Consider the following 113,470-nt stretch of genomic DNA (forward strand, 5'->3'; position numbering starts at 1 on the left):
GACCATCCGAAGATGGACGGGGTATCAACTAATCTGGCGTTGATTTTTGGCACGCTGTTGAGTTCTCAAGGTGCGGACGCTTCCTTCGTTCCTGTCTCCAGGCCCTTGGGGCGCTTCCTTCGGTATTTCGTGTTTCCAGCTTAGCAGATCCGATTTCCGTTTCTGCCACCCGCTGGAGCGGGCTGCTGGGGCTGGAATTCGCTTTCGCGCTTTCCGTTCCCGGCGGGGTTGAACGTTACCAGGCTTTCTCGGCCTCCCCGACCACTTCCCCTGCGAGCACGCAGAGGTGTAGACCACTGGGGGTTAGGATCTGGCTTGGTAGGTGCTGCCGACCCACGACTCGAAAGTCGCGTTGGGGCCAGGCAGGAGTACGACAGTACATCCCACCGCCAGTAGAGGCAAATCGTTTCCGGTGGTCCCTAGCTCCGCCCAACTGGTACGTCTCGTGCGGAACTGGGACTTCTTATGACTTACGCTTCTGAACAGTACGCCGTCCAGGACAGGTAGTGACGGCGCCACACAATCTCCGCCCCTGGGAGGCTTCCCATGACAACCGTGACGTCGCCGCTTGCCGGACGCGCCATCGGTCTCGCCGCAGTTCCCGACCCGGTCTTCTCCGGTGCGATGGTCGGTCCCGGTACCGCCATCGATCCCGTACGTGAGCTCTCCGAGGCGGTGTCCCCCATCGACGGGGTCGTCGTCTCCATGCACCCGCACGCCTTCGTCGTCGTCGACGGCGAGGGGCACGGTGTGCTGACACACCTCGGCATCGACACCGTTCAGCTGAACGGGCAGGGCTTCGAGCTGCTCGTGAACAAGGGTGACACCGTGACGCGCGGACAGGCCGTCGTGCGCTGGAACCCCGCCGACGTCGAGGCCGCCGGCAAGTCCCCCATCTGTCCCATCGTGGCCCTGGAGGCCACTGCGGACTCGCTCTCCGATGTCGCGGAGGACCGCGACGTCAAGGCCGGCGACGAGCTCTTCGGCTGGAGCTGAGCCGGATCGTCCTCGTGACGACCGCGAGTTCGACATTCATCGCGGCGGCCGGTGCCGCCGCTCTATCGGAGACAGGTGAGATGGAGACAACGCTGCAAGGCGTCGGCGTCAGCCACGGTGTGGCGATCGGCGAGGTCCGGCACATGGGCACGGCGGTTCTCGAACCTCCGGCCAAGCAGATTCCGGCGGACGAGGCGGAGCGCGAACAGGGGCGCGCCCGTCAGGCCGTCGAAGCTGTCGCTGCCGACCTGATTGCGCGCGGCAATCTGGCCGGCGGTGAGGCGCAGCACGTGCTCGAGGCCCAGGCGATGATCGCCCAGGACCCCGAGCTCATCGCCGACGTCGACCGCCGTATCGCCGTGGGCAGCACGGCCGAGCGCGGTATCTACGACGCGTTCTCGCACTACCGCGAGCTCCTCGCCGGGGCCGGCGAGTACATGGCGGGCCGGGTCGCGGACCTGGACGACGTGCGGAACCGGATCGTGGCGCGCCTGCTGGGCGTGCCGATGCCGGGTGTGCCGGACAGCGACGAGCCGTACGTGCTGATCGCGCGGGACCTGGCCCCCGCCGACACGGCGCTGCTCGACCCGGCGCTGGTCCTCGGCTTCGTGACCGAGGAGGGCGGGCCGACCAGCCACAGCGCCATCCTGGCGCGTGCCCTCGGTGTGCCCGCGATCGTGGCGCTGCCGGGTGCGGGCGAGCTGGCCGAGGGGACGATGATCGCGGTCGACGGTTCGACCGGTGAGATCTTCGTGGACCCGAGCGAGGAGAAGAAGGCGGAGCTGACCCGGGCCGCCGCGGCACGGAAGGCCGCGCTGGCCACGTCCAGCGGTCCCGGTGCCACCTCGGACGGGCACAAGGTGCCGCTGCTCGCCAACATCGGTGGTCCTTCGGACGTTCCGGCGGCGGTCGAGGCGGGTGCGGAGGGCGTGGGCCTGTTCCGTACGGAGTTCCTGTTCCTCGACGACAGCAAGAAGGCGCCGTCCGAGGAGACTCAGGTCGAGGCCTACCGCAAGGTGCTGGAGGCGTTCCCCGAGGGCCGTGTGGTCGTGCGGGTGCTGGACGCCGGTGCGGACAAGCCGCTGGACTTCCTGACGCCCGCCGACGAGCCGAACCCGGCTCTCGGTGTGCGGGGTCTGCGGTCGCTCCTGGAGCACCCGGAGGTGCTGCGGACGCAGCTGACGGCGCTGGCGAAGGCGTCCGAGGGGCTTCCCGTCTACCTTGAGGTCATGGCGCCGATGGTGGCCGACCGTACGGACGCGAAGGCGTTCGCCGACGCGTGCCGTGAGGCGGGGCTGCGGGCGAAGTTCGGGGCGATGGTCGAGATTCCCTCGGCCGCGCTGCGGGCGCGCTCGATCCTCCAGGAGGTCGAGTTCCTGTCGCTGGGCACCAATGACCTCGCGCAGTACGCCTTCGCGGCCGACCGTCAGGTCGGTGCGGTGTCCCGGCTGCAGGACCCGTGGCAGCCCGCGCTGCTCGACCTGGTGGCGCTGTCCGCCGAGGCGGCCAAGGCCGAGGGCAAGAGCTGTGGTGTCTGTGGCGAGGCGGCGGCCGACCCGCTGCTCGCTTGTGTGCTGACGGGGCTGGGTGTCACCTCCCTCTCCATGGGCGCGGCGTCGATCCCGTACGTGCGGGCGACGCTGGCCAAGTACACGCTGGCGCAGTGCGAGCGCGCCGCCGCGGCGGCGCGGGCCGCCGACACGGCGCACGAGGCGCGGCTGGCCGCGCAGGCGGTGCTGTCCGGGGAGTGATTCCCGGGAGTGCCCGGACGAAGGGGCTTTCCGTCACGGTGGTGACGGGGAGCCCCTTCGTCGTGCGTGGGGTCAGTGGTGGGTGGTCCATTCGTCGTCGGGTCCGGTGGTGAGGGGGAAGCCCGCGCGGTGCTCGACGCCCGGTTCGGGCGGGAGGGGTTCTCCGGTGCGGTTGTCGGTGCAGTAGGCGGCGAAGACCTCGGCCTCGGTGAGGGGGGTGAGGGTGCCGCCGGTGAGGCGCCAGCCGTGGAGCCGGTCGGGGGCCCCGGGGGTGGTGGTGCGCAGGACCAGGCCGCCGCGGGTGCCGAGGGCGATGCCCGCGGCGAGTACGGCGGTGAACTCGGCGGCTGGCTCGTCCGCGACCGAGGCGGGCTCGGTGGTGCCGTCGGCCCTGAGGGCGGCGACCAGCTGGTCGGCGGCCGCGGAAACGCTGCAGACGAGATGGTGGGTGCCGGGTCCCACGGCGGCGAGCAGCCGCGTGAGGAGCTCGGCGGCCCGGTCGAAGGCGGCCTTGCCGATGTCCGTGCCACAGGTGGCGCAGTCGCCCGTGGTGGCGAGGACGGTGGTGGCGTACTCCCAGGTGGCGTGGCGTACGGCGGTGTCGACGAGCTCGGGCAGAAGGGTGCTGAGGGCTTGGCCCGTATAGGTGACGCGGGCTCCGGTGGCGGCGAGGTGGGCGGTGAAGCGGCCCCGGGTGGTGGGGTGGTCGGGGTCGAGGGCGGTCTCGGCGCACCAGGCCGCGTACTCCTCGGGGTCGAAGAGGGTGACGGTGGTGGGGCCGCCCTGGGTGGCGAGGGTCTTGAGGAGTGCTTCGACCTGCCGGAGGTAGGTGGTGTGGTCGTCGAAGGCGAAGGTCCTGTACCGGCGCATCGCGGTGAAGTCGTGCTCGTCGGCGAGGAGGCCGACGGTGCTGGGGACTTCGCGGCGCAGGGCGCGGCGGAGTCCTGCCGGGGTGGTGCCGGTCCGTGTCATGTTCTCCCCCTGCTCGTACGGTCCGATCAGTGCTCACTCACCGTAACCTTCGGCACTGACAGTGACGTTCCGGTGAGGCGTCGGCGGACGAGTCGGCTCTGGGCGGCGGCGGTGGCGACGAGGGCGGTGCCGAGGACGGGCCAGGCGAGGGGACCGGCGGCGATGAGGCCGGTCATGAGGAGGGGGCCGGCGCAGCGCTGGGTGGACTGGGCGAGGCCGTGGACCCCGAGGTAGGCGCCCTGGGCGTCGTCGGGTGCCAGGGCGACGGAGATCTCCCAGGAGGCGATGGTGTGGAGCATCTCGGCGAAGGTCAGGGCGACGGTCGCGGTGACCAGGGCCGCGACGGCGAGGGTCTGGCCGCCGAGGGCGGAGGCGGCGACGGCGAGGGTGGTGACGGCGAAGAGGACCGCGAGGGGGCGGAACAGGCGGCGGGCGGCTTCGGTGGTGGTGGCGAAGCGGGAGAGCGGGACCTGGAAGAGGACGACGAGGGCGCTGTTGGCGACCATCAGGAGCGGTGCGAGGCCGACGGGGGCGTCGGTGGCGTGGACGATCCAGAGGGGCAGGGCGACCTGGAGGATCGAGTCGTGGAGGAAGAAGACCGCGTCGCCCGCCGTGAAGGCGAGGAAACCCCGGTCGCGCCAGGGACTGGAGGGCTTGGCGGTGGGGGTGGGGCCGGTGGAGGAGGCGGCGATGCGGGAGGCGGGGGCCGGGGGTTCGGCGCAGCGGAGGGTGAGGGCCGCCATCACGAGGTAGGAGAGCGCGTCCCCGATGAGCAGCAGGTGGAACGCGGTGGTGGTGCCGACGGCGAGGGCTCCGGCGGCGCCGAGTCCGCCGAGGGTCCAGCCGATGTTGGAGGTGGTGCGGTTGATGGCCTGGTAGCGGATGCGGTCGGGGCCCGCGACCCGGGCGGCGTAGAGCTTGGTGAGGACGTTGGTGGCGCGGTCGGGCAGGGCTCCCGCGGCGGAGATGAGGACCAGTAGCGGGTAGTCGTCGGTGGTGAGGAGTGCGAGGAGAGCCGTCGCGCGCAGCAGTTGGGTGCAGATCAGGACGCGGATGAGGGGGAAGCGGTCGGCGAGGACGCCGCCGAGCGGGGCGCCCGCGATGCCCGCCGCGCCGGAGACGGCGACGAGGAGGCCGACCTGTCCGAGGCCGAGGCCGGTGACGTAGGTGAAGTAGAGGGCCATGGCCGTGGACCAGAGTCCGGTGCCGCACTTGTCGATGAAGTTGACGAGGAGCATCCGGCGCCCGTCGGGGCCACCGGGGACGCGGTCCTCGAGGGCTGGTCCGGTGAAGCGGGTGGTACGGCTCAATGGGTCCCCCTTGCGAACTTCTTTGTATCGGTACATAATTGATTACGTGGCAGCACAATATGCGATCGACGGTACGACAGCCAAGGGGATCGCCGCGTCCGTGGAACGCGGTGTGGCCGAGGGCGGACTCTCGCCCGGCGACGCCCTGCCTCCGGTGCGGCGGCTCGCGGACGATCTGGGGGTGAGTCCCGGGACGGTCGCGACGGCCTACAAGGAGCTGCGGCGACGGGGTCTCGTCCTCACCCGGGGCCGGGGCGGGACCGTCGTGGCCGATGTGCCGTCGGTGGCCTCCCGGCGTCCCCCGCGCGTCCCGCGGGGCCTGGTGGACCTGGCCGGCGGGCATCCGGACCCGGCCTTCCTCCCCGTACTCCGACCGCCGACGACGGTCAGCCCGGTCTACGGGTCCCATCGCGCCGCGCCCCGGCTCCCGGCTCTCGAAGGGGCCACCCGGGAGTGGTTCGGGCGGGACGGGGTGCCCGCGCGGCACGTCACGTTCGCGCACGGGGCGCTCGACTGCATCGCGCGCCTCCTGTCGACCGAGCTGCGGCCCGGTGACGCGGTGGCCGTGGAGGACCCCGGTTTCCACCATCTGCTCGATCTGGTGCCCGCGCTGGGTCTGCGGATGGTCCCGGTGGCGGTCGACGGCGAGGGGATCGTGCCGGAGTCGCTGCGGGCGGCGCTGCGCGGCGGGGTGCGCGCGGTGGTGTGCAGTCCCCGGGGGCAGTGCCCCACCGGGGCGTTCTTCACCCGGTCGCGGCGGGACGAGCTGGTGGCGGTGCTCCGGGAGTTCCCCGAGGTCCTCGTCGTCGAGGACGACCACAACGCGGAGGTCGGCGGGGCTGCGGCGCACACGCTGGCGGCGGCCGGGCTCGACCGGTGGGCGCAGGTGCGGACCGTGTCGAAGCACCTCGGGATCGACCTGCGGTGGGCCGGGGTCGCGTGTGACCCGGTGACGCTCGCGCGGCACGACGGGCGGATGCTGATGACCTCGGGCTGGGTCAGCCATGTGCTCCAGGAGACGGTGGCCGGGCTGTTCGGTGACCCGTCGGTGCGCGCGCTCGTGGCGGCGGGCGAGGAGGCGTACGCGGAACGGCGCGCGGCGCTGATCGGCGCGCTCCGGGCGCACGGCATCCGGGCCGTGGGGGCGAGCGGGCTCAATGTGTGGGTGCCGGTGCGCGACGAGTCGGCGGTGGTCAACGGGTTGCGGACGCAGGGCTGGTGGGTCGCGGCGGGGGCCCGGTTCCGGATCGCGGCCCCGCCCGCCGTACGGATCACGACGGCGACGCTCGACGTGGGCGAGGCGGCGCGGCTCGCGGCCGACTTCGCCGAGGTGCTCGGGGACGCCCAGGCCACGTATGGGGGGTGAGGGGAGCCGGGGTCCGGGGTCCGGGGTCCGGGGTCCGGGGGGACTGTGGTGGGGGCGTGGGGCTGTCGGGGCGAGTGGGGAGCTGTGGGGAGTTGTGGAGCCGGTCCGGGCTTGCTCCGTGGCTGCCGGAGCGGGGGCGGTCGGGCTGTGGTTGGGCAGTGGTGGTCAGGTCGAGGCGGGGCGGGCAGGGGTCGGGTCGGAACGTGTTTGCCCGGCACGGCCGGTGGGCCGTGCCGGGCGGTGGGGGTCGGACTGAGTGGTTCTGCCGGGCGGTGCGGTGCGGTGGGTGTCGTGCCGGGGCCGGGAGCCTCGCGTCATGCCCCCGACGGTCGCGGGCGGGTGCTCCGGGGAGGGCGTGGCTTCCCCGGAGTGCTCGCGGTCAAGGGCCGGTCAGCGGGTGCGGTAGGCCTCGGTCAGGGTCTGGTGCAGGGTGTTGCCCCGGCTGTCGGTCAGTTCGGCGCGGAGCGAGACGGAGCGGCCCGGGGCCGGGTTGCGGTAGGACACCGCGCCGTCGGCGACGGGGACGCGGGACCAGGTGGCGCCGCCGTCCGTGGAGAGCGCCACGGTGAGGGACCGTACGCCGGTCGTCGCGGCGGCGCCCTGGACGGTGACCGGGACGGTGACGGGGGTGCCCGCCGGGCCGGTGCCGTCGAGGCCGAGGGCCGGGGTGAAGCGGACGGCGCTCAGCGGCAGCGCCGCCGGGGTCGTCGTGCCGGCCGAGGAGAAGGTCCAGGCGGCCGTCACGCGCCCGCGTGAGGCCGTGCCGTCGCCGCGTGTCGCGGAGGCGGTCAGCCGGTACGAGGCGCGGCCCGGGGTGGTGGTGAACGTGGCGCGGCCGGGGGCGCCGTGCCGGGTGCCGATCAGGACGCCGTCGCGCTGGAGGGTGGTGGTGGCGGCCAGGAAGCGCGGGGCGGACGGTGTGTGGCCGTCGCCGTCGGCGAGCAGCGGGATGTCGAGCGTGAGGGAGTCGCCGTCGCGGACGCCTGCCGGACGGGCACTGGGCGCCCCGTCGATCGCGGGGCCGAAGACCGCGTTGTCGAAGGTCTTGGTCACGGTGGCGCCCGCGCGGACCGCGATGCCCTCGGCCATGTACTGGTTGGGGCGGGTCTCCGGAGTGGCGGGGCCCGTGTAGTCGACGTCCCACGTCCCCCGTTCCGGTGTCACGAGGACGGTGGCGGTGTCGGCCGGCTGGAGCGCCCGGCCGAGGCCGATGGTGGTGCCCTCGGCGGGCTGGACGGAGACGAAGGCGGTGCCGGTCGCGCCCTCGGTGGCGGCGCCCCGGATCTTGAGGGTGGCCAGCGAGGCGGTCGTCGGGCGGCGGACGACGCCGGTCTGGGCGTGCGTGGAGGTGAAGGTGTAGCCGAGCGCGTAGTCCTGGGAGGCGCCCGTCCAGTAGTTGTCGAACCACTCCTTGACGGAGCCGGGTTCGGCGGCGGGGCCGAGGTGGGCCACCCGCAGGTTGTCGCCGGCCATGATGATGTTGGCGGAGCGGGTGGTGCCCTCGTGGGTGACCTGGACGTAGCCGATGCCGCTGCGGTAGCGGGCGCCCCGCTCCGGCGGGCGGACGTCCACGGGGGCGGTGGTGCGGGCGTCGACGGTGACGGTCGTGTCGCCGGTCAGGTCGAGGCGGGGCTGGACGATCCAGTCGACCTCGGAACCCTTCTCCAGGGTGGAGTCGAGCAGGTAGCGGCCCTTGGGCAGGCGGACGGTGACGGTCCCGGAGGCGTCGTGGGGCGCGACCGCCTCGGCCGCGCCGGGGCCGGAGATGCCGGTGACGTGGGTCAGGTAGTCGCCGGTGGCGGCTCCCTGCCGGTCGAGGTGGCGGATGGTGAGGGTGTACGTCTCGGCAGGGTCCGCGGCGACGGCGCTCGGCGGCGGCACCGAGAGCGAGGTGCCCGCGAGGACCGTGGCCACGGCCAGGGCGCGCAGGGCGGCGCGGCGGGTGGTGCCGCGTCCGGTGGCCGTGGAGGTACGCAGGGGTGTCGAGGAATCGTTCATGATCAGCACTGCTCGTACCGCGCGCCGCGTTCCGGTGACCTGCGCCACATCGGCCCGGGGGCGGGGGGCTGAGCGCTCTTCCCGCCGGGGGTTTCCGGCCGGGGGTTCCGGCCGGGAGAGGGAGTGGTTCCGGCCAGGCGCTTCCTGCTGAGGAGAGTGCTTCCGGCCGGGCTCGGCGGGCTGGGAGGTGCCCGGCCGAGGTCTGTCAGGGGCCGGGACCCACTGGGGCGTGAACTCGCCAGGGCCGGATCTCTCCGGGACCAGGGCTCTCCGGGACCGGACTCCCCAGGGCTGGGACTCGCCGGGCCGGGACTCGCCCGGACGCGGGACCCGCCGTCCGCCCCGGGGTGCGGGCGGGTGTGGTCCAGGTCACGGGAACCCGGACGAACCAGGGCCCAGTGCCAGATGTGGAATCACCTATGAGAGATCGTTTCCGCGCCGGGGACCCCTCGGCGCTCGGGGAGGCGTACGACGAGCACGCACGCGTGCTGTACCACTACGCCCACCGGGTCTGCGGGGACCGCGCGGCCGCGGAGGACGTCGTGTCCGCCGCCTTCCTGGAGGCCTGGCGCTGCCGGGGGAAGGTGCACGCCGACGGCGGCAGCCTGCGCCCCTGGCTGCTGGGCATCGCGACCAACATCATGCGGGGCGCCGCCCGGGAGGCCCGGCGGCGCGACGCGGCCCTGGCCCGGATGCCCGAGCGCGGTGTCCTGCCGGACTTCGCCGACGACGTCCTCGCCCGGATGACCGACGGGGAGCAGGTACGGGCCGCCCGCGCCGCGCTCGGGAAGCTGCGGCGGCGCGAGCGGGAGGTCTTCACCCTCGTGGTGTGGGCCGGGCTCGACTACGCCGCCGCGGGGGAAGCCCTGGGGGTGCCGGTCGGGACCGTGCGGTCGCGGCTGTCCAGGGCCCGTGAACGGCTCCGGAAGCTCGCCGACGCCGAGTTGCGCGCGGTGCGCCGGAAGGACCGGGCGGCCGGAGTCGCCGTCCGGTCCCGGGGAGCGGCCGCCGTCCGTTCCCCGGGACCGGGAGCGGCCGCCGTCCCCTCCCCCGGCGGGACCGCGTCCCCGCCCGCTTCCTCCTCGGCCCGGCCGCCCGCCCCCACGCCCGCGCGTACCGGGGCCGGGGACGGCCCCGGAAGTACGCCCGCCCGTTCCGCCGCCCGTCCCGCCGCCCTCGTGCCCCGACCGATCCCGGAGAACCAGGCATGAACGCCTTCGCCCCCCGCCCGCCGCACGCCCAGGGCCACGCGCGCGCGGCAGCCGACGAGCTGCTGCGCGCCGAACTCACCGAGCTGCTGCCCCCGCCGCCGGTGCCCGAGCCCGCGCCCGGTCTGCGGCACACCGTGCTGCGGACCGCGCTCGCCGGGGACGGTCCGGACCGCCGACCGTCCCCCGTGCGGCGCCCCGGGTTCCGCCTCGCCGGGCTCGCCGCGCCGGTCGTCGCCTGCGCGATGGTGGCCGGTGTCGCCGTGTTCGCGCTCCAGGAGGCACCCGCCGGGGGCCCCGACCGTTCCCAGGTGGGACAGCGGGCCCCGGGCGGCGCGGGCCAGGTGCTGACCCGGGCCGCGCTCGCCGCCGCCGCGGCTCCCCCGCCGGACGTCCGGGCCGACGGGTACGTCTACGTCCGGAGCCTGGTCGCCCACGCGGGCCGGGCCGCCTCCGGCGGGGCCGCCGCGCTCCCGGCCGTCCACCGGCGCGAGGTGTGGCTGTCCGCCGACGGCAGTCGCGCCGGTCTGCTGCGCGAACCCGGCGCCGCCGATGTGGAACTCGGCGCACGGGCGCCCGTGTACGAGCTGGACCACCGGGGCGCCACCCCCCGGAAGACCACCATCGACATGGCGCCGCCGTCCGTCACGCACCCCACCCACGCGTACGTGGCGACGCTTCCGACGGACCCGGACGCGCTGCTGCGCCTGATCCGTGCCGAGACCGGCCGGGCCGGGGGCGACACGGACCAGCGCGCGTTCACCGCGATCGGGACGCTGCTCGCCGAGACCTGGGCGCCGCCGAAGGTCACCGCCGCGCTGTACGAGGCGGCCGCGCGCGTCCCCGGGGTCACCGTGCTGCCGTCCGCGAAGGACGCGGCGGGCCGTGAGGGCGTCGCCGTGGCACGTACCTCCGGTGGCGCGCAGACCCAGTGGATCTTCGACCGGGCGACGTCGGCGTTCCTCGGGGAGCGCACGGTCCTGACCGAAGCCACGTCTGCCGGGCCCGCTGGCACCGTCCTGGGTGTCTCGGCGGTGCTGGCCAAGGCGGCGGCCACCGCCCCCGGCGAGCTGCCCGGCGCGGCGCGGGCCTGACGTACGGGTTCCCCGGGGGTACCGAGGCTCCCGGGGGCCCGCGTCAGCCTCTGCGGGAGGCCGCCAGGGCTTCGTAGAAGCGCAGCAGGCCGAGGTCGTCGACGGAACCCGCGTTGACGGCCTCGGCCAGCGGTGTGCCCTGGAGCAGCCTCTTGACCGGGACCTCGATCCGCTTGCCGGTGAGGGTGTGCGGAACGCCCGGCACCTCGATGATCTCGTCGGGGACGTGCCTCGGGGACAGTTCCGTGCGGATCGTGCCCTTGATGCGGGCGATCAGCTCGTCGTCCAGGGTGGCGCCCTCCGCCAGGTGGACGAAGAGCGGCATCCAGTAGCCGCCGTCCGGCTCCTCCAGGCCGATCACGAGGGACTCGCGGATCTCAGGGAGCCGTTCGACGGCCTCATAGATATCGGCGCTCCCCATGCGCACGCCCTGCCGGTTCAGGGTGGAGTCGGAGCGGCCGTGGATGACGACCGAACCGCGGTCGGTGATCGTGATCCAGTCGCCGTGGCGCCAGACGCCCGGGAACATCTCGAAGTAGCTGTCGCGGTAGCGGCTGCCGTCGGGGTCGTTCCAGAAGCGGATCGGCATCGACGGCATGGGCTTGGTGACGACCAGTTCGCCGACCTCGTCGATCACCGGCTCGCCCGAGGGGTTCCAGGACTGGAGGTCGGTGCCGAGACCCGCCGCCTGGAGCTCGCCGATGTGGACCGGGAGGGTCGGCACGGCGCCCGCGAAGCAGGAGCAGACGTCGGTGCCGCCGCTGACGGAGGCGATCCAGAGGTTCTCGCGGACCTCGTCGTGCAGCCAGCGGAAACCGTCGGGCGGCAGCGGGGAGCCGGTGGTGGCGACGCACTTCACGGACGAGAGGTCGAAGTCCCGGCCCGGGTGCGCGTCCGCCTTGGCGCAGGCCATGACGTACGCGGCGGAGGTGCCGTACAGGGTGGCGCGGGTGCGTTCGGCGACGCGCCACTGGGCTGCGATGTCCGGGTAGCCGGGGCTTCCGTCGTACAGGACGACGGTCGTACCGGTGAGGAGGCCGGAGACGAGGAAGTTCCACATCATCCAGCCGGTGGAGGTGTACCAGAAGAACACGTCCTCGGGGCCGAGGTCGCAGTGCAGCCCCAGCTGCTTGACGTGCTCGACGAGGATGCCGCCCTGGGACTGGACGATCGCCTTCGGCAGACCGGTCGTGCCGGAGGAGTACAGGACCCACAGCGGGTGCGAGAACGGGACCTGTTCGTAGACCGGCTCGACGTCGGCGGCGACGAGACCGGCCCAGTCGAGGGCCCCTTCGGGCGCCGGGGTGCCGAGGAGCGGGATGTGGACGACCGCGCGCAGGGTGGGCAGCTCGGCGCGGAGTTCGGCGACGGTGTCGCGGCGGTCGTGTTCCTTGCCCCCGTAGCGGTAGCCGTCGACGGTGAACAGGACGACCGGCTCGACCTGCTGGAAGCGGTCGAGGACGCTGCGGGCGCCGAAGTCCGGGGCGCAGGAGGTCCACACGCCGCCGACGGCGGCGGTGGCGAGCAGGGCGACGACCGCCTGCGGCACGTTGGGCAGATAGCCGCTGACGCGGTCGCCGGGCCGTACGCCGAGTTCGCGGAGTCCGGCGGCGAGGGAGGCGACCTGACGGCGCAGCTCGGCCCAGGTCACGGGGGCCGGCTCATGTGTCTCGTCCACAGGGAGCAGGGCCGTGTCGTGGGGGCGCTCGTCGGCGGCGCGCAGTGCGTGCTCGGCGTAGTTGAGGGTGGCCCCGGGGAACCAGTCGGCGCCCGGCATGGAGCGGTCGCCGAGGACCCGCTCGTACGGGGTGGCGAAGCGGATGTCGAACCATTCGACGACCGCCTGCCAGAAGGTCTCCAGCTCGTCGACCGACCAGCGGTGGAGCGCCGGGTACCCGCCCTCGGCCGGGGCGCCGTGGTGCTCGGCCGCCCAGGTCTGGAAGCGGGTGACGGCGGCCGAGGCGATCTGCTCCTCGTCGGGCTGCCAGAGCGGCTCGGTCTGCGCTGATGTCATGGGGGCTGCTCCCTGGCTGTACGCGGGTCGGCGTGTGTCCCGCGCACGTGCTGGGGTGTGCGCGTGACGCGGCTGACAGGACGATGCCATGTGATCGTCTTTCGCACCAGGGCTGCCCGCCCATGGTCGGAGAGTTGAACATGTGCTCCCAGCACGGGTGAACGAAAGCTGAACGGAGGCGGTTCCGTCCCTGGTGGGTGGCAGGGTGAGCCGTATGGACGGTCGTGAACTGGTGCGTTCGATCAAGGCGTTCGGCTCGGCTCGGGGACGGCGGACGGTGGCGGTGGCGTGGCGGCAGCGGCGCACGGACGCGCGGGCGCTGCCGCCGAGGGGTCCGGAGCGGGCCCGGGTGCCGGGGCTCGCGGTGGTCGCGGAGGCCGCACCCGGCGGGGGGACCATCCGGTTCGCGCGGTCCGTCCTGAGGGTCTCCGTCTCGGCGGTCGGCACCGTGTTCTGGGCCTGGGACGGAGCAGGGCCGCTCCCCTCGTACGCGCTGGCGGGCGGGGCCCCCGATCCGGACCCCCGGGCCCTGCTCGAACCGGACACCGGCGGCGGCTGGCGGATCGTCTCGGAGCGGGTGACGGTGGCGGTCTCCCGGCACGGGGCGGTGGAGGTGCGGACGCCGGGCGGGGTGATGCTGCGCAGGGATCTGCCGCCCCGCTGGTGGGAACCGGTGGACGAGGAGGGCGGCCGGGCATCCGGGGGGTCCGCGCGCTGGACGCAGCGCAGCGAACTGCCCGCCGACGCGCGGTTCTTCGGGCTCGGCGGCCGGGCGTCGGGGCCACGCCTGCGGGACGGCTCGTACCGGCTGTGGAACACCGACCCCCAGGGCGGTTTCGGTCCGGGGGACGATCCCCTGTACATCACCATGCCGGTGCAGTTCGTCGTGTCGGACGCCGGGACGCACCTCGCCTTCCACGACAACACCTGGGACGGCCGGGTCACCCTCGCGGAGGGCGAGGAGGGGGCGGGCTCGGGACACGACCGCCCCGCGACCTGCGAGGTCCGGGTGGACGGCGGGCCGCTGCGCTGCTGGGTGGTGGTCGGCACCCCCGCGCGCGTGCTCCACCACTGGGCGGCGCTCACCGGCGCGCCCGCACTGCCGCCCGCCTGGGCGCTGGGGCCGCAGCACGCCCGCTGGGGCTTCGGGAGCGCCCAGGAGGTCCGGCGGGTGGTGGCGGGGTACCGGGAGCGGGGGCTGCCCCTGTCCGCCGTACATCTGGACATCGACCACTACGACGGGCACCGGGTGTTCACGGTCGACCGGGACCGTTTCCCCGATCTGCCGGGGCTCGCGGCGGAACTGCGGGAGCAGGGTGTGCGGCTGGTGTCGATCGTGGACCCGGCGGTGCGGGCGGAGCCGGGGAACACGGTGTACGACTCCGGGCGGGCGGCCGGGGCGTTCGTCCGGGACGCGGCGGGCGCGGAGCTGCACGGGGTGGTGTGGCCCGGTACCTGCGCCTATCCGGACTTCACCGATCCGGCGGTACGGGAGTGGTGGGGCGGGCTGTACGAGGAGCGGCTCCGGCAGGGCTTCGCCGGGGTCTGGCACGACATGAACGAGCCCGTCTCCTTCGTCCCCTTCGGCGATCCGACGCTGCCCCGCTCGGCGCGCCACGCGCTCGACGGGCGGGGCGGCGACCACCGCGAGGCACACAACGTGTACGGGCTCATGATGGCCCGTGCCGGTTACGAGGGGCTGCGGCGGCTGCGGCCCGGCGAACGGCCCTTCCTCTTCTCCCGCTCGGGCTGGGCCGGGATGCAGCGGTACGGGGGCACCTGGTCGGGCGATGTGTCCACGGGCTGGCCGGGGCTGCGGGCGTCGCTCGCCCTGGTGCTGGGGCTCGGGCTCTGCGGGGTGCCGTACTCGGGGCCCGACGTGGGCGGGTTCGACGGCTCGCCCTCGCCCGAGCTGTTCCTGCGCTGGTACCAGCTGGGGGCGTGGCTGCCGCTGTTCCGCACCCACGCGGCGATCGGCGCGGGGCGGCGCGAGCCCTGGGAGTTCGGGCCCGAGGTCCTGGAGCACGCGCGCGTGGCGCTGGCGGAACGGGAGCGTCTGCGGCCGTACTTCACGACCCTGGCCCGGCTCGCCCGGATGACGGGCGCCCCGTACGTCCGGCCCGTGTGGTGGGGGACGCCGGAGGACCGGGCGCTGCGGGACTGCGAGGACGCGTTCCTGCTCGGTGACGCGCTGCTCGTGGCGCCCGTCCTCACCGGGGGCGCCGACCGGCGGGCGGTCAGGCTGCCGCGCGGGCGCTGGTACGACACGGCGACGGGCCGGGCGTACGAGGGTCCCGGGCAGGTGTTGCTCGACGCGCCGCTGTCCCGGGTGCCGGTGCTGGCACGGGCCGGGGCGGTGCTTCCGGTGCGCGGCGACGACGGTGGTCCGGCCCTGGAGGTGTGGGCGCCCGCGCCGGGACGGACGGGTGGCGGACTCGTCGTACGGGACACCGGGGACGGGTGGGAGCCGGGCGAGATCGAGCGGTACCAGTCGCGCCTGGTGGACGGCCGGGTGGTGGTGGAACGGGTGACGGACGACGGACCGGAGGAGCCGGAACTCCCGGTGCGGGTCCGGGGACTCGGGGAGGGAGGGGCGGGGGTGTGATGGGGGCGGGGCCGCGAGGCGGCGGGGGCCGCTCCGGCTCGCGCCCGTGCGGCCCGTGCGGCCCGTGCGGCCCGTGCGGCCCGTGCGGCCCGTGCGGCCCGTGCGGCCCGTGCGGCCCGTGCGGCCCGTGCGGCTGCGGAGCCGTATCGGGTGGCCTGGGTCGTGAACCCGTTCCGTCAGCCGTAGTCCCCCGCGAACCACTTCGCCGTCGCCCTCGTGTGGAGGGGGAAGGCCAGGTCCTGGGGTGCGGAGAGCAGGTGGTGGCCGCTCGTCTCGTCCGTGGCGACGGAGGGCGGGAGCGCGCTCGCCGCGCGGGGCGGGAGGAGGCCGAAGAGGAGGAGGTGCCCGGCCGGGGAACTCATCGCGTCGGCGAGCCGGACGTCCTCGGCGGGGGCCTCGATGCCGGTCTCCTCGCGCAGCTCGCGGACGACGGCGGCCCGCCAGTCCTCGCCGTGGTCGATGAAGCCGCCCGGCAGGGCCACCCCGCCCCGCGCGGGCTCGATGGTGCGGGTGATGACGACGAGACCCGTACCGCCGCCGTCCGTGACCGGCAGGAGGGCGACGGCGACGGGCAGCGGGTTGCGGTACGCGGTGGCACCGCAGACCTGGCAGGTGCGGGGCCACCCCGCGGCGGCCCGGTGGGCGGCGCCGCAGGAGGAACAGTGCGTGTCATGGGTGTCCTTCACCCCGCCGACCGTACCCGCGCACCCTTTCCCGGCGCTGCCGGAACTGGTAGACGGTGCGCATGACAGGACTCGTCCCCGCCCTCCGTACCCTCGCCGTCATGGCTTCGGCCGGGCTGCTCGCCGCCGCGGGCGCCCTCTCCACCCCCGCTCCCCCGGCCTCGGCCGCGCCGGAACCCGGGGCGCCCGGGGAGTTCGTGGCGCTCTCCTCGGTCGACCCGACGATCCTCCAGGAGATGCGCTACACGACCCGGCACAACTTCGTGGGCGCGCCGGTGGACGGCTACCGGCAGCCGCTGTGCATCCTGACCCGGCCCGCCGCCGAGGCACTGCGCCGGGCGCAGAAGCGACTGCTGGCCCGGGGGTACACGCTGAAGGTGTACGACTGCTACCGGCCGCAGCGGGCGGTCGACCACTTCGTGCGCTGGGCGGAGGACCCGGCGGACGAGCGGATGAAGGGGGAGTTCTATCCGCTCGTCGACAAGTCGAGGCTGTTCGAGGACGGTTACATCGCGGAGAAGTCCGGGCACAGCCGGGGTTCGACGGTGGACCTGACGCTCGTACGCCTCCCGGCCGCGCCCACGCGCGCGTACGTGCCGGGCGAGGACCTGGTGGAGTGCTTCGCGCCCCGGGCGGAGCGCTTCCCGGACAACTCCGTGGACATGGGCACCGGCTACGACTGCTTCGACACCCGCTCGCACACCGACGACCCGAGGATCGTGGGCGGACCCCGGGCGAACCGGCAGCTGCTCAAGGGGGTGCTCGCCAGGCAGGGCTTCGTGAACCTTCCGGAGGAGTGGTGGCACTTCACGTTCGAGCCGGAGCCCTTCCCCGGCACCTTCTTCGACTTCCCGGTGGCCCGGCGGTCGGTGGCCGGTCACTGACGTCTTCCCTGGGCCGGTCTCCCGTGCCACACTCCTGACGGTTCGTCAGATACGGGATGGCCGACGGTACGGGAGACCTCGATGGCAGGGACGCGCAGACCGGTGGTGGCCGGGTGGTTCACCGACGACACCGTGCCGGAGGACCGGTTCCGGCTGCTCGGAACCCGCTGCGCGGCCTGCGCCTCGGTGTTCTTCCCCCGTGAGGACGACGCCTGCCGCAATCCGCTCTGCGCGGGCGGGGAACTCGTCGAGGTCCCGCTCTCGCCGCGCGGCCGGGTCTGGTCGTACACCGACGGCCGGTACCGCCCGCCCGCCCCCTACGTGTCCGACCCGGACGCCCCCTGGGAGCCGTACACCCTTGTCGCCGTGGAGCTGGCGGCGGAGGCGATGGTGGTCCTCGGGCAGGCCGCGCCCGGCGTCACCACGGCCGATCTCGCCGTCGGCACGGAGGTCGAGGTGGTGCCCGGGGTCCTCAACGAGGACGAGCGGCACATCTGGACCACCTGGAACTGGCGGCCCGTAGGGGGGACTCAGGGGGCCGCTCCCGGACTTCAGGGTTCCACCCCCGGGTCTCAGGGTTCCGTCCCGGGCGAGCGGGAGGAGCGGTCGTGAACGACATCGCGGTGCTCGGGGCGGGGATGCACCCCTGGGGCAAGTGGGGGCGCCGCTTCGTCACCTACGGGACGGCCGCCGCCCGTGCCGCGCTCGCCGACGCCGGGCTCGACTGGACCGACGTCGGCTCGGTCGTCGGCGCCGACACCGTGCGCTGCGGCTACCCCGGCTATGTGGCCGGGGCGACGTTCGCCCAGGCCCTCGGCTGGCAGGGCGCTCGGGTCACCAGCGTCTACGCGGCCTGTGCCTCGGGCGCCCAGGCCGTCGCGGTCGCACGGGCCCAGATCCTGGCCGGTCTCACGGACGTGGTCCTGGTGGTCGGCGCTGACTCGGCGCCCAAGGGCTTCTTCGCCCCCGCCGGGGGCGACCGGCCCGACGACCCCGACTGGCTGCGGTTCCGGGTGCTGGGGGCCACCAATCCCACGTACTTCGCCCTCGCCGCCCGCCGCCGGATGGCGCTGTACGGCGACACCCCCGAGGACTTCGCCCGGGTCAAGGTGAAGAACGCGGCGGCCGGGGCGCTCAACCCGCTGGCCCGCTACCGGACCCGGGTGACCGCCGAGGAGGTCGCCGCCTCCGCCGTGGTCGCCGATCCGCTGCGGCTCCTCGACATCTGCGCCACCTCGGACGGCGGGGCCGCGCTCGTCCTGTCCGGAATGGACTTCGCCCGCGCGCACGGGCACCCCGATCCCGTACGGATCAGGGCCGTGTCGACGGTCTCCCCCACCTACCCCAGGACGGTGCTCGACCTGCCGGACATCGCGACGGACTCGGCGGTGGCCGTCGCCCCGGCCCCGTACGCCTTCCGTGCCTCCCTCGCGCGCGCCGCCTACGAGGAGGCGGGGATCGGGCCCGAGGACCTGTCGCTCGCGGAGGTGTACGACCTGTCCACCGCCCTGGAACTGGAGTGGTACGAGGACATCGGGCTCTGTCCGCCGGGCGAGGGCGCCAAGCTGCTCGGGGAGGGCGCCACCGCGCTGGGCGGACGCGTCCCCGTCAACACCAGCGGCGGGCTCGCCTCGTTCGGGGAGGCGGTGCCCGCGCAGGCCATCGCCCAGGTCTGCGAGCTGACCTGGCAGCTGCGGGGCACGGCGGGCGGGCGGCAGGTGCCGGGGGCCCGGGTCGGCATCACCGCGAACCAGGGCCTGTTCGGGCACGGGTCGGCGGTGGTGGCCGTGCGCTGACCGTCCCCTGAGGTCCCTGAGGACCCTGAGGACCCTGAAGACCTTGAGGAGCTGAGGAGCTGGGGAGCTGAGGACCTCAAGGATCTTGAGGGGCCGGAAGCCCCCGAGGTCCCTGAGGGTCGCTCAGGGGGTGGCCGTCGCGTGGCTCCGGTCCGCGAGGACGAGCGCGTGCTCGACGACGGCCACCAGCACGTTCTTCACGGACTCGCGGTTCCGTGCGTCGCACATGACCAGCTCCACCTCGGGGTCGAGGTCGAGCGCCCCGCGCACGCTCTCCGCGGGGAACCGCTGGGCGCCCTCGAAGCAGTTGACGGCCACCGTGAACGGGATGCCGCGCCGCTCGAAGTAGTCGATGGCCGCGAAGCTCTCCTCCAGACGGCGGGTGTCCGCGAGGACGACCGCGCCGAGCGCGCCCTGTGCCAGCTCGTCCCAGAGGAACCAGAAGCGGTCCTGGCCGGGGGTGCCGAACAGATACAGGACGAGGTCCTCGCGGAGGGTGATCCGGCCGAAGTCCATGGCGACCGTGGTGGTCTTCTTGGCCTCGACCCCGTGCAGGTCGTCGACGGGCCGCCCCGCCTCGCTGAGGACCTCCTCGGTCCGCAGCGGCCTGATCTCGCTGACCGCGCCCACCAGTGTCGTCTTGCCGACCCCGAACCCGCCCGCGACGAGGATCTTCAGGGTCATCGGTTCGACGTAGGGGTGTTTGCGGCTAGAGCGCCCGAAGGCCATTGATCACCTCGCGGAGAATGCTCACGTCCGGCAGTTCGGCCGGCGGAACGGGGCGGGTCACATGGACGAGTTCGTCCTCGACGAGATCACCGACGAGGACCCTGACGACCCCTACGGGGAGGTCGAGTCCCGCGGCGAGCTCGGCGATCGACTGGGGCTGCTCGGAGCAGCGTTCGACGATCTCCACGTGCTCGGGGGAGAGCGACTGGTCCCGGCCGGGGTCGTCGGCGGCGGGTTCGGGGACGACCAGCGCGATGAGGTCGAGTCGGTGGCGGGTGGCGGCGCTCGTCCGGCCGCGGGTCATCGCGTACGGACGGACCACCGGTCCCGCCTCGTCGTCGAACCAGTGGTGGTGGCCGGGGGTCCGGCCCTGGTTCACCTGGTTCCGCTCGGCTGCGTCTGTCATGCCGTCCCGCTCACCCTCCCGAGGGCAGACCGGACCGGGGGGCCGTCGTGAGGTGGGCCCCGACCCGCTTCACCATCAGCGTCATCTCGTAGGCGACCTGGCCGATGTCGGAATCGGAGTCCGCGAGCACGGCCAGGCAACTGCCGTCCCCGGCGGCCGTCACGAAGAGGAAGGCCTCCTCCAGCTCGACGACCGTCTGGCGGACCTTGCCCGCCTCGAAGTGGCGGCCGACGCCCTTGGCGAGGCTGTGGAAACCGGAGGCCACGGCGGCCAGGTGCTCGCCGTCCTCGCGGGTCAGGTCCCGGGACGCACCGGTGGGGAGGCCGTCGCTGGAGAGCACGAGGGCCTTGCGGATCGAGCCGACCCGCTGGACGAGCTCGTCCAGGAGCCAGTTCAGCTCGCCGTGCCCGTGTGCGTGACCGGACGTGCTGGGTGCTGCGGCGTTCGGTGCGGTCATCGACCGTCCCCCTCGGGTGTCGTTCCTGGTGCTGTCGGTTCGTCCGGATCGGCGTCGTGGCCGCGCCCGCGCTGCCAGCCGCGCTGCATGGCGGCCATGCGGGCGCGCACCTCGTCGGCGTCGCGCTCGAAGGAGTCCGGGCCCTCGGCGGAACCGGCCCTTCCCGTACGGGCGCCGACGCGGGAACCCGTACGGGTTCCGTCCGGTCCTTCCGTCCCGCGCAGCTGCGGCGCGAGGCTGGCCTGGCGGACCCGGCGGGGCAGTCCGCCGAAGGGCTCGGGGCCGTCCGCCCGGACGGGACCCTCGGCCGGTACGGGGAAGAGGGCGGGGCCGGAGCCCCGCTGGTCCCGTCCCGCACCGTGGCCGTGGTGGCCGGTGCCGGGGTGGCTCGTGTCCTGGTGGCCGGTGCTCCCGTGGCCGGTGCCGGGGTGGCCGGGGGCGTCCGCCGCCCGGCCGGGGGCGTCCGGGTTCCCCGGGTGACGTCCCGGAGCGGGGTGCGCCCGGCCGGTGAGCGGCTGCTCCAGGGCGGGGAGCTCGTGGCCGTGGGCGGGGAGTCCGTGGGCGGGGTCCGGGACGGAGTCCGTACGGCCCTGGGGCGTACGGGTCCGGTCCTGGGGGGCGCCGGTCCGGTCCTGGGACGTACCCGCGCGGTCCGGGAGGCCGGGCACGCGGTCCGGTTCGTCGACGCGGCGGCCGTGGTCCACCACCAGGGTCGGGGTGGGGCGGCGGCGCGGCAGCGGCGCCGGGCCGTCGGCCGGGTCTTCCTCGTCGCCGTGGCCGTCCGGCCGGTCCTGGGCCTGCCCGTGCGGTCCCGGGCCCGTGCGGCGCCCGCGTCGGGGCCGGAAGAGGCCACCGCGCTCGCTGTCGCTGTCGAGCAGGTCCGCCGAACGGTCGAGCAGCACGTCGAGGTCCTCGGCGCCGACCGGTCCTTCGAGCTCGACGGGACCGTCGAGCGGGCCCGGCGCCTCGACGACGTCCGGGACGCGGGCCAGCGCCGGACGGCGGCTCGGCAGCGCGGGGGTGCCGTCGGGGCCGGTGCCGGTCGTACCGGCCCGGTCCGGGGTCTTGCGGTCCAGACGGAATCCCGCGCCCTGGGTCTCGGGCGCGTCGGTCAGCAGGGCCGCCGGGATGAAGACGACCGCGGTGGTCCCCCCGTAGGGGGAGGTCTGGAGCGAGACCCGGACGTTCTGGCGCTGGGCGAGGCGGCTGACCACGAAGAGGCCGAGGCGGTCGGTGTCCGACAGCTCGAACTCGGGGGTCTCGGCGAGCCGGAGGTTGGCGTCGAGCAGGGCGTCGGCGTTCATGCCGAGGCCGCGGTCGTGGATCTCCAGGGTGAAGCCGTTGGCGACGCGCTCGCCGAGGACCTGCACGGCGGTGTGCGGGGGCGAGAACACCGTGGCGTTCTCCAGGAGTTCGGCGATGAGGTGGGTGAGGTCCGCGACGGCGGGTCCGCCCACGCCGAGGCGCGGGAGCCTGCGCACCTCGATCCGCTCGTAGTCCTCGACCTCGGCGACGGCGGCGCGGACCACGTCCATGAGCTGGACCGGCTTGCGCCACTGCCGGGAGGGGGCGGCGCCGGAGAGGATGACGAGACCCTCGGCGTGCCGCCGCATACGGGTGGTGAGGTGGTCGAGGCGGAAGAGGTCGGCCAGCTCGTCGGTGTCCTCGGTGCGCCGCTCCATGGTGTCGAGGAGGGTGAGCTGGCGGTGCAGCAGGACCTGGTTGCGCCGGGCGAGGTTGACGAACACCTCGGAGACGCCCCGGCGGAGCTCGGACTGCTTGACGGTGGCCTCGACGGCGGCGCGCTGGAGGGTGTTGAGGGCCTGGCCGACCCGGCCGACCTCGTCCTCGTCGTACCGCAGGTGGGGCACCTCGGTGCCGACGTCGACCTGTTCGCCCGCGGCGAGCCTGCGCATCACGCTGGGCAGCCGGACCCCGGAGACCTCCTGGGCCTCCTTCTGGAGGCGGCGCAGGTCGCGGACGAGGGAGCGGCCGACGCGGACGGAGATGACGACCGAGGCGAGCAGCGCGAGGAAGCCGAGGACGCCCGCGACGCCGACCTTGATCAGGACGCTGTACGCGGCGGGCCGGACCCGCTCCTGGTAGCGGTCGCCCGCGGCGGTGTTCTCACGGGCGAGGTCGTCGAGGACGGGGCCCGCCCGGTCCTGCCAGTGGGCCGCGGTGACGGCGCGCGGGGTGTCGGTGGGGCCCTCTTCGAGGATCGCGTTCTCGGCGGCGCGCAGCGGCTGGGTGTCGGGGCTGCGCCAGTACTTCTCGAAGTGGTCGCGCTCGGCGGAGGGCAGGACTTCGAGGTTGACCTCGTAGAACAGGGTGCGCTTGGCGACCAGGTCCGAGACGGCGCGGACCTCCTCGCGGGTGATGCGGCCCGCGACGAGCGCGGAGAGGACGAGGGCGTCCTCCTGGGAGAGCAGTTCGCGTGCGCGCGTGATGCCGACGAGGGCCCGGCCCTGCTTGTCCATCTCCACGTTCTCCAGGGCGTGGAGGGTGATGAGGAAGCTGTAGCAGGGGTCGACGAGCCGGTTGTAGAACTCCAGGGTCTGGATCCGGCCGACATCGCGCTTCTCCACGGAGCGGCGCAGGGAGTCGAGGCCGTCGAACGCTTCGAGGAGGGAGGTGAGCCGCTGGGCGGTGACGGACCGCATCTCCTCGCGGACGCCGGGGTCTCCGGCGTTGGCGCGGATGCGGGCGATCTGCCGGTCGGTGGCCTCGCGGGTCTCGCGCAGCGAGTCGAGCGCCTCGGAGCCCCGGGGGTCGGCGAGGTAGATCAGGGACTGGCGGCGTTCGAGCTGGATGACCCGGGCGGTGTCCTCCAGGGGGTAGCCGACCTTGTCGACGATGTAGCCGACGTCGAGGAGCTGGTCGGCCTCGCGGCCGGTGAGGGCCGTGGCGAACGCCCAGAGCCCGGTGAGGGAGACGAGCGGTACGAGCAGCAACGCCACGATCTTCCGGCGGATGGACTTCCCGCGAAAGCGCATGGCCTCCCCCAGCTCGGCCCCCGCTCGTCGCGGGGGGCCTTCACGTTGGTGACGTCCGGCGTCAACACGCGGCGTCAACCTTCGGTTTCAACAAATGGCGGCGCGAGCCTACTACTGCATCAAGACCATCTCGAAGGCGTGTCCGGGCTATTTTCAGCCTGTCGAGTGAGCGTTGATCATGAGATGTCCCGGTATTCGGGGAGTTGGGATCGGCCACTGTGGCGCAGGACACCTGATGGCACGCCATTTCACCCACTCGGGGAGATGGCTGGAACTTTCTGTTCCGTTCGCTCGTGTCGCATGTTTCACGGGGGTCGGGCGAAACCTTTTACCTCGGTCGTGCGTCAATAAGTACGGGGAGGGCTCTGTCCGCGTAAAGACACTCAAGGCGGGCAGCCACCCCTGGAGTCGTTCAGCGGTGGGGAGTGACAGGACCATGGGACACGAGGCGCGGTCGGCGCGGCAGTTGTGGATGGAGGAGGAGCGGGGCACTCAGCGGATGCCGGACCCGGTGCGCAACGCGGCGGTACGCGCGGTGATGATCACATCGGTGACGCTGATCCAGGCAGTGGTGGCGTTCCTGTGCAGTGTGGCGGGTTCCTGGATGGCGTTCCCGGTCACGGTCACGGCGGTCGCCTCGACCGTGGTGGCCACCTGGAGCGTCCTGGACGTCTGGATCACCCGTCAGGTCTGGCGCCAGCGCCATGGCGTGGTGTCGGAGCCGAGCAGCACGGCCCGTCCGTCGCCGCGCGCCAAGCGCGCGGCGGAGCGCACGGAGACCGTGCCGCTGTCGGAGGCGGCCTGACGGTCTGACCGGCCGTCCACGGGGCGGTGACCTCGCCCCGTACGGGAAGGGCGTCCGGCTCCTGCGGGAGCGCGGCCCCGGCCCGTACGGACGGAAGGCCGGTGGTCTCGTCGGCCTTCACGGCGACGCGCGGCCCCGGCCCGTACGGGCGGAAGAACGGCCCGGTCCCCCTCGTGGGGACCGGGCCGTTCCGCGTCCCGCGCCCCTACGGGGTGTGCGCGGGGGCCGGGCCGTCGGACTGGTGGCGGCGGAACATGCGGGTCGCCGTGATCTCGCCGTGGATCTTCTCGCCCTCCCCGGCGGGCTGCGGCAGCCCCGGCCGCAGGTGCTCCTCGACGCTGATGTACTTCAGGCCCGCCCTCAGGTCGGCGTCGTTGCGCAGCCGGATCACCAGCGGGAACTCGGCGAGCGCCGTCGTGTCGAACAGGCCCGTCGTGTAGAGGAGCTGGACGCCGAGCGCGTCCGACACGGCCCGCTGGAGCTCCAGGAGGTACGTGGCGTTGGCCCGGCCGATCGGGTTGTCGAGGAACAGCGTGCCCGCGTGCCGGTGCTTGTCCCGGCCCCGGTCGTTGGAGCGGAGCGCCGCCATCGTGCAGTACAGGGCGATGGCCGCGGTGAGGAGCTGGCCGCCGGAGAAGACGTCGCCCATCTGCCCGACGGGCACCCGCTCGGCGCGCAGCACCGCGTCGGGCTTCAGGATCTCGACGGAGATCCCCTTGGGTTCGAGCGCCGCCTGCACCCCGCGCAGCAGCAGCGACATGCCGTCGCGGCGCAGGTCGGAGTTCTTCCTGACGGCGGCGCGGGTGGCCTCGTCGACGACCTCGCCGAGCCGCTCCGCGAGGGTGGCCTGGTCGGGCTCCTCGAAGCGGATGCGCAGGAACTCCTGGCCGGACCACTCGCCGAGGCCCTCGGGGAGCCGGGAGAGGCGCTGCGCGGAGCGGAGCGTGGCGAGCGAGGACTCCACGAGTCCGCGCAGCCGGTCCACGATCGAGTCGCGGTTGCGCTCCAGCTGTTCCAGCTCGTCGGTGAGGACCCGCAGCCGGGGCGCGAAGGCCTGGGCCCACTTGGCGGCGTGCTCGGGCAGCGCGGAGGCGGGGAGTTCGCGGATCTGCTGGCGGGCCGGGGTGCGGACCTGCTCGTACCGGGTGGAGTTGGCGTGCCGTACGAGGATGTCGCTCGCCTCGCGCACGGAGGCGTCGGCGGCGGACAGTTCGGCCGTGCGGCCGCGCAGGGTGCGGCGGGTCTCGGCGGCCGTCGTCCGGGCCTCCTCCAGGGTCCCCCGGTACGCCTCGGTCTCCTCGCGCTCCTCGTCGGCGTGGTCGCGGAGCAGGTCCCGCAGGAGGGCGGCGGTCTCGTCGAAGCCGCCCGCCGCGTCCTCGGCGGCCCGGTGGTCCCGCAGGAGTCCCGCGTGGGCCGCGCGGGCGGCCTCCAGGGCGTCGGTGCGGGCGGCGAGTTCGGTGGTGGCGGTGCGCAGCAGGGCCTGGGCGCGCTCGGCGTCGGCGGGCACCTGCTCGTCCGGCAGGGCGGTGTGCGCCCCGCCGTCCTCGGGCGCGAGCCGCTCGGCCTCGCCCCGGAGGCGTCCCAGCTTCTCGCTGGCCTCCGAGGCGCGGGTCTCCAGCATCTGCACCAGGGCCTCGGCGCGGGCCGCCGCGGCCTGCCGGGACGGGCCGTCGGCGCCGTCGGTGGACTCCAGGAGCTGTTCGGCGCGGACGCGGACCTTGTTGGTGAGGCGGTCGAGTTCGGCGAGGGCGGCGGACTCGTCGCTCTCGGCGCGGGCCTGCTCGGCGCGCAGGTCGGCGCCGACGCCGACCTTCTCGTACAGCTGGGACGCGGCCCGGTAGGCCTCGCGGAGGGTGGGGAGCGCGACGTGCGGGGCGTCCGGGGCCTCCTCGGGGAGGGTGTCGGGGGCGCCCGCGATCTCGGCGCGCTCGGCCCGCAGGGCGCGGGCGGTGCGGTGGGCGTCGTCGGCGGAGCGCTGGGCGGCGCGGCGGTCCTCGTCGGCGGCGCGCGCGCGTTCCAGACAGGTCTGGGCGCGGGCCTCGGCCTCGGTGGCGTCGTCGGCGAGTTCGCGGAGCTTGGCCTGCCAGGTGGAGCGCTCGCGCAGTCGGTACGCGAGTCCGGCCAGGGCGTCGGCGGCCCGGCGGGCGCGCTGGGCGGCCTCCTGGCGCTCGTCGCGCGTCCGGGACGCCTCGGCGGCGGTCTCGTCGGCCTCCGCGCGGACCGCGCGGGTCTCGTCGAGGGTGGTGGCCGCGGCGTGCGCGGTCTCCCGGGCGGTCGTGGCGACGGCGGCGAGTTCGGCGAGCATCCCGGGCGGGCAGTCGGCGCGCCAGGCGCCGATGCGGGAGGCGAGGGAGCGGTCGCCCGTGAGCCGGGCGGCGAGGGAGCGGATCTCCTCGTCGCGGGCGGTGGCGCGGGCGCGCAGGGCGTGCCGTTCCTCGTCGGCCGCGTGCTCGTCGTGCATGGCCGGGTTGGGCGGTACGAGGAAGACGCCGGTGTCGTCGGCCGGGTGGGCCGCCGGTACGGGGGCGAGCAGGGCGGCGGCGGTGCCGACGGCGACGGCGGAGCGGGGCAGCAGGGCGGCCGTACCGAGGACGTCGCGGGCGCGGCCGTACGAGACGGGGTCGGTGATGACGACGCCGTCGACGAGTTCGGGGCGGGCGGCGAGGACCCGGGCGTGGTCGGCCGGGTCGACGGCCTGGGCGAGGTAGCGCCAGCCGGGGAGGGCGGGGATGCCGTGCTCGCCGAGGTACTCGACGGTGGCGAGGACGTCGGGGCCGGGCGGGAGCAGTCCGCCGTCGCCGAGCGCGCCGAGGATGCGGGAGTCGTCGGCGGCGGCGGTGCGCAGGTCGAAGAGCTGGCGCTCGGCGGAGGCGACGGCCTGGTCGAGCATCCCGCGCAGTTCGTCGGCGTACCGGTCGAACTCGGTGACGGTGAGCGGGCCCTGGGGCGCGCTGTCCCCGGTGGGGCCGTCGTCCGGGGCGGGTGTGCCGGGGCCCCGGTCGCCGCCGTCGGCGCGCTGGCCGGGGAGGGGGGAGCCGGTGGCGGGGAGGCCGGGGAGGGGGGAGCCGGTGGCGGGGAGGCTGAGGAGTTCGGCGAGGCGCTCCTCGGTGGCGAGGAGTTCGGCGGCTCGGCGCTCCGCGTCGTAGGCGTTCCCGGCGGCCTCGGCCGCGTCGGCGGCGCGGGCGGCGGCGAGTTCGGCGCGGGATTCGGCGGCGGCGCTCTCGCGGGCTCGGTCCGCGGCGGTGCGGGCTGCCTCGCGGGCGGTGTCCCAGGCGGCGACGGCGGTCTTCTCGGCGTCGTTCGCGGCGAGCGCCGCGCGGGCCGGGTCGGCGTCGGGCGCGGAGTCGTCGAGCCAGCCCGCCCGTACCGCTTCGGCGGTCTCCTGCTCGACCTCGGCGAGCCGCTGGCGCAGATGCCCGGCCTCGCTGCGGGCGCGCTGGGCCTCGGTCGCGGCGGAGGTGGCGTCCCGGTGGGCGGTCTCGCCGACCTCCTGGAGGGCGCTGGAGCGTTCCTCCTCCTCGGCCGCGTGGCGTCCGCCCTCCTCGGCGGCGGAGGCCAGGGCCCGTACGAGGCCTGCGGCGGCCAGGGAGCGGGCGGCGAGGGCCGGGGCGGCGTCCCGCTCGGCCTCGCGGATGGCGGCGGCCACGCGCGCGGAGCGGTCGCCGGAGGCGCGGTGCCGCAGGACGACCTCGGCGGCCTGCCAGGCGGAGTGCGCGGTGCGGGCGTCGGTGAGTTCGCGGCGCTGGGAGGCGGCGCCCTTCTCGGCGACGGCCAGGGCCAGGGAGGCATGACGGTAGGCGAGTTCGGCGGCGATGAGGGCCCCGTGCCCGCGTGCGCTCTCGGCCTCGGCGACGGCGTGCGCGGCGGAGGTGACCGACTGGGCGAGTTCGGCGCCGCGGCCCCGTTCCCCGGCGGCGCGCGCGGAGAGGCGGCGGGCGAGGCCACGGGTGCGGCGCTCGGCCGCCGCGTGGATCTCGCGTGCCTGGGCGCGGGTCGCGGCGCCTTCGACGATCCGGCCGAGGAGGTCGACGGAACCGGCGGTGAAGTCGCGTTCGGCGGTCAGTTCCGCGCGGCGGCCCAGTTTGTCGCCGAAGGCGCCGACGAGGTCGGCGAGGCCGTCGGTGTCGCGGGTGTCGGTGACGGCCCGCAGCAGCAGGTCGGTGAAGTCGGAGTCCTTCTTGACGGCGAAGAGGCCCGCGGCCTCGCCCTCGTCGGCGTTCATCTCGCGCTGGTAGCGGAAGAGTTCCGGGTCGAGGCCCAGCTCGCCGAGGTGCTCGTTCCAGCGGTCGTGGATCTCCTCCCAGGAGACCTCCAGGTGCGGGTACGCCTTGCCCGCCTCCGTGATCGCGTCGCGGAAGCCCTTCATGGTGCGGCGGCGGCCGGTCGCGCCCGAGGCGCCCTCGGCGGGCGGGCGGACGGAGGTCGCCTCGGCGACGGGGAGGTTGTCCAGGCTGAGGCCGGGTCCTGGCCGGAAGGAGTACCAGCCCTCGGCGAACTTGCGCGGGTCGGAGGAGACCTGGCGGCCGCGCCATTCGCTGGCCTTGCCGACGACGACGAGTTCCCCGGTGAGGGTGTGCTGCCATTCCAGGGCGACATGGCCGCAGTCGTCGGCGAGGAGGAACTTGCGCAGCACGCCGGAGCTGGCGCCGCCCAGGGTGTTGCGGTGGCCCGGGAGCATCACGGAGAAGATCAGCTTCAGGAGGACGGACTTGCCGCCGCCGTTCTCCAGGAAGAGCACGCCCGCGGGGGCCGGGCGGCGTGGCGGGCCGACCGGTTCCTCCGCGAAGAACTCCGCCTGGGTGGGGGCGGGGTGGGGCACGGGGGCACCGACCCCGCGCAGGTCCAGGACGGTGTCGGCGTAGCGCGCACCGGCGGGGCCGATGGAGTAGAGGCGGACCCGGGACAGCTCGTACATGCGGCGGACTCTCGTCGTCTCGTTCGGGTGGTGCGCGGGTTAGGCGTGGAAGGGCAGGCCGGCGTCGGCGGCGAGCTCCAGATCGTCGCCCTCGGGCGGCGGGAGGAGGGTCGCGGTGCCGTCGCTGACGGGGACGACGCCGAGTTCGAGGAGTTCGGCCATGGCGGCGGAACCCGCCATGTCACGGACCTGGAGCTGGTAGCGGGCGGTGGTGCGGTAGGAGCCGCCGCCCTCGTCCCCGGTGCGCTGGAGGAAGCCGGAGTCGGTGAGGAAGGCGGCGGCCTTGCCGACGATGCCGGTGGTCGAACCGGCGAGGCGGCGGGCGTCCTTGGTGGCGCCGGTGGCGCTGCGGCGCGCGTAGATCCGCCAGGCGGCCTCCAGGCCGGGGGCGTCGGTCGCGGGGTCGGTGTTCTCCCCCTGCTCCTCGGCGCGCTGTTCGAGCCGCAGACAGGCCTGGCGTACGAACGCGTCGACGCCGTTGACCGTGAGGCGCCCGATGTACGCGTCGTCCGCGAGGTCCTCGGGGCGGGGGAAGGCCATGGTGGCGACGGCGAGGTGGGCCAGACCGTGCAGGAAGCGGTCGGCGGAGTCGGTGGAGGCGCGGCGCGCGTAGTCGCCCATGCGGACGGCGAAGACGGAGTCCTCGCCCGCCGTGACGGCCATCCCCGCGCGCGGGGAGACCTCCAGGACGATCAGGCCGAGGCCGGTGGCGACGGCGTCGGCGAGGCGTGCGAAGGCGGGGTTCTCGCGGTAGCGGCGGAGCAGTTCGCCGTACTCGGCGTCGCGGGCGGGCAGCAGCTTCGGCTGGAGGCCGAAGGAGACCAGCCGGGCCGCGTCGGCGGCGTCGGCGGGGGTGACGGGGGCGGTGACGGGGGCACCGCCCGGGGAGGCGGCCGGGGGCTGCGGGGGCTCCTGCTCGCTCCACGCGTCGGCGTGCTCGGCGTGGGTCTCACTCACGGCTGGGGCTCCTCGGTGCGGCTCTCGGTCGGTGTCGTGGTCGGTACGGCCCGGGGGACGGGCAGCGGTACGGGGGTGACGGCCGCCGGGGCGCCAGGGCGTTCCCCGGGTGCGGCCGGTCCGTCGGCGAGGCGCACGGCCCGCACGGTGGGCGGTCCCGGCCGCCGCCCGGCCCCGGGACGCGGGGCGACGGGTACGGCGACGACCCCGAGCCGGGGCCGGGCGTCGCCCTCCCCGGGCACGGACGGCTCACCGCCGCCCTCCGCACCGGCGGCGCCGCCCGCGACACGGGGCGGCTCGACGAGGACGGGGGCGAGGCGGGGGCCGGGGTGGGGCGTGGTCCCGGGGTGCGGAAGTCGTTCGGGGCCGGTCCCGGGCGCCGGGGACAGCACGGGGCTGCCCTCGGGAGCCGGGAGGGGTACGGGCGCGGGGGCCGCGAGCGGGGCGCGCGGTGCACCCCGGTCCGGGTCCGGGGCGGCCCCGAGCCTGGTGGCCGGGTTCGGGTTCGGGGTGAGCGTGGCGCCCGGGTCGGGGCCCGGCGCGGGTCCGGTCTCCGGGGTGGCCACGCGCGCGCGGCCGGGCACGGGGTCCGGCGCGGGCGCCTCACGGGCCGTCTCGCCGGAGCGGAGGGCTTCCCCGGGCCGGGCGGGTCCGGCCTCGGGTGTCGGCTCGGCTTCCGGTGCGGGCTCGGTGCCGGGGCCCGGCGCGGTCCCGCGCACGGCGTCGGGACCGGTGGTCCGTTCCGGTCGGGGGGCCGGCTCCGGGGCCTGGTTCGGATTCGGCCCGGGGTTGGGCTTCGGTACGCGCGCGCGGGCCTGTTCGGGCTGCCGCGGGGGGACCCGGTACGGGGCCGGGGCGGGAGGGGCGGTCGCCGGGGGCGGGGGGACGGGGGTCACGTCGCCTCCGAGCGGTCGGCGGCCATGCCCGCCGCGTCGAGCAGGGCCGTACCGACGATGAGGTCGGCACCGCCGAACTCGGCGTCGTCCAGCGGGGTCCCGTCGTCGACGGCGAACAGGAGGCGCTCCTCGCCCTGCCGGTAGGCCGTGCCGACCGGGGGGCTCGCCGCGTGCACGGCGAGGAGGGCGACCAGGTACGGCAGCTCCGCGTCGATGTCCCTGGCCTCCGCGAGCAGCCCGGAGAGGCGGCGCGGGGCGTCGTGCTCCAGGTCGAGCAGGCGCATCGCGTTCGTCAGCTGCTCCTCGCTGAAGCGGGAGTCGTCGGGGGTGGCGATGAGGTCGGGCTCGGGCATCTCCGCGCCGAGGTTCTCGCGCTCGACGGGCGGGGTGAGGAGCAGGTCGACGAGGTCGCCGAGGCGGACGGAGGCGGGGGTGCGCAGTCCGGTGCCCCGGGCGAAGAACGCGTCGGTGACCCTGGCGGCCTGTTCGACGGGGAGCGGCAGGGTGGGTGCGACGAGCTGTCCGTACAGGTCGAGCCCGGTGTACGCGGTGGGGGCGGCGAACGCCTGCCGGTCCTGCTCGGCGCGGAAGAGCGGTCCGGCGTCGAGCAGCCGGGACTGGAGCTGGGTGTGGCGCCGGATGCAGTCCTTCACGATGTCGACGAGTTCGGCGGCGCGCCGCTTGTGCTCGGCCGTCCTGGCGTCGGACGCGGCCTCCGCCTCGTCCCGGACGCGGCGGATGTTGGTGAGGATCGCGTTCTCGTGGCGGTAACGGTCGGCCACGTGGCCGAGCGCCTCGGCGATCATGTCGGGGACCGTGTGGAGCCAGTCCACCGCGCGCACGTTGCGCCGGGTGGCCTCCAGGGTCCTGCGGAGGGTCTCGGCGTACTGGACGGTCCGGTAGCGGGCCTGCTCGGCGGCCAGTTGGGCGTCGGCGAGGCGGCCCCGGTCGATCAGGACCTCCAGCTTCACCTCGGCGGCGATCTGGGCGCTGGTGACGTCCGTGTCGAGGGCCCCGACGAGGACGTTGACCGCTTCGTCGGTGGTGCGGAGGTACACCCCGCCGCCGTAGCCGGGGACCTCCTCGATGAGCTTGAAGTCGTAGTCCCTGCGGACGTACACCCCGTCGGTGCCGAAGGTGCCGTAGACCGCGCGGAAGCCCCGGTCGACGCTGCCGACGTTGATCAGGTTCTCCAGGACCCAGCGGGCCACCCGCTCGTGCTCGGCGGCGGGCCGCCCGGGGGCCTGGGCGGCGACGCGGGGCAGCAGTCTGGCCACTATCTGCTCGTGGTCGGCGCCGGTGTCGAAGTCCATGTTGAGCGTGATGAGGTCGATCGCGGCGAGGGCCACCTCGGCCATCGCGTAGACCGTGTACTCGCCCGCCAGGTTCGCCTTGCGGGCGTCCAGGTCGTGCAGCGGGGCGGTGCACGCGAGCGCGCGCAGGCGCCGCGCGAGCCCTTCGTCGGCGGCCGGACCCTGCGCGGGCCGCGGCCCCGCGCTGAGCTGGGGCGGAGCGAGGTCCGTCGAGGCAGGCGAAGTCACGGTGGACAGATTAGGTCCTCGAACTGACAACGGTCGAAACGGCGCAGATGCGGACCCGGCCGCGGGGCTCAGCCCGCCCGGCCCCCCGGGGCCTCCACGGCCCGCGCGTAGGCGGCCGTGACGCGGGCGCGGGAGTCGTCGAGGTAGCGGGCGAGGAGGCGTTCCGCCGTGGTCCGGTCCCCGGCGCGCAGCGCGTCCAGGATCTCCCGGTTGCGGGCGAGGTAGGGCTCGTGGAGCGGCCGGGGGTCGCCGACGACGTGGAAGGCGAGGCGGAGTTCGGCGAGGACGCCCCGCATCAGTTCGTCGGTGCGCGCGCTGCCCGCGAGGGCGACGAGTTCCCGGTGGAAGTGGATGTTGGCGGTGGAGACGTCGGCCCACGCGCCCGCGTGGGCGGCGCTCTCGCCCGCGGTGACGGCGGCGGCGAGCCCGTCGAGGGCGTACGGCGGCCGTCCCAGACCGCGTACGACGGCGCATTCGACGAGGCGGCGCGTGCGGTGGATGTCGTCGACGTCCTCGACGGCCAGGACCCGGACGAAGACGCCCCGGTTGAGCTCGTGGACGAGGAGCCGTTCACGGGTGAGGAGCCGGAAGGCCTCGCGCAGGGTGTTGCGGGAGACGCCGAGGGCGCCGCCGAGGGCGTCCTCGGAGAGCCGGGTGCCGGGCGGGAACCAGCCCTCCGCGATCCGGGTGCGCAGCACGTCCGCCACCCGCTCCGCCGTGCCGGTCCGGCCGAGCAGCACCCGGTCGTCTGCCAGGTCCCGGGTTCCGCCCACCGTCACGGCAGCTCCTCCTCGTACGTCGTGTGCGGGATCGTACGCGGCCGACGGGAGGTCTTGTCGGATTGTTGAACGATCCTCTACGTTGACGGCGCCGTACGGTCCCCGCCGCCCGGTCCCCCGCGCCGTTCCCCGGCACGTTCCCCCTGCGAGGTGCAGATGCGCACGCCCCCGAGCCCGCACCCGGCCGAGGAGGCCCCGGCCGGTCCCTCGATCGATCTGAACGCCGACCTCGGCGAGGGCTTCGGCCGCTGGACGCTCACCGACGACGAGCGGCTCCTCTCGGTGGTGACCAGCGCCAACGTCGCCTGCGGCTTCCACGCGGGGGACGCGGCCACCATGCGCCGGGTCTGCGAGCTGGCCGCCGCGCGGGGGGTGCGGATCGGTGCCCAGGTCTCCTACCGCGACCTGGCCGGTTTCGGGCGGCGCGCCATGGACGTCCCGGCGGCGGAGCTGGCGGCCGAGGTGGCCTACCAGATCGGCGCCCTGGAGGTGTTCGCGCGCGCGGCGGGCTCGCGCGTCTCGTACGTGAAGCCGCACGGCGCGCTGTACAACCGCGTGGTCCGGGACGGGGAACAGGCGGCGGCGGTCGTGGCGGGGGTCCTGCTCGCGGACCGGACGCTCCCCGTCCTGGGGCTGCCGGGGTCACGGCTGCACGAGGCGGCCTCGGCGGCGGGGCTGCCGGTGGTTCCCGAGGCCTTCGGCGACCGGGCGTACCGGGCGGACGGCTCCCTGCTGCCGCGCGGCGAGCCGGGCGCGGTCGTCAGCGATCCGGAGGCGGTCGTGGAGCGGTCGCTGGCCCTCGCCGGGTCCGGGGTGGTCACGGCGCACCGCGGTGGCACGGTCGCCGTGCGGGCCCGGTCGCTGTGCCTGCACGGGGACACCCCGGGCGCCGTGGACCTCGCCCGGCGGGTGCGGGAGCGCCTGGAAGCCGCCGGGATACGGGTGGAGGCGTTCGTATGACGGGCTCCGGCACGCGCGTGCTGCGGGTGGGCGAGCGGGCGCTCCTGGTGGAGTTGCGCGACGGCGAGGAGACGGAGGCGTTCCACGCCGGGCTGCTGCTGCGGCGGGCGGCCGGGACCCTGCCCGCCGTACGGGAGATCGTGCCCGCCGCGCGGACGGTCCTGCTCGACGGGGTGGCGGACCCGGAGCGGCTCGCGGCCGAGCTGATCGGCTGGGAGCCGGGGCCGGTCCCCGCGCGCGTGGGCCGGGCCGTCGACATCCCGGTCCGGTACGGCGGTCCGGACCTGGCGGAGGTCGCGGCGCACTGGGGGGTGTCCGTCGAGGCGGCGGTGCGTCTCCACACGGCGGCCGAGTTCCGGGTGGCCTTCTGCGGCTTCGCACCGGGCTTCGGCTATCTGACGGGCCTCGGCGAGCGGTACGCGGTGCCGCGCCGGGCGACGCCGCGCACCTCGGTGCCCGCCGGATCGGTCGCGCTGGCGGGCCCGTACACGGGTGTGTACCCGCGTTCCTCCCCCGGTGGCTGGCAGCTGATCGGCACGACCGACGCCGTCCTGTGGGACGCGGACCGTCAGCCGGCCGCGCTGCTCCCGCCGGGCACCCGGGTCCGGTTCACGGAGGCGGGCCTTCCCGGGCGGAAGGGGCCCGCCGGGACGGCTCCCGGGCGGGGCTCGCCGACGGACGGGTCCTCGGGGCCGGGTACCGGGGCGGAGGACGGGCGATGAGCGAGCGGGCCCTCACCGTCGTACGGGCCGGGGCCCTGACCACCGTCCAGGACCTGGGCCGCCCCGGCCACGCGCACGTGGGGGTGGGCCGCTCGGGCGCGCTCGACCCGGGGGCCGCGCGGCTCGTGAACCGGCTCGTCGGCAACCCGGAGACGGCCGCCGTCCTGGAGACCACGGTGGACGGCTGCGCCCTGCGGTCGCGTGGAGCGGTGACCGTCGCGGTGGGCGGTGCTCCCTGTCCGGTACGGGTGGACGGGCGTCCGGCGGCCTGGGGGACCGCGCTGCGGATGCCCGCGGGGGCCGTCCTGGAGGTCGGAGCGGCCGTGCGCGGGCTGCGGTCGTACGTGGCGTTCGGCGGCGGTGTCGACGTCGGGCCGGTGCTCGGCAGCCGTTCCACGGACCTGCTGTCCGGGCTCGGTCCCGCGCCGCTGACGACGGACACCGTGCTGCCGCTGGGTCCGGTCGCGGGGGTGCCGGGACCGGTCGACGCGCCCCCGTGGCCGGGCCCGCCGGACGTGCTCGTCCTGCGGATGCGGTTCGGGCCCCGCGACGACTGGTTCACCGGCCCTGCGCTGCGGACCCTAGTCACGCGCGCGTACCGGGTGTCCCCGGCGAGCAACCGGGTGGGGCTGCGCCTCGGAGGACCGGCCCTGGAGCGGGCGGTGCCGGGTGAGCTGCCGAGCGAGGGCATGGTCCTGGGCGCGGTGCAGGTGCCGCCGGACGGGAGCCCGGTGGTGTTCCTCGCGGACCATCCGACGACCGGGGGCTATCCGGTGGTCGGCGTGGTGCGGGAGGCCGATCTGGGTGCGGCGGCGCAGGCGGTGCCGGGGACGCCGGTGCGGTTCGTGCCGGTGCGCTGACGGTCATCCGGGCGGGTCGCCGGGGTGCGCGCCGCGGGGGCTCCGGGGCGGTGGGCCGTAGCCACCGCCGCCGGGGGTGCGCAGGACGAGGACGTCGCCGGGGCCGACCTCCGTGGCGGCCCGGCCGCCGAGGCGCTCCACGGTGCCGTCGGCGCGTTCCACACCGTTCTCGCCGAGGGCGCCGGGCTCGCCGCCCGCCATCCCGTACGGGGGGACCCTGCGGTGTCCGGTGAGCAGGGTCACCGTCATGGGTTCCAGGAAGCGGAGGCGGCGCTCGACCCCGTGTCCGCCGTGCCAGTGGCCGCGCCCGCCGCCGTCCTCCCGTACCGAGAAGGCGTCGACCCGGACGGGGTAGCGCCACTCCAGGACCTCGGGGTCGGTGAGCCGGGAGTTGGTCATGTGGGTCTGGACGGCGTCGGCGCCGTCGAAGCCGTCGCCCGCGCCCGAACCGCTGGCGACGGTCTCGTAGTACTGCACGCGCGCGTTGCCGAAGGTGACGTTGTTCATGGTGCCGGAGCCCTCGGCCTGGACGCCGAGGGCCGCGTAAAGGGCGCCCGTGACGGCCTGGGAGGTCTCGACGTTGCCCGCGACGGTCGCGGCCGGGGCGACGGGCGCGAGCATGGAGCGGGGCGGGACGCGGATGTCCAGGGGTTCGAGGCAGCCGCTGTTGAGCGGGATGTCCTCGTCGACGAGGGTGCGGAAGACGTACAGGACGGCGGCCGTCACGACGGCCGTGGGGGCGTTGGCGTTGCCGGGGAGCTGGGGCGAGGTGCCGGTGAAGTCGATGACGGCGGAGCGGCGTTCGCGGTCGACGCGGACGGCGACCCGGACGACCGCGCCGTCGTCGGTCTCGTAGCGGCAGGTGCCGTCGTGGAGGCGGGCGACGATCCGCCGGACGGACTCCTCCGCGTTGGCGCGGACGTGCCGCATGTAGGCCTGGACGACGTCGAGCCCGTACTCCCGCACGGTCCGGCGCAGTTCCTCGACGCCCTTCTCGTTGGCGGCGATCTGGGCGCGCAGGTCGGCGAGGTTGGTGCCGGGGGCCCGGGAGGGGTACGGGGCGTCGGTGAGCAGCGCCCGGGTCTCGGTCTCGCGCAGCCGTCCGTCGCGGACCAGCAGCCAGTTGTCGAAGAGGACGCCCTCCTCGTCCACGGTCCGGCTGAAGGCGGGCATGGAACCGGGGGTGATCCCGCCGATCTCGGCGTGGTGGCCGCGTGAGGCGACGAGGAAGCGGAGCCGTGGGCCGCCGGTGCCGGGCACGGAGTCGTCGAAGACCGGGGTGATGACGGTGACGTCGGGCAGGTGGGTGCCGCCGTGGTACGGGTCGTTGACCGCGTAGACGTCGCCGGGGCGCAGGTCGTCGGCGCGCCGTCGCAGCACTTCCTTGACGGTCTCGCCCATGGAGCCGAGGTGGACGGGGATGTGGGGTGCGTTGGCGATGAGGTTGCCGTCGGCGTCGAAGAGCGCGCAGGAGAAGTCGAGGCGTTCCTTGATGTTGACGGACTGGGCGGTGTTCTCCAGGCGGACGCCCATCTGCTCGGCGATGGCCATGAAGAGGTTGTTGAAGACCTCCAGGAGGACCGGGTCCGCGTCCGTTCCGGCCGCCACGCGCGCGGGGCGGGGGGTGACACGGCGCAGGAGGAGGTGTCCGGTGCCGGTCGCGGTGGCCCGCCAGCCGCTGTCGACGACGGTGGTGGCGTCGTCCTCGGCAAGGAGCGCGGGCCCGTCCACGGTGTCGCCGGGCCGCAGGTCCTCGCGCCGGTGGAGCGGGGCTTCGTGCGCTGTTCCGGCGCTGTGCATCCGGACGGTGGTGTGCGGGGCGGGAGGTCCGGCCGGTGCGGGGCTCGTGGTCGGGCCGGTCCGCTCGATGTCGGTCGTCGGACCGGTCCGTTCGGTGTCGTTGGTCGGGCCGGTCCGTTCGGTGTCGGTCGTCGGGGTGGGTTGTGGTGTGTCGGCGGGCGGGGCGGTGTGGACGGGGCCGTGGAGTCCGGCGCGGCCGACGGCCGCCACGGAGACGGCCTCGACGACGAGGGGCCGGTCCAGGGTGAAGGCGTACCGCGCACGGTGCGCGGCTGTGAACTCGCTTTTCAGGCGGTCCGGGGGTGCGAGGTCGACCGGGAGGCTCGCGTCCGTTCCCTCGTAGCGCAGGAGTACGCGCGCGTGTGTGGTGATCGCCTCGTCGGCGAGGCCGTCGGAGCGGAGCTCCGCGCGGGTCCGGTCGGCGAGTTCGGCGCAGAGGGCCGTCACGCGCGCGGGGGTGCCGGGGGTGTCGAGTCCGGCCTCGACGGACCGCTCGCGCATCGCGGTGGCGTCGGCGAGCCCGATGCCGTACGCGGAGAGGACCCCGGCCAGCGGAGGGACGAGGACGGTGTCGACGCCCAGCGCGTCGGCGACGGCGCAGGCGTGCTGGCCCCCGGCGCCGCCGAAGCTCGTGAGGGCGTACTTCGTGACGTCGTGGCCGCGCTGGACGGAGATCTTCCTGACCGCGTTGGCCATGTTGAGGACGGCGATCTCCAGGAAACCGGCGGCGACCTCCTCGGGGGTCCGGCCGCCGCCCACCTCCCCGGCCAGGGCGGTGAACCGTTCTCGTACGACGTCGGCGTCCAGGGGCCGGTCGCCCGTCTCTCCGAAGACGGCGGGGAAGTGGGCGGGCTGGACCCGGCCGAGCATGACGTTGGCGTCGGTGACGGTCAGCGGGCCGCCCCCGCGGTAGCAGGCGGGCCCGGGGACGGCGCCCGCCGAGTCGGGTCCCACCCGGTAGCGGCGGCCGTCGTAGTGGAGGACGGAGCCGCCGCCCGCGGCCACGGTGTGGACGCTCATCATCGGTGCCCGCATCCGGACCCCGGCGACCTGTGTACCGAGTTCACGCTCGAAGGTGCCCGCGTAGTGCGACACATCGGTGGAGGTGCCGCCCATGTCGAAGCCGATGACCCGGTCGTGGCCCGCCCGCTCCGAGGTGCGGGCCATGCCGACGACACCGCCTGCCGGTCCGGACAGGACGGCGTCCTTGCCCCGGAAGTGGGCGGCCTCGCGCAGCCCTCCGTTGGACTGGAGGAACATGAGACGGATCCCGGCGAGTTCACGGGCGACCTCGTCGACGTACCGGCGCAGGATCGGCGACAGATAGGCGTCGACGACGGTGGTGTCCCCGCGCGGGATCAGTTTGATGAGTGGACTGACCTCGTGCGAGCAGCTGACCTGTGTGAATCCGGCGGCGGTGGCGAGGGCCCCGGTCCTGGTCTCGTGCTGCGCGTACCGGTGGCCGTGCAGGAGGACGACGGCGGCGGAGCGGAGGCCGTCGCGATGGGCCACGGCCAGCGCCTCGGCGACGGCGGTCTCGTCCAGCGGCCGGACGACCCGGCCGTGCGCGTCGATCCGTTCGGGGACCTCGATCACGCGCGCGTAGACCGCTTCGGGCAGCACGATGTGCCGGGCGAAGATCCGGGGCCGGTTCTGGTAGGCGATGCGCAGGGCGTCACGGAAGCCCTCGGTGATCAGCAGGACGGTCGGCTCGCCCCGCCGCTCCAGGAGCGCGTTGGTGGCGACGGTCGTGCCCATCTTGACGACCGCGACCCGGTCGGCGGGGACGGGGTCCTCCGGCCCGAGGCCGAGGAGCAGGCGGATTCCGGCGACGGCGGCGTCCGCGCGGCGGGCCGGGTCGTGGGAGAGCACCTTGCGGGTGACGAGCCGCCCGTCGGGCCGCCGCCCCACGACGTCGGTGAAGGTGCCGCCCCGGTCGATCCAGAACTCCCAGCGGTCGTTCATCCCTCCATTGTGGCCGCGAGAGCCGTGACGAGGGCGGCCCACGCGCGCGTCGGGCACCCGGACGACCGGGCAGGGGGCGTCGGCGTCGGGCCGCCGGGGCGACGACGGCGGGGGCGATGACGAGGGGGCATGGCCCCGGCGCACCAGGTGGCGCGCGGTCTGCAGGGCGCAGTGCGCCACGCCGTTGACGTCGGGAGGGAAGGATTCGGTGACGATGACGACACGCATACGGGTGTTGCCGTCGTGCTCGGCGTGTCCCCGACAACGTGGATCTGGACGGGGAGGGAACGTCCCATGAGCGTTTCGCGCGGACGGCGGCGCGGACGGCCGTGCACCGGACCCGCCCACAGGTGCCCGTCCTGACCCGCGCCCGTCCTCGCCCCGGGTGCCCGTCTCCGCCGGGCAGGGCGTCTCCGCCGGGCGGAGCGTCACAGTCAGGCGGAGCCTCACAGTCCGGGCAGAGCGTCACAGTCGGGCAGAGCCCGATCGCCGAGGCGCAGGGTCGACGTCGAAGGCGCAGCACCGCCGTCGAGGCGGAGCGTCGCCGTCGGGCGACAGGCCACCGCCGGGGGCGGAAGCCTCACCACCGGGGCACGGTGGCCGGGCGCCGCTCCGGGGCGGGGCCACGGCGGTGGAGGGTTCCACCGCGGGCCGCGCCGCCCCGGAGCGGGCCGGTCAGACCGGGAGGTCCGGGCCTATCCGGTTGCGCACGGCGGTCTGGACCTCGGCCTCCTCGGCCGGGTCCGCGGCCAGGCGGCGCAATCGCTCGGCGACGCGCACGTCCCCGGTCTCGGCGTGCTCGGCCGCGACCTCGCGGGTGGTCTCCTCGCAGTCCCAGAGGCATTCGACCGCGAAACCGGTCGCGAAGGTGGGGTCGGTGGCGGCGAGCGCGCGGGCCACCCGACCACGGAGCTGGGAGGAGGTCGTCTCGCGGTAGACATGGCGCAGCACGGGGGCCGCGCAGGCGATCCCGAGGCGGCCGGCACCGTCGACGAGCCCGGCGAGGGCGGGCGCGTCGGGACCGGCGGAACGGACGGTGCCGCGGAGTGCGCCGAGGACGGAGGGGGAGTCCTGGGCGGTACCGCGGCAGGCGAGCACGTCGGCGGCGGCGACACCGAGGGCGTCCGTCCTGCGCACCCAGGCGCGGGCGCGGGCGACGGCGTCCTCGCCGCACATGCGCCGGTACGCGGCGACGGCGGCCTCGGCGACCTCGTGGGAGTCCCCGTCGGCGGCCGCCTCGACGAGATCGAGGACGGCGGGATCGCGCGACTCGGCGAGGTGGTGCAGGGCGGCGCCCCGGGCTCCCGCCGCGCCGCCCCGGGCGGCGGCGAGCAGTTCGGGCCGGTCCTCGGGTCCGGCGACGGCGGTGAGGCAGCGGGCGGCGGGCCCGTGCAGCACGGCCCCGCGTTCGTACCCCTCCTGCGCCCAGTCGAGGACGGCGCGCACGCTCCAGCCGGGGCGGGGCCCCGAGGGACGCATCTGGCGTTGCCAGCGGTCGAAGGAGCCCTGTTCCCCGGCGGCCCTGACCCGGGCACCGACGGTTTCGCGCGGGTCCTCCGCCCACAGTCGCCAGGGGCGCGGCTCGAAGGCGTCCCGGACGACGGCGGCCAGCTCGGCGGCGCCCTCCGCGTCGGCCGGGAACCGGGCCAGCACGGGCAGGGCGAGCGCGCGGAGTCCGGTGTCGTCGTCGCGGAGCGCCAGTTCGTCCAGGGCCCAGGCCCAGTTCGTGCCGGTCGCCGCGTAGCGGCGGAGCAGGAGCAGGGCGTCCTGGCGTCCGTAGGACGCGAGGTGACCGAGGACGGCGAGCGCGAGCCCGGTCCTGGACTCCTCGGTGTCGAGATGGTCCTCGGCACCGAAGAGGTGCGCCTCGATCTCGTCGAGACCTCCGTGGAGATCCAGGTAGAGACGGGCGTAGTAGAGGGAGCGGTTCTCGACCTGCCAGTCGTGGCGGGGATCGTCGAGAACGCAGTGGTTGAGGGCCGCGAGGGCCTCGGCGCGTGGCGCGGCGAGCGCGTGCAGGGTGCCGTCGCCGCGGCCCCGCTGCAGCAGGCCGAGCAGGGTGCCGCTCGGCGCTATGACTGGTTCGAACATGGGGAGACGCCTCACATCAAGCTGTCGACACGACCGGGGGATGCCGGGATGACCGGGGCAGGGCGCTGAGCGGCCCGTACTCCTAGGTCGTGCGGCGACAGGTCGGGCCGCTCGTCGTGTTCCGCCTGGTAGTGATCATCTTCCTCAGCCTCTCGTCGGTGGCCCGTTTTGCCGGGCCCGACGTCATGATGACCCACCCATTTCGCCGACGCGACCACATTTACGACGCCGCTCCCACCTGGGGTTCAGTGGCCGTTCACCGGGCACTGAAGAGGTCGAGAAGTTCCGTCTTGCCGAACATGCGTGCGGTGTCCACGGCTGACGGAGTGCCTGATTCCGGATCGGCGCCACCGGCCAGGAGGGCGTGGATCACGGCCTCCTCGCCCTTGAAGACGGCACCGGCGAGCGGGGTCTGTCCGCGGTCGTTCGCGCGGTCGGCGTCGGCGCCGCGCGCGAGGAGGGCGGAGACCGCGGCGGCATGGCCGTGATAGGCGGCGAGCATGACGAGGGAGTCACCCCTGTCGTTGGTGAGGTTCACCGGCACACCCGCGTCGACGTAGGCGGCCAGCGCGTCGGCGTCCCCGGTGCGGGCGAGGTCGAAGACCTTGGACGCCAGTTCGATGACCTCGGGGTCCGGAGTGTCGCTCATCGGGTGGAACCGCCTCTCTCCTGCAGTGTTGACCTGGGCACGGCAAGCGCAGCCGTACGAGTGAATCGACAGGGTACTGCCCGTTCACCGACATGACCTCGCCCCACCGAGGCAAAGATCACGGCAATAGATCCCCGGCGCCCCTTCTAGCGCACGCCGGACATTTCGCCACTCAGCGGTCCACGCATCGTCCGCCAGTGAAGTGAAATCACCCGTTTTTCACCCGTATGCAGCTTTAGTCATATAGATACTTGCTGTGAACCTGGAAGGACTCATGGTGACTGTCCCCTCAACCAGGAGAACAACCAATGATCCTGTCCATCTCAGGCGTGGTCCTGCTCGGCATCATCTGCTTCCTGTTCTTCAAGAAGGACGGGATGAAGGCCTCGCACGCCCTCGTCAGCGCGCTGTTCGGTTTCTACCTCGCGGGCACGGCCATCGCCCCGAGCATCACGGCGGGCGGCCAGAGCCTCGCCGGTCTCCTGGGCGGGATCAAGTTCTGACGCCCTTCCGTCCCTTCCACCACTACAGGAGCACCCCGTGGCCCGGCGACCACTCCCCCGCATTCTGAGCAGCGGCAGCGCACAGATCGCTCGCAGTCGAGAGATCGCGCGCACGGCCGCCGACAGCGCCACCGACGTGCTCCATCCGCTGATCACGGTCTCCCGCGGTCTGCGGAAGCTGGCCGCGACCGCGCGCGCCAAGTGGGCCGCGACCCCCAAGGACCGGCGTGGTCCCACGTTGTTCCTGGTCGCGGCCTGCGTCATGGTCGTCGTCCTCGCACCGTACGGCCCCCTCCTGGCCCTCGTCGCCCTCATGGGCGCGGCCGCCTGGCAGGGGCGTGAGCGCCCGGTCGTCAAGACCGGGCCGGACGACGCGGAGGCCGCCCGTCTCAGCGGCCTCTACGAGGCCCTCGTGCCGTACTTCTCCGTGGCCGACGACCCCTCCCCGCTCTTCGCCCACGGCGGCGACTGGAGCGGCCCCTTCGGGGAGTACGCCTTCGACGGGGACGGACGGCTCACCCGGCTGAGGATCGCCTACCCCCCGTACTTCACCGACGGCGAGCCCTCCGCACGCGCGCGCATCGAGCAGCTGCTGCACGCCAAGTCCGGGCGCGGCCGCGAGTACCGCTTCGACTGGGACGAGGAGGGCAACCGGCTCGTGATGAGCGTGCTGCCCGCCCTGCCCACCACCATCGCCGCCCAGCACTTCGTGACCATGCCCGGCGAGACCGTCCTCGGCTTCACCGACGCGGACGCCGTGCGGCGGACCGTGCCCGTGGTCGGCGCGGACGGCACGGAGGACGCCCCCGCCGTCGTCTGGCGCACCGGCCCCCGCTCCGCCGAGCCCCACCTCCTCGCCGTCGGCCAGCCCGGCAGCGGCACCACGTCCCTGCTGCGCTCGATCGCGCTCCAGGCCCTCGCCCACGGTGACGTCCTCGTCGTCGAGGGCGGCGGGACGGGCGAGTACGCGTGCCTCACCGGACGGAACGGCGTCCTGGCCGTCGAGTGCGGCCTCTCCGGCGCCCTGACCAGCCTGGAGTGGGCGGCGCACGAGACGGAACGGCGCCTGATCTCCGCCAACCGGGCCCGCCAGGCCGGGCACGCGGCCCCCGAGGACACCCGGCGCCCGCTCTGGATCCTCCTCGACCGGCCGAGCGTCCTCGGTCACCTGGCCGCCGCCGACGGCCGCCCCGACCCGCAGGACCTGCTCCAGGTGCCGCTGCGGCACGGGCGCGCCGCGCAGGTCACGGTGGTGGTCGCCGAGCACTTCGACAGCGCGGACACCCTGAGCGAGGCGGTACGGACCCACACCAGGGCCAGGATCGCGCTCGGCCCGGCCTCGCCGGAGCAGATCGCGGCGGTCCTGGGCGCCGACCCGCACACCACGCCGACGCCCGAGGTCCCGGCGGGCCGGGGCTACGCGCGCCTGGGCACCGGACCCGTGCTGCGCCTCCAGGTGCCCGCCACGCCCGACCCGTACGACGAGGCGACGAGCGAGGCGCACCGGCAGGCCGTCCTCGACCTGCTCCCGGAGCGGCTCACGGCCGCCGTATCGGTGGCCAAGGCCGTCCCCGCCGTCCCCGCTTCCCCCGCCTCCCCCGTCGAACCGGACCCGGGCCCGGCGACCCTCCAGACCCCGGTCCCCGCCGAGGGCTGAGCACCCTGGACGGCCGCGGGGGCGGGGCGCGCCCCCCCGGCCGCCCCCCCCCCCCCCCCGGGCGGGCCGCCCCCCCCCCCCCGCCGGGGCCGCGCCCCCCCCGGGGGGGGGGCCCCGGGCGGGCGCCCCCCGCCCCCCCCCCCCCCCCGGGCCCCCCGGGGGGGGGGCCCCCCGGGGGGGGGGGGGGGGGGGGCGGCCCCCCGGGGGCCCCCCCGCCCCCCCCCCCCGTCCGGCTCCGCGCGCGGAGCCGGACGGGCGCCGCGCCCACGCGTGCGGTGACCCCGGGTTCCGCCCGCCCCGCGCGCGTGGGCGGACGGACCGGGCCCCCGGCACACCATCGACGAGCGCCCGGACCCCGCTACGCCACGAAGGAGCGCGGCGGTTCCGCGCCACCGCCCGCGCCCGACTCGACCAGCCGGGCCGCGGCGGCCAGCCGGGCGGCGGCCTCGTCGGCGACCGCCCCGCCGACGGTGAAGGGCAGCCGGACGAAGCCCTCGAAAGCGCCGTCCACGCCGAAGCGCGGACCGGAGGGGACGCGGACCCCGACCCGCTCCCCCGCCTCCGCCAGCCGGGAGCCGGACAGACCGCCGGTCCTGACCCAGAGCGTCAGCCCGCCGTTCGGCACCCAGAACTCCCATTCCGGCAGTTCCCTGCGCACCGCGGTGACGAGCGCGTCCCGGTTCTCCCGCGCCTGCTCGCGGCGGAGGGCTACGGCCTCCTCCCAGCCGCCCGTGCGCATCAGCCAGTTCACCCCGAGCTGTTCCAGGACCGGGGTGCCCAGGTCCGCGTAGGCGCGGGCGGCGACCAGCGAGCGGATCACGTCGGGGGCCGCCCGGACCCAGCCGATCCGCATCCCGGCCCAGAAGGCCTTGCTGGCCGAGCCGACCGTGAGGACGGTGGAGCCCGCCGGGTCGAAGGAGCAGACCGGACGGGGCATCTCGACGTCGTCGAGGCGCAGTTCGGTCATGGTCTCGTCGACGACGAGAACGGTCCCCGCCGAGCGGGCGGCCTCCACCAGCTGCCGCCGCTGGTCCTCGTCGGCCAGTGCGCCGGTCGGGTTGTGGAAGTCGGCCACCACGTACGCGAGGCGGGGGGCCGCGTCCCTCAGGACCTGGCGCCAGCGGCCCAGGTCCCAGCTCCCGAGACCCTCGGACATGGCGACGGGGACGAGCCGGGCGCCCGCCTCCCGCATCAGCTGGAGGATGTTGGCGTACGAGGGGGACTCGACGGCGATCCGTTCCCCCCGCCCCGCGAAGAGGTGGCAGATGGCGTCCATGGCGCCCATGGCGCCGGTCGTGACCATGATCTGCTCGGGCATGGTGGGGATGCCGCGCGCGGTGTAGCGGTCGGCGAGCATCTGCCGCAGCGCGGGCAGGCCCGCCGGGTAGTCGCCGTGCGTATGGGCGTACGGGGGCAGTTCCTCCAGGGCGCCCCGGACCCCCCGGGTGAGCCAGGGCTCGGGCGCGGGCAGCGCCGCGCAACCCAGGTCGATCATGGAACCGAGCGCTTCGGGGGGCAGCGGTTCGAGACCGCGAGCGGGCAGCGGGTTGCCCGCCGGGACGGCGGTCCAGCTGCCCGCGCCCCGCCGCGACTCCAGGAAGCCCTCGGCGCGCAGCGCCTCGTAGGCGGCGGCCACGGTCGTCCGGCTGACGGTGAGGGCGAGGGCGAGTTCCCGTTCGGCGGGCAGCCGGGCGGCGACCGGGACGCGGCCCTCCAGGACGAGCAGCCGGATGCCGTCGGCGAGGGCGCGGTAGGCGGGCGGCTTGCGGGCACCCGGGGTGGCGCTCCGGGGCCGCTGGGCCTGGAGTTGCCGGGCGAGCTGAGCAGGACCCACCGCCGAAGTCCACTGGGCCATCGAAATCAGTCCACCTTCCTCGAATTGGCCATGGTTGGCATCCGTTCCCCGCCACAGAGTGTCATGAGCCAGTCCACTGACACCACCCTGGGGGAAAGTCCCTTGTCCATCACCTCCGGCCTCCGCGGCCGGCACCTCACCCGCCGCCTCGTCCAGCTCTACGTCGGTCTCACGCTGTACGGAGCCAGTGCGGCCCTGCTGGTCCGCAGCGGTCTGGGCCTGGAGCCCTGGGGGGTGCTCCACCAGGGCCTGGCCGGGAGGACGGGTCTGACCATCGGCGTGGTCTCGATCGTCGTCGGGGCCGCGGTCCTGCTGCTGTGGATACCGATCCGGCAGCGGCCGGGGCTCGGCACGGTCTCCAACGTGTTCGTGGTCGGCCTCGCCATGGACGCCGCCCTGGCCCTCGTGCCGGACGTGCGGCAGCTGGCCTGGCGGATCGGCCTGCTCGTGGCGGGCATCGTCCTCAACGGGGTGGCGACCGGCCTGTACATCGCCGCGCGCTTCGGTCCGGGCCCGCGCGACGGCCTGATGACCGGTCTGCACCGGCTCACCGGCCGGTCGATCCGGGTGGTGCGGACGGCGATCGAGGTGGCGGTGGTCGCCACCGGTTTCCTGCTCGGCGGCTCGGTCGGCGTCGGCACGGTCCTGTACGCCCTGTCCATCGGACCGCTCGCGCAGTTCTTCCTCCGCCGTTTCGCCCTCCCCGAGCAGGACTCCGGAAGCACCGCCGTCGCCACCGGGACACCGGGACAGGCCATACTGCGGCCGTGACTCGCGTACGCCATCCCTATCTCGACCATCCCCTGCCCCTTCCGTTCGCCCACCGGGGCGGCGCGGCGAACGGCCTGGAGAACACCGCCGCCGCCTTCCGCCGGGCCGCCGCCGAGGGCTACCGCTACTTCGAGACCGATGTGCACACGACGGCCGACGGGGCGCTCGTGGCGTTCCACGACGCGACCCTCGACCGTGTGACGGACGCCTCGGGCCGCATCCGCGACCTCCCGTGGGCGGCGGTGCGGGAGGCGCGGGTGGCGGGCACCGAACCGCTGCCGCTCTTCGCGGACCTCCTGGAGGAGTTCCCCGAGGCCCGGTGGAACGTGGACCTCAAGGCCGAGTCGGCGCTGCTGCCGCTGGTCGACCTGGTCCGCGCGACGGGTGCCTGGGACCGGATCTGCGTGAGTTCCTTCACCGAGGCGCGGGTGGCGCGGGCGCAGCGTCTGGCGGGGCCCCGGCTGGCCACCTCGTACGGGGTGGGCGGGGTGATGGCGCTGCGGCTGCGGTCGCTGGGCGTCCCGGCGCCGCTGCGTCCCGGCGCGGTGGCGGCGCAGGTCCCCGAGCGGCAGGGCGGTGTCCGGGTCGTGGACCGGCGGTTCGTGCGGGAGGCGCACGCGCGCGGGCTCCAGGTCCATGTGTGGACGGTGAACGATCCGGCCCGGATGAACTCTCTCCTCGACCTGGGCGTGGATGGCATCATGACCGATCAGCTGGAGACCCTGCGCGCGGTGCTGACCGACCGGGGCGTCTGGGTCTGAGCGCGTCCCGGCGGCACCGCGCCGGGACGACGGGGACGGAACACGGGGACGGACGAGGGGGCGGCCTTGACCGCAGGGACCACCGCACCGGAGGAGTACGTCTCCGATCCCGGCGAACGCCGACGGGAGCAACGGGGCTGGTACTTCTACGACTTCGCCTGCTCGGTGTACTCGACGAGCGTGCTGACCGTGTTCCTGGGGCCGTATCTGACCTCGGTGGCGCGGGCGGCGGCCGACGCCGAGGGCTTCGTGCACCCGCTGGGCGTCCCGGTGCGGGCGGGCTCGCTCTTCGCGTACACGGTGTCGGCGTCGATCGTGGTGGCGGTCCTCCTGATGCCCCTGGTGGGCGCGGTGGCGGACCGCACGGGGCGGAAGAAGCCGCTGCTCGCGGCGTCGGCCTATCTCGGGGCGACGGCGACGGCCTGCATGTTCTTCCTGGCGGGAGAGCGGTATCTGCTGGGCGCCTTCCTGCTGATCGTGGCGAACGCCTCGCTGTCGGTGTCGATGGTGCTCTACAACGCCTATCTGCCGCAGATCTCGGAGCCCGACGAGCGGGACACGGTCTCCTCGCGCGGCTGGGCCTTCGGCTACACGTCGGGCGCGCTCGTCCTCGTACTGAATCTGGTCCTCTACTCGGGCCACGACTCCTTCGGCCTCACGGAGGGCGAGGCGGTCCGGCTCTGTCTGGCCTCGGCCGGTCTGTGGTGGGGCGCGTTCACCCTGGTGCCGCTGCGGCGGCTGCGGGACCGGCGGACCGGGGGCGGGACCGGAAACACCGGGCGGGCCGGCGGAGGCGCGGTCGGCGGGGGCTGGCGCCAGCTCCGGGAGACGCTCAGGGACATGCGGCGCCATCCGAAGACCCTGGCGTTCCTCCTCGCCTATCTGGTCTACAACGACGGTGTGCAGACGGTGATCTCGCAGGCCTCCGTGTTCGGTTCGGAGGAACTGGGCCTGGAGCAGACCACGCTCATCACGGCGGTCCTGCTCGTGCAGGTGCTGGCGGTGGCGGGGGCGCTCGGCATGGGCCGACTCGCCCGGTCGTACGGCGCCAAGCGGACGATTCTGGGCTCGCTGGTGGTCTGGACGCTGATCCTGGTGGCCGGGTACTTCCTGCCGGCCGGGGCGCCGGTGTTCTTCTACTGTCTGGCGGCCGCGATCGGCCTGGTACTGGGCGGGAGCCAGGCGCTGTCGCGTTCGCTGTTCTCGCATCTGGTGCCGCGCGGGAAGGAGGCGGAGTACTTCTCGGCGTACGAGATGAGCGACCGGGGGCTCAGCTGGCTGGGTCCGCTGGTGTTCGGTCTCGCGTACCAGGTGACCGGAAGCTATCGGGATGCCATCATCTCCCTGGTGATCTTCTTCGTGCTCGGCTCCGTCCTGCTCGCCCGGGTCCCGGTGCGGCAGGCGGTGCTGGACGCGGGGAACCCGATACCCGACCGTGTTTAGACGTGGCACCGAAAGGGCGGTAGTGTACGCGTTTGGCCTGCCAGGCGGACCGTTACTGCGTGCTGCTTTGGTGAAGACACCGGGTTACATCTGCCGCCAGATGTGACAAAACGGTCACTGGTGGGTACAACAAGGGGCGGCACGACGGGCGACGCATGACCCGGCACGGGAATCTTTACCGCCGACCGGACGTTGACCGGATAACGACGACAGCGACACCTGTCCTGTGGGCGACAAGCCCGGGAGGCACGATTCATGAGTGAGCGAGCTCTTCGCGGCACGCGCCTCGTGGTGACGAGCTACGAGACCGACCGCGGCATCGATCTGGCCCCGCGCCAGGCGGTGGAGTACGCATGTGAGAAGGGACATCGCTTTGAGATGCCCTTCTCCGTCGAGGCGGAGATTCCGCCGGAGTGGGAATGCAAGGTCTGCGGAATCCAGGCTCTCCTGGTGGACGGGGACGGACCCGAGGAGAAGAAGGGCAAGCCGGCGCGAACGCACTGGGACATGCTCATGGAGCGGCGCACCCGCGAGGAGCTGGAGGAGGTCCTCGCCGAAAGGCTGGCCGTCCTCCGTTCCGGCGCCATGAACATCGCCGTGCATCCGCGCGACAGCCGCAAGTCCGCCTGACGGACCCGGCAGGACGACGCCGCGGGGCCCGGTACACGATCCGTGTACCGGGCCCCGCGGCGTTCCCATGTGTCCAGGACGGGCTTCCCCGACCTCCGCCACCACGGGCCTCCCTGCCACGGGACCTCTGTCACGAAGACGTCCGCCGCGGCGCGGGCGCCCCGGCCCGGCCCTTCCCCCTCCGGGCGGAACCGGGACCGGAAGGCCGGTGGCCCCGTCTCCCGGTCCGGGTCCCGGAGAGCGCGCGACGGCCCCGTCCCTCCGTGGGGACGGGGCCGTCGGGCCGTCGGGGCTCGGGTCGTCAGGGTGTCAGCGGGGGACGGGGGCCGTCGGCCCGGCGGGGGGCCTGCTCGCCGTCCTGGCGGATGACCTCGCCCGGGACGACCTTTCCGTCCGGGCGGTGGATGCGGGCCTGCTGGAAGGCGTCCTGGAGGCTGCCGGAAGGGGCCGCGCTCATCCGCCGCTCGACGGCCCGCTCCGCGGACCGCCCCAGGAGGGAGCGGACCGGCGGGACGAGCAGCAGCAGACCGACCGCGTCCGAGATCAGGCCGGGGAGCATCAGGAGCAGACCGCCGAGCATCAGGAAGCCGTTGCGGTCCTCGGCGCCGGTACGCTCCGGCGGTACGGGCGCGGTGCCCGCCCGCGCCGCCTCCTGGGCCGCTTCCTGGGCCTGCTGGAAGGTCGAGGTGAGGTTGCGGAAGGCACGGCGCCCCGCCCGCTTCACGACGACGGCGCCGAGGACGGCGCCGCCGACGAGCAGGGCGAGGACGGTCAGTCCGCCCGCCGCGTCCGCCACCACCGTGAGCAGCCAGATCTCCAGGACCAGCCAGGCGGCGACGCCGAGCGGAAGGAACGTGCGCGCGCGGGAGCGCTTGGGGGCGAGGGGAGGCGGTGCGCCGGTCGTCATGGTCACCAGTGTGCCTGGCGCCCTGCCGGAACGTCGTAAAGGAGGGATCAGGAGGGCTTGCGGCCGAGCAGTCTGCCGACCTTCTCCGCGCGGGCCGTCACACCCCAGCCGGTGACCCGCCACAGCGCCTCGACGACGATGTTCCGGCTCATCTTCGAGTCGCCGATCTCGCGTTCCACGAAGGTGATCGGGACCTCGACGACATGGAAGCCCGCGGCCACCGCGCGACGGGCCAGGTCGACCTGGAAGCAGTAGCCCGCCGAGGCCACGTCGTCCAGGCCCAGGCCCTCCAGGGTCTCCTTGCGGAAGGCCCGGTAGCCGCCGGTGACGTCGCGGATCGGCACGTCGAGCATCACGCGGGAGTAGAGGCTGCCGCCGCGCGAGATGAACTCGCGGGACTTCGGCCAGTTCACGATCCGGCCGCCCGGCACCCAGCGGGAGCCGAGCACCAGGTCGGCACCCTTGAGCGCGGTGAGCAGGCGCGGCAGCTCCTCCGGCTGGTGGGAGCCGTCGGCGTCCATCTCGACGAGGACGCCGTAGCCGTGCTCGATGCCCCACCGGAATCCGGCGAGGTAGGCGGCGCCGAGCCCCTCCTTGCCCTTGCGGTGCAGGACGTGCACATGGTCGTCCTCGGACGCGATCTCGTCCGCGAACTTGCCCGTGCCGTCGGGGCTGTTGTCGTCGGCGACGAGAACGTGCGCCTCGGGTACGGCCTCCCGTACCCGCGCGACGATCGGCTTGATGTTCTCCGCCTCGTTGTAGGTCGGAATGATCACCAAGGCCTTGCCGAGCGGGCCGTAACGCCTCTGGCCACCGTCGTTCACTACTGCCCCTTCGGATACATACACAGGCCCCCACCATAGCGAGGTCCCCGGCGTGCTCCGGCGGGGCGGTCGGCCGACCCGGGTGACAGACGGGACGGAAGGGACCACCGGGACGCGGGAAGGGCGGTGCGGGGCCCGGAGTCCTTCGGTCCGACCTGGGATCCGCTGGCTGCGGGTCGACCGAGAGCCGTTGTCTACTGAACGTCCGGGCCCCACCCGGGTCGCACCTTCCGCCGGAGAAACCTTCCCTCGGGCCGAGGCGCGGGCGGCGTACGGCGACTGCGGGAGGGACGGGGTCCCGGCGGACGTCCTGTGGTGGACTCGGAGAACCTACCCGCCCCCGACCCGCGACTGTCAATACCCTCTTGACCTGCGGAGACAGTTCAAAAGCGCAGGCCGGAGGGGAAGATCCGCAGGTCGGGGACAAACACCCGGAGCGGCTGCCCCCAGGGGGACATATCCCCACATCACACGTTCGGCCGTACGAACACCGTCTGTCCGTGCACGACCGTGCGCAGGCAGACGGGGAGGTCGGCACCGGGCGTCAGATCGGGCAGACCGGGCGTCCCGGAGCGCGGATCGGTCGACCAGCGGGCCACCCGGTCGTCGGGTGCCTGGACCACGAGTTCCGCCGCCCCCCAGATCGCGTAGTCGGCGGGAGCGCCCGGCACCAGCGTCCCGGCGTCGTCCCGGCCGACCGCCCGCCAGCCGCCCCGGGTGTGCGCGGTGAAGGCGGCCCGGACGGAGATCCGGTGCTCCGGGGTGCGGTGGAAGGCGGCGGCCCGGACGGTGCCCCAGGGGTCCAGCGGGGTCACCGGGCTGTCGGAGCCGAAGGCCAGCGGCACACCGGCGCGCAGCAGCGCGGCGTACGGGTTGAGGGTGCGGGCCCGCTCGACGCCGAGCCGGTCCGCGTACATGCCCTCGTCCCCGCCCCAGAAGGCGTCGAAGGCGGGCTGCACGGAGGCGGTGAGGCCGAGTTCCGCGAAGGCGGCGATCGTCTCGGGGGTGAGCATCTCGACGTGCTCCACGCGGTGCCGGGCGGCCCTGATCCGGGCCGGTCCCAGCTTCTCGGCGGCGGCCCTGACGCCCTCGACGACGGCCGTCACTGCCGCGTCCCCGATGGCGTGGAAGCCCGCCTGGAGACCCGCCTCGGTGCAGGCCGCGACATGTCCGGCGACGGTGGCCGCGTCCAGGTGGGCGGCTCCGGTGTGCCCGGCGTCGGCGTGGTCCGCGTACGGCTCGTGGAGGCAGGCCGTGTGGGAGCCGAGGGAGCCGTCGGCGAAGAGGTCCCCGGCGGCGCCGAGCGCGCCGAGGGCGCGCGCCCGCTCCACGTCGAGGTCGGCCCAGTAGCCGACCACCCGGGGTCCGGGCTCGTCACGGGCCAGGTCCAGGAGGCCGGTGAAGTCGTCCTCGGAGGAGATCTGCGGGCCGCCGCACTCGTGCAGGGTGCCGATGCCGAGGGAGGCGGCCCGGGTGCGGGCGGCGCGCTGCGCCTCGGTGCGCTGACGGGCCGAGACGGCGCCGAAGGCGGCGGCGCGCACGGCGTGGTGGGCGTCCCCGGTGAGCGGGCGCTGTCCGTCGTGGAAGCCGTCCAGGTCGCGGACGCCGGGGACGAGGTCGAGCAGGGCGGTGGTGACGACGGCCGAGTGGACGTCGATACGGGTGAGGTAGAGCGGCCGGCCGCCGGTGAGCGCGTCGAGTTCGGCGCGGGTCAGGGGCCTGCGCTCGGGCCAGCGGGCGGCGTCCCAGCCGTGTCCGATGAGGATGCGGTCCTGGGTACGGGCGGCGGCGTGGGCGCGGATCAGCTCCGCCGCCTCGGCGAGCGAGGCGGCCCGGGACAGGTCGAGCCCGGTGAGGGCGAAGCCGGTGGCGGTGGTGTGCACGTGCGCGTCGACGAACGCCGGGGTGACCAGCGCGCCCTCCAGGTCGACCACCTCGTCCACACCGGAGGCGAAGGCGTCGGCGGCGCCCTCCGAACCCACCCAGGCGATGTGCCCGCGCTCCACCACCATGGCGGTGGCGAAGGGGTCGGCGGGGCTGTGGACTTCCCCGCCGCGCAGCAGCACGGTGCGGTGTTCGGCGGCAGCCGCGGCGGGCGCGGCAGGCATGGACTCACTCATGCGACCAGGCTAGGACCTGTCAGGAGCCGGTTTGTCCGGCAGGTCCCCCCGGGCGGGCGGTCCGGGGTCAGATGCGGGGCGGCCTGGCCTCGTACGGCGTGGAGAGGACCACGGTGGTGCGGCTGGAGACTCCGGCCTGCGAGCGGATGCGGCTCAGCAGGTGTTCCAGCTCCAGCGGGGTCGCGACCCGGACCTTGAGGATGTAGTTCTCGTCACCGGCGACGCTGTGGCAGGCCTCGATCTCCGGGATGTCGGCGAGCCGGTCGGGGGTGTCGTCGGGGGCGCTGGGGTCGAAGGGTTTGACCGAGATGAAGGCGGTCAGCGGCAGGCCCACGGCCTCCGGGTCGACGACCGCGGCATAGCCGCGGATGACTCCGCGCTGCTCCAGGCGGCGGACGCGCTGATGCACCGCCGACGTGGACAGGCCGGTGGCCTTGCCCAGGTCGGTGTAGCTCATGCGCCCGTCCTTGACGAGCAACTCGACGATCTGACGATCCAGCTCCTCCATGCGGCGACCCTAGTGCTCCCCGGAGGCGGGCGGCAGCGCCGGGGGCGCCCACTATCGATGGGTATCAGCCATAGCGGGGCACCTGCGACGGGCATGTGACGAACGCCACAGGTTTGCGCCCGCCTCCGGGGACCGCCACACGGTTATGCGGACCACCGCATGGGAAGTGCTTGCTGTGGTCGAGGCCACACAGATCCGGCCGACCCACCCGAGGGGGAGATCTCCATGCAGGAGCCTGTTGATTCGGTCGACATGTCCGACGAGCTCGACGCGTACGACACGTTTGAGATGTTCCGGGTCGTCTGCCCGGAGTGCGTGCAGCCCATCGCGCTGCTCGCGGACGAGGACGTGCTGCCGGAGCACGCGCTCTGCCCCACTCCGTGGAACCCCTTCGTCCTGACGGTCTGCCCGGGTACGGGCCTGTCGGCGGGCGAGGCCGGCCCGGCCGACGAGACCCTGGAGGTGCTGGAGCAGGACACCGCCCTGCTCCTGACGCTCCCCCAGGGCCTCGACTGGCGCACGCAGCCCTTCTCGCACGTCGGCGGTCCGGGCTCGCGTCCGATCCAGGTGCCGCAGATGCGGCGCGCGGCCTGAGCCGCCCGGTTCACCAATAGCTTCCCCGCACCATCGCCGCGAGCGCGGCGCGGTGCAGGATCAGCGCGTCGGGGTCCTCGGGCACCTCGACCTCGCCGAAGTGGGCCTGCCGGTACGCGATCCTCAGCATCACGATCGCGTGCCGCAGGGCCGCGTAGAGGGTGTGGAACTCCATGGCGCGCGGAAGGTGCCCGGTCAGTTCGGCGTAGCGCCGTTCGACCGCGTCGCGGGACAGGAAGCCGGGCAGTCCCGGCTGGCCGAAGCCGACGGTGAGGTCCTGGAAGAAGCGGTGCAGGTAGACCGTCCAGCCGAGGTCCACCTCGCGCGGGACGCAGGCCGCCATCTCCCAGTCGAGGACGGCGGCGGGGGTGAAGCCGTCGTAGACGATGTTCCCGATGCGCGCGTCGCCCCAGCCGAGGACGGCCGGGCCCTCGTCTGCGGGCCAGTGCGCCTCCAGCCAGTCGAAGGCCGACTCGATGAGCGGCGAGCGGGCGAGACCGTCCACCACCCAGGCGTAGTAGGCGCGTTGGGCGTCGACATGACGGCGCAGCGGGGTTCCCCGGCCCTCCGGGAGCAGGAAGGCGGCCTCCGCCGCCGGGAACTGGTCGTGCAGCCGCGCGAGCACGGCGACGGACTCGGCCTCCACCTGGGCGCGTTCGGCGTCGGTGGCGGCGTGCAGCCAGTTCCCCTCGTACGTGTAGGGCATGACGTCGGGCGGGACGCGGCCCTCGGCGCGGGCCATCACGAAGAACGGGGCGCCGAGCGGCCCCGGGTCCTCCTCCAGCCACAGCACGCGCGGCACGGGCACGTCGGTGTGCTCGCCCACCAGCCGCATGACGCGGTGCTGCCGGGCCATGTCGTAGACGGGGAAGACGGTGTACGCGGCGGGGTCGGCGGCCAGCCGGAGGGCGCAGCCGCAGACCGGGGCGTCCGGGTGGTCGAGGTCGAAGAGCAGGGTCTCGCTGGACATGCCGTTGGAGCCGGGTACGGAGAGTCCGGTGACGCGGGCCCCGGGCAGGTGCCGGTGCAGCCAGGCGGTGAGGCGGCGGCCGAGTTCCTCGGGGTCGCGGGTGGTGGTCCGGGGGCGGGGAACGGAGGTCAAGAGGGGCTCCTCAGAGGGCCGTTGACGTGTGGTCGGCGAATCCGCTGGGGTCGTGACGGCCGAAGGAGCCGTGTTCGAAGATGCCGTACCCGGTGCGGCCGTCGAGGGTGAAGCGGGCGGAGTGGTCGGTGACGCCGTACGCGGCGGCGGGATGGGCCGCCGGGTCGGAGAGGTCGTAGACGCGCCGGTCGGTCCAGTCCCTGCCCTGCCAGGTGCCGTGCTGCCAGTCGGTGGCGGGCGGGTAGCCCGCACCGACGGCGAGCGGGGAGGAGGCGAGGACCTCGACGCCGATCTCCAGGGGTCCGCCGGTGGGGTCGGTGAGGTGGACGGTGGCCCGTTCGGGGTGGCGGGTACCCGGGCGGTACGCGATCTCGGTGCGGGGCCAGCCGAGTTGGACGTCGCGGTGGCCCTCGCGCACGAGGAGCGCCTCGTTGAGGGTGCGGTAGCCGTCGGCGTCCTCCTGGGCGATGACCATGAGGAAGCGGTCCTCGAAGCGCATCGGGATCCAGAGCCAGTGGAAGCCCTCGGGGCGGAACTCGGCGGCCCGGCCGGGTTCTTCGCCGGGTATCGGGCGGACGCCCCAGCTGCGGTCACGGGTGCCGGTCCACTCGCCGGGTGTGACGGCGAACTCCCGGCCACCGGCCCGGACGGTGCCCGCGCAGTGTCCCGCCTGGACGAAGCGGCGGCCTTCGAGGGTGAGTCGGCCGCCGTGGCGCTGGGTGTGGTGGGGTTCCCAGACGGCGGGGAAGTCGCCGGTCCAGGCGATCTCGTAGGAGAGCCCCTCGGGGTCGGCGGGGTCGGCGGCGCAGGACAGGGTGAGGCGCCGGAGGGGTTCGTCGACGGTGATGGCGAAGGGGCCGACGGAGAGGTTCGTGCGGTCGTCGCCGAGGGCGTCGGAGGCCCGGACGGCGTGCAGCCGGTCGCCGACGCGGAGGGTGGCGTAGGCGTCGACGACCCCGGCGTTGGGGTAGACGCCGAGACCGGCGATGAGCAGGGCGCGGCCCTCGTGGTCGAAGACGTGGAAGATGCACCGGTCGTAGGCGTTCCGGTCGCCGCTGACGTGGTGCTTCATGGAGAGCGGGGCCTGGTGCACGGGATATTCGTCGAGGGCGACGGGCCGGTCGTCGTGCCGGTGCGCGGACATGGCTGACCTCCTGGTCGGCGGGGCTTCCGGACAGACGTCTGACGGTATGTCAGATACGAGTCGGGGGGCCAGGGCCGTGCACCGGGCGGCAGGCGGCAGGCGGCAGGCGGCAGGCGGCAGGCGGCAGGCGGCAGGCGGCAGGCGGCAGGCGGCAGGCGAACTGTCGCTCGAATCCCTTCGGCGGTGACCGGGGCCGCCGGGGCGCGTTGGTCCGGGCATGACCACGCTGTTCACCCCTCCCGGCGGTCTCGGTCGGCACCGGCAGACCGGACCGCGCCTTGAAGAATCGGTTCCTCACCCGGTGTCGGCGCCCGCCCCGGCGAAGGCTCCCGTACCGGCGCCGGTACGGCAGCCGCTCCCCGCCGCCGTCTCCGCGCCCGCGCCCGTGCCCGTACCGGCGCGGGTCCCCTCCCTCCTGCCCTCCGACCCGCCCCTCTACCGGGCCGTACTGTCCCTCTGGGCGAGCCAGGGCCGGACCCTGCCCGGCCACCACGACCAGGAGCGGACCCGGTCGGCCCCCGGGCCCGTCCGGTCGGACCGGACCGTACGAGTCGACGGGACCCTGGCCCGACCCGGTGACGGACGATGACGAGGCGCCGGGGCTGAGGACCTCCGACGGCCCGGAGCCGCCCTCGCGCGGCACGGACGCCGTCGCGCGGACACCCGGCGCCGACGGCGGACGGAGCGGGCGCCCGTACGGACGCCGTGGTGCGCCCGGGACCGGTTCCGCTCTCCCCTGCCTTCGCCGGGGCGCCGCGGACGGCGGCGGACCGGGAGCCGTCCCGCCCCGGCGGTCGCCCCCGCCCCCGCCCGTCACTCACCCCTCACCCTCCGGCTCACACCAGCCCCAGCTCCCGCAGCGCCCGACGCCGCTCCGAGGTCGGACGCTCGGACCAGAAGACGTAGCAGACCCCGCCCGTACCGCTCCTGACCTTGCCGTTCGCGTCGTAGCGCTTGGTCCGCAGCCAGATGTTCTCCCATTCGCGCCGCCGGTAGACCCGGCGGACGGCCTCGTTGCTGGGAGAGGCGGGGTCGTTGGCGACGATGTCTCCGTCCGGGGTGAAGCCGATGACCGTCATCAGATGGCCCGAGGTGCCGTATCCGGCCCCGGTCAGCTCCTCCTCGCGGAACGACTGGGAGGTGATGGCCGGGATGCCGGCCCGGACCAGGGACTCCAGCTCGGTGAGCGAGCGGAGCCGGGTGACGACGGCGTTCATGTCGGGGTAGGAGGCCGCGTAGGCGGCGTTGAACGGCCAGTTGCCGCAGCCCTCGTACTGGTGGTCATAGGTGGAGCGGGCCGCGTGGCAGACCTGGGGGTCCTCGAAGGCGGGGTCCACCCAGGCCAGTTCCTCCCCGGAGGGCCGCCGCCCCCAGTACTCGACGATCATCTGGGAGGAGGTCGGGCTGCACCAGGCCTCGCCGCCGTTGTCGTACTCGGGGTACTGCCCGACGTGGGTGTTCTGCGAGTAGCGCGGCACGGTCAGCTCATGGCCGGGTCCCGGCTTCGAGGCCGGGACCGTGAAGCGGTCCGGGACGTCCGAGGCCATCGCGCCGATCCGCCACACCGTGGGCGTGAGGCCGCTGCCCGGGGCGCGCAGGAGGGTGAGGCGCAGCCGGTACGCGGTCAGCCGCAGCCCGCTCGCCGGGTCGTCGACGGCGAGGGTGTCGGTCCAGACCGCGCTCCGGCCGTCGCTCTGGCCGTCGACGGAGGTGCGCCGGACGTCGCCGTCGCCCGAGGCCCAGTGGCCCATGACGTACCAGGGGGTGGCGGCCCCGTCGCCGTACTCCCCGGACAGTTCGATCCGGAGCCAGGTGCCGGGCGGGGTGTGGGCGTTCCAGGAGGCGATGACCTCGGTGGCGGGCACGGCCGGGACGTGCCGGGGCGAGGTCCAGCTCGCGTACTCCCAGGTGGAGGTGCGGCCGGTGTGCGGGTCGGTGTGGTCGGTGCGGCCGACGGGGGTGTCGAGGACCAGACCGGGGCGGTCGCCCGGCAGCGCCCTCGTACCGGCGGCCGTGCCGCGCCGCCAGTCCTGGTACGAGGACCAGAACCGGTGGGCGACGGGCCCGGCGGCGGGGGCGTGGCCGTGCCTCCCGGTGCCGTCCGCCGCGCCGGTCCGGCCGGAGGACGGGGAGGAGCCCGAGGACGGGGAGGAGGGAGGGACGGCCGCCGCCGTGGCGGACGCGGCGGTCGTTCCCGCCACGGCGGCGAGGGCGGCGGTGAGGACGGTCCTGCGAGGAGTGGAACCGGTCATGGGCGGTGACCCCCAGTCGAGAACGGTGGGTGTGCGGACTCGCGGCCGGACGGCCCGGGACCGGGACCCCGGGACCGCGCGGGCGGACGACCGGGGCACGGCCCGGACACCGGTGGTGCGGGGCGCGGAAGGGCACGGCACGGACCCGGACACGAGCGGTCCGCCGGGCCCACTATCGCGGCTCCCGGCGGGCCTCCGCCAGCACCTCGCCCCGCGTCGCCGCACCGATGAGGCACTCGGCCGATGACGGTGGTACCTCGTTGACCTGCGACGGTCCCCCGCTCCCCTACCCTGGGTCCATGAACGACCTCGACCGCGCGGCACAGGCGCTGCTCCGGCTGCCGCCCTCCTGCGGACCGGTCCGGCTGGTCGCGGTCGACGGCCACGCGGGCTCCGGCAAGTCCACCCTGGCCACCCGTCTCTCCGCCGCGCTCGGCGACGCCCCGGTGCTCCACCTCGACGACCTCGCCACGCACGAGGAGCTGTTCGGCTGGACCGGCAGGCTCCGGGAGCAGGTCGTCGGGCCCCTCGCCCGGGGCGAGGCCGCCTCCTTCCGTCCGTACGACTGGCGGCTGCGGCGCTTCGGCGAGCCCCGGACGCTGCCCCCCGCTCCGGTGGTCCTCGTCGAGGGGGTCGGGGCGGGCCGGAGGGAGGTCCGCCCGTTCCTGGCGTGGCTGCTGTGGATGGAGCGCGGGGCGGAGGACTCCTGGGACCGGGGGCGGCGGCGGGACGGTCCGGAGCAGGCCGCGTTCTGGGACGGATGGACCATGGCGGAGACTCGCCATTTCGCCCAGGACCCCTCCCGCCCCTTCGCCGACACCCTGGTACGCGAGTGCCAGAAGGGTCACGAATGGATCACTGGGCCCTCCGTGACAGCGGTCGCGGACCAGATCATCACCCACCGTGACGGCTTCATGTCCGTGAACTGAGGGTCACCTCATCCGCTTCCGCAAGTGCCTCAACTCTGCTTGACCCAAGGGGCGTACAGGTCTTACGTTCTGAATGTGCGGCTTTCCGAAGCCGCCGCGGACGCGAAGCCCCCGGTTGTTCCCCCGTGATCGGGGGCTTCGTTCTGCCCCGGGAACCCTCCCCCGGCTCCTCCGTGACCCCTTCCGCTCACCCAGGGTCACCACTTCCGGATCATGCGCTTCTCCTTAATCACACGCACCCTGCGCAGGTACGATGCCCCCAGGTGCGGTCAAATCCCGTCCATGCGAAGACGGTTGTGGGGGACCCGATGGACATCGGCACGCAGGGCGCGCAGGCCCCCGCCGAACTCGCCTGGCTGCGCGGCGTCGACGCCTACACGATGGGCGCCTACCCGCAGGCGGAGGACGAGTTCCGGACGGCGGTACGCGTCGACCCCGGAATGGCGGACGCCTGGCTCGGGCTGCACGCCCTGAGGGTCGACACCACGACCGCGCTGCTGCGCATGTACAGCAACCGCGAGCGCTTCGGCGAGCAGCGGTCCCGTTACCGGCGCCCCCTGAACTCCTGGTACTGGCTCGGCTGGTGGGTGCAGCCGGTCCTGGAGAGTCCGCGCGACCTGCTGCTCGCGCACGCCTCCCACTGGCTCGACGGCCGCCATGTGCCCGAGCTCGACCGGGCCCTCGCCGGGCTCCCCCCGGTCGACACCGACCCCCAGGTGCGTTTCCTGCACGCCTGCCGCGCCTATCTCGTCAAGGACTGGGACCAGCTCGTCCGGCACACCGAGACCCTCGTCGACGATCCGCTCCTCGGCATCGAGGCGGGACTCTTCGGCGGGATGGCCCGGGTCCGCCTGGAGATGTACGGGCAGGCCGAGCCGCTGCTCTCCACCTCCCTGATGCGGTGCCGCAGCGAGCAGCCCCAGCGCAAGGAACTGCGCTACTGGCTCGCCCGCGCCCACGAGGGCACCGGACGCAGCGCCGCCGCGCTCCCCCTCTACCGGGCCGTGCACCGGATCGACCCGACGTTCATGGACACCGCCGCCCGGCTCGCGGCCATCGCGGAGTACGACGGCTTCGAGGGGTACGACGGCCTGGACGACCCGACCGGGCTCGCCACGGTCGCCCTGGGCACCGTGGGCGGGGGGCTCGGGCAGGACGCGGGGGAGGTCGTACCGGGCACCGAGCCCGACACCGGCGGCCCCCTCGGGGACGGGCTGCGGTTCGCGCCCGAACCGGTACCCCCGGCACCCGCGACCACCCCGCCCGAGACCGCCCGGCGGAAGGGCCCGCTGCCCTCGCAGCCCGCTCCCCCGCGCTTCCCTGCCGGGCCGACCGATCCGGCCCTGCTCGCCGAGGCGCTCGCCGAGCTGGAGGGCATGGTGGGGATGGATCCGGTGAAACGCCAGGTGAAGGCGTTGTCGGCGCAGCTGGAGATGGCGCGGCTGCGGGCCGGACAGGGCCTGCCGGTCCAGCCGCCCAAACGCCACTTCGTCTTCTCCGGGCCCTCCGGCACCGGCAAGACCACGGTCGCCCGCATCCTCGGCCGGGTGTTCTACGCCCTCGGGCTGCTCGGCGGCGACCATCTCGTGGAGGCCCAACGGGCCGATCTGGTGGGCGAGTTCCTCGGCCAGACGGCGGTGAAGGCGAACGAGCTGATCGACTCGGCGATGGGCGGGGTCCTCTTCGTCGACGAGGCGTACGCGCTCTCCAACACCGGCTACAGCAAGGGCGACGCCTACGGCGACGAGGCCCTCCAGGTGCTGCTCAAACGGGCCGAGGACAACCGCGACCACCTGGTGGTGATCCTGGCCGGATATCCCGAGGGCATGGACCGGCTCCTCGGCGCCAACCCCGGCCTCTCCTCCCGGTTCACCACCCGCGTCGACTTCCCTTCGTACCGTCCGCTGGAGCTCACCGCCATCGGCGAGGTCCTCGCGGCGGCCAACGGGGACGGCTGGGACGACGAGGCCCGCGACGAGCTGGGCTCCATCAGCGCCCATGTCGTCGAGCAGGGCTGGATCGACGAGCTGGGCAACGGACGCTTCCTGCGCACCCTGTACGAGAAGTCCTGCGCCTACCGTGACCTGCGGCTCTCCGGCTATCCGCACACGCCCACCCGGGACGATCTGGCGACCCTGCGGCTCGCCGACCTCATGCAGGCGTACGGCGAGGTGCTCTCCGGCCGGGGCCCGGTCGACCGGGGCCCCCAGCAGGAACCGCCGGGCTACTGACCGGCCCGCGCACGGCGGGCGGTGTCCCGGAGGACCGTGGGCCCGGAGCTGGTCCGGGCCCACGGTTCCCTACGGGGCGGGCGCCCGGTCCGGGAGGAGCCGGTGGGCCGGGTCGCGGACCTCGCCCACCAGTTTCTCCAGGACGTCCTCCAGGGCGACCAGGCCGAGGATCCGGCCCGAACCGTCCGCCACCTGCGCCAGATGGGTCGCGGCCCGGCGCATCACGGTGAGGGCGTCGTCGAGGGGCAGTTCGGCCCGGACCGTCGCCATCGGCCGCCACAGCCGCCGGGGCACCGCCCGCTCCCGCTCCTCCAGGTCGAGGACGTCCTTCACGTGCACGAAGCCCATGAAGGTGCCCCGGGCCTCGGCCCGTACCGGGAAGCGCGAGTACCCGGTACGGACGGTCAGCTCCTCGATCTCCCGGGGGGTGACCGTCGGCGGGACCGTGACCAGGGAGGCGGAGGCGAGGAGGACCTCCGTCACCGGGCGCGTCCCCAGTTCGAGAGCGTCCTCCAGACGCTCCTGCTCGGCCGGGTCGAGCAGTCCGGCCTGACCGGCGTCCTCGACGAGCCTGCCCAGCTGGACACTGGTGAAGACCGCCTCCACCTCGTCCTTCGGCTCCACCTTGAACGCCCGCAGGACCAGCCGGGCACAGGCGCCCAGCGAGGCCGTCACCGGGCGGCACAGCCGGGCGAAGCCGACCAGACCGGGGGCGAGCCAGAGCGCGGTCCGCTCGGGCGCGGCCATCGCCAGGTTCTTCGGGACCATCTCGCCGATGACGAGATGGAGGAAGACGACGGCGGCGAGGGCGACGACATAGCCGAGCGGATGGATCAGCGCGTCCGGGACCCCGACCGCGTGGAAGACCGGTTCGAGGAGACGGGCGACGGACGGCTCGGCGACCGCGCCGAGCGTCAGCGAGCAGACGGTGATGCCGAACTGCGCGGCCGCCATCATCCGCGGCAGGTTCTCGAGCCCGTACAGGACCTGCTGGGCACGGGCGCCGCCGAGCGGCTCGATCTGGCTGCGGCGGACGGAGACGAGCGCGAACTCGGCCCCGACGAAGAAGCCGTTGGCCAGTACCAGGAGGACGGCGAACAGCAGGGGAAGGGTGCTCATCGGACCGCCTCCGCCGCCACCGGGACCCGGGGCGCGGCCCCGCCGGTCTCCCGGCCGGGCACCGGGCCCGTCCGGACGATCCGGACGCGCTCGGCGCGGTAGCGGTCGACCTGCCGCACCGAGAGCCGCCAGCCCGGGAGTTCGGCCCGGTCTCCGGGGGCGGGGATGCGCCCGAGGAGATCGGCGACGAGCCCGGCGACGGTCTCGTACGGCCCTTCGGGCACGTCGAGGCCTATCCGGCGCAGGGCGTGGACCCGGCAGGAGCCGTCGGCGTCCCAGGCGGGCCGGCCGTCCTCGGCGGGCGCGGCGGCCAGCTCGGGCCGCCCGTCGGCCGGGGTGTCGTGCTCGTCACGGACCTCGCCGACGAGTTCCTCGACGATGTCCTCCAGGGTGACGACCCCGGCCGTCCCGCCGTACTCGTCGACGACGACCGCGATGGGCTGCTCCCTGCGCAGCCGCTCCAGGAGGGTCTGGACGGGCAGCGATTCGGGGACCAGGAGCGGGGGGACGGCGATCCGGCCGACGGGGGTCCGCAGCCGGGCGGGCGGGGCGACGGCGAGCGCGTCCTTGAGGTGGACCATGCCGACGATCTCGTCGATGCGGTCCCGGTAGACCGGGAAGCGCGAGAGGCCGGTGGCCCGGGTGAGGTTGAGGACGTCGGCGGCGGTGGCGTCCCACTGGAGGGCGCTGACCTTCACCCGCGGGGTCATGAGCTGCTCCGCGGTGAGACCGCCGAGGGACAGGGTCCGTACGAAGAGGTCGGCGGTGTCCTGTTCGAGGGTGCCGGCCCGCGCCGAGTGCCGGGCCAGGGAGACCAGCTCACCGGGGGTGCGGACCGAGTCCAGCTCCTCGGTGGGCTCGACGCCCAGGAGCCGGACCAGCCGGTTCGCGACCCGGTTGAGCAGGGAGATCACCGGCCGGAAGACGGCGGAGAAACAGCGCTGCGGGGTGGCGACGAAGCGGGCCACCTGGAGCGGCCGGGAGACCGCCCAGTTCTTGGGCACCAGCTCCCCGACCACCATCTGGACGGCGGCGGCGAGCAGCATCCCGGTCACCACCGCGGTCCAGGAGACGACGCCCCCGGGCAGTCCGGTGGCGGTGAGCGGTCCGCGCAGCAGTCCGGCGAGCGCGGGCTCGGCGAGCATACCGACGACGAGGGAGGTGATCGTGATGCCGAGCTGGGTGCCGGAGAGCTGGAAGGACAGCTCGCGCAGGGCGGTGACGACGGTGCGGGCGCGCCGGTCACCGGCGGCCGCGGCGCGCTCGGCCTCGGCGCGCTCCACGGTCACCAGACCGAACTCGGCGGCCACGAAGAAGCCGTTGGCGAGGACGAGGACGAAGGCCGCGACGAGCGGCAGAAGGGAGACGATCATGCCGCCGCCTCCTGGGAGGGGGCGGCGCGGGTACTACCGGACGATCCGTCCATTGCTGGAGGGAGTCACTCCTCGGGTAGAAGGGCGGCCCCGCGGGCCGCGACCGCGGCCCTGCACACGCGAGGCGGTGGTGCGCTCGGCACCACCGCCTCCAGAGTAGTCACGCGAAGGCCCCGAGGGGCAGAGGGTCGGCCCCGGACGGGGGACGGACCGGGGTCGTCCCGTACGGGGCGGGACGCTCCTCCCCCGAGGGGTCCCGGGCCCGGCGGGCCGTCAGGCCGCGGCGCCGCACGTCCCGTGGCTGTCCGCCAGGGCCCGCAGGGCGCGGGCGTCGCGGATCGCCGACTCCTTGGCGATCCCCGGCTGGATGCCGAGCGCCGGGAGGCTGGTGCCGTCGCTGAGGTCGAGGAAGACCCACGGGTCGCCGGGGCGCAGATTGACCTTGAGGATCTCCGCCCAGGCGAGTCGCCGGGTCCGGGTGATGTTGACGACCGTGACGCCCTCGGCGTCGGCGACGACCTTGGGGCGGCTCAGCAGCACCAGGACCCCGGCGAGCATCGCGGCGGTGAAGACGAAGCTGGCCTTCTCCCCCGGCCCGAGGCGGTCCAGCATCAGTGCCACGACGGTGATCACGACGAACATCACGGTCGCCATCGTCAGCAGGATCGCCCGGGTGCGCCCGGGGCGGAAGGTGACCGGCAGGGCGGGCGCGGACGGCTGGGACATCAGGGTTTCCTCGGTGCCTCGGGGAGTGCGGGCCGTGCCGTCAGAGACGGCAGGCGTGGATGGCGGTGGTGAGGATGGCGCGGGCGCCGATCTCGTACAGGTCGTCCATGATCCGCTGCGACTCCTTGGCGGGGACCATCGCGCGGACGGCGACCCAGCCCTCGTTGTGCAGCGGGGAGACGGTCGGCGACTCCAGGCCCGGGGTGAGGGCGACGGCCTGCTCCAGGTGCTCGGCCCGGCAGTCGTAGTCCATCATCACGTACGAGCGGGCGACGAGGACGCCCTGGAGGCGGCGGAGGAACTGCTGCGCCTGCGGGTGGTCGGCGTCGGCGCCCTGACGGCGGACGACGACCGCCTCGGAGGTGAGGATCGGGTCCCCGATGACCTCCAGGCCCGCGTTGCGCAGGCTGGTGCCGGTCTCGACGACGTCCGCGATGACCTGGGCGACGCCCAGCTGGATCGCGGTCTCGACGGCTCCGTCGAGGTGCACGACGGAGGCGTCGATGCCCTGGTCGGCGAGGTGCTTGGCGACGATGCCCTCGTAGGAGGTGGCGATCGTCATGCCGCCGAAGTCCTGGGGGCCGCTCGCGGTGCCGGGCCGGGTGGCGTAACGGAAGGTGGAGCGGCCGAAGTTCAGCGGGAGGATCTCCTCGGCGCTGGCGCCGGAGTCCAGGAGCAGGTCGCGGCCGGTGATGCCGATGTCCAGCTTCCCGGAGGCGACGTAGATCGCGATGTCCTTGGGGCGCAGGTAGAAGAACTCGACCTCGTTGCCGGGGTCGATGACCACCAGTTCCTTGGACTCCTTGCGCTGGCGGTAGCCGGCCTCATGGAGCATTGCCGACGCAGGTCCGGAGAGGGAACCCTTGTTGGGGACGGCGATGCGCAGCATGGGGTGAGCTTCCTTTGCCTGGGACGGGAGGGGGAGTCGGGGAACGCGTGCTCAGAGGTGGGCGTAGACGTCGTCGAGCGAGATCCCGCGGGCGACCATCATCACCTGGACGTGGTACAGCAGCTGCGAGATCTCCTCGGCGGCGGCTTCCTTGCCCTCGTACTCGGCGGCCATCCAGACCTCGGCGGCCTCTTCGACGACCTTCTTGCCGATGGCATGGACGCCCTTGTCCACCAGTTCCGCGGTGCGGGAGGTGGCCGGGTCGCCGGTCTCGGCCTTGAGCTTGAGCTCCGCGAAGAGCTCTTCGAAGGTTTTGTTCGCCATGATGGTCCTAGGGTACGGGGTGGGGGTCGCGTGTCAGCGCCAGGGTTCGCTGACCGTACGGAGGATGGTCGCGGTCGCGACGGCGGCGGTGACGGCCTCGTGGCCCTTGTCCTCGGAGGAGCCTTCGAGTCCGGCCCGGTCGAGGGCCTGCTCCTCGGTGTCGACGGTGAGGACGCCGAATCCGACGGGTACGCCGGTGTCGACCGAGACCTGGGTGAGGCCCTGGGTGACGCCCTGGCACACGTACTCGAAGTGCGGTGTTCCGCCCCTGATGACCACGCCGAGCGCCACGACGGCATCGTAGCCGCGCCCGGCGAGGACCTTGGCCACGACCGGGAGTTCGAAGCTGCCGGGGACGCGGAGCAGGGTGGGCTCGTCGATGCCGAGTTCGCTCAGGGCCCGCAGGGCTCCGTCGACCAGGCCGTCCATGACCTTCTCGTGCCACTGGGCCGCGATGACCGCGACCCGGAGGTCGCCGCAGTTCTTCACGCTGAGGACGGGTGCGCCCTTGCCGCTCATGTCTCTCCTTGTCGGTGACGTGCTTCGTTACTGGTTGCCGCAGCCGGCGGCCGGGGAGCCGTCCAGCCAGGGCAGGTCGTGGCCCATCCGGTCCCGCTTGGTGGTGAGGTACCGGACGTTGTGCTCACCGGCCGTGACCGGCATGGGCTCGCGGCCCTCGACGGTGAGGCCGTGCCGGGTGAGCGCGTCGATCTTGTCGGGGTTGTTGGTCATCAGCCGGAGGCTGCGGACGCCGAGGTCGGTGAGGATGCGCGCGCCCGCCGCGTAGTCGCGGGCGTCGGCGGGCAGTCCCAGTTCCAGGTTGGCGTCGAGGGTGTCCCGGCCGCGTTCCTGGAGCTCGTACGCGCGCAGCTTGGACAGCAGGCCGATGCCCCGGCCCTCGTGGCCCCGGAGGTAGACGACGACTCCGCGGCCCTCCTCGGTGACGCGGTCGAGGGAGGCGTGGAGCTGGGGGCCGCAGTCGCAGCGCAGCGAGTGGAAGACGTCGCCGGTCAGGCACTCGGAGTGGAGGCGGACCAGGACGTCCTCGCCGTCGCCGATCTCGCCGTGGACGAGGGCGACGTGTTCGACGCCGTCCACGGTGGAGCGGTAGCCGTAGGCGGTGAAGTCGCCGTGCGCGGTGGGCAGGCTGACCTCGGCCTCGCGGCGGACGGTGGGTTCGGCGGAGCGGCGGTAGGCGATCAGGTCCTCGATGGAGATGATCGTGAGGCCGTGCTTGCGGGCGAAGGGGACCAGTTCGGGGAGGCGGAGCATGACGCCGTCCTCGCCCGCGATCTCGACGATCGCGCCGGCCGGGCGGAGGCCCGCGAGCCGGGCGAGGTCGACGGCGGCCTCGGTGTGCCCGTTGCGGGCGAGGACGCCGCCGGGCCTGGCGCGCAGCGGGAAGACGTGGCCGGGGCGGACGAAGTCGGACGGTTCGTGCCGACCGCTCGCCAGCATCCGCAGGGTGGTGGCGCGGTCGGCGGCGGAGATGCCGGTGGTGACCCCGTGCGCGGGGGACGCGTCGACGGAGACGGTGAAGGCCGTGCGCATCGACTCGGTGTTCCGGTCGACCATCTGCGGGAGCTGGAGGCGGTCCAGCTCCTCCGTCTCCATGGGGGCGCAGATCAGGCCGCGGCACTCGCTCATCATGAAGGCGACGACCTCGGGGGTGGCCATCTCGGCGGCGATGACGAGGTCGCCCTCGTTCTCGCGGTCCTCGTCGTCGACGACGACCACCGGGCGGCCGGCGGCGATGTCGCGGACGGCCTGTTCGACGGGGTCGAGGGCGAGGTCGGTGACGTCCCAGAGGGCGGTCCCGGGGGACTGCTTGCCTTCGGGGGCGCGGGAGGGGCGGGCGCTCATGCGTGGGCTCCCTTCAGAGCGGGGGTGCGCGTCCTGAGCCACCAGTCGCGCATTCCCCAGAGGACCAGGGCGAAGTAGATGACGTAGACCAGACCGGAGAAGGCGAGACCGCTGTGGAAGGCGAGCGGGACGCCGACGAGGTCGACGAGGAGCCAGGCGAACCAGAACTCGACCAGGCCGCGGGCCTGGGCGATCATCGCGACGAGGGTGCCGACGAAGATGTAGGCGTCGGCCCAGGGGCTCCAGGAGAGCGACGGGTAGAGGGTGAAGAGGCCGCCGACGACGAGGGTGCCGAGGACGGCGCCGCCGACGAGCAGCCCGCGCTCCTTCCAGCTGGCGAAGCGGACGGCGATGGAGCCGTCCTGGGCGTGCCGCCTGCCCCGGTTCCACTGCCACCAGCCCCAGGCGGCGACGCCGATGACGAGGAGCTGCTTGCCGACGCCGCCGGAGAGGTGGGCGGAGGCGTAGGCGCCGACGAGGATCAGGCCGGAGAGCAGCTGGGCGGGCCAGGTGAGGATGGAGCGGCGCCAGCCGAGGGCGAGGGCGATCAGACCGACCGTGTTGCCGATCATGTCGGACCACAGGATGCGCTGGTCGAGGACGGTGAACGCCTCGGAGTTGAGCCAGTTCACTTGACGTTCTCCCGGGCGTTCGGGCCGAGCAGCCGCTCGACGTACTTGGCGATGACGTCCACTTCGAGGTTGACGGGGTCGCCGGGCCGCTTGATGCCGAGCGTGGTCAGGTCGAGGGTGGTGGGGATGAGGCTGATGGTGAACCAGTCGTCGGTGACCTCGACGACGGTGAGGCTGACGCCGTCGACGGTGATCGAGCCCTTCTCGACGACGTACCGGGAGAGGTGCGCGGGCAGCCCGACCCTGACGAGTTCCCAGTGCTCGGAGGGGGTCCGCTCCAGGATCGTGCCGGTGCCGTCCACGTGGCCCTGGACGATGTGGCCGCCGAGCCGTCCGCCGACGGCCATGGGCCGTTCCAGGTTGACGCGGGAGCCGGTCTCCAGGGCGCCGAGGGAGGACCGCTTGAGGGTCTCGGCCATGACGTCGGCGGTGAAGGTGCCGTCGCCGCACTCGACGACGGTGAGGCAGACGCCGTTGACGGCGATGGAGTCGCCGTGCCGGGCGCCCTCCGTGACCACGGGGCCGCGCAGCCGGAAGCGGGAGGCGTCCGTGAGCTGCTCGACGGCGACGACCTCGCCCAGTTCTTCGACGATTCCGGTGAACACGGTCAGGCTCCCTTGGGGGTGGCGGTGGACTGCGGGGTGGCGGTGACGCGGAGGTCGGGGCCGATCCGGACGGTCTCGGTGACGTCGAGCCGCAAGGCCTGCGCGAGGGTGCCGATTCCGGCGTCGGCGAGGGCGGCGGGGCCCGCGCCGAGGAGGACCGGGGCGAGGTAGCCGACGACCTGGTCGACGGCGCCCGCGGCGACGAAGGCGCCCGCGAGGGTGGGGCCGCCTTCGAGGAGGACGGAGCGGACGCCGCGCGCGTGGAGGGCGTCCAGGAGGGCGGGGACGGACAGCCCGCGTCCGGCCCTGGGGAGCCGGAGGACGTCGGGGAGGTCGGTGTCGGCGTCCTCGGCGACCGCGATCAGGGTGGGGGCGGCGTCGTCGAGGACCCGGGCGCCGGGGCGTACGGCCTTCGCCTCGGTGTCGACGACGACACGGAGCGGCTGGACGGCCCCTTCGACGCCCCGGACGGCCAGGTGGGGGTCGTCGGCGCGGGCGGTGCCGGAGCCGACGACGACGGCGTCGGACTCGGCGCGGAGGCGGTGGACGTCGGCGCGGGACCCTGCGGAGCTGATCCAGCGGGAGGTGCCGTCGGCGGCGGCGGTCCGGCCGTCGAGGGTGGCGGCGTACTTCCAGCGGACGAAGGGGCGGCCCTTGCGTACGGAGGTGAGCCAGGCGGTGTTGACCGCTTCGGCCTCGGTCTCCAGGAGCCCGCGCTCCACGGTCACGCCGGCCGCGCGCAGGGTGCCGGCGCCGCCGGTGGCCCGCGGGTCCGGGTCGCCGACCGCGTACACGACCCGGCTGATCCCGGCTTCGATCAGCGCCTGGGAGCAGGGGCCGGTGCGGCCGGTGTGGTCGCAGGGTTCGAGGGTGACGTAGGCGGTGCCGCCGCGGGCGAGGACACCGGCCTCGCGCAGGGCGTGGATCTCGGCGTGGGGGCCGCCGGCGCGCTGGTGGAAGCCTTCGCCTGCACGGTGGCCGGAGGCGTCGGTGACGACACAGCCGACGACCGGGTTGGGGCTGGTGGCGCCGAGACCGCGGGCGGCGAGTTCGACGGCGCGTCGCATGGCGGTGGTGTCGGTCTGCCGTGCCACCGGGTCCTCCTGCCTCTTCGGGCACGGACTCCGGGGCCTGTCGATGACGACAGAGAGCGGGAACGACTCCTTCGTACGGGTGCGCCGGGGCCGCGTCGCACGGGTACGCCGCGTCGGGTACGACACGGCGACCAGCGGACGTACGGCCGATGCGCCCCGAAGAGAGGGGTCACCCGCCGCGCACTGCCTCCCATCCGGACTTTCACCGTCGGTCCAGGAATCTCACCTGGTCAACCGGCCGCTGGCTGCGGACGGGTCGCGGACTATAACCGCCGGTTCGGAATTACACCGACCCCGGAGTGCGCTGCTGCTGATACAGGGCCAGTGTGCCACGCCCCGCAAGGGGCCATACGGCCCGGACCCTGTGGGCTGGCTCACACGCTCTCACAGAATTCTCTGTTGGTACAGACCTATTGACGCACTGGTCTAGTCCTCTTAATGTCCGTGTCACCTCCGAGGTAACCGGTCCGACGGCGTGCGCACTCCACGGGCCCAACACGACCCACCCCCTTGCTCGTTGTCCTGAACTCCTCCCACGCCGCGAGGCGCGGGGGAACCCCCACTCCAGGAGGACCCGATCGTGTTGTCCCCCACCGCGAAAAGAGCCTCGCTGCTCGCGTCCGGCGCGGCCGTCGCCGGGCTGCTGCTCAGCTCCCTCTCCGGCGGCGTCTCGTACGCCGCCGACAACGAGTCCTGTCGCCCCGACGGGCTCTACAAGACCCCGGGCGTCGACGTCCCGTACTGCTCGGTGTACGACACCGAGGGCCGCGAGAAGATGGGCGCCGACCACCAGCGCCGCGTCATCGGCTACTTCACCGGCTGGCGCACCGGGAAGAACGGCGAGCCCGCGTACCTCGCCAAGGACATCCCGTGGCAGAAGATCACCCACATCAACTACGCCTTCGCGCACGTCGGCGGTGACAACAAGCTGTCCGTGGGCACGGACGGCCCGAACAACGCCGCCACCGGGATGACCTGGCCCGGTGTCGCGGGCGCCGAGATGGACCCCGCACTCCCCTACAAGGGCCATTTCAACCTGCTCAACAAGTTCAAGAAGCAGTACCCGGACGTGAAGACGCTGATCTCCGTCGGCGGCTGGGCCGAGACCGGCGGCTACTTCGCGGACAACGGCGACCGGGTCAACTCCGGCGGCTTCTACTCGATGGCCACCAACGCCGACGGTTCGGTCAACCAGGCCGGGATCAACACCTTCGCCACCTCGGCCGTCGACTTCATCCGGAAGTACGGGTTCAACGGCGTCGACATCGACTACGAGTACCCGACGACCATGAAGGACGCGGGCAACCCGCTGGACTGGCAGCTCGCCAACGCGCGCCGCGCCGGACTCGTGCAGGGCTACGCGGCCCTCATGAAGTCCCTGCGCGAGAAGCTGGACACGGCCGGCGCCACCGACGGCAAGCACTACCTGCTGACCGTCGCCGCCCCCTCCTCCGGCTACCTGCTGCGGGGCATGGAGACGTTCCAGATGCAGAAGTACCTGGACTACGTCAACATCATGTCCTACGACCTGCACGGCGCCTGGAACGAGTACGTCGGTCCCAACGCCTCCCTCTTCGACGACGGCAAGGACGGCGAACTCGCCGCCGCCAACGTCTACGGCTCGGCGCAGTACGGCAACATCGGGTACCTCAACACCGACTGGGCCTACCACTACTTCCGCGGCTCCATGCCGGCCGGCCGCATCAACATCGGCCTGCCCTACTACACCCGCGGCCACAAGAACGTGCAGGGCGGCACCGACGGCCTCTGGGGCAAGGCCAGCGCGGCCACCTGCCCGGCCGGAGCGGGCCTGACCAAGTGCGGTGACGGTGCCGTCGGCATCGACAACCTGTGGCACGACAAGGACACCGCGGGCAAGGAGTCCCCCGCAGGCTCCAACCCGATGTGGCACGCCAAGAACCTCGAGAAGGGGATCGTCGGCGACTACGTCACGCAGTACGGCTTCCCGGCGAACACCACGCTGACCGGCACCTACGCCCGCAAGTATGACGCGACCCTGGTCGCCCCGTGGCTGTGGAACGCGCAGAAGAAGGTCTTCCTCTCCACCGAGGACGAGCAGTCGGTGGCCGCCAAGGCCGACTACGTGGTCAGCAAGGGCATCGGCGGCACCATGGTCTGGGAGATGGCCGGTGACTACGCCTGGAACGCCGCCAAGGGCCAGTACGAGATGGGCTCCACGCTCACCTCGCTGATGTACGACAAGTTCAAGGCGGCCACCCCGTACGGCGCCAAGAAGTCGAACAAGGCGCTGCCGACCCAGGCCGTGAAGATCGACACCCAGTTCACCGAGTTCAAGCTGGGCGACTCGAACTACCCGATCACCCCGAAGATCAAGATCACCAACAACACGGCGACGGCGCTCCCGGGCGGCACGGAGTTCCAGTTCGACTACGGGACCTCGGCCCCGGCCAACGCCTCCGACCAGTCGGGCTTCGGCACGAAGGTCATCAGCAGCGACCACACGGGCGGCAACGTGGGCGGTCTGAAGGGCGACTTCCACCGCGTCTCCCTGAAGCTCCCGGCCTGGCAGTCGCTGGCCCCGGGCGCGACGATCGACCTGGCGTTCAACTACTACCTGCCGGTGACCACCCCGTCCAACTGGACGGTGAACATCAACGGCACGACGTACGCCCTCGCCGGTGACCTGGCGCGCGGTACGACGGTGGTGGAGCCCGGCTCCACGACGCCGCCGACGACCCCGCCGACCACGCCTCCGACGACCCCGCCCACGACCCCGCCGACCACTCCCCCCACCACGCCTCCGACGACGCCGCCCACGGGCTGCACCGGAACGACGGCGTACGTGGCCGGCGCGGTCTACAACGCGGGTGTCGAGATCTCCCACAAGGGCCGCAAGTACAAGGCCCAGTGGTGGACCCAGAACGAGGAGCCGGGCACGACCGGCGCCTGGGGCGTCTGGAAGGACCTCGGCCCCTGCTGAGGCCCATCCGCTAGCACGCCCATGAGGCACCACCCGTAGGACTCCGGCGGGGACACACGGCCCTTGCCCCCGCCGGACGCCCACCGCGCCGCGCTCCCCTGTCCGGAGCGCGGCGCGGTGGTGTTTCCCGGGATGCCCCGGAGGGGGAAGCCCGTACGGCTCCCGCCCTCAGGAGCTGTTCCCGTAGGGGAGGCCCTTACGGGAACAGCTCCTCCTGGGCCGCGTCCCTGGCCCTCAGCAGGGCGCCCCTGAGGACCGCCGCGTCGCCCAGGGTCGTCGCGCGGACCTCCGTACGGAGCGGGGAGAGGGCGGCCAGCTCCGACTCCACGCGGGCGGCCAGCTCCGGGCCGCCCGCGTGGCCGGTCTCCCCCGCGAGGACCAGACAGCCGGGGTCGAGCACGGAGACCACCGCCGCCGCCCCGACGGCCAGACGGCGGGCCAGGGCGTCCAGGAAGGGGCCGTGGCCCGAGCCGAGCGCGGCGGCCGGGTCGAGTCCGTGGGAGGCGGCCAGGGCCGCGACCGCCGCCGTGCAGGCCAGCTCGTGGAAGCCGCCGTCGCAGCCGGTCGCCGAGGGGAGCCCGGAGGTGCCGGGGACCGGCAGGAAGCCGATCTCGCCCGCGCCGCCCGAGGCCCCCCGGCGCAGTCGCCCGTCGAGGACGACGGCGGCGCCGACGCCCTGGCCGAGCCAGAGCAGCACGAAGTCCTCCCGGCCGCGGGCCGCGCCCTCCCGCAGTTCCGCGACGGCGGCGAGATTGGTCTCGTTCTCGACGAGGACCCGGGCCGGGAGCCGCTCCTGGAGGACGCCGACGAGCCTGCGGTGCCAGGCGGGCAGCCCGGAGGAGTCGCGGAGCTCGCCGCTGGCCGGGTCGATGAGTCCGGGAGCGCCGACGGCCACGCTGTGCAGCCGGTCGGCGCCTGCCTCGGCGACGGCCCGCTCCAGCAGGGTGACCGCCTTCTCGACGGCTGGTCCGGTGCCGTGGTCGTCACCGACGGGCACGGACGCCTCGGCGAGGGCGGAGCCGAGCAGATCGGTGACGGTGACGGTGACCGAGCGGGTGCGGACGTCGAGGGCGGCGAGGTGCGCGCGGTCGGCGACGAGTCCGTAGAGCTTGGCGTTGGGGCCCCGGCGCTCGGCTCCGGACTCCCCCACGACATGGACGAGCCCGGAGCCCCGGAGCCGTTCGACGAGATCGGCGACGGTGGGACGGGAGAGACCGGTGAGGGTCTTGAGCTGAGTGGCCGTCAACGGCCCTTCGTCCTGGAGCAGTCGCAGGGCGAACCGGTCGTTGATGGCTCGTGCGGTGCTCGGGGATGCGGCCATGCGGCGATCCTCTCAGAAGCGTCCCGGTCGTCGGTGCCGTCCGCGAGCTATTTATCAGGCAGGGTTCCTGATAGTTTACCGGCCACCAGACCCGAGGGAGGGCCCATGGCGGCGCAGAACGTCACCAGCACCGAACGCCTGCGGCGGGCGCGCTTCGCCGTCGCCGCCGTCTTCTGCGTCCACGGCGCGGTCACCGGCAGTTTCGCCACCCGCATCCCCTGGATCCAGGAGCACGCGGGGGTCAGCGCGGGACAGCTCGGGCTGGCGCTCGCCTTCCCCGCCCTCGGCGCCTCCGTCGCCATGCCGCTCGCCGGATCCGTCTCGCACCGCTTCGGCGCCCGCCCGGCGCTGCGCGGACTGCTCGCGCTCTGGACGCTGGCCCTGATCCTGCCCTCGCTCTCCCCGAACATCTGGGGACTGTGCGGCGCGCTCTTCGTGTACGGCGCCACCGCCGGAATGTCCGACGTGGCGATGAACGCGCTGGGCGTCGAGACCGAGAACCGGCTCGGCCGGTCCATCATGTCGAGCCTGCACGGCATGTGGAGCGTGGGCGCCCTCATCGGCTCCGCCGCGGGCACGGTCGCCGCGCACCTCGGCGGCGACGCCCGGATCCACCATCTGATCGCCGCGCTCGTCCTGACCGCCCTCGGCCTCGTCTTCTGCCAGGGCGTGCTCGACGTCCGCAGCACCCCGGAGGAGGAGGCGCCGCCGCGCTTCTCGCTACCGCCGAAGTCCGCGCTGGTCATCGGCGCGGTCGGCTTCTGCGCGGTCTTCGCGGAGGGCGCCAGCCTGGACTGGTCGGCCGTCTACCTCCGTGACGAGCTGGGCGGCTCCGCAGGGCTCGCGGCCGCCTCCACCACCGCCTTCGCGCTGATGATGGCCGTCGCCCGGCTCGCCGGCGACCGGGTCGTGGACCGTTTCGGCGCGGTCCGCACGGTACGGGTCGGGGGCGCCGCCGCCACCCTGGGCGGGGTGATGGTCGTCGTCGCCCCGCACGCCGCCGTCGCCATGGCCGGTTTCGGTCTGATCGGGCTCGGGGTCGCGGTCGTCGTCCCGCTCGCCTTCGCCGCCGCCGGGCGCAGCGGCCCGAACCCCAGCCAGGCCATCGCGGGTGTCGCCACCATCACGTACACCTCCGGTCTCATCGCCCCCTCGGCGATCGGCGGCATCGCGAACGCGACCTCCCTGGTCTTCTCGTTCGGCCTGGTCACGCTGCTCTCGCTGGGGCTCGTCCTGGGCGCGGGGGTGCTCAGGACCGAGGGCCGCAGGGCTACCTCGAAGCCCTCCGCCACGGAGAGGGCCCCGGGGCCCGTCGGATAGGTCCGCCGCCCCGGGCTGCGCCCGCACGTACGAGGTTCCGATGGCGCATACCATGTGGCTGATCTTTTGCGGTCACGACACGGCCGCCGGAACCGGAGAACGGGAGCGACCTCATGAACCTCGGCGTGCGCTGGACCTTGCACGGCGACGGGCGAACACCCGCTCCCGGCGCCGTCGTCCGCCCGGACGAGCGGCTCTCCTGGCCCCGTACGGCCGGTCTCGGCGCCCAGCACGTGGTCGCCATGTTCGGGGCGTCGTTCGTGGCTCCGGTCCTCATGGGCCTGGACCCGAACCTGGCGATCATGATGTCGGGCGTGGCGACCGTGATCTTCCTGCTCGCCACGCGCGGCACGGTCCCCTCGTACCTGGGCTGCTCGCTCTCCTTCGTCGGGGTCGCCGCCGCGATCCGTGCCTCGGGCGGCAGCAGCGCCACCGTGACCGGCGCGGTGTTCGTGGTCGGCGCGGTGCTCTTCCTCGCCGGGCTCGCGGTCCGCAAGTTCGGGGCGCGGATCATCCACGCGGCGATGCCGCCGGTGGTGACGGGCGCCGTGGTCATGCTGATCGGCTTCAACCTGGCGCCGGTCACCGCCTCCACCTACTGGCCGCAGGACCAGTGGACGGCGCTCCTGGTGATGCTGTTCACCGGTCTGGCCGTGGTGTGTCTGCGGGGCTTCTGGTCCCGGATCGCGATCTTCCTCGGTCTGCTCTTCGGCTACGGCATCTCCTGGGTCTTCGACCTCGTCTTCGGCAAGATCCACTCGATGTCCCCGTCCGGTCAGGTCGCCGACCACTGGCGGCTCGACCTGTCGGGCGTCGGCAAGGCCGACTGGATCGGTCTGCCGTCGTTCCACGGCCCCAGCTTCGAGTGGTCCGCGATCCTGGTCGCGCTGCCCGTCGTCATCGCCCTGATCGCCGAGAACGCCGGTCACGTCAAGGCCGTCGGCGAGATGACCGGCAAGCCGCTGGACGACCAGCTCGGCACGGCCATCGCCGCCGACGGCGCCGCCTCGATGCTGTCGACCGCGGTCGGCGGTCCGCCGAACACCACGTACTCCGAGAACATCGGCGTCATGGCCGCCACCCGGGTCTACTCGACCGCCGCCTACTGGGCCGCCGCCGGTTTCGCCCTGCTCTTCGGCCTCTGCCCGAAGTTCGGCGCGATCGTCGCCGCCATCCCCGGCGGTGTCCTCGGCGGCATCACCGTGATCCTGTACGGCATGATCGGCCTGCTCGGCGCGCAGATCTGGATCAACGCCAAGGTCGACCTGCGCAACCCGCTCAACCTGGTGCCCGCCGCCGCGGGCATCATCATCGGCGTCGGCGGTGTGAAGCTGACCTTCACCGACACCTTCGAGCTGGGCGGCATCGCGCTCGGCACGATCGTCGTCATCACCGGCTACCACGTACTGCGCGCCTTCGCCCCGGCCCACCTCAAGGAGCAGGAACCGCTCCTCGACTCCGGCACCAGCTCGTACGAGGGCACCCCGGGCGACGGGACCGGGACCCCGACGAAGGACTGAGCGTTCGCCCGTTCTGGGTAAGCCGGTCCAGGGGAGTTCCCTCCGGGCCCGGCTGCTGGGAGCCTGCCCCCATGGAGCGGACCCAGCGGCGGTGGCAGGTACCGGCCGACCCGAGCGAGCCGAGCGGCACGAGCGGCCGGAACGGGCGGGACGGCCGCGACGGCCCGGCGACGGAGCGGGACGGGCGGCCGCTCGGCCCGTTCCTCGCGGTCGACCCGGTCCTGGAACGGATGCGGGCGCTGCGCTCCGCCTGGCACCCGGCCGACGGCGTCGCCGTCTTCAACCGGGTCTATCTGACCGTGACCGAGGAGATCGGGCACGCCGTCGAGGCGGGCGGCTTCCCCGACCGGCGGGCCGTCGGCACCCTCGGCACGCGGTTCGCCGAGCGCTATCTCGCGGCGGTCGACGCCGTCACGGACGGCGCTCCCGCCCCCGCCTGCTGGCGGCCCCTCTTCCACTTCCGCCGCCATCCCGGCGTACGGCCGCTCCAGTTCGCGCTGGCCGGGATCAACGCCCACATCGGCCACGACCTGGCCCTCGCGGTGGTCGACGCCTGTCAGGACCTGGAGTGCGCCCCCGCCGACCTGGAGGACGAGTACGACCGGGTCGGGGACGTCCTGGTCCTCCTGGAGGAGCGCATCCGGGAGGAGCTGATGCCGGGCCCGGACCTCCTGGAGATCGCGGACCCGCTCACCCATCTGCTCGGCTGCTGGAGCCTGGACCGGGCCAGGGACGGGTCCTGGCTCGCGGCCCGCTCGCTGTGGCAGCTGCGCGCCCTGCCCGGTCTCGCGGAGGAGTTCACCGAGCGGCTCGACCGGTCGGTGGGCCTGGTGGGACGGATGCTGCTCACGCCCCTGACCAGACCCTGAACCGGGCGTCCCGCTCCCCTGACCGCGCCCGGTCCGGACGGCCCGCTCCCCGCGCGGACCCGGGATGCGGGGCGGCTCGCTCCCCTCCCGCGCCCGCGCTTCGGGCGGTTCAGTCCTCCGGCAGCTCGACCGGGGCGATCTCGTCGTACACGTCGCCGGGACCGGGGTTGGTCGCGTCCGTGCCGCCGCCGAAGTGGTGCATCACGCCCCACACCGCGTTGAGCGCCGTCTGCACCGCGCCCTCGGCCCAGCCCGCCGTCCAGGAGATGTCGTCGCCCGCGAGGAAGATGCCCCGCTTGTCCTCGGGCAGCCGGTCCTGCATGAAGTGGGTGAAGAGACGGCGCTGGTAGCGGTAGTGCCCCGGCAGGTTCGCCTTGAAGGCGCCCATGAAGTAGGGCTCGTTCTCCCAGGACACGGTCACCGGGTTGCCGATGACGTGCTTGCGGATGTCGACGTCCGGGTAGATCTCGCCGAGCGACTTCAGCATGACCTCCATCCGCTCGTTCGCCGAGAGCGGCAGCCACTTCAGGCTGTCGTCGCACCAGGTGTACGAGAGGCAGATCACGGCCGGCTTGTCCGGGCCGTCGTCCAGGAGGTAGGTGCCGCGGGTCATCCGGTCGGTCAGCGTCATCGACATGACGTCCCGGCCCGTCCGCTCGTCCTTGTCCAGCCAGAACGGCCGGTCGACCGGGACGAACAGCTTCGACGACTCCATGTAGTGGGTGCGCTCGATCGCCGTCCAGTGGTCGATCGGGAAGAGCGAGTCGTCGCAGGCGATCTTGGACAGCAGCATCCAGGACTGGGCGGTGAAGACCGCCGCCGGGTAGGTGCGGATGTCGCCGGAGGCGTCCGTGACGGTGATCCGGTTCCCCGCCGTGCGGTTCAGCCGGGTCACGGCCGGCCTCGGGGCGCCCCCGTGGAGGGAGCTGAGCGAAGTGCCCTGCGCCCAGTGCACGATCTTCTCCGGGGCGCGCTCCCACAGGCGCAGCGGCAGCTGCTGCGAACCGCCGACGATGCCGCGGTGGTGGTCGTCGGCCTCGGTGTAGACGACGCGGAGGATCTCCAGGATGGAGTTGGGGAAGTCGGTGTCCCAGCCGCCGGTGCCGAAGCCGACCTGGCCGAAGATCTCGCGGTGCCGGAAGGACCTGAAGGACTCCGCGTCGCACAGGAAGCCGTAGAAGGTCTGGTTGTCGAGCTTCTCGACGAGCCGCGACCAGATCTTCCGGATGCGCGGGACGTCCCGCTCGCGCATGGCACGGTTCATGTCGGAGAAGTCGGCGCCCTCTTCGAGACAGGCGTTCCAGGCGTTCATCACATCGCGGTAGACCTGCGGCAGGTCGTCGACGGTGGTGGCGTAGTGGGACTCGCCCTTGAGGTCGACGACGGTCGACGGGGTCGCCTCGGCGAGCGGGTTCGGGAACGGCGTGGTCTCAAGGCCCACCAGGTCGATGTAGTGCTGGAGCGCGGTCGAGGAGGGCGGGAAGCGCATGGCGCCCATCTCGGCGGTGAGGCCCTCGGTGGCGGTGCCCTCGAAGCCGACCGTGCGCAGTCGGCCGCCGATCTGGTCGGCCTCGTAGACGACCGGCCGCAGACCCATCTTCATCAGCTCGTACGCGGCGATGACGCCGGAGAGCCCGCCGCCGATGACCGCGACCTCGGTGCCGTGCCCGGTGGCCGGTATCTGGCCGAGTCCGGCCGGGTGGGCCAGGAAGTCGTCGTAGGCGTACGGGAAGTCCGGACCGAACATGGTGATCGGCGGCTGGCCGTCGCTGTGCGGGACGGCTGTCGTGGGCACCGTGGACGTCATGGGGTACGGACTCCTTGCGCGGATGGGGAAGGGTGGAGACGGGCGGCGGGGGCGGCCGGTCGGACGAGGGGGCCGTAGAGCCCGGGGCGCCGGTCGGCGAGGTAGGGGTTGGCCGCCCGGGAGACCGCCAGGAAGCCGGGGTCGACATCGCCGAGGACGAGGTCCTCGCCCCGCCCCGCGCGGGCGCGGGCGGTGCCGTCGGGGGCGGCGAGGGTGGACAGGCCGACGAACTCGAACTCGCCCTCGGGGCCGGTCCGGTTGGCGTACGCGATGTAGAGCTGGTTCTCGAAGGCGCGCACCGGGACGACGGACTCGGCGACGACCTCGGCGGGGTGCATGAGCGCGGTGGGGACGAGGAGGAGGTCGGTCCCGGCCAGCGCCTGCGCCCGGACGTTCTCCGGGAACTCGACGTCGTAGCAGATCATCAGGCCGACGGTGAGCCCGCCGAGCCGGGCCTGGACGACGCCCTCGTCGCCGGGCGTGAACCAGTGGTGCTCGAAGTCGCCGTACAGATGGGTCTTGCGGTAGTGCGCGAGCGGCTCGCCGTCGGCGCCGATGAGCTGGGCCGCGTTGTGGAGGACGCCGTGGCGCTCGGTGGACCGCTCCGGGTAGCCGTAGGCCACGGCCAGGCCGTGGCGCACGGCGACGGCGGCGACGGCACGGGCGGAGGGCCCGTCGGCGGGCTCTGCGAGGCGTCCCGTGTCGGCGCCGATGGCGTATCCGGTGAGGAAGAGCTCGGGGGTGAGCAGCAGGCCCGCTCCGGCGGCGGCGGCGCGGGCCGCGGCCTCGTCGAGGAGCTTGAGGTTGGCGGCCACGTCACCGGGCTCGCCGGAGCTCTGGAGCAGGGCGGTGCGCAGCGCGGACATGCGTGGTCCTCGGGGGGTTCGGAGTATGGGGGAGACGTCAGAAACGGTACGGTTCCGGACTCCATCGGGACAAGGCGGCAGCGTTGCGGACCGACCGCCGAACCGTTGCGCGATCGGCGGGTGCGGCGGTGATTCGTTGCGTACGGCTCCGCCCGGGGCCGTACGGGTCCCCCTGCCGCGCGGCGGAGGGAGGGACCGGCCTTGCGGCCCGGCGTCCCGCGGTCGGCGCGGCTGGATCCGGGGGAGGAGTTCCCGGAGTTGCCACCGTGGGTGAGCGCGGCCCCCTTCGAGAAGGGGCTGCCGGGCACCGGTGACTTCACGGTGCCGCCCCGGCGGGGCGGACACCCGGCCGCGTGGACCGCCCCATGGGGGAGGTCAGGTGCGGGGGCCACGGCCCGCCCCCGGACCTCCCCCGGGCGGGGCGCGGGGTCGTCAGGCGGGCGAGCCCGAGGAGAACCGCCTCAGCAGGGGTGAGAGCACCAGGACCGACTTGGTGCGCTCCACGAACGGCTCGCCCGCGATCCGCTCCAGGACCCGCTCGAAGTGGCGCATGTCCGAGGTGAAGACCTGGACGACGGCGTCCGCGTCCCCGGTGACGGTCGACGCGGACACCACCTCGGGGTACCGCTCCAGACCGCGCCGGATGTCGTCGGGCGAGGTGTTGTGACGGCAGTAGATCTCGACGAAGCCCTCGGTCTCCCAGCCGAGCGCCGCCGGGTCCACCCGTACGGTGAAGCCGGTGATGGCGCCCTCGGCGCGGAGCCGGTCCACGCGCCGTTTCACGGCGGGCGCCGAGAGGCCGACGAGCGAGCCGATGTCGGCGTAGCTGCGGCGGGCGTCCTCCGCGAGGGCGTGGACGATGCGTTCGTCGAGGTCGTTGAGTCGCACTACGGGTGGATCACTTCTCTGCTGGGGGCCCGTCGGCGCCTCGGTGGCCGACCGGTCGGGGTGCGGCGCGCGCCGCACAGGAAGTAGAACACGGGCCCGGCGTCCGTCCGGCGACCGAGGGCCGTCCGGGCGAGCGGCGGAGGCCCCGGGGAGACCTCGCGCCCACCGCGTGTGCGTCTGCGCGTCGGGGGTGTGAACCGGGGCGCGCACGCGTATGGACTCCTCATGGCCGATGACCGACGCTGCGAGCCCCTGCCGACCCCTCGATCGGAGGCCCCCGTGGGCTGGCTCGACCCGGCACGCTTCCTGCGCGGTACGGCCTGGCTGGACGGGGACCGGCCGGTGCGCGCCGATCCCGCCGACCTCGAACGGCTGCCGTGGGACATCGCCGAGCGGGCCGCCCTGCCCATCGGGGTGCGGATCGAGTTCACGGCCGGGCCGGGCACGCGCGCGGTGCAGGTGCGCTACCGGGCCACCGTGCCCGAGCGGACCGATCCGCTGGCCGGGCTGCGCCACTGCTTCGCCCTGTGGCACGGCACGCGGCTCGTCGGCGAGACCTGTGCCGCCCCGGCGGCACAGGCGACCGTAACCCTGCCGCTGCCACCGGGCGGCGGGGTGTTCAGCGTCCATCTCCCGGAGGGGCAGGCGCCCGTCCCGCTGGGTCTGCGGGCCCTCGGCGGGGAGCTGTCGCCCGCTCCGGTCCGGCCGCGCTGGCTCGTCCACGGCGACTCGATCACCGAGGGCTGGTGGGCGACCCGGCCGGCCCGTTCCTGGCCCGCGACGGCCGGGCGGCTCCTGGACCTCGACCCGGTCAATCTGGGGTACGCGGGCGGGGCGCGCGGCGAACTGCCGCTCGCCGAGCAGCTGGCCCGGCTCCCCGGCGAGCTGATCACCCTCGCCTTCGGCACCAACTGCTGGTCCCGGGTGCCCGCGACGGCCGAGTGGCTGTACGCCACGGTGCGGGCCTTCGTCGGTCTGGTCCGCCGGGGCCATCCGGACACCCCGCTGCTCGTCGTCTCGCCGGTCCTGCGCCCGGAGGCCGAGGACCGTCCCAACCTCCTCGGCGCGACCCTGGCGGAGCTGCGCGGGGCCATGGAGCGGGCGGCCCGTGATCTGGCCGCCGAGGGCGACGGGCACCTCCTCGTGCTGTCCGGTCTGCCGCTGCTGGGCCCGGAGCACCTGGTGGACGGGCTGCACCCGGACGACCGGGGGCACGCGATGATCGCGGCGGCGGTGGCGGACGCCCTGCGGCCGTACGTGCCTGCCGGGGCCGCCGACGGGCCGTCCTGACACCGGGCGGCACACGGGCGGGCACGGGCGGCTCAGCCGTCCGGCACGGTCAGTCTCCTGACCAGGAACGTGCAGGGGTCGGCGTGCTCGTGCACGCGTCCCGCCGCGTCGGTCCGGCTCCAGCGGTCGGTGTACTCCACGACGGGTGTGTAGCCGAGCCGTGCGTACAGCGCCGCCGCGCGCGGGTTGTCGTGTCCCGCACCGAGCCCCAGGAAGGCGTGCCCCCGCGCCAGGGACCGCTCCTCGGCAGCGCGGATCAGGGCCGTGCCGATGCCCAGGCCCCGCAGGTCCGCGCGTACGTCGAGACCGTTGAACTCGGGGCAGTCGTCCACGGCGGCCCGTACCTCGGGCGCCGCGCAGCCGTCCCGGCGGAGCTGTCCGTACCCGACCGGCACCCCGTCGCGCCAGGCGACGAGGTAGGGGCCCGCGCCGGTCTCCTGGCGGGCGAAGCGGTCGGCGTGCCGGGTCGGCGCCCCGGGCGCGGGAAGGTGGCGATCGAGCAGGGGCACGTCGGCGGCCCGGCAGGGCCTGATGTCCGTGAGGTCTCCTCGGTCCATGCGCCGACCGTACGGGAACGCCGAGGGCCCCCGGGAGGAGTTTCCCGGGGGCCCTCGGAGGGAGCGGTGGCGGAGAAGCGTTTCTCCGGAGGGGACCGGGCCGTGTTTCGAAAGTCCCGCCCGCCTGGTGGGCAGACGGCGCTACTTTCGAAACACGCCCTAGCTCCAGCTGGCGTGCAGCGGCTTGCCCTCGGCGTACCCGGCGGCGGACTGGATGCCGACCACGGCCTTCTCCTCGAACTCGGCGAGCGAGCCGGCACCGGCGTAGGTGCAGGAGGAGCGGACGCCCGCGATGATCGAGTCGATCAGGTCCTCGACGCCCGGACGGGCCGGGTCGAGGAACATGCGCGAGGTGGAGATGCCCTCCTCGAACAGGGCCTTGCGGGCGCGGTCGTAGGAGGACTCGTCGCTGGTGCGGTTCTTGACCGCGCGCGCGGAGGCCATGCCGAAGGACTCCTTGTAGAAGCGGCCCTTGGCGTCCTGCTGGAGGTCGCCCGGCGACTCGTACGTACCGGCGAACCAGGAGCCGATCATCACGTTGGAGGCCCCGGCGGCGAGGGCCATGGCCACGTCGCGCGGGTGGCGGACACCGCCGTCGGCCCAGACGTGCTTGCCGTACTTCTTCGCTTCGGCGGCGCACTCCATGACGGCCGAGAACTGCGGGCGGCCGACGCCGGTCATCATGCGGGTGGTGCACATGGCGCCGGGACCCACGCCGACCTTGATGATGTCGGCGCCCGCCTCGATCAAGTCCTTGACGCCCTCGGCGGCGACGATGTTGCCCGCGACGATCGGGACCTTCGGGTCGAGCGCCCGGACGGTCCTGATCGCGCTGATCATCGACTCCTGGTGGCCGTGCGCGGTGTCGATGACGAGCGTGTCGACGCCCGCGTCGAGCAGCTGCTTGGCCTTGCCCGCCACGTCGCCGTTGATGCCGACGGCGGCGGCGACGCGCAGCCCGCCGTTCGCGTCGACGGCGGGGGTGTAGAGGGTCGCGCGCAGCGCGCCCTTACGGGTGAGGATGCCGACCAGCTTGCCGTCGGCGTCGACCGCCGGGGCGTAGCGGCGGTTGGCGGCGTCGAGGGTGTTGAAGGCCTCGCGGGGGTCGATGTCCGCGTCCAGGAGCAGCAGGTCCCTGGACATGACCTCGGAGAGCTGGGTGAAGCGGTCCACTCCGGAGAGGTCCGCGTCGGTGACGACGCCGACCGGACGGCGGTCGGCGTCGACCACGACTCCGGCGCCGTGGGCCCGCTTCGGCAGCAGGGAGAGCGCGTCGGCGACGGTCTGGTGCGGCTCCAGGACGATCGGGGTGTCGAGCACGTGGTGGCGGCTCTTGACCCACGAGATCACGTCGGTGACGACCTCGATCGGGATGTCCTGCGGAATGACGACCAGTCCGCCGCGCCGGGCGAGGGTCTCGGCCATCCGGCGGCCGGCGATGGCGGTCATGTTGGCGACGACCAGCGGGATCGTGGTCCCGGTCCCGTCCGGCGAGGAGAGGTCCACCGCCTGGCGGGAACCGACGGCCGAGCGGCTCGGCACCATGAACACATCGTCGTACGTCAGGTCGTAGGGCGGCTTGACGTCATTGAGGAAACGCACGTGCTGACATCCCAGTCGTTCGGATCGGCCCCTAGGCATTTCAGCCAGGGGAAAAAGCACGTAGTTCATTCTCCCACGTGTGTACGGATACCGGTCCCGGGCTAATCCTCCGAGGCTCGCGAGAGCCTCTTCGTAGGATCCTCCGAGGACGCGCCGAGGGAGAGGAGGACGGCGAGGCGGGTGGGGCGCTCGTCGACGGCCGTGGCGAAGACCTCCTGGGCGGTCCCCCACTCGCGCGGCCGGGCCCCGGCGTACTCCCGCCAGCCCGTCACCACGAGCACGACCGGTTCCGGCAGATCGGTGAGACAGTCCGCGAGGGCGTCCCAGTTGCGGCCGAACCAGTCGGGCAGGGCGAGGGCGGCGGCGCAGCGGTCCATCAGGGCCGCCTTGTCCGTGACGCCGGTCAGATCGAGGACGACGGTGCCGTCAGCGGGCATCGGGGACCACCTCCCGGAAGGTCTCGTAGTGGTCGTCGGTCCAGTAGGTCTCGCCGCGCTGTCCGGTGACGATCCGGCGTGCGCCCCGGTCGCGCGAGCCGGGCGTCTTCACGGTGTACTCGTGGTAGTAGCCGCGCTTCTCGCGCGGCAGGACCTTCTCGAAGTTCGAGAAGACGGTGCCGTCCTTGGCGTACGGGTAGGGCCCGCCCCGCGCGATCAGCGCGAGGGTCCTCCGTGCCTCCGGGGGCAGGTCGGCGGCCCGTACGGTCGGCAGTCCCGAGGTGCCGGTGGACGCGGGGGCGGGCGCGGAGGAGGCGGCCGGAGCGGTGCGGGAGGACGTGGTGTCCCCGCCGCCGCCCGCGGCGGAACAGCCCGCGAGGAAGACGCAGAGGACGAGCGCGAGGAGCACGCGCAGGGGCCGGAGCAACATGATCCCGAACATATCGCCACGGAACGGTTCCGTCCCCCCCGGGCCCCTGCCCGGAGCGGCCCGGGTACACCCTTCGGGCAAGCCCCCGGCCCGTGCCCTCCGGGACCCGCCGGACTCGCCCGGTGCGCCCCGGGCACGACGAAGCCCCCGTCGGTGGCCGACGGGGGCGTCACGGTGTGGCGGCGGCTCAGCCGCTGTCCGGGTCCGCCCGGTCGAGCGCCGGGTGGGTCCCCGGGTTCGTCGCGGTCAGCAGGTAGTCCGCGGCGGCGCGGTCGGTCACCAGGCTGGTGACGAGCCCGGAGCGCAGGACCGCCCCGATCGCCGCCGCCTTGCGCTGGCCGCCCGCGATGGCGACGACCTCGGGGATGCGGCGCAGCCGGTCCGCCTCGACGGTGATGCAGCGCTCGCCCAGGTCCCGGCCGACCCGGCGGCCTTCGGAGTCGAAGAGGTGCGCGGACATCTCGGCGGCGACGCCGAGCGAGGCGTAGTGGGCGCGCTCCTCGTCCGAGAGCATGTCGTGGACGGTGGAGATGCCCGGCTCCCAGGAGCCGATGGAGACACAGGCGACGGTGACCTTGTCGAAGTACTCGAAGGCGCGTGCGATACCGGTCTGGCTGCGCAGGGCCGCCGCCGTCGCCGGGTCCGGGAGCAGCATCGGCGCGTAGATGGGGTGGGCCTCGCCGCCGGAGACCTGGGCCGCGCGGCGGACCGCCTCGACGGAGCCGCGCTCGGCAGTCCCGGCGTCGTACACCCCGGTGAGCTGGACGACGGTGCACGGGGGCAGCCGGTCGAGGGCCGCCGCCATGTGGATGGTGGAGCGGCCCCAGGCCAGGCCCAGGACGTCTCCCTCGGCGACCAGTTCGCCGAGCAGGTCGGCCGCGACCTCGCCGAGGTTCTCCGGGTCGGGCGACTCGTCCTCGCCCTCCGAAGGGGACTCGACGACGACCGCGTGCCGGAGCCCGTAACGGGCGCGGAGCGCGTCGGAGCGTTCGGCGTCCAGCTCGGCCGGTACGCGGATCTCGATCCGTACGAGATCGCGCTCCAGGGCGGTCTCCAGGACCCGGGCCACCTTGAAGCGGCTCACGCCGAACTCCTCGGCGATCTGGATCTTGGACTTGCCCTCCAGGTAGAAGCGGCGGGCCATGGCCGCCGCCTGCACCAGCTCCGCGGGGCCCATCCGCAGGGCTGCCCGTCCCGCCGACATACCCGCCACCGCGATCTCCTCACTGCTGTTCACGTACCGCTGTTCACCTAGCGATGTCCATGTACCGATTGTCGTTCACACGGTGGACCCGCCGTCCATCCTGTCAGATCCGGCGGGTCCTGATCAGTCCTGTCGGTGGCCCGACGGACCGCGTTCATCTCATGGCGGCTCAGTGGCCGCACGCCCACGGAGCGGTGGCCGTGACGGCATCGGCGCGGGCCCTGAGCGAGGCCACGGCGGCGGCCGGGTCGGCCGCTCCGTAGACGGCGGAGCCCGCGACGAAGACGTCGGCGCCCGCCTCGGCGCACTGCTCGATCGTGGACTCGGTGACTCCGCCGTCGACCTGGAGCCAGAGCTCCAGACCGTGCTTGGAGATCAGCTCACGGGTCCGGCGGATCTTGGGCAGCATGATGTCGAGGAAGGCCTGGCCGCCGAAGCCGGGCTCGACGGTCATGATCAGCAGCATGTCCAGTTCGGGGAGCAGGTCCTCGAACGGCTCGATGGGCGTGGCGGGCTTGAGGGCCATCGAGGCCCGCGCCCCCTTGGCGCGGATCTCCCGGGCGAGGCGGACGGGCGCCGCGGCCGCCTCGACGTGGAAGGTCACCGAACCGGCGCCCGCCTCGACGTACCGGGGCGCCCAGCGGTCGGGGTCCTCGATCATCAGATGGCAGTCGAGAGGGGTGTCGGTCGCGCGCGCGAGCGACTCCACGATCGGCACGCCCAGCGTGAGGTTGGGCACGAAGTGGTTGTCCATCACGTCGACGTGCAGCCAGTCGGCACCGTCGACGGCCTTCGCCTCTTCGGCGAGCCGGGCGAAGTCCGCGGACAGGATGCTGGGGTTGATCTGCGCCATGCGCCAAGCCTCCCACGTTCTTGGGTGGTTCTTTGCCGCTGGACGGTTTCGAATCCGGTCCAGACCAATTTCGGTACGAACCGACGAGGACGGGACCTGTACAGACCAGGAGATTGCGGTCAGGTGATCGAAGGGGACGGGCTCCCCGGACGCCGTGCCGCGCCCGTGGAGCCCCGCCGTCACGCCGTCCGGCGGATCAGTGCCAGGTACATGGCGTCCGTACCGTGCACGTGCGGCCAGAGCTGGACGTCCGGTCCGTCGCCGAGCGCCGGGACGCCCGGCAGCAGCGGGCGGGCGTCGATCAGTTCGGCGCCACCGGTCCGCTTCAGGACGTCGTCCACCACGACCCGGGTCTCGGCCAGGTGCGGCGAGCAGGTCGCGTACCCCACGACCCCGCCGACGCGCACCGCGCTCAGCGCCTCCGTGAGCAGGGCCCGCTGGAGCGGGGCGAAGCCGTCCAGGTCCTCGGGACGGCGGCGCCAGCGGGCCTCGGGGCGACGGCGCAGCGCGCCGAGCCCGGAGCACGGCACGTCCATCAGGACCCGGTCGAAGGAGCCGGGGCGCCACGGCGGGCGGGTGCCGTCGGCGGCGATGACCTGGTACGGGCCCGGGTTCCCGGCGAGCGCCCGCTCGACCAGCCGCGCCCGGTGCGGCTGCTTCTCCGAGGCGAGCAGGGCGGCACCGCGCTGGGCGGCGAGGGCGGCGAGCAGCGCGGCCTTGCCGCCGGGGCCCGCGCAGCCGTCGAGCCAGCGGGCGTCGGCGCCTTCGACCGGCGCGTTGGCCAGGGCCAGGGCGACGAGCTGACTGCCCTCGTCCTGGACGCCCGCGCGCCCCTCCTTCACCGCCTCGATGGCGCCGGGCTCGCCGCCCTCGGCCATCCGCACGGCGTACGGGGACCAGCGGCCCGGCAGGGACTCGGTGGCCCCGGCGAGCTCCTCGGTGGTGGCGCGGCCCGGCCGGGCCACCAGCGTGACCTCGGGGCGCTCGTTGTCCGCCTCCAGAAGGTCCTCGATGCCCGCCCGGCCGCCGCCGAGGGCGTCCCAGAGCGCCGAGACGATCCAGCGGGGGTGCGAGTGGACGACGGCGAGGTGGTCCTCGGGGTCCTTGTCGTACGGCGGGGCGACCTGCGCCACCCAGGCGTCCAGGTCCTGCCGCGAGATCTTCCGCAGGACGGCGTTGACGAACTTGGCCCGCCCGTCGCCGAGCACCACGCGCGCCAGCTCGACGCTGGCGGAGACGGCGGCGTGGGTGGGGATGCGGGTCCCCAGGAGCTGGTGGGCGCCGAGCGCGAGCACGTCGAGCACGGGCGGGTCGACCTCGCGCAGCGGCCGGTCGATGCAGGCGGCGATGATCGCGTCGTACGTGCCCTGGCGGCGCAGCGTCCCGTAGACCAGCTCGGTCGCGAGGGCCGCGTCCCGCGCGTCGAACGTCCCGCCCTCCCGGGCCTTGCGGAGCAGCGGCGGCAGCACCAGGTTCGCGTAGGCGTCCCGCTCGTCCACCGCCCTCAGCGCCTCGAAGGCGAGCATCCGGACGGGGTCCTTCTGGGGCCGCCGGTAGGGCTTGGGGGGACGGCGACGTGCCTGCTCGCTCAAAGGTGCTCCGGGTGACGATATGAAGAGGTCGAACCCCCCAAGCGTACGTCCGCCGCGCCGCCACCGGCTCCCGGGGCACCGGGCGGACCGTCCGGCCCGGCCCCGGGAGCCGGGCCGCGCCGCGTCGGCAGTGCCACCGGGAGCAGCCGGGTACGCCCGGTGCCCGGCTGCTCCCCGCCCTTCCCGGCCGTTCCCCTCTCCCCGCCGCTCCTCCGTCTCCCGACGACCCGCGCCGGACCCCGAGGACCCGACCGGCGGGAACGGGACGGGACGGGATGCGGAGGGTGTGGAGGTACTACGCCCCCAGCCGCTCCCCCGCCGCGATCCGCACGCCCCGCGCCCAGTCGGCCGCCTTCATCGGCTTCTTGCCCTGGGGCTGGACCCAGACCAGCTCCACGGCGTACGAACCGGTGCCCGCGTACACGTTGTTCTTGCCCACCGCCAGCTCGCCCTGGGCCAGGTCCACCCGGTCCGGCAGCGGCGTGACCTGGATCAGCTTCAGTCGCTCGCCGCGGAAGAGCGTCCAGGCGCCGGGCGCCGGGGTGCAGCCGCGGACGACCCGGTCCACCCGCAGGGCGGGGGCGGCGAAGTCGACATGGGCGTCCTCGACCTGGATCTTCGGGGCGAGGGTGATGCCCTCGGCGGGCTGCGGCACGGCCTTGAGGGTGCCGTCCTCGATGCCGTCCATCGTCGCCGCGAGCAGCCCGGCGCCCGCGAAGGCGAGGCGGGTGAGCAGGTCGCCGCTGGTGTCCGTGGGGCGGACGTCCTCGGTGACCACGCCGTAGACCGGACCCGAGTCGAGCCCCTCCTCGATCTGGAAGGTGGACGCGCCCGTCACCTGGTCGCCCGCCATCAGCGCGTGCTGCACGGGTGCGGCGCCGCGCCAGGCGGGCAGCAGCGAGAAGTGCAGGTTGACCCAGCCGTGGGCCGGGACGGCGAGGGCCGCCTTCGGCAGCAGCGCGCCGTAGGCGACGACCGGGCAGCAGTCCGGCGCGATCTCCCGCAGCCGGGCGAGGAAGTCCTCGTCACGGGGCTTCACCGGCCGCAGGATCTCGATCCCGGCCTCCTCCGCACGCTGTGCCACCGGGCTCGCGACGAGCCGCCGGCCGCGCCCCGCCGGGGCGTCCGGCCGGGTGATCACGGCGGCCACCTCGTGCCGCCCGGAGGCGAGCAGGGCGTCCAGGGCGGGTACGGCGACCTCGGGGGTGCCTGCGAAGACGAGCTTCATGGGTGGCGGTGCCTGTCTGTCCGGGGGCTTTGCGGGCGGCCCATCAGTCTAGGTCGTCCCTTCCGGATCGTGCCGGTCGAGCCCACGGCGTCCCGATGCGGTGCCCTGTGTGTGGGGGGGGGACGTGCCGGGCCGGCGCCCCGCGAGGACGGGCCACCCCGGGTCGGGCGGGAACCGGAAGGGACGGCCCAGGCGTGTTCCGTCGGCCCGCCCCGCCCCGACCGGCGGGGACACGCCGGACGCCGGGGACGGGAGGGGGCGTACGGAAGGACGAGCGCCCCCGCGCGGATACATGTACGCCCCCGCAGCGTGACCCAACTCCCGGTGACGCGTTGGTCAAGAGAGATTGACCGATTCGGGTCGCCGCCTCCCCCCGGCGGCCCTTCCCCTTACACGCCGGTTCGAGAGGCTTTCACATGGCCGACCACGCAACCCACGACGCCCAGGCTCGGGCGAGCCTGCACCTGCTGGTGCGGGACATCGAGCGGGTCCGGCGGCAGGTGGACGCACTGCGCACGCTCACGGCCCAGCTGGGCAATGTCTACCGTCCTCGCCGCTCCGGCCCCTCGACGGGCTTCGTCGTCTACGGGCGGGCCCCCGCCCCGACCGTCCGGCTGGCCCAGGAACTGCGGGACAGCGTCGAGACCCTGGTGACCGCCGCGGTCGACTTCGACCGTTCGCTCGGCTTCTCCTGGGACGCCGTCGGCTCCGCGCTCGGCGTCACCAAGCAGGCCGTCCACCGCCGTTACGGTTCCCGGCGCGCGCCCCAGCCGGGCGTTCCCGTCGACCAGGACCCGATCATGGAGCCGGGGGCCACCCGCACGCTCCCCGCGGTGCCCGCCGCCCGTTCGATGCCCCCGCAGCCGACCTCGGGCAGTGCCACCCTCCGCGAGGAGCCCCGCCCGACGGCCTTCCCGGGCCCGCGCGGCGGCTGACCTCCCGTCGCCCCGAGGCCGTCCGTCCCTCCGGGGGCGGACGGCCTTCGCGCGTACGGGGCCGCGAACCCCCGGTCGTAAGGGCCCGGCGGCTCTCGGACCGCTGTCCGGGGGCCTCGCCAAGGGCCCGGCGGCCCCCGCGCGGGTTCAGCCGATGTCCGGCGGGTCCACGCGGATGCGCACCGGGTCTCCGCCGCCCCGGGCCAGTCGGCCCGCCCTGGCCTGCTTCAGGGCCGCCGCCAGGGCCGCGCCGCTGCCCTGCGGGACCCGGACCAGGGCCCGGTCCCACCGCTCGCCCGGCGGTGGGTCGCCGGGGCGGCGCGGTCCGCCCGGCCGGACGGCGGGCAGCGGCACCGGGCCCAGGATCTCGGCGTCACCGGGGAGCCCGGCGGCGGCCAGGAAGCCCTCGACGGCCTCCGGGGGGCCGGAGACGGACGCCATCCGGGAGACCGGCGGGAAACCCAGCTCGGCCCGCTCGGCCAGCTCCCGCTGGGCGTGCCCGACCGGGTCCCAGCGGACGAGGGCCTGCACCGGCCGCAGCGTCGGCTCGGCGACCACGACGACCGTGCCCCCCTCGGCCTGCCCCCGCACCAGGGAGGCGGCGTCGATCCAGCGGCGCAGCGCCTCCTCCCCCGCCCGCAGATCGGGCCTGCCGAGCATGGCCCAGCCGTCGAGGAGGAGGGCCGCCGCGTAGCCGCCGTCGGCGACGGGTTCGGCGCCGGGGGTGGAGACGACGAGGGCGGGCCGGTCCGGCACCCGGTCCAGGACGTGGTCCCGGCCCGAGGTGCGGACGGGCACCGCGGGGAACGCCCGGCCCAGTTCCTCCGCGGTCCGCCGGGCACCGACCACCTGGGCCCGCAGCCGGGTGGAGCCGCACTCCACGCAGTGCCAGTCGGGGGCGCCGAGCCCGCACCAGCCGCAGCACAGCTCCCGCTGTTCGGGGGCCTCCAGGGGCCCCGCGCAGTGGCGGCAGCGGGCGGGCGTCCGGCAGCGCTCGCAGGCCAGCCGGGGCACGTATCCCCGGCGCGGGACCTGGACCAGCACCGGTCCGTCCTTGAGGCCCTCCCGTACGGTCCGCCAGGCCAGCGAGGGCAGCCGGGCGGCCCGCGCGGCCTCGTCACGGGCGAGTTCGCCGTCGCCGACGGTCCGGATCAGGGGCGCGGCGGCGCGGACCTGCTCACGGCCCGCGCCCAGCGCCCCGGCCCAGCCGGACTCCACGAGCTGGGCGGCCTCGACGGTGCAGCTGGTGCTGCCGAGGAGGAAGGCGCAGTGGTCGTGGGCGGCGCGCAGCAGCAGGACCTCGCGGGTGTGGGGCTGCGGGGCGTGCGGCTCGCTGTGGCTGCCGTCGCCGTCGTCCCACACGACGACGAGGCCGAGGTCGCGGACGGGCGCGAACATGGCCGCCCGGGTGCCGACGACGGCCCGGACGGCGCCGCGCCGGACCGCGAGCCAGCGCGCGTACCGCTGCTCGGGACCCGACTCGGCGGTGAGCAGAGTGTGGCGGCCCTCGCCGAGCACGGTGGTGAGGGCGGTGTCGACGCGGTCCGCCGCCCGTCCGTCGGGGACGACGACGAGGGCGCCCCGGCCGGAGGCCAGGGTCGCCCGGACGGCTCGGGCGATCTCCTCGGCCCAGTGCGGTCCGGGCAGCGCGTTCCACACCGCGCGGGGCGCGCCGCCGCGCGCGAGGGCGTCCAGGAACGCGGGCCCGCGCTCGTACCGCGTCCAGCTGCCCGGTTCGGGTGCGGTGGGCGGTGGTGGCGGCTCCGGCGAGGGGCGGCCCTCGGCGCGGGCGCTGCGCGGGGGCACGGCGAGCTGGAGCACATCGGCGAGGCTGCCCGCGTACCGGTCGGCGACGGCGCGGGCGAGGCCGAGGAGTTCGGGTCCGAGGACGGGCTCGGGCGAGACGACGTCGGCGAGGGCGGCGAGCGGCCCGGAGTAGTCGGAGGTGGCCCGGCGCTCGACGAGGAAGCCGTCGATGAGCCGGCCGCCCTCGCGCCGCCCGCCCCGCACCTGGCCGGATCCGGCGCCGAACCGCACCCGGACCCGTACTCCGGGCCGGGCGACCTCGTCGAGTTCCTCGGGGACCGCGTAGTCGAAGAACTGGTCGAGGTGGAGGACGCCCTTGTTCACGACGACCCTGGCCACGGGGAGCTCCTTGGCCAGCGCCGCACCCCGCCAGGTCCGGGGCTTGGCCTTGGGTGCCTTCGCCTTCCGCACGGTCTCCCGGATGAGCGCGAGCTGCTCGGGCTCCGCCGTCTCCCCTGACCGCTCCTTCTCGCTGCTCACAGCCCCATACCTACCAGACGGCACCGACAGCCGGACATGCCGGAGCCCGGCGCCCCCGAAGGGGGGCCGGGCTCCGGGCGGGTGCGGGTGGGGCTACAGACCGGCGGCCCGGCGCAGGGCCTCCACGCGGTCCGTGCGCTCCCAGGTGAAGTCGGGCAGCTCACGGCCGAAGTGGCCGTAGGCGGCGGTCTGGGAGTAGATCGGGCGGAGCAGGTCGAGGTCGCGGATGATCGCGGCCGGGCGCAGGTCGAAGACCTCGCCGATGGCGTTCTCGATCTTCTCGGTCTCGATCGTGTGGGTGCCGAAGGTCTCGACGAAGAGACCGACGGGCTCGGCCTTGCCGATCGCGTAGGCGACCTGGACCTCGCAGCGCGAGGCGAGGCCCGCGGCGACGACGTTCTTGGCGACCCAGCGCATGGCGTAGGCGGCGGAGCGGTCGACCTTCGACGGGTCCTTGCCGGAGAAGGCGCCGCCGCCGTGGCGGGCCATGCCGCCGTACGTGTCGATGATGATCTTGCGGCCGGTGAGTCCGGCGTCGCCCATCGGGCCGCCGATCTCGAAGCGTCCGGTCGGGTTCACCAGGAGGCGGTAGCCGTCGGTGTCGAGCTTGATGCCGTCCTCGACGAGCTGCTTGAGCACGTGCTCGACGACGAACTCGCGGATGTCGGGCGCGAGCAGCGACTCCAGGTCGATGTCGGAGGCGTGCTGCGAGGAGACGACGACCGTGTCGAGGCGGACGGCCTTGTCGCCGTCGTACTCGATGGTGACCTGGGTCTTGCCGTCGGGGCGCAGGTACGGGATGGTCCCGTTCTTGCGGACCTCGGTGAGGCGGCGGGAGAGGCGGTGCGCGATGTGGATCGGCAGCGGCATCAGCTCGGGCGTCTCGTCCGAGGCGTAGCCGAACATCAGGCCCTGGTCGCCCGCACCCTGCTTGTCGAGCTCGTCCTCGTCGCCCTCGACCCGCTGCTCGTACGCGGTGTCCACGCCCTGGGCGATGTCCGGGGACTGCGACCCGATGGACACCGACACGCCGCAGGAGGCGCCGTCGAAGCCCTTCTTGGAGGAGTCGTAGCCGATCTCGAGGATCTTGTTCCGGACGAGGGTCGGGATGTCCGCCCACGCCTTGGTGGTCACCTCACCGGCGACGTGCACCAGGCCGGTGGTGATCAGCGTCTCGACGGCGACGCGGGAGGTGGGGTCCTCCCGGAGCAGTGCGTCGAGGATGGTGTCGCTGATCTGGTCAGCGATCTTGTCGGGGTGTCCCTCGGTGACGGACTCCGAGGTGAACAGACGACGGGACACAACGCTCCCTGGGGTTGCAGCGGCTGCTGGCTCTTCTTTGAAGCGGACCGGCAGGGGGCTGCGCCCCAAGACGTTCCACCGACAGTCTATCGGTCGTGGTCGCGCAATGGACCAGGTGTCTCGAACAGTGAATACACCGAGAGGGTGAATCCGGTCGTACGAAGCGGTTCAGGACACCGCCGGGAAGGCCGGGCCGGGGGCCGCCCGGCGCCGTCCGCGCGGGGCACGGACGGCGGCGGGCGCGACAGGTCGCAGGGTCAGGGCGCCGGGAGCAGCCGGGGCAGGACGAGGTCCCAGACGGTCTCGGCAAGCGCTTCCTTCGGGCCGTACGGGACGGGCGTCTCGGTGCCGTCCGAGGCGATGACCACGGCTTCGTTCTCCTCGGAGCCGAAGGTCCTGCGTTCTCCGACCTCGTTCACGACGAGGAGGTCGCAGCCCTTGCGGCGGAGCTTCTCGCGTCCGTTGGCGAGGACGTCGTCGGTCTCGGCGGCGAAGCCGACGACGACCTGTCCGGGCAGCGCGCGGCCGGTGGACAGCTCCGCGAGGATGTCCGGATTCCGGACCAGCTCGACGGTGGGTGCCCCGCCGTCGTCCTTCTTCTTGATCTTCCCGGTCGCGTAGGCGGCGGGGCGGAAGTCGGCGACGGCCGCGGCCATGACGACCGCGTCGGCGTCGGCGACGGCCTTGAGCACGGCCTCGCGGAGCTGGAGCGCGGTGCCGACGTGGACGACGTCGACGCCCGCCGGGTCGGTGATGCCGGTGTTGGCCTCGACGAGGGTGACCCGGGCACCCCGGGCCGCGGCGGCCCTGGCGAGGGCGTAGCCCTGCTTGCCGGAGGAGCGGTTGCCGAGGTAGCGGACGGGGTCGAGGGGCTCGCGGGTGCCGCCCGCGCTGACCACGACATGGCGTCCGGCGAGGTCGGGGGCGGTGGCGCCGCGGGCGAGGACCCGTCGGCAGACCTCGAAGATCTCCGTCGGGTCGGGCAGCCGTCCCTTGCCGGTGTCGACCCCGGTGAGGCGTCCGACGGCGGGTTCGATGACGACGGCGCCGCGGCGGCGCAGGGTGGCCACGTTCTCCTGGGTGGCCGGGTGCTCCCACATCTCGGTGTGCATGGCGGGGGCGAAGACGACGGGGCAGCGCGCGGTGAGCAGCGTGTTGGTGAGCAGGTCGTCGGCGAGGCCGTGGGCCGCCTTGGCGAGCAGGTCGGCGGTGGCGGGGGCGACGACGACGAGGTCGGCGCCCTGTCCGATCCGTACGTGGGGCACCTCGTGGACGGAGTCCCAGACCTCGGTGGAGACGGGGTGGCCGGAGAGGGCGGACCAGGTGGCGGCACCGACGAAGTGGAGGGCGGACCCGGTCGGGACGACCCGGACGTCGTGGCCCGACTCGGTGAGCCGGCGCAGCAGCTCGCACGCCTTGTAGGCGGCGATGCCGCCGCTGACCCCCAGAACGACCTTCGGCTCGGCCACGACTGTCACTCCCCGCGCTCGGACGCGCACTCGGACGCGTGTAGGACTCCATGAGAACACCACAGGCCCGGCGGAACTCCGCCGGGCCTGTGGTGACAAGCGTTACACGCGACGCGTGGTTACTGGGCCGGGCCCTCGATGGCCTCGGAGGTCAGCAGACCCGCGTTGATCTCGCGCAGCGCGATCGAGAGCGGCTTCTCGTGGACGTGGGTGTCGACCAGCGGACCCACGTACTCCAGCAGGCCCTCGCCGAGCTGGGAGTAGTACGCGTTGATCTGACGCGCCCGCTTGGCCGCGTAGATCACGAGACTGTACTTCGAGTCCGTGGCCTCGAGCAGCTCGTCGATCGGCGGGTTGATGATGCCCTCGGGCGCGGTGATGGAAGAGGACACGCTCTACCTTCCGAAGATGGAAAAAGATCTGTTCTGTACTGCTCTTGTACTGCCCTGCACTGCTCTGTACTGCGGCGATCCGGGGGTCACTCCCCAGACGACACCAGCGTCAACGTTAGCAGCTCACGTGCGACGTCCTCGACGGAGGTGTTGACGAGCGTGCTGTCGAACTCCGACTCGGCGGCCAGTTCGACCTTGGCCGCGGCGAGGCGGCGCTCGATGACCTCGGGCGACTCGGTGCCCCGGCCGGTGAGCCGGCGGACCAGTTCGTCCCAGCTCGGCGGGGCCAGGAAGACCAGCTGGGACTCGGGCATCGAGTCCTTGACCTGGCGGGCGCCCTGGAGGTCGATCTCCAGGAGCACGGGCTCCCCGGAGTCGAGCCGGGCGAGGACCGCGCCGCGCGGGGTGCCGTAGCGGTTGCCCGCGAACTCGGCCCATTCGAGGAGCTCGCCGTTGGCGATCAGCTTGTCGAACTCGTCGTCCGTCACGAAGAAGTAGTGGACGCCGTGCTTCTCGCCGGGGCGGGGCTTCCGTGTCGTCGCGGACACCGAGAGCCAGACCTCGGGGTGGACCTTGCGCATATGCGCGACGACCGTGCTCTTGCCGACCCCTGAGGGGCCGGAGAGCACGGTCAGCCGCGGACGTACCTCTGCTGCCATGCAGCGATTATTCCAGCATCACCGGGGTGCCCGGGACGCGAGTCCCGGACCGGACGCCGGACCGGTCACCCGATCAGGCGCCGGTGCTGCCGAACTCGCGCTCCAGGGAGGCGATCTGGTTGGAGCCCAGACCGCGCACCCGGCGGCTCTCGGAGATCCCGAGACGCTCCATGATCTGCTTGGCGCGGACCTTGCCCACGCCGGGGAGCGACTCGAGCAGCGCGGAGACCTTCATCTTGCCGATGACGTCGTTCTCCTGGCCGGTCTTGATGACCTCCTGGAGGGAGGCGCCGGAGTGCTTGAGTCGATTCTTGACCTCGGCCCGCTCCCGGCGAGCCGCGGCGGCCTTCTCGAGCGCGGCTGCGCGCTGTTCAGGGGTAAGGGGCGGAAGAGCCACGCCTACGTCACCTCGGATGTCGATCTGTCGGATACGGACCGGTGAGGAACCTAGTCGCCCCACACCAGTGGAGCAACGATCAACGCACTGGCCGTTGAACGCCTGCTCTGCCCCGGAGACTAGCGGCCGATGCCGCTCCAGTCAGCGAGAACAGCGGAAAAGTCCTGGTCAGCATCGACCGACCAGGACTTTCCCGACAAAACGACTCGGTTTTGAGCCAAGTTTTCGTCAAGGAGCGGGGCGACCCGGTGAGACGGCCCGTCAGCACCGTCCCACCTGCGGATTGGCCGCGCGCCCCGCTACCCCCCGACGGCCGCGCGGATCTCGTCCGCGTACCGGTCCGCCGCGTCCCTCAGGGCGGTCGCGTCCGGACCGTGCCGCAGGACGCCCCGGCTCACGTTCGGTACGACGTTGCGCACCGCCGCGCCGAAGACGGCCGGGAGGTCGGCCGGGGTCGCGCCCTGCGCGCCGATGCCGGGGGCCAGGAGCGGCCCGTTGATGTCCAGGTCGAACGAGGACAGGTCGCCGAGCGTGGCGCCCACCACGGCCCCGAAGGAGCCCATCGGCTCCTCCCCCGCGTTCTCCTCGGCGAGGTGCCCCAGCATGAGCGCGCCGACGGTCCGCCCGGCCGGGTCGTCGGCGCGCACCGCGCGCTGCACCTCGGCCCCCTCCGGGTTGGAGGTCAGGGCGAGCACGAAGAGCCCCGCGCCGGACTCGCGGGCCAGGTCGACGGCGGGCTTCAGGGAGCCGTAGCCGAGGTACGGGGAGACCGTGAGCGCGTCGGAGAAGAGCGGGGAGCCCACCCGCAGGTAGGTCTCCGCGTACGCGGCCATCGTGGAGCCGATGTCGCCGCGCTTGGCGTCCATGACCACCAGGCCGCCCGCCGCGCGCAGCTCGACGACGGCGCGTTCCAGGACGGCGACACCGCGCGAGCCGAAGCGCTCGAAGAAGGCCGACTGCGGCTTGAAGACGGCGACCGTCCCGGCGAGGGCCTCGACGACCGTGAACGTGAACCGCTCCAGGCCCGCGATGTCGTCGGTCAGGCCCCAGGAGCCGAGCAGGGCGGCGTGCGGGTCGATGCCGACGCAGAGCGGCCCGCGCTCGTCCATGGCGGTGCGCAGCCGGGTGCCGAAGGGCGTCGGGGCGGGGTGCGGGGCGGGCGTGGGGAAGGTCACTGGGCGGCCTTTCGGTTGTCGGCGCCGACGGCCTCGGCGAGGGTGGCGTACGGGGAGGCGGCGAGGCGCGCGGCGAGGCCCCGGTGGATCGCGCGGGCGTAGCACGGACCCTCGTAGATGAAGGCGCTGTAGCCCTGGATCAGGGTGGCGCCCGCGAGGATGCGCTGCCAGGCGTCCTCGGCGTTCTCGATGCCGCCGACGCCCACCAGGACCAGGCGGTCGCCCACGCGCGCGTGGAGGCGCCTGAGGACGGCGAGGGAGCGTTCCTTGACGGGGGCGCCGGAGAGGCCGCCGGTCTCCTTGACGAGTGCCGGGTCCGACTTCAGGCCGAGGCCCTCGCGGGCGATGGTGGTGTTGGTGGCGATGATGCCGTCGAGACCCAGTTCGAGGGCGAGGTCGGCGACCGCGTCGACGTCCTCGTCGGCCAGGTCGGGCGCGATCTTGACGAGCAGCGGGACCCGGCGGTCGGTGACCGTGCGGTCGGCGGCCTCCCGTACGGCGGTCAGGAGCGGCCGGAGCGACTCGGTGGCCTGGAGGTTCCGCAGGCCGGGGGTGTTCGGCGAGGAGACGTTGACGACGAGGTAGTCGGCGTGCGCGGCGAGGCGCTCGGTGGACTTCACGTAGTCGTCGGCGGCCTCGGCCTCGGGGACGAGCTTGGTCTTGCCGATGTTGACGCCGACGACCGTGCGGAAGACGGGCTCGCGGGCGGCGAGACGGGCGGCGACGGCGGCGGAGCCCTCGTTGTTGAAGCCCATGCGGTTGATCAGGGCGCGGTCCGGGATCAGCCGGAAGAGGCGCTTCTTGGGGTTGCCGGGCTGGGCCTCGCCGGTGACCGTGCCGATCTCGATGTGGTCGAAGCCGAGCATCGACATGCCGTCGATGGCGACGGCGTTCTTGTCGAAGCCCGCGGCGAGCCCGAAGGGGCCGTGCATCCGCAGGCCGAGGGCCTCGGTGCGCAGGGCCGGGTGGCGGGGCGCGAGGACGGCGGCGACGAAGGTCCGCAGGACGGGGACGCGGGCGGCCAGCCGGATCCAGCGGAAGGCCAGGTGGTGGGCCTGCTCGGGGTCCATGCGCTTGAAGACGAGCCGGAAGAAGAACTTGTACATGCGGGGAGTCCAGGTGTGCTCATGAAGAGGGGGGACACCGCGGTGCCGCCGGTGTCCCCCCTCGTTCGTACGGGCTGCTGCTAGTCGCGGGCCGCGGTCAGGATCTCCGCGTGCTCCTGGAGCGAGCGGACGCCGACGTCGCCGCCGTTGAGCGCGTCGATGCCCTGGACGGCCGCGGCGAGCGCCTGGACCGTGGTGAGGCAGGGGACGCTGCGGGCGACCGCGGCCGTACGGATCTCGTAGCCGTCGAGGCGGCCGCCGGTGCCGTACGGGGTGTTGACGATCAGGTCGACCTGGCCGTCGTGGATGAGCTGCACGATCGTCTTCTCGCCGTTCGGGCCCTCGCCCTCGCTCAGCTTGCGCACGACCGTGGCGTTGATGCCGTTGCGCTTGAGGACCTCGGCGGTGCCGGAGGTGGCGAGCAGCTCGAAGCCGTGGGCGACGAGCTCGCGGGCCGGGAAGATCATCGAGCGCTTGTCGCGGTTGGCGACCGAGATGAACGCGCGGCCCCCGGTGGGCAGCGGGCCGTACGCCCCGGCCTGCGACTTGGCGTAGGCCGTGCCGAAGACCGCGTCGATGCCCATGACCTCGCCGGTGGAGCGCATCTCCGGGCCGAGGACGGTGTCCACGCCGCGGCCGTGCACGTCGCGGAAGCGGGACCAGGGCATCACGGCCTCCTTGACGGAGATCGGCGCGTCGAGCGGCAGGGTGCCGCCGTCGCCGGTCTTCGGCAGCAGGCCCTCGGCGCGCAGCTCGGCGACGGTGGCGCCGAGCGAGATGCGCGCGGCGGCCTTGGCGAGCGGGACGGCGGTCGCCTTCGAGGTGAAGGGGACGGTCCGGGAGGCGCGCGGGTTGGCCTCCAGGACGTAGAGGATGTCACCGGCCATCGCGAACTGGATGTTGATCAGACCGCGCACGCCGACGCCCTTGGCGATGGCCTCGGTGGAGGCGCGCAGGCGCTTGATGTCGTGGCCGCCGAGGGTGATCGGGGGCAGGGCGCAGGCCGAGTCGCCGGAGTGGATGCCCGCTTCCTCGATGTGCTCCATGACGCCGCCGAGGTAGAGCTCCTGGCCGTCGTAGAGGGCGTCGACGTCGATCTCGATGGCGTCGTCGAGGAAGCGGTCGACCAGGACCGGCCGGGTGGGGCTGATCTCGGTGGACTCGGCGATGTACGACTCCAGGCGGGCCTCGTCGTACACGATCTCCATGCCCCGGCCGCCGAGCACGTACGAGGGGCGCACGAGGACGGGGTAGCCGATCTCGTCGGCGATGGCCTTGGCACCGGCGAAGGTGGTCGCGGTGCCGTGCTTGGGGGCGGGCAGTCCGGCCTCGGCGAGGACCTGGCCGAAGGCGCCGCGGTCCTCGGCGGCGTGGATGGCCTCGGGGGGAGTGCCGACGACGGGCACGCCGTTGTCCTTGAGTGCCTGCGCCAGGCCCAGCGGGGTCTGGCCGCCGAGCTGGACGACGACGCCCGCGACGGGGCCCGCGAGGGTCTCCGCGTGGACGATCTCCAGGACGTCCTCCAGGGTGAGCGGCTCGAAGTAGAGCCGGTCGGAGGTGTCGTAGTCGGTGGAGACGGTCTCCGGGTTGCAGTTGACCATCACGGTCTCGTACCCGGCGTCGCTCAGCGCGAAGGAGGCGTGGACGCAGGAGTAGTCGAACTCGATGCCCTGGCCGATGCGGTTCGGGCCGGAGCCCAGGATGATCACCGCGGGCTTCTCGCGCGGGGCGACCTCGCTCTCCTCGTCGTAGGAGGAGTAGAAGTACGGGGTCTTCGCGGCGAACTCGGCGGCGCAGGTGTCGACCGTCTTGTAGACCGGGCGGACGCCGAGGGCGTGCCGGACCTCGCGGACGACGTCCTCGCGCAGGCCCCGGATCTCGGCGATCTGGGCGTCGGAGAAGCCGTGGCGCTTGGCCTCGGCGAGCAGTTCCGGCTCCAGGCGCTCGACGGCGGCCAGCTCGTCGGCGATCTCCTTGATCAGGAAGAGCTGGTCGACGAACCAGGGGTCGATCTTCGTGGCGTCGAAGACCTCCTGCGGGGTGGCTCCGGCGCGGATCGCCCGCATGACGGTGTTGATGCGGCCGTCGGTCGGGCGGACCGCCTCGCGCAGCAGCTCGTCCTTGTCGCCGGGCTCGCCGGTGAAGGCGAACTGGGAGCCCTTCTTCTCCAGGGAGCGCAGGGCCTTCTGGAGCGCCTCGGTGAAGTTGCGGCCGATCGCCATGGCCTCGCCGACCGACTTCATGGTCGTGGTCAGCGTGGAGTCGGCGGAGGGGAACTTCTCGAAGGCGAAGCGGGGGGCCTTGACGACGACGTAGTCGAGCGTGGGCTCGAAGGAGGCCGGGGTCTTCTCCGTGATGTCGTTCGGGATCTCGTCGAGCGTGTAGCCGACGGCGAGACGGGCCGCGATCTTGGCGATCGGGAAGCCGGTCGCCTTGGAGGCGAGCGCCGAGGAGCGGGAGACGCGCGGGTTCATCTCGATGACGATGACGCGGCCGTCGACCGGGTCGATCGCGAACTGGATGTTGCAGCCGCCGGTGTCGACGCCGACCTCGCGGATGATCGCGATGCCGATGTCGCGGAGGCGCTGGTACTCGCGGTCGGTCAGCGTCATCGCCGGGGCGACGGTGATCGAGTCGCCGGTGTGGACGCCCATCGGGTCGAAGTTCTCGATGGAGCAGACGACCACGACGTTGTCGTTCTTGTCGCGCATCAGCTCCAGCTCGTACTCCTTCCAGCCGAGGATGGACTCCTCCAGGAGCACCTCGGTGGTGGGCGAGAGCGTGAGGCCCTGGCCGGCGATGCGACGCAGCTCGTCCTCGTCGTGGGCGAAGCCGGAACCGGCGCCGCCCATGGTGAAGGAGGGGCGGACGACGACGGGGTAGCCGCCGAGGACGTCGACGCCCTCGATGACGTCGTCCATGGTGTGGCAGATGACCGAGCGGGCGGACTCGCCGTATCCGATCTTGGCCTTGACGGCCTCGACGACGCCCTTGAAGAGGTCGCGGTCCTCGCCCTTGTTGATGGCCTCGACGTTGGCGCCGATGAGCTCGACGCCGTACTTCTCCAGGACGCCCTGCTCGTGCATGGAGATCGCGGTGTTGAGCGCGGTCTGGCCGCCGAGGGTGGGCAGGAGGGCGTCGGGGCGCTCCTTGGCGATGATCTTCTCGACGAACTCGGGGGTGATCGGCTCGACGTAGGTGGCGTCGGCGATCTCCGGGTCGGTCATGATCGTGGCCGGGTTGGAGTTGACCAGGATGACCCGCAGGCCCTCGGCCTTGAGGACGCGGCAGGCCTGGGTACCGGAGTAGTCGAACTCGGCGGCCTGGCCGATGACGATCGGGCCGGAGCCGATGACCAGGACGGACTGGATGTCGGTGCGCTTAGGCACGCTCGGCCTCCATCAGGGATACGAAGCGGTCGAAGAGGTACGCGGCGTCGTGCGGGCCCGCGGCCGCCTCGGGGTGGTACTGGACGGAGAAGGCCGGCTGGTCGAGCAGCTGGAGGCCTTCGACGACCTGGTCGTTCAGACAGACGTGGGAGACCTCGGCGCGCCCGTAGGGCGTGTCGGAGACCTTGTCGAGGGGCGCGTCGACGGCGAAGCCGTGGTTGTGCGCGGTGACCTCGACCTTGCCGGTGGTGCGGTCCTGGACGGGCTGGTTGATGCCCCGGTGGCCGTACTTCAGCTTGTAGGTGCCGAAGCCGAGGGCGCGGCCGAGGATCTGGTTGCCGAAGCAGATGCCGAAGAGGGGCGTTTTGCGGCTCAGGACCTCGCGCATGACGGCGACGGGGCCGTCCGCGGTGGCCGGGTCGCCGGGGCCGTTGGAGAAGAACACGCCGTCGGGGGCGACCGCGTAGACGTCCTCCGCGGTGGCGGTGGCGGGCAGCACGTGGACCTCGATGCCGCGCTCGGCCATCCGGCGCGGGGTCATGCCCTTGATGCCGAGGTCGACGGCGGCGACGGTGAACCTCGCGGTGCCGAGCGGGAGGGCTTCGCCGTCGGGGCCGATCGCGGGGACGACGTAGCTCTCCTTGGTGGCGACCTCGGCGGAGAGGTTCGCACCGGTCATCTCGGGCTGTGCCGTGACCTTGGCGAGCAGGGCGGCCTCGTCGGCGACGGCGTCGCCGGAGAAGATGCCGACGCGCATGGCGCCGCGCTCGCGCAGGTGGCGGGTGAGGGCCCGGGTGTCGATGCCGGCGATGCCGACGACGCCCTGGCGCTCCAGCTCTTCGTCCAGGGAGCGCCGGGAGCGCCAGTTGGAGGAGACGCGCGCGGGGTCGCGGACCACGTAGCCGGAGACCCAGATGCGGCCGGACTCGGGGTCCTCGTCGTTGACGCCGGTGTTGCCGACGTGCGGGGCGGTCATGACGACGACCTGGCGGTGGTACGACGGGTCGGTGAGGGTCTCCTGGTAGCCGGTCATGCCGGTGGAGAACACGGCCTCGCCGAAGGTCTCCCCCACGGCCCCGTAGGCGCGGCCGCGGAAGGTGCGGCCGTCCTCCAGGACGAGTACGGCGGGAGTCTTGGCGGCTCCCCTGGTGGAGGTCGTCATCGTGCGATGCCTTCCGTCGTGTTGATCATGGAGTTGATGGCTTCGACCCAGGCGGTGTGCTCGGCCGCCCGGTCGGAGCGGAAGCCGGAGTCGAGCAGTTTGTCGCCGTGCGCCCAGGTGACGACCAGCAGGCCGCCCTCGGCGAGGACCTTGCCCGCGATGCCCTTGTCGAGGCGGGCCTCGCGCAGGGCACCGGCGGGGACGAAGAAGTCGTTCGCGCCGGGGCGCCCGACGGTGATCCCGGCCCCGGTGAGCGTCAGCTCGGCGCGGCTGCGGGTGCCGAGTCCGTGGGCGACGATCCGGTCGAGCCACTGTCCGGCGGTCGTGGACCCGTGGTAGCGCCCGCTGAGGGTCAGGGTCGCCGGGCCGGGACCGGTCGGCGCGGTGGGCAGCTCGGGGAGGTCCGACTGGAGGCTGCCGCGCCACTTCCAGCCCTGGCGCATCAGCCAGTACACGAGGGCGATGAGGATCAGCAGTCCGGCGACCCAGCCGATCCGTCCGGCCCAGTCGGTCACCTCCGCCGACTTCTTCTCGGCTGCCTCTGCTGCGATTGCGATGAGTGGTGTCACGCCAGCTTCCCGTCCACGACCGTTGCCCGGCCCCGCAGGAAGGTGTGGGTGACGCGTCCCGGCAGCTCACGGCCCTCGTACGGGGTGTTGCGGCTGCGGGAGGCGAAGTCCGCGGGGTCCACGACACCACGGTAAGCCGGATCGACCAGGGTCAGGTTGGCGGGCTCGCCTGCCGAGACGGGGCGGCCGTGTCCGGTGGCCCCTCCGATGCGGGCGGGCGCGAGGGACATCCGGTCGGCGACCCCGGCCCAGTCGAGGAGGCCGGTCTCGACCATCGTCTGCTGGACCACGGAGAGCGCGGTCTCCAGGCCGACCATGCCCATGGCGGCGGCGGCCCACTCGCAGTCCTTGTCCTCGTGCGGGTGCGGGGCGTGGTCGGTGGCGACGATGTCGATCGTGCCGTCGGCCAGCGCCTCGCGGAGCGCGAGGACGTCCTTCTCGGTGCGCAGCGGCGGGTTGACCTTGTAGACCGGGTTGTACGAGCGGACCAGCTCGTCCGTGAGGAGGAGGTGGTGGGGGGTGACCTCGGCGGTGACGTCGATGCCGCGGGACTTGGCCCAGCGGACGATCTCGACGGAACCGGCGGTGGAGAGGTGGCAGATGTGGACGCGGGAGCCGACGTGCTCGGCGAGGAGGACGTCGCGGGCGATGATCGACTCCTCGGCGACGGCGGGCCAGCCGCCGAGTCCCAGCTCGGCGGAGACGATGCCCTCGTTCATCTGGGCGCCCTCGGTGAGGCGGGGCTCCTGGGCGTGCTGGGCGACGACGCCGCCGAAGGCCTTCACGTACTCCAGGGCGCGGCGCATGATGACGGCGTCGTCGACGCACTTGCCGTCGTCGGAGAAGACCGTGACTCCGGCGGCGGAGTCGTGCATGGCGCCGAGTTCGGCGAGCTTCCGGCCTTCCAGGCCGACGGTGACGGCGCCGATGGGCTGCACGTCGCAGTAGCCGTGCTCCCGGCCGAGCCGGTAGACCTGCTCGACGACACCGGCCGTGTCGGCGACCGGGTGGGTGTTGGCCATGGCGAAGACGGCGGTGTAGCCGCCGGAGGCGGCGGCGCGGGTGCCGGTGAGGACGGTCTCGGAGTCCTCGCGGCCGGGCTCGCGCAGATGGGTGTGGAGGTCGACCAGGCCGGGCAGCAGGATCTGGCCGTCGGCCTCGACGACGGTGGCGCCCTCGGCGGACAGGCCGGTCCCGGTCTCCGCGACGGTCTCGCCGTCGATCAGGACGTCCTGGACCTCGCCGCCCAGCACCCGCGCACCGCGAATAAGGATCTTGCTCATGGTTACTTGTTCTCCTCGGTACGGGGGGTGCTGGGGGCGGGGGTGGCGGAGTCGTTGCCGCCCAGGAGCAGGTAGAGGACCGCCATCCGGACGGAGACGCCGTTGGCGACCTGCTCGACGACCGTGCAGCGGTCGGAGTCGGCGACCTCGGCGGTGATCTCCATGCCGCGGACCATGGGGCCGGGGTGCATGACGATGGCGTGCTCGGGCATCTTGGACATCCGGTGGCCGTCGAGCCCGTACCGGCGCGAGTACTCCCGCTCGGTGGGGAAGAAGGCGTCGTTCATCCGTTCGCGCTGCACCCGCAGCATCATGACCGCGTCGGACTTCGGCAGCACCCGGTCGAGGCCGTAGGAGACCTCGCAGGGCCAGGTCTCGACGCCGACGGGGAGCAGGGTGGGCGGTGCCACCAGGGTGACCTCGGCTCCGAGGGTGTGCAGGAGGTCGACGTTGGAGCGGGCGACCCGGCTGTGCAGGACGTCGCCGACGAGGGTGATCCGCTTGCCCGCGAGGTCCTGGCCGAGTCCGGTGTCGCGGCCGACCAGGCGGCGGCGCATGGTGAAGGCGTCGAGCAGGGCCTGGGTGGGGTGCTGGTGGGTGCCGTCGCCCGCGTTCACGACGGGGGCGTCGATCCAGCCGGAGGTGGCGAGGCGGTAGGGGGCTCCGGAGGCGCCGTGCCGGATGACGACGGCGTCGACGCCCATGGCCTCCAGGGTCTGCGCGGTGTCCTTGAGGGACTCGCCCTTGGAGACGCTGGAGCCCTTGGCCGCGAAGTTGATGACGTCGGCGGAGAGGCGCTTCTCGGCGGCTTCGAAGGAGATCCGGGTGCGGGTGGAGTCCTCGAAGAAGAGGTTGCAGATGGTCCGGCCGCGCAGGGTGGGCAGCTTCTTGATGGGCCGGTCGGCCACCCGGGCCATCTCCTCGGCGGTGTCGAGGATCAGGACGGCGTCGTCGCGGGTGAGATCGGCGGCCGAGATGAGGTGACGCATCATCGGTGTGTCGCTCCGTGGTGGGAGGTGTGAGGGCGTGCGGGGGCGCAGGGGGGTGCCCCGGCCCCGCGCGGGGGAAGGCCGGTCGGGCTAGGCGGTGGGCCTGGTGCCGAGCAGGACGGTGTCGCGGCCGTCCTCCTCGGCGAGCTGGACCTTGACCGTCTCCCGCAACGACGTGGGGAGGTTCTTCCCGACGTAGTCGGCGCGGATCGGCAGCTCGCGGTGGCCGCGGTCGACGAGGACGGCGAGCTGGACCGCGCGGGGGCGGCCGATGTCGCCGAGGGCGTCGAGGGCGGCCCGGATGGTGCGGCCGGAGAAGAGGACGTCGTCGACGAGGACGACGAGGCGGCCGTCGATGCCGTCACCGGGGATCTCGGTGCGGCCGATGGCGCGGGCCGGCTTCATCCGGAGGTCGTCCCGGTACATGGTGATGTCGAGGGACCCGACCGGAATCTTGGTGCCGGTGATGGAGGCGAGCTTCTCGGCGAGCCTGCGGGCGAGGAAGACGCCACGGGTGGGGATGCCGAGGAGAACCACGTCGTCTGCGCCCTTGGCGCGCTCGACGATCTCGTGTGCGATGCGGGTCAGGACCCGCGCGATGTCCGGGGCCTCGAGAACGGGCCTGGGGTCGTCGCCGTACTGCTGAGTGTCCATGAAAAACGGACCTCCTTCTCCGCCTCACGGGACGGCTCTTAAAGGACGTCGGATATGCGACGTCAACGATACCAGGGGGCGGGCGCGGCCTCTCCTCGCCCCCTGGCGGCGCACCGGGCGCCGCCCCCGGGAGGAACCGGTACGGACCTTTCGGCTTGACGGGAAAGAGTAACTCTGCGTAACCTCACAGTGAGTTACCAGCCGCGCGGCGCAGCCGCATGTCGTCACAGCGTCCGGGAGCGTTATGTCCAGCGAATACGCAAAGCAGCTCGGGGCCAAACTCCGCGCCATCCGCACCCAGCAGGGGCTCTCCCTCCACGGAGTGGAGGAGAAGTCGCAGGGCCGCTGGAAGGCCGTGGTCGTCGGGTCGTACGAGCGTGGCGACCGCGCGGTGACCGTGCAGCGCCTCGCCGAGCTGGCCGACTTCTACGGGGTGCCGGTGCAGGAACTGCTGCCGGGCACGACCCCGGGCGGGGCCGCCGAGCCGCCGCCGAAGCTGGTCCTCGACCTGGAGCGCCTGGCGCACGTCCCGCAGGAGAAGGCGGGCCCGCTCCAGCGCTACGCGGCGACGATCCAGTCGCAGCGCGGCGACTACAACGGCAAGGTGCTGTCGATCCGTCAGGACGACCTGCGCACCCTGGCCGTCATCTACGACCAGTCCCCCTCGGTCCTCACCGAGCAGCTGATCAGCTGGGGCGTGCTCGACGCGGACGCGCGCCGCGCGGTCGCCCACGAGGACAGCTGACCCCTGCGGGGGCACAGCAGAAACGTACCGCCGGGCCCGTGGACGTCATCCGACGTCCACGGGCCCGGCGTTTTTCCTGACCCCTCCAGGGGCTCCCGGGACGCCGAAGGGGCCCGCCGCACATGAGTGCGGCGGGCCCCTTCGACTGCCGGTGTCGTCCGCCTGTCAGGCGTCCGCGTCCCGGCGCAGACGCGGCTTCAGGTCCTTGAAGCGCGCCAGCAGACCGTTGACGAAGGCCGGGGACTCGTCCGTGGAGAACTCCTTGGCGAGCTGCACCGCCTCGTCGATCGCGACGGCGTCCGGCGTGCCGTCCTCCCAGATCAGTTCGTACGCGCCGAGGCGCACGATGTTCCGGTCGGCGACGGGCATCCGGTCGAGGTCCCAGTCCACCGCGTAGGTGGCGATGAGCTCGTCGATCCGCATCACGTACGAGGCGTACCCCTCGACCAACTGCATGGTGAAGTCGCTCACCGGCGGCTGGTGGTCGTCGCCCCGCGAGAGCCTGACCTGGTCCGCGAGGACCTCCTGGACGGAGGTGCCCCGCTGGTCGGCCTCGAAGAGGATCTGGAAGGCGCGCTTGCGGGCCTTGCTCCGGGCGGCCACGGTTAGCTGTTCACCCGGCCGAGGTAGTCGCTGGTGCGGGTGTCGACCTTGACCTTCTCGCCGGTGGAGACGAAGAGCGGGACCTGGATCTCGTGGCCCGTCTCCAGGGTGGCCGGCTTGGTTCCGCCGGTGGAGCGGTCGCCCTGGACGCCCGGGTCGGTGTGCTGGATGACCAGCTCGACGGCGGCCGGAAGCTCGACGTAGAGCACCTCGCCCTCGTGCTGGGCCACCGAGGCGGTGAAGCCCTCGATCAGGAAGTTGGCCGCGTCGCCGACCGACTTGCGGTCGACCATCAGCTGGTCGTACGTCTGCATGTCCATGAAGACGAAGTAGTCGCCGTCCATGTACGAGAACTGCATGTCGCGGCGGTCGATGGTGGCCGTCTCGACCTTGGTACCGGCGTTGAACGTCTTGTCGACGACCTTGCCGGACAGCACGCTCTTGAGCTTGGTGCGCACGAAGGCCGGGCCCTTGCCGGGCTTGACGTGCTGGAACTCGACGACGGACCAGAGCTGGCCCCCGTCGAGCTTGAGCACCATGCCGTTCTTGAGGTCGTTCGTGGAAGCCACGGTTGCGAAATCTCCTGCACTGACGTGGGACCGTGGATACCTGCGCGCCCTACAGCGCGAGCAGCTCCTTGGTCGTGATGGTGAGTAGCTCGGGTCCGCCGTCCGCCTCCTGGCGCACGACGAGCGTGTCATCGATCCGGACCCCGCCCCGGCCCGGGAGGTGGACCCCCGGTTCGACGGTGACCGGCACACAAGCGTCCAGTTTACCCATGGCCGAGGGTGACAACTGCGGGTCCTCGTCGATTTCGAGCCCGACCCCGTGCCCGGTGAGGGGTACGGCGGCCTCCGCGTACCCCGCCGCGTCCAGGATCTGACGGGCCGCCCGGTCCACGTCCCGGTAGGCGGCGCCCGGCAGAAGGGACTCCCGCCCGGCCCGCTGAGCGGCGAAGACGAGCTCGTACAGCTCGATCTGCCAGTCGGCGGGGGCGGTGCCGATGACGAAGGTGCGACCGATCTCGCACCGGTATCCCCGGTAGTCGGCGCCCAGGCCGACGGTGAGGAAATCACCCTCCTCGACCCGGCGGTCGGTGGGCCGGTGGCCCCGGCGGCCGGAGTGCGGGCCGGTCGCCACCGAGGTGGGGAAGGCGGCCCCGTCGGCGCCGTGGTCCACGAGCCGCCGTTCCAGTTCCAGGGCGAGGTGGCGCTCGGTCCGCCCCACGAGGATCGACTCCAGGAGTTCGCCGAGTGCCTGGTCGGCGATCTCGGCGGCGATCCGGAGACAGGCGATCTCGTCCTCGTCCTTGACGATCCTCAGCTGCTCGACGGCGCAGGTGAGGTCCGCGAGGCGCAGTCCGGGCGCGACGGAGCCCATGGCCCGGTGCCGGGCCACGGTCAGGTGGTGCTCCTCCACGGCGAGGGCCTCGGCTCCGTCCCGGCGGGCCAGGTCCGCGGCGGCGACCGCCGGGTCTCCGCCGCCGACGGGCAGGACCTGTCTGCGGAGCAGTTCGTCCAGCCGTCCGTCGGCCGGTTCCGCGCCGGGGGCGACGGGGCAGAGCAGGACGTCCCCGTCCGGTTCCGCCCCGACGAGGAGGACGGCGCCCGGGGGCGAGCCGCCCGCGAGGTACCGGACGTTGGCGGGGCGGGAGACCAGGGCCGCCGGGCTGCCGGCGGCCGCACAGCGGTCGCGCAGCCGTACCCGGCGGTCCGCATACACCTCGGACATGCTCCGAGCGTACGAGCCGGGCGCGGGAGCGGCCTGTTGGGGACGGCCGACCGGGCCGCCCGCGCGGTCACCAGGCGGGCGGGCTGGCGATCGCTCGGGCGAGGACGTCGTCGAGGACCCGGGCGGTGGTCTCGACGTCGTACGTGGAGTTGTCGATGATCGGCAGGCCGGAGCCGTACCAGCCGGCCATCCGGCCGTGGATGGCGGCGACCTCCTCGTCGGAGAGGCGCCGGTTGCCGCTGCGCTCGGCGTTGCGCTCCAGGACGACCTCCAGCCCCGGCAGCAGCACCACGGGCAGCAGACCGGGGCCGACGTGCCGCTTCCAGCCGCCGAGCCCGACGACGGGACGGTCGGGGAAGACGGCGTCGTCCACGATGCAGGAGATGCCGTTGGCGAGGAAGTTGCGCGCGGCGAAGCCGCAGGTGCGGCGGGCAAGGCGGTACTGCGCTTCGGAGTGCTCGTTCCAGCCGGACTGCGGGTCGGCGAAGCCGGAGCAGACCCACTCGCGGACGTCGTCGAGGCTGATGTGCGCGGTGGGCACCCGGCGGCGGCGCGCCCAGTGCCGGGCGACGGTCGTCTTGCCCGCCCCGGCGGGGCCGATGAGCAGCACGGCGAGGGTGGCGGCGCCGGTGCCCGGGGCCTGCTCCCCGGCGCCGGGGAGCGGAACCCCGACGGGCGGCAGCGGCACCTGCCCGGTGAACTCGGCCCCCGGCGGACCCCCTGCGGGGTGGGAGTGCCCGGCGGGACGCGTCACCCCTGCGAGGCGCGTGGTCCCCGGGGCCCCTGTGGGGTGCTGGGGACTGTGGGCGTGTGCGGG

95 protein-coding genes and 1 riboswitch (1 of these 96 cut by a window edge) are annotated in these 113,470 nt (G+C 73.6%); of the genes, 30 read left to right on the forward strand and 65 right to left on the reverse strand.

Annotated elements, in window-relative coordinates; all coding sequences use genetic code 11:
• The first annotated feature begins 546 nt into the window (after nt 1–546).
• Both ACIO92_RS22290 and ptsP read left to right on the forward strand, forming a co-directional pair.
• Complete coding sequence (locus ACIO92_RS22290) at nt 547–996, forward strand: PTS glucose transporter subunit IIA (RefSeq protein WP_351795455.1); 450 nt, start codon at nt 547–549, stop codon at nt 994–996.
• Between the two features lie 80 nt (nt 997–1,076).
• Entirely contained in the window at nt 1,077–2,747 is a 1,671-nt protein-coding gene (gene ptsP, locus ACIO92_RS22295) for a phosphoenolpyruvate--protein phosphotransferase (RefSeq protein ID WP_402284212.1), read from the forward strand.
• Between the two features lie 72 nt (nt 2,748–2,819).
• Here ptsP and ACIO92_RS22300 read toward each other — a convergent pair whose 3' ends face one another.
• Both ACIO92_RS22300 and ACIO92_RS22305 read right to left on the reverse strand, forming a co-directional pair.
• A complete protein-coding gene (locus tag ACIO92_RS22300; protein ID WP_401237863.1) occupies nt 2,820–3,719 on the reverse strand; it encodes a hypothetical protein in 900 nt (299 codons plus the stop codon).
• A 26-nt stretch (nt 3,720–3,745) separates the two neighbouring features.
• Nucleotides 3,746–5,029, reverse strand: a complete 1,284-nt coding sequence (locus ACIO92_RS22305) for an MFS transporter (RefSeq protein WP_401237861.1) — start codon at nt 5,027–5,029, stop codon at nt 3,746–3,748.
• A 46-nt stretch (nt 5,030–5,075) separates the two neighbouring features.
• Between ACIO92_RS22305 and ACIO92_RS22310 the strand changes: the two genes are divergently transcribed.
• Nucleotides 5,076–6,395, forward strand: a complete 1,320-nt coding sequence (locus ACIO92_RS22310) for an aminotransferase class I/II-fold pyridoxal phosphate-dependent enzyme (RefSeq protein ID WP_366445844.1) — start codon at nt 5,076–5,078, stop codon at nt 6,393–6,395.
• Between the two features lie 390 nt (nt 6,396–6,785).
• Here the strand turns inward: ACIO92_RS22310 and ACIO92_RS22315 are convergent, their stop codons facing one another.
• Nucleotides 6,786–8,393 (reverse strand): serine protease, encoded by a 1,608-nt coding sequence (locus ACIO92_RS22315; protein ID WP_402284216.1) that lies wholly within the window; start codon nt 8,391–8,393, stop codon nt 6,786–6,788.
• Between the two features lie 419 nt (nt 8,394–8,812).
• Here ACIO92_RS22315 and ACIO92_RS22320 point away from each other — a divergent pair, with 419 nt between their 5' ends.
• The gene (locus ACIO92_RS22320; RefSeq protein WP_402284218.1) at nt 8,813–9,604 is read left to right on the forward strand and encodes a sigma-70 family RNA polymerase sigma factor; all 792 of its coding nucleotides are present in this window, start codon (nt 8,813–8,815) and stop codon (nt 9,602–9,604) included.
• Nucleotides 9,601–10,695, forward strand: a complete 1,095-nt coding sequence (locus ACIO92_RS22325) for a CU044_5270 family protein (RefSeq protein ID WP_402284221.1) — start codon at nt 9,601–9,603, stop codon at nt 10,693–10,695. Before ACIO92_RS22320 ends, ACIO92_RS22325 begins: the two co-directional genes overlap by 4 nt.
• Nucleotides 10,696–10,738: 43 nt before the next feature.
• Here ACIO92_RS22325 and ACIO92_RS22330 read toward each other — a convergent pair whose 3' ends face one another.
• Complete coding sequence (locus ACIO92_RS22330) at nt 10,739–12,709, reverse strand: acetoacetate--CoA ligase (RefSeq protein WP_401237853.1); 1,971 nt, start codon at nt 12,707–12,709, stop codon at nt 10,739–10,741.
• Between the two features lie 214 nt (nt 12,710–12,923).
• Here ACIO92_RS22330 and ACIO92_RS22335 point away from each other — a divergent pair, with 214 nt between their 5' ends.
• On the forward strand, nt 12,924–15,314 hold the full coding sequence (locus tag ACIO92_RS22335) for a glycoside hydrolase family 31 protein (RefSeq protein ID WP_402284224.1): 2,391 nt from the start codon (nt 12,924–12,926) through the stop codon (nt 15,312–15,314).
• Nucleotides 15,315–15,490: 176 nt separating this feature from the next.
• Here the strand turns inward: ACIO92_RS22335 and ACIO92_RS22340 are convergent, their stop codons facing one another.
• Nucleotides 15,491–16,000: an NUDIX domain-containing protein gene (locus tag ACIO92_RS22340; protein WP_366445851.1), complete on the reverse strand. Its 510-nt coding sequence runs from the start codon at nt 15,998–16,000 to the stop codon at nt 15,491–15,493.
• A 59-nt stretch (nt 16,001–16,059) separates the two neighbouring features.
• Between ACIO92_RS22340 and ACIO92_RS22345 the strand changes: the two genes are divergently transcribed.
• The 3 genes from ACIO92_RS22345 (at nt 16,060) to ACIO92_RS22355 (ending at nt 18,677) form a co-directional block, all read left to right on the forward strand.
• Nucleotides 16,060–16,881, forward strand: coding sequence for a M15 family metallopeptidase (locus ACIO92_RS22345; RefSeq protein ID WP_402284227.1), 822 nt, complete (start codon nt 16,060–16,062; stop codon nt 16,879–16,881).
• 81 nt (nt 16,882–16,962) lie between these two features.
• Nucleotides 16,963–17,493: a Zn-ribbon domain-containing OB-fold protein gene (locus tag ACIO92_RS22350; protein ID WP_401237845.1), complete on the forward strand. Its 531-nt coding sequence runs from the start codon at nt 16,963–16,965 to the stop codon at nt 17,491–17,493.
• A gap of 26 nt (nt 17,494–17,519) precedes the next feature.
• On the forward strand, nt 17,520–18,677 hold the full coding sequence (locus ACIO92_RS22355; RefSeq protein WP_402284244.1) for a lipid-transfer protein: 1,158 nt from the start codon (nt 17,520–17,522) through the stop codon (nt 18,675–18,677).
• 123 nt (nt 18,678–18,800) lie between these two features.
• On the opposite strand, the gene ACIO92_RS22360 is transcribed toward ACIO92_RS22355, so the two are convergent.
• From ACIO92_RS22360 to ACIO92_RS22375, 4 genes are read right to left on the reverse strand one after another with little or no spacing between them, the layout of a single operon-like run.
• A complete protein-coding gene (locus ACIO92_RS22360) occupies nt 18,801–19,406 on the reverse strand; it encodes an ATP/GTP-binding protein (protein ID WP_366445854.1) in 606 nt (201 codons plus the stop codon).
• On the reverse strand, nt 19,387–19,812 hold the full coding sequence (locus tag ACIO92_RS22365) for a DUF742 domain-containing protein (RefSeq protein ID WP_366445855.1): 426 nt from the start codon (nt 19,810–19,812) through the stop codon (nt 19,387–19,389). The genes ACIO92_RS22360 and ACIO92_RS22365 overlap by 20 nt, the downstream gene beginning before the upstream one ends.
• A 10-nt stretch (nt 19,813–19,822) precedes the next feature.
• Nucleotides 19,823–20,269 carry a roadblock/LC7 domain-containing protein gene (locus tag ACIO92_RS22370; RefSeq protein WP_351795414.1) on the reverse strand — a complete coding sequence of 149 codons (447 nt, stop codon included), beginning with the start codon at nt 20,267–20,269 and terminating at the stop codon, nt 19,823–19,825.
• On the reverse strand, nt 20,266–23,265 hold the full coding sequence (locus tag ACIO92_RS22375) for a nitrate- and nitrite sensing domain-containing protein (RefSeq protein ID WP_402059889.1): 3,000 nt from the start codon (nt 23,263–23,265) through the stop codon (nt 20,266–20,268). The genes ACIO92_RS22370 and ACIO92_RS22375 overlap by 4 nt, the downstream gene beginning before the upstream one ends.
• A gap of 436 nt (nt 23,266–23,701) precedes the next feature.
• Between ACIO92_RS22375 and ACIO92_RS22380 the strand changes: the two genes are divergently transcribed.
• Nucleotides 23,702–24,070, forward strand: a complete 369-nt coding sequence (locus ACIO92_RS22380) for a hypothetical protein (protein ID WP_402059892.1) — start codon at nt 23,702–23,704, stop codon at nt 24,068–24,070.
• A gap of 205 nt (nt 24,071–24,275) precedes the next feature.
• Here ACIO92_RS22380 and ACIO92_RS22385 read toward each other — a convergent pair whose 3' ends face one another.
• The 5 genes from ACIO92_RS22385 to ACIO92_RS22405 all read right to left on the reverse strand — a co-directional run bounded on the left by ACIO92_RS22385 (nt 24,276) and on the right by ACIO92_RS22405 (nt 33,152).
• A complete protein-coding gene (locus ACIO92_RS22385; protein WP_402284232.1) occupies nt 24,276–28,985 on the reverse strand; it encodes a hypothetical protein in 4,710 nt (1,569 codons plus the stop codon).
• 39 nt (nt 28,986–29,024) lie between these two features.
• On the reverse strand, nt 29,025–29,942 hold the full coding sequence (locus ACIO92_RS22390) for a hypothetical protein (protein ID WP_366445859.1): 918 nt from the start codon (nt 29,940–29,942) through the stop codon (nt 29,025–29,027).
• Nucleotides 29,939–30,661, reverse strand: coding sequence for a hypothetical protein (locus ACIO92_RS22395; protein ID WP_402059898.1), 723 nt, complete (start codon nt 30,659–30,661; stop codon nt 29,939–29,941). Before ACIO92_RS22395 ends, ACIO92_RS22390 begins: the two co-directional genes overlap by 4 nt.
• Before the next feature lie 173 nt (nt 30,662–30,834).
• Entirely contained in the window at nt 30,835–32,379 is a 1,545-nt protein-coding gene (locus tag ACIO92_RS22400; protein ID WP_366445861.1) for a hypothetical protein, read from the reverse strand.
• A 68-nt stretch (nt 32,380–32,447) separates the two neighbouring features.
• A complete protein-coding gene (locus tag ACIO92_RS22405) occupies nt 32,448–33,152 on the reverse strand; it encodes a GntR family transcriptional regulator (RefSeq protein ID WP_366445870.1) in 705 nt (234 codons plus the stop codon).
• Between the two features lie 162 nt (nt 33,153–33,314).
• Between ACIO92_RS22405 and ACIO92_RS22410 the strand changes: the two genes are divergently transcribed.
• The 3 genes from ACIO92_RS22410 to ACIO92_RS22420 are packed head-to-tail and all read left to right on the forward strand — an operon-like array spanning nt 33,315 to nt 35,700.
• Nucleotides 33,315–34,118: a LamB/YcsF family protein gene (locus ACIO92_RS22410; RefSeq protein WP_401237835.1), complete on the forward strand. Its 804-nt coding sequence runs from the start codon at nt 33,315–33,317 to the stop codon at nt 34,116–34,118.
• Nucleotides 34,115–34,840 carry a 5-oxoprolinase subunit PxpB gene (pxpB, locus tag ACIO92_RS22415; protein ID WP_401237833.1) on the forward strand — a complete coding sequence of 242 codons (726 nt, stop codon included), beginning with the start codon at nt 34,115–34,117 and terminating at the stop codon, nt 34,838–34,840. Before ACIO92_RS22410 ends, pxpB begins: the two co-directional genes overlap by 4 nt.
• Nucleotides 34,837–35,700 (forward strand): biotin-dependent carboxyltransferase family protein, encoded by an 864-nt coding sequence (locus ACIO92_RS22420; protein WP_366445864.1) that lies wholly within the window; start codon nt 34,837–34,839, stop codon nt 35,698–35,700. Before pxpB ends, ACIO92_RS22420 begins: the two co-directional genes overlap by 4 nt.
• Nucleotides 35,701–35,703: 3 nt before the next feature.
• On the opposite strand, the gene ACIO92_RS22425 is transcribed toward ACIO92_RS22420, so the two are convergent.
• The 3 genes from ACIO92_RS22425 to ACIO92_RS22435 all read right to left on the reverse strand — a co-directional run bounded on the left by ACIO92_RS22425 (nt 35,704) and on the right by ACIO92_RS22435 (nt 42,205).
• Nucleotides 35,704–39,465: a hydantoinase B/oxoprolinase family protein gene (locus ACIO92_RS22425; RefSeq protein WP_402284237.1), complete on the reverse strand. Its 3,762-nt coding sequence runs from the start codon at nt 39,463–39,465 to the stop codon at nt 35,704–35,706.
• A gap of 675 nt (nt 39,466–40,140) precedes the next feature.
• Nucleotides 40,141–41,556, reverse strand: a complete 1,416-nt coding sequence (locus ACIO92_RS22430; RefSeq protein WP_401237829.1) for a HEAT repeat domain-containing protein — start codon at nt 41,554–41,556, stop codon at nt 40,141–40,143.
• Between the two features lie 256 nt (nt 41,557–41,812).
• Entirely contained in the window at nt 41,813–42,205 is a 393-nt protein-coding gene (locus ACIO92_RS22435; protein WP_366445867.1) for an ankyrin repeat domain-containing protein, read from the reverse strand.
• Between the two features lie 308 nt (nt 42,206–42,513).
• Between ACIO92_RS22435 and ACIO92_RS22440 the strand changes: the two genes are divergently transcribed.
• Both ACIO92_RS22440 and ACIO92_RS22445 read left to right on the forward strand, forming a co-directional pair.
• Nucleotides 42,514–42,708 carry a hypothetical protein gene (locus ACIO92_RS22440; protein ID WP_015032212.1) on the forward strand — a complete coding sequence of 65 codons (195 nt, stop codon included), beginning with the start codon at nt 42,514–42,516 and terminating at the stop codon, nt 42,706–42,708.
• A 37-nt stretch (nt 42,709–42,745) separates the two neighbouring features.
• The gene (locus ACIO92_RS22445; RefSeq protein WP_402284241.1) at nt 42,746–44,365 is read left to right on the forward strand and encodes a hypothetical protein; all 1,620 of its coding nucleotides are present in this window, start codon (nt 42,746–42,748) and stop codon (nt 44,363–44,365) included.
• A 358-nt stretch (nt 44,366–44,723) separates the two neighbouring features.
• Here the strand turns inward: ACIO92_RS22445 and ACIO92_RS22450 are convergent, their stop codons facing one another.
• On the reverse strand, nt 44,724–46,220 hold the full coding sequence (locus tag ACIO92_RS22450; protein ID WP_401237825.1) for a PLP-dependent aminotransferase family protein: 1,497 nt from the start codon (nt 46,218–46,220) through the stop codon (nt 44,724–44,726).
• 63 nt (nt 46,221–46,283) lie between these two features.
• Here ACIO92_RS22450 and ACIO92_RS22455 point away from each other — a divergent pair, with 63 nt between their 5' ends.
• The 4 genes from ACIO92_RS22455 (at nt 46,284) to ACIO92_RS22470 (ending at nt 49,825) form a co-directional block, all read left to right on the forward strand.
• Nucleotides 46,284–46,991, forward strand: coding sequence for a YitT family protein (locus ACIO92_RS22455; RefSeq protein WP_402059912.1), 708 nt, complete (start codon nt 46,284–46,286; stop codon nt 46,989–46,991).
• Complete coding sequence (locus ACIO92_RS22460) at nt 46,988–47,752, forward strand: glycerophosphodiester phosphodiesterase family protein (protein WP_366446318.1); 765 nt, start codon at nt 46,988–46,990, stop codon at nt 47,750–47,752. Before ACIO92_RS22455 ends, ACIO92_RS22460 begins: the two co-directional genes overlap by 4 nt.
• Nucleotides 47,753–47,818: 66 nt before the next feature.
• Nucleotides 47,819–49,195, forward strand: a complete 1,377-nt coding sequence (locus ACIO92_RS22465) for an MFS transporter (protein ID WP_366446319.1) — start codon at nt 47,819–47,821, stop codon at nt 49,193–49,195.
• Nucleotides 49,196–49,450: 255 nt separating this feature from the next.
• Nucleotides 49,451–49,825 carry an RNA polymerase-binding protein RbpA gene (locus ACIO92_RS22470; RefSeq protein WP_015032218.1) on the forward strand — a complete coding sequence of 125 codons (375 nt, stop codon included), beginning with the start codon at nt 49,451–49,453 and terminating at the stop codon, nt 49,823–49,825.
• A gap of 301 nt (nt 49,826–50,126) precedes the next feature.
• Here the strand turns inward: ACIO92_RS22470 and fxsA are convergent, their stop codons facing one another.
• The 4 genes from fxsA to ACIO92_RS22490 all read right to left on the reverse strand — a co-directional run bounded on the left by fxsA (nt 50,127) and on the right by ACIO92_RS22490 (nt 54,184).
• Nucleotides 50,127–50,732, reverse strand: coding sequence for an FxsA family membrane protein (gene fxsA / locus ACIO92_RS22475; RefSeq protein ID WP_366446320.1), 606 nt, complete (start codon nt 50,730–50,732; stop codon nt 50,127–50,129).
• A 47-nt stretch (nt 50,733–50,779) separates the two neighbouring features.
• Nucleotides 50,780–51,556, reverse strand: coding sequence for a polyprenol monophosphomannose synthase (locus tag ACIO92_RS22480; protein ID WP_366446321.1), 777 nt, complete (start codon nt 51,554–51,556; stop codon nt 50,780–50,782).
• Between the two features lie 467 nt (nt 51,557–52,023).
• On the reverse strand, nt 52,024–53,676 hold the full coding sequence (locus ACIO92_RS22485; protein WP_366446322.1) for an amidohydrolase: 1,653 nt from the start codon (nt 53,674–53,676) through the stop codon (nt 52,024–52,026).
• A 67-nt stretch (nt 53,677–53,743) separates the two neighbouring features.
• Nucleotides 53,744–54,184 carry an Lrp/AsnC family transcriptional regulator gene (locus ACIO92_RS22490; protein WP_017242178.1) on the reverse strand — a complete coding sequence of 147 codons (441 nt, stop codon included), beginning with the start codon at nt 54,182–54,184 and terminating at the stop codon, nt 53,744–53,746.
• 225 nt (nt 54,185–54,409) lie between these two features.
• Here ACIO92_RS22490 and ACIO92_RS22495 point away from each other — a divergent pair, with 225 nt between their 5' ends.
• Nucleotides 54,410–54,778, forward strand: a complete 369-nt coding sequence (locus tag ACIO92_RS22495) for a hypothetical protein (RefSeq protein ID WP_366446323.1) — start codon at nt 54,410–54,412, stop codon at nt 54,776–54,778.
• Nucleotides 54,779–54,788: 10 nt separating this feature from the next.
• On the opposite strand, the gene ACIO92_RS22500 is transcribed toward ACIO92_RS22495, so the two are convergent.
• A complete protein-coding gene (locus ACIO92_RS22500; protein ID WP_366446324.1) occupies nt 54,789–55,880 on the reverse strand; it encodes a phosphotransferase family protein in 1,092 nt (363 codons plus the stop codon).
• 10 nt (nt 55,881–55,890) lie between these two features.
• Nucleotides 55,891–57,024, reverse strand: coding sequence for a hypothetical protein (locus ACIO92_RS22505; protein WP_401237816.1), 1,134 nt, complete (start codon nt 57,022–57,024; stop codon nt 55,891–55,893).
• A gap of 217 nt (nt 57,025–57,241) precedes the next feature.
• On the opposite strand from ACIO92_RS22505, the gene ACIO92_RS22510 reads away from it, so the two are divergent.
• Nucleotides 57,242–57,613, forward strand: coding sequence for a hypothetical protein (locus tag ACIO92_RS22510; protein WP_402282356.1), 372 nt, complete (start codon nt 57,242–57,244; stop codon nt 57,611–57,613).
• Nucleotides 57,614–57,860: 247 nt separating this feature from the next.
• On the opposite strand, the gene ACIO92_RS22515 is transcribed toward ACIO92_RS22510, so the two are convergent.
• Nucleotides 57,861–59,276: a peptidase C39 family protein gene (locus ACIO92_RS22515; RefSeq protein ID WP_402282358.1), complete on the reverse strand. Its 1,416-nt coding sequence runs from the start codon at nt 59,274–59,276 to the stop codon at nt 57,861–57,863.
• 299 nt (nt 59,277–59,575) lie between these two features.
• Here ACIO92_RS22515 and ACIO92_RS22520 point away from each other — a divergent pair, with 299 nt between their 5' ends.
• Nucleotides 59,576–60,205: a hypothetical protein gene (locus tag ACIO92_RS22520; protein WP_366442525.1), complete on the forward strand. Its 630-nt coding sequence runs from the start codon at nt 59,576–59,578 to the stop codon at nt 60,203–60,205.
• Between the two features lie 308 nt (nt 60,206–60,513).
• The gene (locus tag ACIO92_RS22525) at nt 60,514–62,436 is read left to right on the forward strand and encodes an AAA family ATPase (RefSeq protein ID WP_366442524.1); all 1,923 of its coding nucleotides are present in this window, start codon (nt 60,514–60,516) and stop codon (nt 62,434–62,436) included.
• A gap of 69 nt (nt 62,437–62,505) precedes the next feature.
• On the opposite strand, the gene ACIO92_RS22530 is transcribed toward ACIO92_RS22525, so the two are convergent.
• The 10 genes from ACIO92_RS22530 to ribD form a co-directional block, all read right to left on the reverse strand.
• On the reverse strand, nt 62,506–63,555 hold the full coding sequence (locus ACIO92_RS22530) for a hemolysin family protein (RefSeq protein ID WP_366442523.1): 1,050 nt from the start codon (nt 63,553–63,555) through the stop codon (nt 62,506–62,508).
• The gene (locus ACIO92_RS22535) at nt 63,552–64,928 is read right to left on the reverse strand and encodes a hemolysin family protein (RefSeq protein WP_366442522.1); all 1,377 of its coding nucleotides are present in this window, start codon (nt 64,926–64,928) and stop codon (nt 63,552–63,554) included. Before ACIO92_RS22535 ends, ACIO92_RS22530 begins: the two co-directional genes overlap by 4 nt.
• A gap of 273 nt (nt 64,929–65,201) precedes the next feature.
• Complete coding sequence (locus ACIO92_RS22540) at nt 65,202–65,654, reverse strand: PH domain-containing protein (RefSeq protein ID WP_366442521.1); 453 nt, start codon at nt 65,652–65,654, stop codon at nt 65,202–65,204.
• Between the two features lie 40 nt (nt 65,655–65,694).
• Nucleotides 65,695–66,543: an ATP phosphoribosyltransferase gene (gene hisG / locus ACIO92_RS22545; protein ID WP_366442520.1), complete on the reverse strand. Its 849-nt coding sequence runs from the start codon at nt 66,541–66,543 to the stop codon at nt 65,695–65,697.
• 51 nt (nt 66,544–66,594) lie between these two features.
• Nucleotides 66,595–66,867, reverse strand: coding sequence for a phosphoribosyl-ATP diphosphatase (locus ACIO92_RS22550; protein ID WP_030551960.1), 273 nt, complete (start codon nt 66,865–66,867; stop codon nt 66,595–66,597).
• A 33-nt stretch (nt 66,868–66,900) separates the two neighbouring features.
• Nucleotides 66,901–67,386, reverse strand: coding sequence for a 6,7-dimethyl-8-ribityllumazine synthase (gene ribH, locus ACIO92_RS22555; protein ID WP_351787657.1), 486 nt, complete (start codon nt 67,384–67,386; stop codon nt 66,901–66,903).
• A gap of 27 nt (nt 67,387–67,413) precedes the next feature.
• Nucleotides 67,414–68,730 (reverse strand): bifunctional 3,4-dihydroxy-2-butanone-4-phosphate synthase/GTP cyclohydrolase II, encoded by a 1,317-nt coding sequence (locus ACIO92_RS22560; protein ID WP_366442519.1) that lies wholly within the window; start codon nt 68,728–68,730, stop codon nt 67,414–67,416.
• Nucleotides 68,727–69,302 (reverse strand): nicotinamide mononucleotide transporter family protein, encoded by a 576-nt coding sequence (locus ACIO92_RS22565; protein WP_366442541.1) that lies wholly within the window; start codon nt 69,300–69,302, stop codon nt 68,727–68,729. The genes ACIO92_RS22560 and ACIO92_RS22565 overlap by 4 nt, the downstream gene beginning before the upstream one ends.
• A gap of 56 nt (nt 69,303–69,358) precedes the next feature.
• Complete coding sequence (locus ACIO92_RS22570) at nt 69,359–69,967, reverse strand: riboflavin synthase (RefSeq protein ID WP_366442518.1); 609 nt, start codon at nt 69,965–69,967, stop codon at nt 69,359–69,361.
• Between the two features lie 2 nt (nt 69,968–69,969).
• Nucleotides 69,970–71,034: a bifunctional diaminohydroxyphosphoribosylaminopyrimidine deaminase/5-amino-6-(5-phosphoribosylamino)uracil reductase RibD gene (gene ribD / locus ACIO92_RS22575; RefSeq protein ID WP_401237877.1), complete on the reverse strand. Its 1,065-nt coding sequence runs from the start codon at nt 71,032–71,034 to the stop codon at nt 69,970–69,972.
• A 203-nt stretch (nt 71,035–71,237) separates the two neighbouring features.
• A riboswitch (FMN riboswitch) is annotated at nt 71,238–71,368 on the reverse strand.
• Between the two features lie 273 nt (nt 71,369–71,641).
• Here ribD and ACIO92_RS22580 point away from each other — a divergent pair.
• Nucleotides 71,642–74,023: a chitinase C-terminal domain-containing protein gene (locus tag ACIO92_RS22580; protein ID WP_366442516.1), complete on the forward strand. Its 2,382-nt coding sequence runs from the start codon at nt 71,642–71,644 to the stop codon at nt 74,021–74,023.
• A gap of 196 nt (nt 74,024–74,219) precedes the next feature.
• Here the strand turns inward: ACIO92_RS22580 and ACIO92_RS22585 are convergent, their stop codons facing one another.
• A complete protein-coding gene (locus ACIO92_RS22585) occupies nt 74,220–75,344 on the reverse strand; it encodes an ROK family transcriptional regulator (RefSeq protein WP_402282363.1) in 1,125 nt (374 codons plus the stop codon).
• A 105-nt stretch (nt 75,345–75,449) separates the two neighbouring features.
• Between ACIO92_RS22585 and ACIO92_RS22590 the strand changes: the two genes are divergently transcribed.
• From ACIO92_RS22590 to ACIO92_RS22600, 3 genes are all read left to right on the forward strand, one after another.
• On the forward strand, nt 75,450–76,664 hold the full coding sequence (locus ACIO92_RS22590) for an MFS transporter (protein WP_402282364.1): 1,215 nt from the start codon (nt 75,450–75,452) through the stop codon (nt 76,662–76,664).
• 113 nt (nt 76,665–76,777) lie between these two features.
• Nucleotides 76,778–78,184 carry a solute carrier family 23 protein gene (locus ACIO92_RS22595; RefSeq protein WP_366442513.1) on the forward strand — a complete coding sequence of 469 codons (1,407 nt, stop codon included), beginning with the start codon at nt 76,778–76,780 and terminating at the stop codon, nt 78,182–78,184.
• A 71-nt stretch (nt 78,185–78,255) separates the two neighbouring features.
• Nucleotides 78,256–79,053, forward strand: coding sequence for a DUF5995 family protein (locus ACIO92_RS22600; protein WP_401237804.1), 798 nt, complete (start codon nt 78,256–78,258; stop codon nt 79,051–79,053).
• Nucleotides 79,054–79,162: 109 nt separating this feature from the next.
• Here the strand turns inward: ACIO92_RS22600 and ACIO92_RS22605 are convergent, their stop codons facing one another.
• From ACIO92_RS22605 to ACIO92_RS22615, 3 genes are all read right to left on the reverse strand, one after another.
• Nucleotides 79,163–80,860 carry a flavin monoamine oxidase family protein gene (locus ACIO92_RS22605; RefSeq protein ID WP_402282367.1) on the reverse strand — a complete coding sequence of 566 codons (1,698 nt, stop codon included), beginning with the start codon at nt 80,858–80,860 and terminating at the stop codon, nt 79,163–79,165.
• Nucleotides 80,857–81,726, reverse strand: coding sequence for a carbon-nitrogen hydrolase family protein (locus tag ACIO92_RS22610; RefSeq protein WP_366442510.1), 870 nt, complete (start codon nt 81,724–81,726; stop codon nt 80,857–80,859). The genes ACIO92_RS22605 and ACIO92_RS22610 overlap by 4 nt, the downstream gene beginning before the upstream one ends.
• 432 nt (nt 81,727–82,158) lie before the next feature.
• The gene (locus tag ACIO92_RS22615) at nt 82,159–82,614 is read right to left on the reverse strand and encodes an Lrp/AsnC family transcriptional regulator (protein ID WP_351787626.1); all 456 of its coding nucleotides are present in this window, start codon (nt 82,612–82,614) and stop codon (nt 82,159–82,161) included.
• 225 nt (nt 82,615–82,839) lie between these two features.
• Here ACIO92_RS22615 and ACIO92_RS22620 point away from each other — a divergent pair, with 225 nt between their 5' ends.
• A complete protein-coding gene (locus tag ACIO92_RS22620) occupies nt 82,840–83,904 on the forward strand; it encodes a GDSL-type esterase/lipase family protein (protein ID WP_366442509.1) in 1,065 nt (354 codons plus the stop codon).
• 32 nt (nt 83,905–83,936) lie between these two features.
• On the opposite strand, the gene ACIO92_RS22625 is transcribed toward ACIO92_RS22620, so the two are convergent.
• From ACIO92_RS22625 to fmt, 8 genes are all read right to left on the reverse strand, one after another.
• A complete protein-coding gene (locus ACIO92_RS22625) occupies nt 83,937–84,461 on the reverse strand; it encodes a GNAT family N-acetyltransferase (RefSeq protein ID WP_366442508.1) in 525 nt (174 codons plus the stop codon).
• Between the two features lie 159 nt (nt 84,462–84,620).
• Nucleotides 84,621–86,102, reverse strand: a complete 1,482-nt coding sequence (locus tag ACIO92_RS22630) for a GuaB1 family IMP dehydrogenase-related protein (protein WP_366442507.1) — start codon at nt 86,100–86,102, stop codon at nt 84,621–84,623.
• Between the two features lie 62 nt (nt 86,103–86,164).
• A complete protein-coding gene (locus tag ACIO92_RS22635; protein ID WP_366442506.1) occupies nt 86,165–86,500 on the reverse strand; it encodes a barstar family protein in 336 nt (111 codons plus the stop codon).
• Nucleotides 86,490–86,930, reverse strand: coding sequence for a ribonuclease domain-containing protein (locus ACIO92_RS22640; RefSeq protein WP_401237801.1), 441 nt, complete (start codon nt 86,928–86,930; stop codon nt 86,490–86,492). The genes ACIO92_RS22635 and ACIO92_RS22640 overlap by 11 nt, the downstream gene beginning before the upstream one ends.
• 187 nt (nt 86,931–87,117) lie before the next feature.
• Nucleotides 87,118–88,167, reverse strand: coding sequence for a sugar-binding domain-containing protein (locus ACIO92_RS22645; protein WP_366442504.1), 1,050 nt, complete (start codon nt 88,165–88,167; stop codon nt 87,118–87,120).
• 136 nt (nt 88,168–88,303) lie between these two features.
• On the reverse strand, nt 88,304–88,987 hold the full coding sequence (gene rpe, locus ACIO92_RS22650; RefSeq protein WP_366442503.1) for a ribulose-phosphate 3-epimerase: 684 nt from the start codon (nt 88,985–88,987) through the stop codon (nt 88,304–88,306).
• Nucleotides 88,988–89,166: 179 nt separating this feature from the next.
• Nucleotides 89,167–90,579, reverse strand: a complete 1,413-nt coding sequence (locus tag ACIO92_RS22655) for an RsmB/NOP family class I SAM-dependent RNA methyltransferase (protein ID WP_402282372.1) — start codon at nt 90,577–90,579, stop codon at nt 89,167–89,169.
• A gap of 295 nt (nt 90,580–90,874) precedes the next feature.
• A complete protein-coding gene (gene fmt, locus ACIO92_RS22660) occupies nt 90,875–91,807 on the reverse strand; it encodes a methionyl-tRNA formyltransferase (RefSeq protein WP_402282373.1) in 933 nt (310 codons plus the stop codon).
• A gap of 416 nt (nt 91,808–92,223) precedes the next feature.
• On the opposite strand from fmt, the gene ACIO92_RS22665 reads away from it, so the two are divergent.
• Nucleotides 92,224–92,742 (forward strand): hypothetical protein, encoded by a 519-nt coding sequence (locus ACIO92_RS22665; protein ID WP_366442500.1) that lies wholly within the window; start codon nt 92,224–92,226, stop codon nt 92,740–92,742.
• A 147-nt stretch (nt 92,743–92,889) separates the two neighbouring features.
• Here ACIO92_RS22665 and ACIO92_RS22670 read toward each other — a convergent pair whose 3' ends face one another.
• From ACIO92_RS22670 to pyrR, 14 genes are all read right to left on the reverse strand, one after another.
• Nucleotides 92,890–95,028, reverse strand: coding sequence for a primosomal protein N' (locus tag ACIO92_RS22670; RefSeq protein WP_402282375.1), 2,139 nt, complete (start codon nt 95,026–95,028; stop codon nt 92,890–92,892).
• A gap of 93 nt (nt 95,029–95,121) precedes the next feature.
• Complete coding sequence (metK, locus tag ACIO92_RS22675; protein WP_351787593.1) at nt 95,122–96,330, reverse strand: methionine adenosyltransferase; 1,209 nt, start codon at nt 96,328–96,330, stop codon at nt 95,122–95,124.
• A 257-nt stretch (nt 96,331–96,587) separates the two neighbouring features.
• On the reverse strand, nt 96,588–97,799 hold the full coding sequence (gene coaBC / locus ACIO92_RS22680; protein ID WP_366442498.1) for a bifunctional phosphopantothenoylcysteine decarboxylase/phosphopantothenate--cysteine ligase CoaBC: 1,212 nt from the start codon (nt 97,797–97,799) through the stop codon (nt 96,588–96,590).
• A gap of 119 nt (nt 97,800–97,918) precedes the next feature.
• Nucleotides 97,919–98,191 (reverse strand): DNA-directed RNA polymerase subunit omega, encoded by a 273-nt coding sequence (rpoZ, locus tag ACIO92_RS22685; protein ID WP_005319902.1) that lies wholly within the window; start codon nt 98,189–98,191, stop codon nt 97,919–97,921.
• Between the two features lie 86 nt (nt 98,192–98,277).
• The gene (gene gmk, locus ACIO92_RS22690) at nt 98,278–98,850 is read right to left on the reverse strand and encodes a guanylate kinase (protein WP_366442497.1); all 573 of its coding nucleotides are present in this window, start codon (nt 98,848–98,850) and stop codon (nt 98,278–98,280) included.
• 73 nt (nt 98,851–98,923) lie between these two features.
• Nucleotides 98,924–99,247: an integration host factor gene (locus tag ACIO92_RS22695; protein ID WP_030008746.1), complete on the reverse strand. Its 324-nt coding sequence runs from the start codon at nt 99,245–99,247 to the stop codon at nt 98,924–98,926.
• A 299-nt stretch (nt 99,248–99,546) separates the two neighbouring features.
• A complete protein-coding gene (gene pyrF, locus ACIO92_RS22700; RefSeq protein ID WP_402282378.1) occupies nt 99,547–100,422 on the reverse strand; it encodes an orotidine-5'-phosphate decarboxylase in 876 nt (291 codons plus the stop codon).
• A complete protein-coding gene (locus tag ACIO92_RS22705) occupies nt 100,419–101,528 on the reverse strand; it encodes a quinone-dependent dihydroorotate dehydrogenase (RefSeq protein ID WP_366442495.1) in 1,110 nt (369 codons plus the stop codon). Before ACIO92_RS22705 ends, pyrF begins: the two co-directional genes overlap by 4 nt.
• A gap of 80 nt (nt 101,529–101,608) precedes the next feature.
• Nucleotides 101,609–104,917 (reverse strand): carbamoyl-phosphate synthase large subunit, encoded by a 3,309-nt coding sequence (gene carB / locus ACIO92_RS22710; RefSeq protein ID WP_366442494.1) that lies wholly within the window; start codon nt 104,915–104,917, stop codon nt 101,609–101,611.
• Complete coding sequence (carA, locus tag ACIO92_RS22715; RefSeq protein WP_402282381.1) at nt 104,910–106,079, reverse strand: glutamine-hydrolyzing carbamoyl-phosphate synthase small subunit; 1,170 nt, start codon at nt 106,077–106,079, stop codon at nt 104,910–104,912. The genes carB and carA overlap by 8 nt, the downstream gene beginning before the upstream one ends.
• Complete coding sequence (locus ACIO92_RS22720; protein WP_402282383.1) at nt 106,076–106,648, reverse strand: hypothetical protein; 573 nt, start codon at nt 106,646–106,648, stop codon at nt 106,076–106,078. The genes carA and ACIO92_RS22720 overlap by 4 nt, the downstream gene beginning before the upstream one ends.
• Nucleotides 106,645–107,931, reverse strand: a complete 1,287-nt coding sequence (locus ACIO92_RS22725; protein WP_366442491.1) for a dihydroorotase — start codon at nt 107,929–107,931, stop codon at nt 106,645–106,647. The genes ACIO92_RS22720 and ACIO92_RS22725 overlap by 4 nt, the downstream gene beginning before the upstream one ends.
• A 2-nt stretch (nt 107,932–107,933) precedes the next feature.
• Entirely contained in the window at nt 107,934–108,923 is a 990-nt protein-coding gene (locus tag ACIO92_RS22730; protein WP_366442490.1) for an aspartate carbamoyltransferase catalytic subunit, read from the reverse strand.
• A gap of 87 nt (nt 108,924–109,010) precedes the next feature.
• On the reverse strand, nt 109,011–109,574 hold the full coding sequence (pyrR, locus tag ACIO92_RS22735) for a bifunctional pyr operon transcriptional regulator/uracil phosphoribosyltransferase PyrR (RefSeq protein ID WP_351787566.1): 564 nt from the start codon (nt 109,572–109,574) through the stop codon (nt 109,011–109,013).
• 244 nt (nt 109,575–109,818) lie between these two features.
• Between pyrR and bldD the strand changes: the two genes are divergently transcribed.
• Nucleotides 109,819–110,319: a transcriptional regulator BldD gene (bldD, locus tag ACIO92_RS22740; RefSeq protein WP_030214967.1), complete on the forward strand. Its 501-nt coding sequence runs from the start codon at nt 109,819–109,821 to the stop codon at nt 110,317–110,319.
• Between the two features lie 165 nt (nt 110,320–110,484).
• Here bldD and nusB read toward each other — a convergent pair whose 3' ends face one another.
• The 4 genes from nusB to ACIO92_RS22760 form a co-directional block, all read right to left on the reverse strand.
• Entirely contained in the window at nt 110,485–110,922 is a 438-nt protein-coding gene (gene nusB / locus ACIO92_RS22745; RefSeq protein WP_366442489.1) for a transcription antitermination factor NusB, read from the reverse strand.
• Nucleotides 110,923–110,924: 2 nt separating this feature from the next.
• Nucleotides 110,925–111,491: an elongation factor P gene (efp, locus tag ACIO92_RS22750; RefSeq protein ID WP_351787561.1), complete on the reverse strand. Its 567-nt coding sequence runs from the start codon at nt 111,489–111,491 to the stop codon at nt 110,925–110,927.
• 49 nt (nt 111,492–111,540) lie between these two features.
• On the reverse strand, nt 111,541–112,653 hold the full coding sequence (locus tag ACIO92_RS22755; RefSeq protein WP_366442488.1) for an aminopeptidase P family protein: 1,113 nt from the start codon (nt 112,651–112,653) through the stop codon (nt 111,541–111,543).
• Nucleotides 112,654–112,720: 67 nt separating this feature from the next.
• Nucleotides 112,721–113,470, reverse strand: the 3' portion of a protein-coding gene (locus ACIO92_RS22760; protein ID WP_402282505.1) for an AAA family ATPase. The gene runs 75 nt beyond the window's last position; 750 of the gene's 825 nt are visible here — the last part of the coding sequence; the start codon falls outside the window, past its right edge; the stop codon is at nt 112,721–112,723.

Origin of the sequence: Streptomyces sp. NPDC087215 (genome assembly GCF_044744885.1) — a bacterium.
GTDB lineage: Bacteria > Actinomycetota > Actinomycetes > Streptomycetales > Streptomycetaceae > Streptomyces.

What these genes read in the sequence shown, in the direction of transcription:
- ACIO92_RS22290 (WP_351795455.1), top strand. Translation starts at nt 547, where the DNA reads ATGACAACCGTGACGTCGCCGCTTGCCGGACGCGCCATCGGTCTCGCC.
- ptsP (WP_402284212.1), top strand. Translation starts at nt 1,077, where the DNA reads ATGGAGACAACGCTGCAAGGCGTCGGCGTCAGCCACGGTGTGGCGATC.
- ACIO92_RS22300 (WP_401237863.1), bottom strand. Translation starts at nt 3,719, where the DNA reads ATGACACGGACCGGCACCACCCCGGCAGGACTCCGCCGCGCCCTGCGC.
- ACIO92_RS22315 (WP_402284216.1), bottom strand. Translation starts at nt 8,393, where the DNA reads ATGAACGATTCCTCGACACCCCTGCGTACCTCCACGGCCACCGGACGC.
- ACIO92_RS22320 (WP_402284218.1), top strand. Translation starts at nt 8,813, where the DNA reads ATGAGAGATCGTTTCCGCGCCGGGGACCCCTCGGCGCTCGGGGAGGCG.
- ACIO92_RS22325 (WP_402284221.1), top strand. Translation starts at nt 9,601, where the DNA reads ATGAACGCCTTCGCCCCCCGCCCGCCGCACGCCCAGGGCCACGCGCGC.
- ACIO92_RS22330 (WP_401237853.1), bottom strand. Translation starts at nt 12,709, where the DNA reads ATGACATCAGCGCAGACCGAGCCGCTCTGGCAGCCCGACGAGGAGCAG.
- ACIO92_RS22335 (WP_402284224.1), top strand. Translation starts at nt 12,924, where the DNA reads ATGGACGGTCGTGAACTGGTGCGTTCGATCAAGGCGTTCGGCTCGGCT.
- ACIO92_RS22345 (WP_402284227.1), top strand. Translation starts at nt 16,060, where the DNA reads ATGACAGGACTCGTCCCCGCCCTCCGTACCCTCGCCGTCATGGCTTCG.
- ACIO92_RS22350 (WP_401237845.1), top strand. Translation starts at nt 16,963, where the DNA reads ATGGCAGGGACGCGCAGACCGGTGGTGGCCGGGTGGTTCACCGACGAC.
- ACIO92_RS22355 (WP_402284244.1), top strand. Translation starts at nt 17,520, where the DNA reads ATGCACCCCTGGGGCAAGTGGGGGCGCCGCTTCGTCACCTACGGGACG.
- ACIO92_RS22360 (WP_366445854.1), bottom strand. Translation starts at nt 19,406, where the DNA reads ATGGCCTTCGGGCGCTCTAGCCGCAAACACCCCTACGTCGAACCGATG.
- ACIO92_RS22365 (WP_366445855.1), bottom strand. Translation starts at nt 19,812, where the DNA reads ATGACAGACGCAGCCGAGCGGAACCAGGTGAACCAGGGCCGGACCCCC.
- ACIO92_RS22370 (WP_351795414.1), bottom strand. Translation starts at nt 20,269, where the DNA reads ATGACCGCACCGAACGCCGCAGCACCCAGCACGTCCGGTCACGCACAC.
- ACIO92_RS22375 (WP_402059889.1), bottom strand. Translation starts at nt 23,265, where the DNA reads ATGCGCTTTCGCGGGAAGTCCATCCGCCGGAAGATCGTGGCGTTGCTG.
- ACIO92_RS22380 (WP_402059892.1), top strand. Translation starts at nt 23,702, where the DNA reads ATGGGACACGAGGCGCGGTCGGCGCGGCAGTTGTGGATGGAGGAGGAG.
- ACIO92_RS22385 (WP_402284232.1), bottom strand. Translation starts at nt 28,985, where the DNA reads ATGTACGAGCTGTCCCGGGTCCGCCTCTACTCCATCGGCCCCGCCGGT.
- ACIO92_RS22410 (WP_401237835.1), top strand. Translation starts at nt 33,315, where the DNA reads ATGCGCACGCCCCCGAGCCCGCACCCGGCCGAGGAGGCCCCGGCCGGT.
- pxpB (WP_401237833.1), top strand. Translation starts at nt 34,115, where the DNA reads ATGACGGGCTCCGGCACGCGCGTGCTGCGGGTGGGCGAGCGGGCGCTC.
- ACIO92_RS22420 (WP_366445864.1), top strand. Translation starts at nt 34,837, where the DNA reads ATGAGCGAGCGGGCCCTCACCGTCGTACGGGCCGGGGCCCTGACCACC.
- ACIO92_RS22425 (WP_402284237.1), bottom strand. Translation starts at nt 39,465, where the DNA reads ATGAACGACCGCTGGGAGTTCTGGATCGACCGGGGCGGCACCTTCACC.
- ACIO92_RS22430 (WP_401237829.1), bottom strand. Translation starts at nt 41,556, where the DNA reads ATGTTCGAACCAGTCATAGCGCCGAGCGGCACCCTGCTCGGCCTGCTG.
- ACIO92_RS22435 (WP_366445867.1), bottom strand. Translation starts at nt 42,205, where the DNA reads ATGAGCGACACTCCGGACCCCGAGGTCATCGAACTGGCGTCCAAGGTC.
- ACIO92_RS22440 (WP_015032212.1), top strand. Translation starts at nt 42,514, where the DNA reads ATGATCCTGTCCATCTCAGGCGTGGTCCTGCTCGGCATCATCTGCTTC.
- ACIO92_RS22450 (WP_401237825.1), bottom strand. Translation starts at nt 46,220, where the DNA reads ATGGCCCAGTGGACTTCGGCGGTGGGTCCTGCTCAGCTCGCCCGGCAA.
- ACIO92_RS22455 (WP_402059912.1), top strand. Translation starts at nt 46,284, where the DNA reads ATGAGCCAGTCCACTGACACCACCCTGGGGGAAAGTCCCTTGTCCATC.
- ACIO92_RS22470 (WP_015032218.1), top strand. Translation starts at nt 49,451, where the DNA reads ATGAGTGAGCGAGCTCTTCGCGGCACGCGCCTCGTGGTGACGAGCTAC.
- fxsA (WP_366446320.1), bottom strand. Translation starts at nt 50,732, where the DNA reads ATGACGACCGGCGCACCGCCTCCCCTCGCCCCCAAGCGCTCCCGCGCG.
- ACIO92_RS22485 (WP_366446322.1), bottom strand. Translation starts at nt 53,676, where the DNA reads ATGAGTGAGTCCATGCCTGCCGCGCCCGCCGCGGCTGCCGCCGAACAC.
- ACIO92_RS22490 (WP_017242178.1), bottom strand. Translation starts at nt 54,184, where the DNA reads ATGGAGGAGCTGGATCGTCAGATCGTCGAGTTGCTCGTCAAGGACGGG.
- ACIO92_RS22495 (WP_366446323.1), top strand. Translation starts at nt 54,410, where the DNA reads ATGCAGGAGCCTGTTGATTCGGTCGACATGTCCGACGAGCTCGACGCG.
- ACIO92_RS22505 (WP_401237816.1), bottom strand. Translation starts at nt 57,024, where the DNA reads ATGTCCGCGCACCGGCACGACGACCGGCCCGTCGCCCTCGACGAATAT.
- ACIO92_RS22510 (WP_402282356.1), top strand. Translation starts at nt 57,242, where the DNA reads ATGACCACGCTGTTCACCCCTCCCGGCGGTCTCGGTCGGCACCGGCAG.
- ACIO92_RS22515 (WP_402282358.1), bottom strand. Translation starts at nt 59,276, where the DNA reads ATGACCGGTTCCACTCCTCGCAGGACCGTCCTCACCGCCGCCCTCGCC.
- ACIO92_RS22520 (WP_366442525.1), top strand. Translation starts at nt 59,576, where the DNA reads ATGAACGACCTCGACCGCGCGGCACAGGCGCTGCTCCGGCTGCCGCCC.
- ACIO92_RS22525 (WP_366442524.1), top strand. Translation starts at nt 60,514, where the DNA reads ATGGACATCGGCACGCAGGGCGCGCAGGCCCCCGCCGAACTCGCCTGG.
- ACIO92_RS22530 (WP_366442523.1), bottom strand. Translation starts at nt 63,555, where the DNA reads ATGAGCACCCTTCCCCTGCTGTTCGCCGTCCTCCTGGTACTGGCCAAC.
- ACIO92_RS22535 (WP_366442522.1), bottom strand. Translation starts at nt 64,928, where the DNA reads ATGATCGTCTCCCTTCTGCCGCTCGTCGCGGCCTTCGTCCTCGTCCTC.
- ACIO92_RS22540 (WP_366442521.1), bottom strand. Translation starts at nt 65,654, where the DNA reads ATGTCCCAGCCGTCCGCGCCCGCCCTGCCGGTCACCTTCCGCCCCGGG.
- hisG (WP_366442520.1), bottom strand. Translation starts at nt 66,543, where the DNA reads ATGCTGCGCATCGCCGTCCCCAACAAGGGTTCCCTCTCCGGACCTGCG.
- ACIO92_RS22550 (WP_030551960.1), bottom strand. Translation starts at nt 66,867, where the DNA reads ATGGCGAACAAAACCTTCGAAGAGCTCTTCGCGGAGCTCAAGCTCAAG.
- ribH (WP_351787657.1), bottom strand. Translation starts at nt 67,386, where the DNA reads ATGAGCGGCAAGGGCGCACCCGTCCTCAGCGTGAAGAACTGCGGCGAC.
- ACIO92_RS22560 (WP_366442519.1), bottom strand. Translation starts at nt 68,730, where the DNA reads ATGAGCGCCCGCCCCTCCCGCGCCCCCGAAGGCAAGCAGTCCCCCGGG.
- ACIO92_RS22565 (WP_366442541.1), bottom strand. Translation starts at nt 69,302, where the DNA reads ATGATCGGCAACACGGTCGGTCTGATCGCCCTCGCCCTCGGCTGGCGC.
- ribD (WP_401237877.1), bottom strand. Translation starts at nt 71,034, where the DNA reads ATGCGACGCGCCGTCGAACTCGCCGCCCGCGGTCTCGGCGCCACCAGC.
- ACIO92_RS22585 (WP_402282363.1), bottom strand. Translation starts at nt 75,344, where the DNA reads ATGGCCGCATCCCCGAGCACCGCACGAGCCATCAACGACCGGTTCGCC.
- ACIO92_RS22590 (WP_402282364.1), top strand. Translation starts at nt 75,450, where the DNA reads ATGGCGGCGCAGAACGTCACCAGCACCGAACGCCTGCGGCGGGCGCGC.
- ACIO92_RS22595 (WP_366442513.1), top strand. Translation starts at nt 76,778, where the DNA reads ATGAACCTCGGCGTGCGCTGGACCTTGCACGGCGACGGGCGAACACCC.
- ACIO92_RS22600 (WP_401237804.1), top strand. Translation starts at nt 78,256, where the DNA reads ATGGAGCGGACCCAGCGGCGGTGGCAGGTACCGGCCGACCCGAGCGAG.
- ACIO92_RS22605 (WP_402282367.1), bottom strand. Translation starts at nt 80,860, where the DNA reads ATGACGTCCACGGTGCCCACGACAGCCGTCCCGCACAGCGACGGCCAG.
- ACIO92_RS22610 (WP_366442510.1), bottom strand. Translation starts at nt 81,726, where the DNA reads ATGTCCGCGCTGCGCACCGCCCTGCTCCAGAGCTCCGGCGAGCCCGGT.
- ACIO92_RS22620 (WP_366442509.1), top strand. Translation starts at nt 82,840, where the DNA reads ATGGCCGATGACCGACGCTGCGAGCCCCTGCCGACCCCTCGATCGGAG.
- ACIO92_RS22625 (WP_366442508.1), bottom strand. Translation starts at nt 84,461, where the DNA reads ATGGACCGAGGAGACCTCACGGACATCAGGCCCTGCCGGGCCGCCGAC.
- ACIO92_RS22630 (WP_366442507.1), bottom strand. Translation starts at nt 86,102, where the DNA reads ATGCCTAGGGGCCGATCCGAACGACTGGGATGTCAGCACGTGCGTTTC.
- ACIO92_RS22635 (WP_366442506.1), bottom strand. Translation starts at nt 86,500, where the DNA reads ATGCCCGCTGACGGCACCGTCGTCCTCGATCTGACCGGCGTCACGGAC.
- ACIO92_RS22640 (WP_401237801.1), bottom strand. Translation starts at nt 86,930, where the DNA reads ATGTTGCTCCGGCCCCTGCGCGTGCTCCTCGCGCTCGTCCTCTGCGTC.
- rpe (WP_366442503.1), bottom strand. Translation starts at nt 88,987, where the DNA reads ATGGCGCAGATCAACCCCAGCATCCTGTCCGCGGACTTCGCCCGGCTC.
- fmt (WP_402282373.1), bottom strand. Translation starts at nt 91,807, where the DNA reads ATGAAGCTCGTCTTCGCAGGCACCCCCGAGGTCGCCGTACCCGCCCTG.
- ACIO92_RS22665 (WP_366442500.1), top strand. Translation starts at nt 92,224, where the DNA reads ATGGCCGACCACGCAACCCACGACGCCCAGGCTCGGGCGAGCCTGCAC.
- gmk (WP_366442497.1), bottom strand. Translation starts at nt 98,850, where the DNA reads ATGGCAGCAGAGGTACGTCCGCGGCTGACCGTGCTCTCCGGCCCCTCA.
- ACIO92_RS22705 (WP_366442495.1), bottom strand. Translation starts at nt 101,528, where the DNA reads ATGTACAAGTTCTTCTTCCGGCTCGTCTTCAAGCGCATGGACCCCGAG.
- carA (WP_402282381.1), bottom strand. Translation starts at nt 106,079, where the DNA reads ATGACGACCTCCACCAGGGGAGCCGCCAAGACTCCCGCCGTACTCGTC.
- ACIO92_RS22725 (WP_366442491.1), bottom strand. Translation starts at nt 107,931, where the DNA reads ATGAGCAAGATCCTTATTCGCGGTGCGCGGGTGCTGGGCGGCGAGGTC.
- ACIO92_RS22730 (WP_366442490.1), bottom strand. Translation starts at nt 108,923, where the DNA reads ATGATGCGTCACCTCATCTCGGCCGCCGATCTCACCCGCGACGACGCC.
- pyrR (WP_351787566.1), bottom strand. Translation starts at nt 109,574, where the DNA reads ATGGACACTCAGCAGTACGGCGACGACCCCAGGCCCGTTCTCGAGGCC.
- bldD (WP_030214967.1), top strand. Translation starts at nt 109,819, where the DNA reads ATGTCCAGCGAATACGCAAAGCAGCTCGGGGCCAAACTCCGCGCCATC.
- ACIO92_RS22755 (WP_366442488.1), bottom strand. Translation starts at nt 112,653, where the DNA reads ATGTCCGAGGTGTATGCGGACCGCCGGGTACGGCTGCGCGACCGCTGT.